The sequence below is a fragment of the Streptomyces sp. NPDC043726 genome (assembly GCF_056436565.1).
This window is the reverse complement of record NZ_JBWKCI010000008.1, coordinates 1-115,343: the sequence shown is the minus strand read 5'-3', so window position 1 is coordinate 115,343 and position 115,343 is coordinate 1. Positions and strand designations below refer to the sequence as shown.

General features: G+C 71.7%; 99 protein-coding genes and 1 riboswitch (1 of these 100 running past the window's edge). Of the genes, 64 read left to right on the top strand and 35 right to left on the bottom strand.

Annotated features, from left to right (window positions below; all coding sequences use genetic code 11):
* The 8 genes from AC068Z_RS23690 to AC068Z_RS23655 form a co-directional block, all read left to right on the top strand.
* Window positions 1-301, top strand: the end of a protein-coding gene (locus tag AC068Z_RS23690; RefSeq protein ID WP_478558917.1) for a quinone-dependent dihydroorotate dehydrogenase. The gene continues 806 nt to the left of window position 1, outside the view; only the last 301 of its 1,107 coding nucleotides appear in the window; its start codon lies off the left edge, out of view; it ends in the stop codon at window positions 299-301.
* A complete protein-coding gene (gene pyrF / locus AC068Z_RS23685) occupies window positions 298-1,140 on the top strand; it encodes an orotidine-5'-phosphate decarboxylase (RefSeq protein WP_478558914.1) in 843 nt (280 codons plus the stop codon). Before AC068Z_RS23690 ends, pyrF begins: the two co-directional genes overlap by 4 nt.
* Window positions 1,141-1,461: 321 nt before the next feature.
* The gene (locus tag AC068Z_RS23680) at window positions 1,462-1,785 is read left to right on the top strand and encodes an integration host factor (protein WP_003977346.1); all 324 of its coding nucleotides are present in this window, start codon (window positions 1,462-1,464) and stop codon (window positions 1,783-1,785) included.
* A 60-nt stretch (window positions 1,786-1,845) separates the two neighbouring features.
* Window positions 1,846-2,439 (top strand): guanylate kinase, encoded by a 594-nt coding sequence (gmk, locus tag AC068Z_RS23675; RefSeq protein WP_478558911.1) that lies wholly within the window; start codon window positions 1,846-1,848, stop codon window positions 2,437-2,439.
* A gap of 66 nt (window positions 2,440-2,505) precedes the next feature.
* Complete coding sequence (gene rpoZ / locus AC068Z_RS23670; RefSeq protein WP_003988945.1) at window positions 2,506-2,778, top strand: DNA-directed RNA polymerase subunit omega; 273 nt, start codon at window positions 2,506-2,508, stop codon at window positions 2,776-2,778.
* A gap of 137 nt (window positions 2,779-2,915) precedes the next feature.
* The gene (coaBC, locus tag AC068Z_RS23665) at window positions 2,916-4,118 is read left to right on the top strand and encodes a bifunctional phosphopantothenoylcysteine decarboxylase/phosphopantothenate--cysteine ligase CoaBC (protein WP_478558908.1); all 1,203 of its coding nucleotides are present in this window, start codon (window positions 2,916-2,918) and stop codon (window positions 4,116-4,118) included.
* Between the two features lie 239 nt (window positions 4,119-4,357).
* Window positions 4,358-5,566 (top strand): methionine adenosyltransferase, encoded by a 1,209-nt coding sequence (gene metK / locus AC068Z_RS23660; RefSeq protein WP_478558905.1) that lies wholly within the window; start codon window positions 4,358-4,360, stop codon window positions 5,564-5,566.
* Between the two features lie 104 nt (window positions 5,567-5,670).
* Window positions 5,671-7,842: a primosomal protein N' gene (locus tag AC068Z_RS23655; protein WP_478558902.1), complete on the top strand. Its 2,172-nt coding sequence runs from the start codon at window positions 5,671-5,673 to the stop codon at window positions 7,840-7,842.
* Window positions 7,843-8,363: 521 nt separating this feature from the next.
* Here AC068Z_RS23655 and AC068Z_RS23650 read toward each other — a convergent pair.
* The gene (locus AC068Z_RS23650) at window positions 8,364-8,906 is read right to left on the bottom strand and encodes a hypothetical protein (RefSeq protein WP_451726034.1); all 543 of its coding nucleotides are present in this window, start codon (window positions 8,904-8,906) and stop codon (window positions 8,364-8,366) included.
* Window positions 8,907-9,134: 228 nt separating this feature from the next.
* On the opposite strand from AC068Z_RS23650, the gene fmt reads away from it, so the two are divergent.
* Window positions 9,135-10,067 carry a methionyl-tRNA formyltransferase gene (gene fmt / locus AC068Z_RS23645; protein ID WP_478558898.1) on the top strand — a complete coding sequence of 311 codons (933 nt, stop codon included), beginning with the start codon at window positions 9,135-9,137 and terminating at the stop codon, window positions 10,065-10,067.
* A gap of 76 nt (window positions 10,068-10,143) precedes the next feature.
* Entirely contained in the window at window positions 10,144-11,568 is a 1,425-nt protein-coding gene (locus AC068Z_RS23640) for an RsmB/NOP family class I SAM-dependent RNA methyltransferase (RefSeq protein WP_478558895.1), read from the top strand.
* Here the strand turns inward: AC068Z_RS23640 and AC068Z_RS23635 are convergent.
* Complete coding sequence (locus tag AC068Z_RS23635) at window positions 11,543-13,705, bottom strand: MMPL family transporter (protein ID WP_478558892.1); 2,163 nt, start codon at window positions 13,703-13,705, stop codon at window positions 11,543-11,545. The two genes, AC068Z_RS23640 and AC068Z_RS23635, sit on opposite strands and share 26 nt — an antisense overlap.
* 92 nt (window positions 13,706-13,797) lie before the next feature.
* Between AC068Z_RS23635 and rpe the strand changes: the two genes are divergently transcribed.
* The 6 genes from rpe (at window position 13,798) to AC068Z_RS23605 (ending at window position 19,888) form a co-directional block, all read left to right on the top strand.
* Entirely contained in the window at window positions 13,798-14,484 is a 687-nt protein-coding gene (gene rpe / locus AC068Z_RS23630; protein ID WP_478558889.1) for a ribulose-phosphate 3-epimerase, read from the top strand.
* A gap of 78 nt (window positions 14,485-14,562) precedes the next feature.
* Entirely contained in the window at window positions 14,563-15,606 is a 1,044-nt protein-coding gene (locus AC068Z_RS23625) for a sugar-binding transcriptional regulator (RefSeq protein WP_478558886.1), read from the top strand.
* Window positions 15,607-15,715: 109 nt separating this feature from the next.
* Window positions 15,716-16,009, top strand: coding sequence for a barstar family protein (locus AC068Z_RS23620; RefSeq protein ID WP_478558883.1), 294 nt, complete (start codon window positions 15,716-15,718; stop codon window positions 16,007-16,009).
* Between the two features lie 131 nt (window positions 16,010-16,140).
* Window positions 16,141-17,583 carry a GuaB1 family IMP dehydrogenase-related protein gene (locus tag AC068Z_RS23615; protein ID WP_478559884.1) on the top strand — a complete coding sequence of 481 codons (1,443 nt, stop codon included), beginning with the start codon at window positions 16,141-16,143 and terminating at the stop codon, window positions 17,581-17,583.
* A gap of 354 nt (window positions 17,584-17,937) precedes the next feature.
* Complete coding sequence (locus AC068Z_RS23610) at window positions 17,938-19,425, top strand: amino acid permease (protein ID WP_478558880.1); 1,488 nt, start codon at window positions 17,938-17,940, stop codon at window positions 19,423-19,425.
* Window positions 19,426-19,435: 10 nt separating this feature from the next.
* Window positions 19,436-19,888: an Lrp/AsnC family transcriptional regulator gene (locus tag AC068Z_RS23605; protein ID WP_048581051.1), complete on the top strand. Its 453-nt coding sequence runs from the start codon at window positions 19,436-19,438 to the stop codon at window positions 19,886-19,888.
* Here AC068Z_RS23605 and AC068Z_RS23600 read toward each other — a convergent pair.
* Window positions 19,885-20,343, bottom strand: a complete 459-nt coding sequence (locus AC068Z_RS23600; protein ID WP_478558875.1) for a hypothetical protein — start codon at window positions 20,341-20,343, stop codon at window positions 19,885-19,887. The genes AC068Z_RS23605 and AC068Z_RS23600 overlap by 4 nt on opposite strands.
* Window positions 20,340-21,086, bottom strand: coding sequence for a GntR family transcriptional regulator (locus AC068Z_RS23595; RefSeq protein WP_478558872.1), 747 nt, complete (start codon window positions 21,084-21,086; stop codon window positions 20,340-20,342). The genes AC068Z_RS23600 and AC068Z_RS23595 overlap by 4 nt, the downstream gene beginning before the upstream one ends.
* A 212-nt stretch (window positions 21,087-21,298) precedes the next feature.
* Between AC068Z_RS23595 and AC068Z_RS23590 the strand changes: the two genes are divergently transcribed.
* The 6 genes from AC068Z_RS23590 (at window position 21,299) to AC068Z_RS23565 (ending at window position 28,438) form a co-directional block, all read left to right on the top strand.
* The gene (locus AC068Z_RS23590) at window positions 21,299-22,453 is read left to right on the top strand and encodes an ABC transporter substrate-binding protein (RefSeq protein ID WP_478558869.1); all 1,155 of its coding nucleotides are present in this window, start codon (window positions 21,299-21,301) and stop codon (window positions 22,451-22,453) included.
* Window positions 22,450-23,337, top strand: a complete 888-nt coding sequence (locus tag AC068Z_RS23585; RefSeq protein ID WP_478558866.1) for an ABC transporter permease — start codon at window positions 22,450-22,452, stop codon at window positions 23,335-23,337. Before AC068Z_RS23590 ends, AC068Z_RS23585 begins: the two co-directional genes overlap by 4 nt.
* A complete protein-coding gene (locus AC068Z_RS23580; protein ID WP_478558863.1) occupies window positions 23,325-24,137 on the top strand; it encodes an ABC transporter permease in 813 nt (270 codons plus the stop codon). Before AC068Z_RS23585 ends, AC068Z_RS23580 begins: the two co-directional genes overlap by 13 nt.
* Complete coding sequence (locus tag AC068Z_RS23575) at window positions 24,134-25,177, top strand: ABC transporter ATP-binding protein (protein WP_478558861.1); 1,044 nt, start codon at window positions 24,134-24,136, stop codon at window positions 25,175-25,177. The genes AC068Z_RS23580 and AC068Z_RS23575 overlap by 4 nt, the downstream gene beginning before the upstream one ends.
* A gap of 548 nt (window positions 25,178-25,725) precedes the next feature.
* Complete coding sequence (locus tag AC068Z_RS23570; RefSeq protein ID WP_478558858.1) at window positions 25,726-27,138, top strand: HAD-IA family hydrolase; 1,413 nt, start codon at window positions 25,726-25,728, stop codon at window positions 27,136-27,138.
* A 109-nt stretch (window positions 27,139-27,247) separates the two neighbouring features.
* On the top strand, window positions 27,248-28,438 hold the full coding sequence (locus AC068Z_RS23565) for an MFS transporter (protein WP_478558855.1): 1,191 nt from the start codon (window positions 27,248-27,250) through the stop codon (window positions 28,436-28,438).
* Here the strand turns inward: AC068Z_RS23565 and AC068Z_RS23560 are convergent.
* On the bottom strand, window positions 28,407-28,940 hold the full coding sequence (locus AC068Z_RS23560) for a Repetin (protein WP_478558852.1): 534 nt from the start codon (window positions 28,938-28,940) through the stop codon (window positions 28,407-28,409). The two genes, AC068Z_RS23565 and AC068Z_RS23560, sit on opposite strands and share 32 nt — an antisense overlap.
* Window positions 28,941-29,208: 268 nt before the next feature.
* On the opposite strand from AC068Z_RS23560, the gene AC068Z_RS23555 reads away from it, so the two are divergent.
* Entirely contained in the window at window positions 29,209-29,997 is a 789-nt protein-coding gene (locus AC068Z_RS23555; RefSeq protein WP_478558849.1) for a carbon-nitrogen hydrolase family protein, read from the top strand.
* Between the two features lie 41 nt (window positions 29,998-30,038).
* Entirely contained in the window at window positions 30,039-31,736 is a 1,698-nt protein-coding gene (locus tag AC068Z_RS23550) for a flavin monoamine oxidase family protein (RefSeq protein WP_478558846.1), read from the top strand.
* Between the two features lie 10 nt (window positions 31,737-31,746).
* On the opposite strand, the gene AC068Z_RS23545 is transcribed toward AC068Z_RS23550, so the two are convergent.
* Complete coding sequence (locus tag AC068Z_RS23545; RefSeq protein ID WP_478558843.1) at window positions 31,747-32,433, bottom strand: DUF5995 family protein; 687 nt, start codon at window positions 32,431-32,433, stop codon at window positions 31,747-31,749.
* A gap of 162 nt (window positions 32,434-32,595) precedes the next feature.
* Between AC068Z_RS23545 and AC068Z_RS23540 the strand changes: the two genes are divergently transcribed.
* A complete protein-coding gene (locus AC068Z_RS23540) occupies window positions 32,596-33,726 on the top strand; it encodes a glycoside hydrolase family 6 protein (RefSeq protein WP_478559881.1) in 1,131 nt (376 codons plus the stop codon).
* Here AC068Z_RS23540 and AC068Z_RS23535 read toward each other — a convergent pair.
* Window positions 33,705-35,084: a uracil-xanthine permease family protein gene (locus tag AC068Z_RS23535; protein ID WP_478558840.1), complete on the bottom strand. Its 1,380-nt coding sequence runs from the start codon at window positions 35,082-35,084 to the stop codon at window positions 33,705-33,707. The genes AC068Z_RS23540 and AC068Z_RS23535 overlap by 22 nt on opposite strands.
* 115 nt (window positions 35,085-35,199) lie before the next feature.
* Window positions 35,200-36,411 (bottom strand): MFS transporter, encoded by a 1,212-nt coding sequence (locus AC068Z_RS23530; RefSeq protein ID WP_478558837.1) that lies wholly within the window; start codon window positions 36,409-36,411, stop codon window positions 35,200-35,202.
* Between the two features lie 119 nt (window positions 36,412-36,530).
* Between AC068Z_RS23530 and AC068Z_RS23525 the strand changes: the two genes are divergently transcribed.
* The gene (locus AC068Z_RS23525) at window positions 36,531-37,703 is read left to right on the top strand and encodes an ROK family transcriptional regulator (RefSeq protein WP_478558834.1); all 1,173 of its coding nucleotides are present in this window, start codon (window positions 36,531-36,533) and stop codon (window positions 37,701-37,703) included.
* A gap of 139 nt (window positions 37,704-37,842) precedes the next feature.
* Here AC068Z_RS23525 and AC068Z_RS23520 read toward each other — a convergent pair whose 3' ends face one another.
* Complete coding sequence (locus AC068Z_RS23520) at window positions 37,843-40,179, bottom strand: chitinase C-terminal domain-containing protein (RefSeq protein WP_478558831.1); 2,337 nt, start codon at window positions 40,177-40,179, stop codon at window positions 37,843-37,845.
* A gap of 209 nt (window positions 40,180-40,388) precedes the next feature.
* A riboswitch (FMN riboswitch) is annotated at window positions 40,389-40,519 on the top strand.
* 151 nt (window positions 40,520-40,670) lie between these two features.
* Here AC068Z_RS23520 and AC068Z_RS23515 point away from each other — a divergent pair.
* The 9 genes from AC068Z_RS23515 to AC068Z_RS23475 all read left to right on the top strand — a co-directional run bounded on the left by AC068Z_RS23515 (window position 40,671) and on the right by AC068Z_RS23475 (window position 48,010).
* The gene (locus AC068Z_RS23515; protein ID WP_478558828.1) at window positions 40,671-41,264 is read left to right on the top strand and encodes a riboflavin synthase; all 594 of its coding nucleotides are present in this window, start codon (window positions 40,671-40,673) and stop codon (window positions 41,262-41,264) included.
* Complete coding sequence (locus tag AC068Z_RS23510) at window positions 41,261-41,902, top strand: nicotinamide mononucleotide transporter family protein (RefSeq protein ID WP_478558825.1); 642 nt, start codon at window positions 41,261-41,263, stop codon at window positions 41,900-41,902. The genes AC068Z_RS23515 and AC068Z_RS23510 overlap by 4 nt, the downstream gene beginning before the upstream one ends.
* The gene (locus tag AC068Z_RS23505; RefSeq protein WP_478558822.1) at window positions 41,899-43,248 is read left to right on the top strand and encodes a bifunctional 3,4-dihydroxy-2-butanone-4-phosphate synthase/GTP cyclohydrolase II; all 1,350 of its coding nucleotides are present in this window, start codon (window positions 41,899-41,901) and stop codon (window positions 43,246-43,248) included. The genes AC068Z_RS23510 and AC068Z_RS23505 overlap by 4 nt, the downstream gene beginning before the upstream one ends.
* A 22-nt stretch (window positions 43,249-43,270) precedes the next feature.
* Window positions 43,271-43,756 (top strand): 6,7-dimethyl-8-ribityllumazine synthase, encoded by a 486-nt coding sequence (gene ribH / locus AC068Z_RS23500; RefSeq protein WP_451726055.1) that lies wholly within the window; start codon window positions 43,271-43,273, stop codon window positions 43,754-43,756.
* Between the two features lie 34 nt (window positions 43,757-43,790).
* A complete protein-coding gene (locus AC068Z_RS23495) occupies window positions 43,791-44,063 on the top strand; it encodes a phosphoribosyl-ATP diphosphatase (protein ID WP_250076780.1) in 273 nt (90 codons plus the stop codon).
* A 48-nt stretch (window positions 44,064-44,111) separates the two neighbouring features.
* Complete coding sequence (gene hisG, locus AC068Z_RS23490) at window positions 44,112-44,960, top strand: ATP phosphoribosyltransferase (protein ID WP_478558816.1); 849 nt, start codon at window positions 44,112-44,114, stop codon at window positions 44,958-44,960.
* Between the two features lie 12 nt (window positions 44,961-44,972).
* Window positions 44,973-45,428, top strand: a complete 456-nt coding sequence (locus AC068Z_RS23485; protein WP_451726057.1) for a PH domain-containing protein — start codon at window positions 44,973-44,975, stop codon at window positions 45,426-45,428.
* Between the two features lie 198 nt (window positions 45,429-45,626).
* On the top strand, window positions 45,627-46,952 hold the full coding sequence (locus AC068Z_RS23480; RefSeq protein ID WP_478558811.1) for a hemolysin family protein: 1,326 nt from the start codon (window positions 45,627-45,629) through the stop codon (window positions 46,950-46,952).
* Window positions 46,949-48,010, top strand: a complete 1,062-nt coding sequence (locus AC068Z_RS23475; RefSeq protein ID WP_478558808.1) for a hemolysin family protein — start codon at window positions 46,949-46,951, stop codon at window positions 48,008-48,010. Before AC068Z_RS23480 ends, AC068Z_RS23475 begins: the two co-directional genes overlap by 4 nt.
* A gap of 21 nt (window positions 48,011-48,031) precedes the next feature.
* Here the strand turns inward: AC068Z_RS23475 and AC068Z_RS23470 are convergent, their stop codons facing one another.
* On the bottom strand, window positions 48,032-49,894 hold the full coding sequence (locus AC068Z_RS23470) for an AAA family ATPase (protein WP_478558805.1): 1,863 nt from the start codon (window positions 49,892-49,894) through the stop codon (window positions 48,032-48,034).
* A gap of 432 nt (window positions 49,895-50,326) precedes the next feature.
* Window positions 50,327-50,977 (bottom strand): uridine kinase family protein, encoded by a 651-nt coding sequence (locus AC068Z_RS23465; protein WP_478558802.1) that lies wholly within the window; start codon window positions 50,975-50,977, stop codon window positions 50,327-50,329.
* 166 nt (window positions 50,978-51,143) lie between these two features.
* Between AC068Z_RS23465 and AC068Z_RS23460 the strand changes: the two genes are divergently transcribed.
* The 3 genes from AC068Z_RS23460 (at window position 51,144) to AC068Z_RS23450 (ending at window position 53,488) form a co-directional block, all read left to right on the top strand.
* The gene (locus tag AC068Z_RS23460; RefSeq protein WP_478558799.1) at window positions 51,144-52,511 is read left to right on the top strand and encodes a peptidase C39 family protein; all 1,368 of its coding nucleotides are present in this window, start codon (window positions 51,144-51,146) and stop codon (window positions 52,509-52,511) included.
* Window positions 52,512-52,609: 98 nt separating this feature from the next.
* Window positions 52,610-52,750: an SCO1431 family membrane protein gene (locus tag AC068Z_RS23455; RefSeq protein ID WP_478558796.1), complete on the top strand. Its 141-nt coding sequence runs from the start codon at window positions 52,610-52,612 to the stop codon at window positions 52,748-52,750.
* A 78-nt stretch (window positions 52,751-52,828) separates the two neighbouring features.
* Entirely contained in the window at window positions 52,829-53,488 is a 660-nt protein-coding gene (locus tag AC068Z_RS23450) for a TetR/AcrR family transcriptional regulator (protein ID WP_478558793.1), read from the top strand.
* 52 nt (window positions 53,489-53,540) lie between these two features.
* On the opposite strand, the gene AC068Z_RS23445 is transcribed toward AC068Z_RS23450, so the two are convergent.
* Complete coding sequence (locus tag AC068Z_RS23445) at window positions 53,541-54,776, bottom strand: glycoside hydrolase family 18 protein (RefSeq protein WP_478558790.1); 1,236 nt, start codon at window positions 54,774-54,776, stop codon at window positions 53,541-53,543.
* A 326-nt stretch (window positions 54,777-55,102) separates the two neighbouring features.
* On the opposite strand from AC068Z_RS23445, the gene AC068Z_RS23440 reads away from it, so the two are divergent.
* Window positions 55,103-56,275 (top strand): acyl-CoA dehydrogenase family protein, encoded by a 1,173-nt coding sequence (locus tag AC068Z_RS23440; RefSeq protein ID WP_478558787.1) that lies wholly within the window; start codon window positions 55,103-55,105, stop codon window positions 56,273-56,275.
* On the opposite strand, the gene AC068Z_RS23435 is transcribed toward AC068Z_RS23440, so the two are convergent.
* On the bottom strand, window positions 56,238-56,486 hold the full coding sequence (locus tag AC068Z_RS23435; RefSeq protein WP_478558784.1) for a hypothetical protein: 249 nt from the start codon (window positions 56,484-56,486) through the stop codon (window positions 56,238-56,240). The genes AC068Z_RS23440 and AC068Z_RS23435 overlap by 38 nt on opposite strands.
* 139 nt (window positions 56,487-56,625) lie before the next feature.
* On the opposite strand from AC068Z_RS23435, the gene AC068Z_RS23430 reads away from it, so the two are divergent.
* Together AC068Z_RS23430 and AC068Z_RS23425 are read left to right on the top strand one after the other, a co-directional pair.
* Window positions 56,626-57,729, top strand: a complete 1,104-nt coding sequence (locus tag AC068Z_RS23430; protein ID WP_478558781.1) for an Rv3169 family protein — start codon at window positions 56,626-56,628, stop codon at window positions 57,727-57,729.
* Window positions 57,730-57,741: 12 nt separating this feature from the next.
* Window positions 57,742-58,839 carry a phosphotransferase family protein gene (locus tag AC068Z_RS23425; protein WP_478558778.1) on the top strand — a complete coding sequence of 366 codons (1,098 nt, stop codon included), beginning with the start codon at window positions 57,742-57,744 and terminating at the stop codon, window positions 58,837-58,839.
* Between the two features lie 10 nt (window positions 58,840-58,849).
* Here the strand turns inward: AC068Z_RS23425 and AC068Z_RS23420 are convergent, their stop codons facing one another.
* Window positions 58,850-59,293, bottom strand: a complete 444-nt coding sequence (locus tag AC068Z_RS23420) for a hypothetical protein (protein WP_478558775.1) — start codon at window positions 59,291-59,293, stop codon at window positions 58,850-58,852.
* Window positions 59,294-59,551: 258 nt separating this feature from the next.
* On the opposite strand from AC068Z_RS23420, the gene AC068Z_RS23415 reads away from it, so the two are divergent.
* The 4 genes from AC068Z_RS23415 to fxsA all read left to right on the top strand — a co-directional run bounded on the left by AC068Z_RS23415 (window position 59,552) and on the right by fxsA (window position 63,625).
* Window positions 59,552-59,992 carry an Lrp/AsnC family transcriptional regulator gene (locus tag AC068Z_RS23415; RefSeq protein ID WP_030677853.1) on the top strand — a complete coding sequence of 147 codons (441 nt, stop codon included), beginning with the start codon at window positions 59,552-59,554 and terminating at the stop codon, window positions 59,990-59,992.
* Between the two features lie 47 nt (window positions 59,993-60,039).
* Window positions 60,040-61,638: an amidohydrolase gene (locus AC068Z_RS23410; RefSeq protein WP_478558770.1), complete on the top strand. Its 1,599-nt coding sequence runs from the start codon at window positions 60,040-60,042 to the stop codon at window positions 61,636-61,638.
* A gap of 547 nt (window positions 61,639-62,185) precedes the next feature.
* Complete coding sequence (locus AC068Z_RS23405) at window positions 62,186-62,995, top strand: polyprenol monophosphomannose synthase (protein WP_478558767.1); 810 nt, start codon at window positions 62,186-62,188, stop codon at window positions 62,993-62,995.
* A 72-nt stretch (window positions 62,996-63,067) separates the two neighbouring features.
* The gene (gene fxsA, locus AC068Z_RS23400; protein ID WP_478558764.1) at window positions 63,068-63,625 is read left to right on the top strand and encodes an FxsA family membrane protein; all 558 of its coding nucleotides are present in this window, start codon (window positions 63,068-63,070) and stop codon (window positions 63,623-63,625) included.
* 121 nt (window positions 63,626-63,746) lie between these two features.
* Here the strand turns inward: fxsA and AC068Z_RS23395 are convergent, their stop codons facing one another.
* The 4 genes from AC068Z_RS23395 to yczE all read right to left on the bottom strand — a co-directional run bounded on the left by AC068Z_RS23395 (window position 63,747) and on the right by yczE (window position 67,190).
* Complete coding sequence (locus AC068Z_RS23395) at window positions 63,747-64,121, bottom strand: RNA polymerase-binding protein RbpA (protein ID WP_003977404.1); 375 nt, start codon at window positions 64,119-64,121, stop codon at window positions 63,747-63,749.
* Between the two features lie 255 nt (window positions 64,122-64,376).
* Window positions 64,377-65,717 (bottom strand): MFS transporter, encoded by a 1,341-nt coding sequence (locus AC068Z_RS23390; protein WP_478558761.1) that lies wholly within the window; start codon window positions 65,715-65,717, stop codon window positions 64,377-64,379.
* A gap of 55 nt (window positions 65,718-65,772) precedes the next feature.
* Window positions 65,773-66,540 carry a glycerophosphodiester phosphodiesterase family protein gene (locus AC068Z_RS23385; protein WP_478558758.1) on the bottom strand — a complete coding sequence of 256 codons (768 nt, stop codon included), beginning with the start codon at window positions 66,538-66,540 and terminating at the stop codon, window positions 65,773-65,775.
* Complete coding sequence (gene yczE / locus AC068Z_RS23380) at window positions 66,537-67,190, bottom strand: membrane protein YczE (RefSeq protein ID WP_478558755.1); 654 nt, start codon at window positions 67,188-67,190, stop codon at window positions 66,537-66,539. Before yczE ends, AC068Z_RS23385 begins: the two co-directional genes overlap by 4 nt.
* A gap of 99 nt (window positions 67,191-67,289) precedes the next feature.
* On the opposite strand from yczE, the gene AC068Z_RS23375 reads away from it, so the two are divergent.
* Complete coding sequence (locus AC068Z_RS23375) at window positions 67,290-68,789, top strand: SCO1417 family PLP biosynthesis transcription factor (RefSeq protein WP_478558752.1); 1,500 nt, start codon at window positions 67,290-67,292, stop codon at window positions 68,787-68,789.
* A 23-nt stretch (window positions 68,790-68,812) separates the two neighbouring features.
* On the top strand, window positions 68,813-69,238 hold the full coding sequence (locus AC068Z_RS23370) for a hypothetical protein (RefSeq protein WP_478558750.1): 426 nt from the start codon (window positions 68,813-68,815) through the stop codon (window positions 69,236-69,238).
* Here the strand turns inward: AC068Z_RS23370 and AC068Z_RS23365 are convergent.
* Window positions 69,235-70,821: an ATP-binding cassette domain-containing protein gene (locus AC068Z_RS23365; protein WP_478558747.1), complete on the bottom strand. Its 1,587-nt coding sequence runs from the start codon at window positions 70,819-70,821 to the stop codon at window positions 69,235-69,237. The genes AC068Z_RS23370 and AC068Z_RS23365 overlap by 4 nt on opposite strands.
* Window positions 70,822-70,861: 40 nt before the next feature.
* Complete coding sequence (locus tag AC068Z_RS23360; RefSeq protein WP_015661880.1) at window positions 70,862-71,056, bottom strand: hypothetical protein; 195 nt, start codon at window positions 71,054-71,056, stop codon at window positions 70,862-70,864.
* Between the two features lie 259 nt (window positions 71,057-71,315).
* Here AC068Z_RS23360 and AC068Z_RS23355 point away from each other — a divergent pair, with 259 nt between their 5' ends.
* The 5 genes from AC068Z_RS23355 to AC068Z_RS23335 all read left to right on the top strand — a co-directional run bounded on the left by AC068Z_RS23355 (window position 71,316) and on the right by AC068Z_RS23335 (window position 76,699).
* Window positions 71,316-71,708, top strand: coding sequence for an ankyrin repeat domain-containing protein (locus AC068Z_RS23355; RefSeq protein ID WP_478558742.1), 393 nt, complete (start codon window positions 71,316-71,318; stop codon window positions 71,706-71,708).
* Window positions 71,709-72,008: 300 nt separating this feature from the next.
* Window positions 72,009-73,427 carry a HEAT repeat domain-containing protein gene (locus AC068Z_RS23350; protein ID WP_478558739.1) on the top strand — a complete coding sequence of 473 codons (1,419 nt, stop codon included), beginning with the start codon at window positions 72,009-72,011 and terminating at the stop codon, window positions 73,425-73,427.
* A gap of 139 nt (window positions 73,428-73,566) precedes the next feature.
* Window positions 73,567-74,694 (top strand): glycosyltransferase family 4 protein, encoded by a 1,128-nt coding sequence (locus AC068Z_RS23345; RefSeq protein ID WP_478558736.1) that lies wholly within the window; start codon window positions 73,567-73,569, stop codon window positions 74,692-74,694.
* A complete protein-coding gene (locus tag AC068Z_RS23340) occupies window positions 74,691-75,851 on the top strand; it encodes a glycosyltransferase (protein WP_478558733.1) in 1,161 nt (386 codons plus the stop codon). The genes AC068Z_RS23345 and AC068Z_RS23340 overlap by 4 nt, the downstream gene beginning before the upstream one ends.
* A complete protein-coding gene (locus AC068Z_RS23335) occupies window positions 75,848-76,699 on the top strand; it encodes an SGNH/GDSL hydrolase family protein (protein WP_478558730.1) in 852 nt (283 codons plus the stop codon). Before AC068Z_RS23340 ends, AC068Z_RS23335 begins: the two co-directional genes overlap by 4 nt.
* Before the next feature lie 118 nt (window positions 76,700-76,817).
* Here the strand turns inward: AC068Z_RS23335 and AC068Z_RS23330 are convergent, their stop codons facing one another.
* From AC068Z_RS23330 to AC068Z_RS23310, 5 genes are read right to left on the bottom strand one after another with little or no spacing between them, the layout of a single operon-like run.
* Window positions 76,818-77,687 carry a 5-oxoprolinase subunit C family protein gene (locus AC068Z_RS23330; protein ID WP_478558727.1) on the bottom strand — a complete coding sequence of 290 codons (870 nt, stop codon included), beginning with the start codon at window positions 77,685-77,687 and terminating at the stop codon, window positions 76,818-76,820.
* Window positions 77,684-78,373, bottom strand: coding sequence for a 5-oxoprolinase subunit PxpB (gene pxpB, locus AC068Z_RS23325; RefSeq protein ID WP_478558724.1), 690 nt, complete (start codon window positions 78,371-78,373; stop codon window positions 77,684-77,686). The genes AC068Z_RS23330 and pxpB overlap by 4 nt, the downstream gene beginning before the upstream one ends.
* Window positions 78,370-79,128: a LamB/YcsF family protein gene (locus AC068Z_RS23320; RefSeq protein ID WP_478559878.1), complete on the bottom strand. Its 759-nt coding sequence runs from the start codon at window positions 79,126-79,128 to the stop codon at window positions 78,370-78,372. The genes pxpB and AC068Z_RS23320 overlap by 4 nt, the downstream gene beginning before the upstream one ends.
* A gap of 46 nt (window positions 79,129-79,174) precedes the next feature.
* A complete protein-coding gene (locus tag AC068Z_RS23315) occupies window positions 79,175-80,005 on the bottom strand; it encodes a putative hydro-lyase (protein ID WP_478558721.1) in 831 nt (276 codons plus the stop codon).
* A complete protein-coding gene (locus tag AC068Z_RS23310; RefSeq protein ID WP_478558718.1) occupies window positions 80,002-81,288 on the bottom strand; it encodes an MFS transporter in 1,287 nt (428 codons plus the stop codon). The genes AC068Z_RS23315 and AC068Z_RS23310 overlap by 4 nt, the downstream gene beginning before the upstream one ends.
* Window positions 81,289-81,460: 172 nt before the next feature.
* Between AC068Z_RS23310 and AC068Z_RS23305 the strand changes: the two genes are divergently transcribed.
* The 4 genes from AC068Z_RS23305 to AC068Z_RS23290 all read left to right on the top strand — a co-directional run bounded on the left by AC068Z_RS23305 (window position 81,461) and on the right by AC068Z_RS23290 (window position 89,387).
* A complete protein-coding gene (locus tag AC068Z_RS23305; RefSeq protein ID WP_478558715.1) occupies window positions 81,461-82,168 on the top strand; it encodes a GntR family transcriptional regulator in 708 nt (235 codons plus the stop codon).
* Between the two features lie 113 nt (window positions 82,169-82,281).
* Complete coding sequence (locus AC068Z_RS23300) at window positions 82,282-83,808, top strand: hypothetical protein (protein ID WP_478558712.1); 1,527 nt, start codon at window positions 82,282-82,284, stop codon at window positions 83,806-83,808.
* A gap of 31 nt (window positions 83,809-83,839) precedes the next feature.
* The gene (locus AC068Z_RS23295; RefSeq protein ID WP_478558709.1) at window positions 83,840-84,721 is read left to right on the top strand and encodes a hypothetical protein; all 882 of its coding nucleotides are present in this window, start codon (window positions 83,840-83,842) and stop codon (window positions 84,719-84,721) included.
* Between the two features lie 64 nt (window positions 84,722-84,785).
* Window positions 84,786-89,387 (top strand): coiled-coil domain-containing protein, encoded by a 4,602-nt coding sequence (locus AC068Z_RS23290; RefSeq protein WP_478558706.1) that lies wholly within the window; start codon window positions 84,786-84,788, stop codon window positions 89,385-89,387.
* Window positions 89,388-89,455: 68 nt separating this feature from the next.
* On the opposite strand, the gene AC068Z_RS23285 is transcribed toward AC068Z_RS23290, so the two are convergent.
* Both AC068Z_RS23285 and AC068Z_RS23280 read right to left on the bottom strand, forming a co-directional pair.
* Window positions 89,456-91,003 carry an APC family permease gene (locus AC068Z_RS23285; protein WP_478558703.1) on the bottom strand — a complete coding sequence of 516 codons (1,548 nt, stop codon included), beginning with the start codon at window positions 91,001-91,003 and terminating at the stop codon, window positions 89,456-89,458.
* 323 nt (window positions 91,004-91,326) lie between these two features.
* Window positions 91,327-91,926 (bottom strand): hypothetical protein, encoded by a 600-nt coding sequence (locus tag AC068Z_RS23280; protein ID WP_478559875.1) that lies wholly within the window; start codon window positions 91,924-91,926, stop codon window positions 91,327-91,329.
* A 420-nt stretch (window positions 91,927-92,346) separates the two neighbouring features.
* On the opposite strand from AC068Z_RS23280, the gene AC068Z_RS23275 reads away from it, so the two are divergent.
* The 5 genes from AC068Z_RS23275 to AC068Z_RS23255 are packed head-to-tail and all read left to right on the top strand — an operon-like array spanning window position 92,347 to window position 100,365.
* Window positions 92,347-95,298, top strand: coding sequence for a nitrate- and nitrite sensing domain-containing protein (locus tag AC068Z_RS23275; protein WP_478558700.1), 2,952 nt, complete (start codon window positions 92,347-92,349; stop codon window positions 95,296-95,298).
* The gene (locus AC068Z_RS23270) at window positions 95,295-95,732 is read left to right on the top strand and encodes a roadblock/LC7 domain-containing protein (RefSeq protein ID WP_478558697.1); all 438 of its coding nucleotides are present in this window, start codon (window positions 95,295-95,297) and stop codon (window positions 95,730-95,732) included. The genes AC068Z_RS23275 and AC068Z_RS23270 overlap by 4 nt, the downstream gene beginning before the upstream one ends.
* Window positions 95,733-95,741: 9 nt before the next feature.
* On the top strand, window positions 95,742-96,137 hold the full coding sequence (locus tag AC068Z_RS23265) for a DUF742 domain-containing protein (protein WP_478558694.1): 396 nt from the start codon (window positions 95,742-95,744) through the stop codon (window positions 96,135-96,137).
* Window positions 96,138-96,161: 24 nt separating this feature from the next.
* Window positions 96,162-99,779, top strand: coding sequence for a hydantoinase B/oxoprolinase family protein (locus AC068Z_RS23260; RefSeq protein ID WP_478558691.1), 3,618 nt, complete (start codon window positions 96,162-96,164; stop codon window positions 99,777-99,779).
* Window positions 99,760-100,365, top strand: a complete 606-nt coding sequence (locus tag AC068Z_RS23255) for a GTP-binding protein (RefSeq protein WP_478558688.1) — start codon at window positions 99,760-99,762, stop codon at window positions 100,363-100,365. The genes AC068Z_RS23260 and AC068Z_RS23255 overlap by 20 nt, the downstream gene beginning before the upstream one ends.
* Before the next feature lie 75 nt (window positions 100,366-100,440).
* Here the strand turns inward: AC068Z_RS23255 and glpK are convergent, their stop codons facing one another.
* The 5 genes from glpK to AC068Z_RS23230 form a co-directional block, all read right to left on the bottom strand.
* On the bottom strand, window positions 100,441-101,952 hold the full coding sequence (glpK, locus tag AC068Z_RS23250; protein WP_478558685.1) for a glycerol kinase GlpK: 1,512 nt from the start codon (window positions 101,950-101,952) through the stop codon (window positions 100,441-100,443).
* Between the two features lie 22 nt (window positions 101,953-101,974).
* Window positions 101,975-102,700: an MIP/aquaporin family protein gene (locus AC068Z_RS23245; protein WP_478558682.1), complete on the bottom strand. Its 726-nt coding sequence runs from the start codon at window positions 102,698-102,700 to the stop codon at window positions 101,975-101,977.
* A 332-nt stretch (window positions 102,701-103,032) separates the two neighbouring features.
* On the bottom strand, window positions 103,033-104,685 hold the full coding sequence (locus tag AC068Z_RS23240; protein ID WP_478559872.1) for an EAL domain-containing protein: 1,653 nt from the start codon (window positions 104,683-104,685) through the stop codon (window positions 103,033-103,035).
* Window positions 104,686-104,806: 121 nt separating this feature from the next.
* A complete protein-coding gene (locus AC068Z_RS23235) occupies window positions 104,807-105,997 on the bottom strand; it encodes a lipid-transfer protein (RefSeq protein WP_478558679.1) in 1,191 nt (396 codons plus the stop codon).
* Window positions 105,994-106,425: a Zn-ribbon domain-containing OB-fold protein gene (locus AC068Z_RS23230; RefSeq protein WP_478558677.1), complete on the bottom strand. Its 432-nt coding sequence runs from the start codon at window positions 106,423-106,425 to the stop codon at window positions 105,994-105,996. Before AC068Z_RS23230 ends, AC068Z_RS23235 begins: the two co-directional genes overlap by 4 nt.
* Window positions 106,426-106,595: 170 nt before the next feature.
* Between AC068Z_RS23230 and AC068Z_RS23225 the strand changes: the two genes are divergently transcribed.
* On the top strand, window positions 106,596-107,129 hold the full coding sequence (locus tag AC068Z_RS23225) for an NUDIX domain-containing protein (protein WP_478558674.1): 534 nt from the start codon (window positions 106,596-106,598) through the stop codon (window positions 107,127-107,129).
* A 2-nt stretch (window positions 107,130-107,131) separates the two neighbouring features.
* Here AC068Z_RS23225 and AC068Z_RS23220 read toward each other — a convergent pair whose 3' ends face one another.
* Entirely contained in the window at window positions 107,132-109,501 is a 2,370-nt protein-coding gene (locus tag AC068Z_RS23220) for a glycoside hydrolase family 31 protein (protein WP_478558671.1), read from the bottom strand.
* A 213-nt stretch (window positions 109,502-109,714) separates the two neighbouring features.
* Between AC068Z_RS23220 and AC068Z_RS23215 the strand changes: the two genes are divergently transcribed.
* Window positions 109,715-111,682: an acetoacetate--CoA ligase gene (locus tag AC068Z_RS23215; RefSeq protein WP_478558668.1), complete on the top strand. Its 1,968-nt coding sequence runs from the start codon at window positions 109,715-109,717 to the stop codon at window positions 111,680-111,682.
* An 85-nt stretch (window positions 111,683-111,767) separates the two neighbouring features.
* Window positions 111,768-112,661 carry a hypothetical protein gene (locus tag AC068Z_RS23210; RefSeq protein WP_478558665.1) on the top strand — a complete coding sequence of 298 codons (894 nt, stop codon included), beginning with the start codon at window positions 111,768-111,770 and terminating at the stop codon, window positions 112,659-112,661.
* Between the two features lie 67 nt (window positions 112,662-112,728).
* Here AC068Z_RS23210 and ptsP read toward each other — a convergent pair whose 3' ends face one another.
* Both ptsP and AC068Z_RS23200 read right to left on the bottom strand, forming a co-directional pair.
* Window positions 112,729-114,399, bottom strand: coding sequence for a phosphoenolpyruvate--protein phosphotransferase (gene ptsP, locus AC068Z_RS23205; RefSeq protein ID WP_478558662.1), 1,671 nt, complete (start codon window positions 114,397-114,399; stop codon window positions 112,729-112,731).
* A 79-nt stretch (window positions 114,400-114,478) separates the two neighbouring features.
* Window positions 114,479-114,928 carry a PTS sugar transporter subunit IIA gene (locus AC068Z_RS23200; protein WP_478558659.1) on the bottom strand — a complete coding sequence of 150 codons (450 nt, stop codon included), beginning with the start codon at window positions 114,926-114,928 and terminating at the stop codon, window positions 114,479-114,481.
* Window positions 114,929-115,343 lie beyond the last annotated feature (415 nt).

The window sequence follows — 115,343 nt, the reverse complement described above, 5'->3', positions numbered from 1 at the left end:
GGAGACCGGCGGCCTGTCCGGTGCCCCGCTGAAGGAGCGTTCCCTGGAGGTGCTGCGGCGCCTGTACGCGCGCGTGGGCGACCGCATCACCCTCGTGGGCGTCGGAGGCATCGAGAACGCCGAGGACGCCTGGCAGCGCATCCTGGCCGGCGCCACGCTGGTCCAGGGGTACAGCGCGTTCATCTACGAGGGGCCCTTCTGGTGCCGCGCGATCCACAAGGGGCTCGCCGCCCGGCTGCGCACCAGCCCGTACGCCACGCTCGCCGACGCGGTCGGCGCCGACGTGAGGAAGGCCGCATGACTCTGGAACCCTTCGGCGCCCGGCTGCGCCGTGCCATGGACGAGCGGGGCCCGCTGTGCGTCGGCATCGACCCGCACGCCTCCCTGCTCGCGGAGTGGGGCCTCGAGGACGACATCGCCGGTCTGGAGCGGTTCAGCCGTACGGTCGTCGAGGCGATGGCCGACCGGGTCGCCGTGCTGAAGCCGCAGAGCGCGTTCTTCGAGCGTTTCGGCTCGCGCGGGGTGGCCGTGCTGGAGAAGTCGGTCGAGGAGGCCCGGTCGGCCGGCGCGCTCGTGGTGATGGACGCCAAGCGCGGTGACATCGGTTCGACCATGGCCGCGTACGCCGAGTCCTTCCTGTGCAAGGACTCCCCGCTGTTCTCGGACGCCCTGACCGTCTCGCCGTACCTCGGCTACGGCTCGCTCTCGCCCGCCGTGGCGCTGGCCCGGGAGAGCGGCGCCGGCCTGTTCGTGCTGGCGCTGACCTCCAACCCGGAGGGCGGCGAGGTGCAGCACGCGGTGCGGGCCGACGGGCGGAACGTAGGCGCGACCATGCTGGCCCACCTGGCCGCCGAGAACGTGGGGGAGGAGCCCCTGGGCTCCTTCGGCGCGGTCGTCGGCGCCACGCTGGGTGACCTGTCCTCCTACGAACTGCGGATCAACGGTCCGCTCCTGGCGCCCGGCATCGGCGCTCAGGGGGCCACGCCGGCGGACCTTCCCCGGGTCTTCGGGGCGGCGGTGCGCAATGTCGTGCCGAACGTCAGCCGGGGGGTCCTGCGGCACGGTCCCGACGTGGGAGCGCTGCGGACGGCGGCGGAGCGGTTCGCGGAGGAGATCCGGGCGGCCGTGGCGGCCGCGTGAGCCCCGCCCGGGCGCGACCAGGTCCGTCTCGCGGGCGGTCGCCTCGGTGTATTTAGACGCTTGTTCGAGTCCTCCGATGAGTGACCGAGGGCCGACTTGAGTCTGAATACATCCTCAAATCCGGGGCAATTTGTCTTAAATGTCCGTACTGGCGGAGGCTGACCAGGACTTTTCCGCTGTTCTCGCTGACTCTGGCGGACTTGCCCGCTAGTCTCCGAGCAGAGAACGGGCAAGCGTGTTGCTCGTGGCTCCCCAGGTGTGGGGCGACTAGGTTCCTCACCGGTCCGTATCCGACAGTTCAACATCCGAGGTGACGTAGGCGTGGCTCTTCCGCCCCTTACCCCTGAACAGCGCGCAGCCGCGCTCGAAAAGGCCGCCGCGGCTCGCCGGGAGCGGGCCGAGGTCAAGAATCGACTCAAGCACTCCGGCGCCTCCCTTCACGAGGTCATCAAGCAGGGCCAGGAGAACGACGTCATCGGCAAGATGAAGGTCTCCGCCCTTCTTGAGTCCCTGCCGGGCGTGGGCAAGGTCCGCGCCAAGCAGATCATGGAGCGACTCGGCATCTCCGAGAGCCGCCGCGTGCGTGGCCTCGGCTCCAACCAGATCGCTTCCCTGGAGCGTGAGTTCGGCAGCACCGGCTCCTGAACCCGGGCACTGCCGGGAAGGGAGTCCCGGGCACCCCGGGATTGCTGGAATAATCGCTGCATGGCTGCAACATTCCGGGGGACGACCCCCGAGCCCCCGGACGTACGTCCGCGGCTGACCGTGCTCTCCGGCCCCTCAGGGGTCGGCAAGAGCACGGTCGTCGCCCATATGCGCAAGGAACATCCCGAGGTCTGGCTCTCGGTGTCGGCGACGACCCGCAAGCCCCGCCCCGGCGAGCAGCACGGGGTCCACTACTTCTTCGTCACCGACGAGGAGATGGACAAGCTGATCGCCAACGGTGAGCTGCTGGAGTGGGCCGAGTTCGCCGGCAACCGCTACGGCACGCCGCGCGCGGCCGTGCTGGAGCGGCTGGAGGCGGGCAAGCCCGTCCTGCTGGAGATCGACCTCCAGGGCGCCCGGCAGGTCCGCGAGTCCATGGCGGAGGCCCACCTGGTGTTCCTGGCTCCTCCCTCCTGGGAGGAGCTGGTGCGCAGGCTCACCGGCCGGGGCACCGAGCCGCCCGAGGTGATCGAGCGTCGCCTGGAGGCCGCGAAGGTCGAACTGGCCGCCGAGCCGGAGTTCGACGAGACCTTGGTCAACACCTCCGTCGAGGACGTGGCGCGCGAGCTGCTAGCCTTGATGGACGTTGTGTGATCGTGTCTGATCGTTCAGACGCTGATCATCCAGCCTGAATCTTTCCCATCCATCGGAAGGTAGAGCGTGTCCTCTTCCATCTCCGCGCCCGAGGGCATCATCAACCCGCCGATCGACGAGCTCCTCGAGGCCACCGACTCGAAGTACAGCCTCGTGATCTACGCGGCCAAGCGTGCCCGCCAGATCAACGCGTACTACTCGCAGCTCGGCGAGGGTCTCCTCGAGTACGTCGGTCCGCTCGTGGACACCCACGTCCACGAGAAGCCGCTCTCGATCGCCCTGCGCGAGATCAACGCGGGACTGCTGACGTCCGAGGCCGTCGAGGGCCCGGCGCAGTAATATCTCCTGCTTGCAGCAGTCTTTTCCACAGGCCCGGCAGTCATGCTGCCGGGCCTGTGGTGTGTCATGGGGTTGTACGTCTTCGGAGCGTGGCCTTCGCGGACGTGGCCGAGTGTTTTCCGAGCCGGGGAGAGACCGTGGACAAGCCGAGGGTCGTTCTGGGCGTGAGCGGTGGCATCGCCGCCTACAAGGCCTGTGAGCTGCTGCGCCGACTGACGGAGTCGGGACACGACGTCCGGGTCGTGCCGACCGCCTCCGCGCTGCACTTCGTCGGCGCCGCCACCTGGTCGGCCCTGTCCGGCAACCCCGTCTCGACCGAGGTGTGGGACGACGTCCACGAGGTGCCGCACGTCCGCATCGGGCAGCACGCCGACCTGGTCGTGGTCGCCCCGGCCACCGCGGACATGCTCGCCAAGGCCGCCCACGGCCTCGCCGACGACCTGCTGACCAACACCCTGCTCACCGCCCGCTGCCCGGTCGTCTTCGCCCCGGCCATGCACACCGAGATGTGGGAGCACCCGGCCACCCAGGAGAACGTGGCGACGCTGCGCCGCCGCGGAGCCGTCGTCATCGAACCCGCCGTCGGCCGACTCACCGGCGTCGACACCGGCAAGGGCCGGCTGCCCGACCCCGGGGAGATCTTCGAGGTCTGCCGCCGGGTGCTGGCCAGAGGCGTCACCGAGCCCGACCTCGCGGGGCGGCACGTCGTCGTCAGCGCCGGCGGCACCCGGGAGCCCCTCGACCCGGTCCGCTTCCTCGGCAACCGCTCCTCGGGCAAGCAGGGGTACGCCCTCGCCCGCACCGCCGCCGCGCGGGGCGCCCGGGTCACGCTGATCGCCGCGAACACCGGGCTGCCGGACCCCGCGGGCGTGGACGTCGTCCAGGTGGGTACGGCCGTACAGCTGCGGGAGGCCGTGCTGAAGGCGGCCGCCGACGCGGACGCGGTGGTCATGGCCGCGGCGGTCGCGGACTTCCGCCCGGCCGCGTACGCCTCGGGGAAGATCAAGAAGAAGGACGGGCAGGACCCCGACCCGATCGTCCTGGTGCGGAATCCGGACATCCTCGCGGAGATCTCCGCCGACCGCGCCCGCCCCGGCCAGGTCGTCGTAGGGTTCGCCGCCGAAACGGACGACGTGCTGGCCAATGGCCGTGCCAAGCTGGCCCGCAAGGGGTGCGACCTGCTCGTGGTGAACGAGGTGGGGGAGCGCAAGACCTTCGGCTCCGAGGAGAACGAGGCCGTCGTGCTGGGCGCCGACGGCACCGAGACGCCCGTCCCGTACGGCCCCAAGGAGGCACTGGCCGAAACTGTGTGGGATCTGGTGGCCCCGCGCCTCACCTGAGTGCCGCATTCGTTTCACGGGCTCCTGAAACCCCGCACATTGGGGCGTGGCGCCCCTGGTCAAGGGCGTGGAGGATTGGGCAGAATGCCCGTGCCGCAGGTCACAGCGCTCCCGAGAGGCGAGACAGGTGGGCCCGTGGCCGAGCGCGACCGATAAACTGTTCTCGGACGACGCCGGGCGCAGCCCCCGTCCCGTCCAAAAATGATCAGCCAGCAGCCGCTGCAACCCCAGGGAGCGTTGTGTCCCGTCGCCTGTTCACCTCGGAGTCCGTTACCGAGGGTCACCCCGACAAGATCGCTGACCAGATCAGCGACACCATTCTCGACGCGCTTCTGCGCGAGGACCCGACCTCCCGGGTCGCCGTCGAGACGCTGATCACCACCGGCCTGGTGCACGTGGCCGGCGAGGTCACGACCAAGACGTACGCGGACATCGCGACGCTGGTCCGCAGCAAGATCCTCGAGATCGGCTACGACTCCTCGAAGAAGGGCTTCGACGGCGCCTCCTGCGGCGTCTCGGTGTCGATCGGCGCGCAGTCCCCGGACATCGCGCAGGGTGTCGACACGGCGTACGAGAACCGCGTCGAGGGCGACGAGGACGAGCTCGACCGCCAGGGCGCCGGTGACCAGGGCCTGATGTTCGGCTACGCGACCGACGAGACCCCGACCCTGATGCCGCTGCCGATCTTCCTGGCGCACCGCCTGTCGAAGCGGCTCTCCGAGGTCCGCAAGAACGGCACCATCCCCTACCTGCGCCCCGACGGCAAGACGCAGGTCACCATCGAGTACGACGGCGACAAGGCCGTCCGCCTCGACACGGTGGTCGTCTCCTCGCAGCACGCGAGCGACATCGACCTGGAGTCCCTGCTGGCCCCCGACATCCGCGAATTCGTCGTGGAGCCGGAGCTGAAGGCGCTCCTGGACGAGGGCATCAAGCTGGACACCGAGGGCTACCGCCTGCTGGTCAACCCGACCGGCCGCTTCGAGATCGGCGGCCCGATGGGCGACGCCGGCCTCACCGGCCGCAAGATCATCATCGACACGTACGGCGGCATGGCCCGCCACGGCGGCGGCGCCTTCTCCGGCAAGGACCCGTCCAAGGTGGACCGCTCGGCCGCGTACGCGATGCGGTGGGTCGCCAAGAACGTCGTGGCGGCGGGCCTCGCCTCCCGCTGCGAGGTGCAGGTGGCGTACGCCATCGGCAAGGCCGAGCCGGTCGGTCTCTTCGTCGAGACCTTCGGCACCGCCAAGATCGACGCCGAGAAGATCGAGAAGGCGATCGACGAGGTCTTCGACCTCCGCCCGGCCGCGATCATCCGCGACCTCGACCTGCTCCGCCCGATCTACGCCCAGACGGCCGCGTACGGCCACTTCGGCCGCGAGCTTCCCGAGTTCACCTGGGAGCGCACGGACCGTGTGGACGCGCTGCGCAAGGCCGCGGGTCTGTAAGGCCCCCAGCACAGCAGCGAGGCCCGGTTCCCTTCGGGGGGCCGGGCCTCGGCGTATGTCCGCGCCCGCTCCGGCTGTCAGTGGGGTTTGGTAAGAATGCAAGGGTGAGCAGCGAGAACGGGCAGGTCGGTGGTGGGGCTGAGGGGGCGCCGCCCGAGCAGCTCGCGTTGATCCGGGAGAGCGTGCGGCAGGCCAAGGGGCCCCGGGCGAAGCCTCGGACGTGGCGGGGGGCCGCGCTGGCCCGGGATCTGCCCGTTGCCCGGGTGCTGGTGGACAAGGGGGTGCTGCATCTCGACCGGTACTTCGACTACGCGGTGCCCGAGGAGCTCGATGCCGACGCGCAGCCAGGGGTGCGGGTGCGGGTGCGGTTCGGGGCCGGGCGCGGGCGGGTGCGGGAGGGGCGTCGTGAGGGCGGGGGGCTGATCGACGGGTTTCTCGTCGAGCGGCTGGCGGAGTCCGACTACTCCGGGCCGCTGGCCGCTCTGGCCCAGGTCGTGTCGCCCGAGCGGGTGCTCGACGAGGAGCTGCTGGGGCTGGCCCGGGCCGTCGCGGACCGGTATGCGGGGAGCCTGGCCGATGTGCTGCAGCTGGCTGTTCCGCCGCGCAGCGCTCGGGCCGAGCAGCGGCCCTCGCCGGAGCCGTTGCCGCCGCCGGGGGCGCCTGAGGCGGGGCCCTGGGGGCGGTACGAGCACGGGGGCGCGTTCGTGGAGGCGCTGGCGTCCGGCGGGGCGCCCCGGGCCGTGTGGAACGCCCTGCCCGGACCGGAGTGGAGCGAGGAGATCGCGCGGGTGGTCGCGGCGACGCTGGCGTCCGGGCGGGGGGCGCTGGTCGTGGTGCCGGACGGGCGGGCCGTGGCGCGGGTCGATGCCGCGTTGACGGCGCTGCTGGGGGAGGGGCGGCATGCCGTGCTCACCGCCGATGCCGGGCCCGAGAAGAGGTACCGGGAGTGGCTCGCGGTGCGGCGGGGGTCGGTACGGGCCGTGGTGGGGACGCGCGCGGCGATGTTCGCGCCGGTGCGGGATCTGGGCCTCGTCGTCATCTGGGACGACGGGGACGACAGCCACAGCGAGCCACACGCTCCTCAGCCGCATGCGCGTGATGTGTTGCTGCTGCGGGCCGCGCAGGACAAGTGCGGGTTCTTGCTGGGCGGTTGGAGCTGTACGGTCGAGGCCGCGCAGCTGGTGGAGAGCGGATGGGCCCGGCCGCTGGTCGCCTCGCGCGAGCGGGTGCGGGGGGCCGCGCCGCTGGTGCGGACCGTGGGGGACGGTGACCTCGCCCGGGACGAGGCCGCGCGGGCGGCCCGGTTGCCGACGCTCGCGTGGCAGGTCGTGCGGGATGCCTTGCGGCAGGGGCCGGTGCTGGTGCAGGTGCCTCGGCGGGGCTATGTGCCGCGGTTGGCGTGCGCCGGTTGCCGGGCGCCCGCACGGTGCCGGCACTGCGCCGGGCCCTTGGAGGCGCGGGACAGCGGGGCCCTGCGGTGCGCGTGGTGCGGTCAGGAGGAGGGCTCCTGGCACTGTGCGGAGTGCGGCGGGTTCCGGCTGCGGGCGCAGGTGGTGGGGGCCCGGCGGACCGCGGAGGAGTTGGGGCGGGCGTTTCCGGCTGTGCCGGTGCGGACGTCCGGGCGGGAGCATGTGCTGGACACGGTGCCGGGGGCGCCGGCGCTGGTGGTGAGTACGCCGGGGGCGGAGCCCGTCGCCGAGGGCGGTTACGCGGCGGCCCTGCTGTTGGACGGGTGGGCCATGCTCGGACGGCCCGATCTGCGGGCCGGTGAGGACGCGGTACGGCGGTGGATCGGCGCGGCGGCGCTGGTGCGGCCGCAGGGTGCCGGGGGGACCGTGGTGGTGGTCGCTGAGCCGACCTTGCGGCCGGTGCAGGCGCTGGTGCGGTGGGATCCGGTGGGGCATGCGGTGCGGGAGCTGGCGGAGCGGGCCGAGCTGGGGTTTCCGCCGGTGTCCCGGATGGCGGCGGTCTCGGGGGTGCCGGAGGCGGTCGGGGAGTTTCTGCGGGCGGTGGAACTGCCGGGAGAGGCGGAGGTGTTGGGGCCGGTGCCGGTGCCTGTCACCGCGCCGGGGCGGCCTCGGCGGGTCGGGGGGCCGCCGCCGGGGGAGCGGTGGGAGCGGGCGCTGATTCGGGTGCCGCCGGGGAAGGGGGCGGCGTTGGCGGCCGCGCTGAAGGCTGCGCAGGCCGCTCGGATGGCTCGGGGGGCTTCGGCTCGGGGCGCGGCCGGTGGGGAGGCGGCGGTTCGGGTGCGGATCGATCCGCCGGACATCGGGTGAGCCGGGTGCTGTGTTCGGGCCGGTCGGTGGTCTTCTGACCCTGCGTGGGGGCTGGGTGGGCGGGTTTCGCTCACCCGCGCTTGCGGGGCGCCGCTGCGCCCACCCGTGCCGCCCCGGCGGCACGACTGCCCGCAGCTAGGGGGTGGGGGGCGGTCTGCTCACCCGCGCTTGCGGGGCGCCGCTGCGCCCACCCGTGCCGCCCCAGCGGCACGACTGCCCGCAGCTAGGGGGCCTGCTGGAGCGGTGCGACTGCCCGCAGGTATGGGGTGGGGGGTGGTTCTGCTCGCCCGCGCTTGCGGGGTGTCGCTGCGCCCGTCCGTGCCGCCCCGGCGGCACGGGTGCCCGCAGCTAGGGGGCGTGCTGCCTCAGCGGTGCGACTGCCCGCAGGTAGGGCCCGTGGCTGGGCGGGGTTGGGAGGGGTGGGGGCTTCAGGACGGGACTGATCGCACCTCGGGCAGGTGGGGGGTGGTTGCGTGGGCCCGCCCTCCCCATGTCGGTGGGGAGGGCGGGGGTGGGGTGGGTCAGCCGTTTCGGGGGGACGGGAAGGCCGGGGGGCGGGGGTCTTCTCGTAGGGCGGGGCTGCCGGCCGTGGGCTGGGTGGGCATCGAGCGGGCCGCGGGGACCGTCGGGACCGACGGGATGCCCGTGTTGACGCTCACCGTCCGGGCGGCCGTGGCCTCGGTCGTGCGCTCCGCCTCCGCCGCCGCCTGGGTCGCGGCGCGGCGGGAGCCGTAACGGCGGTGCACCGCCTGTTTGGTCACGCCGAGGGCCGAGCCCACCGCGTCCCACGAGAAACCGAGTGAGCGGTCGAAGTCCACCGCGGCCGTGACCAGGGTCTCGACACTGTCCCGCAGCTCCTGGGCGAGACGTACCGTCGGGGCGGGAGCGCGTCCGTAGACGACGAAGCCCGTGGACGGGCCGGAGCGGCGCGGGCGGTAGACGTTGCCCAACTGGGCGGTGAGCGTGCGCAGTGCGTCCACCTGCCGGCGGACCCGCTCGATGTCCCGCACCAGCAAGTGCAGGCTGGCCCGAGCCTGGGCGTCGTGGGTTGCGTGGTCGGCCATGAACAAGCCTCTCGAACCGGCGTTGAAAAGGATCGGGCCGCGCGATGTGCGGCCCGTTGTGGTCAACTCTTTCTTGACCAACGCGTTTACGCTCCGCTGGTCACGCAGAGGGGGCGTACCGGCATATGCGTGCGCCGGGGTGGGGAGCACGGGACTCTCCTGGGCGGGGCGCCCAATTAGACTGGTGTGCTGCCCCATCGATCTCGACCGAGAGGCCCGTAGTCACCTATGAAGCTCGTCTTCGCCGGTACCCCCGAGGTCGCCGTTCCCGCGCTGGATGCTCTGATCGCCTCCGGGCGGCACGAGGTGGCCGCCGTCGTGACGAGGCCCGACGCGCCCGCCGGGCGGGGGCGCAGGCTGATCGCCTCTCCCGTGGCCGAGCGCGCCGAGGAGGCCGGGATCGAGGTGCTGAAGCCCCTCAAGCCGCGGGATCCGGAGTTCCTGGAGCGGCTTCGGGAGATCGCGCCGGACTGCTGTCCGGTCGTCGCCTACGGGGCGCTGCTGCCGCGCGTCGCACTCGACATCCCCGCCCATGGGTGGGTCAACCTGCATTTCTCCCTGCTGCCCGCCTGGCGCGGCGCCGCTCCCGTGCAGCACTCGATCATGGCGGGCGACGAGATCACCGGCGCGTCCACCTTCCTCATCGAGGAAGGGCTGGACTCCGGGCCGGTGTACGGGACCGTGACCGAGGCGGTCCGGCCCACCGACACCAGCGGTGACCTGCTGACCCGGCTCGCCTTCGCCGGTGCCGGGCTGCTCGCCGCGACCATGGACGGCATCGAGGACGGCTCCCTGAAGGCCGTACCGCAGCCCGGCGAGGGCATCAGCCTCGCGCCGAAGGTGAATGTCGAGGACGCCCACGTCCAGTGGGGCGCGCCCGCGCTGCGGGTCGACCGGCTCGTGCGCGGGTGCACGCCCGCCCCGGGCGCCTGGACCACCTTCCGCGGCGAGCGGCTGAAGCTCATCCAGGTGCAGCCCGTGCCCGGGCGGGACGACCTCGCGCCCGGCGCGCTCTCCGTCGGCAAGAACAACGTGTACGTCGGGACCGGGTCGTACGCCGTCGAGCTGCTGTGGGTGCAGGCGCAGGGCAAGAAGCCCATGCGGGCCGCCGACTGGGCCCGGGGCGCACGGATCGGGGACGGGGAGACGCTCGGGGTCTGACCGGCCGTAGGGTCCGCAAGCCGGGGCGACGTACGCTGGTGCTACATCTCATCCAGCAATCCGGAGCACCTTTTTCGTGAGCGACACCTCCCGTCGGCCCCGCCCTGCCGGCAAGCCCTACCGGCGGCCCAAGAAGGACCCCGTCCGCTTTCTCGCCTTCGAGGCCCTGCGGGCCGTGGACGAGCGGGACGCCTACGCCAACCTCGTCCTGCCGCCCCTGCTGCGCAAGGCGCGGGAGAAGGGTGACTTCGACGGGCGGGACGCGGCCCTGGCCACCGAGCTGGTCTACGGGACGCTCCGGCGGCAGGGGACGTACGACGCCGTCATCGCCGAGTGTGTCGACCGGCCGCTGCGCGAGGTCGACCCGCCGGTGCTCGATGTGCTGAGCCTCGGCGTGCATCAACTGCTGGGGACCCGGATTCCGACCCACGCCGCCGTCTCCGCGTCCGTCGAGCTGGCCCGGGTCGTCCTCGGCGACGGACGGGCCAAGTTCGTCAACGCCGTGCTGCGCAAGGTGGCCCAGCACGATCTCGACGAGTGGATCGAGCGGGTCGCGCCGCCGTACGACGACGACCCCGAGGACCACCTCGCCGTCGTGCACTCGCATCCCCGCTGGGTCGTCTCCGCGCTGTGGGACTCGCTCGGCGGCGGCCGGGCCGGGATCGAGGAACTGCTCGCGGCGGACAACGAGCGGCCCGAGGTCACGCTGGTCGCCCGGCCCGGACGGGCCACCACCGAGGAACTCCTCGGCGAGGAGGCGGCCGTGCCGGGGCGCTGGTCGCCGTATGCCGTCCGGCTCGCCGAGGGCGGCGAGCCCGGTGCCATCCAGGCCGTACGCGACGGGCGGGCCGGAGTGCAGGACGAGGGCAGCCAGCTCGTCGCCCTCGCGCTGGCGAACGCGCCTCTCGACGGGCCCGACGCCAAGTGGCTCGACGGATGTGCCGGGCCCGGCGGCAAGGCCGCGCTGCTCGGTGCGCTCGCCGCCGAGCGCGGGGCGATGCTGCTCGCCTCCGAGAAGCAGCCGCACCGGGCCGGGCTCGTGGCCAAGGCCCTCGACGGCAACCCCGGGCCCTACCAGGTCATCGCCGCCGACGGGACCCGGCCGCCGTGGCGGGCCGGTGCCTTCGACCGGGTGCTGATGGACGTGCCGTGCACCGGTCTCGGCGCGTTGCGGCGGCGGCCGGAGGCACGGTGGCGGCGCAAGCCCGAGGATCTCGACGGATTCGCCCCGCTCCAGCGGTCCCTGTTGCGCACCGCGCTCGAGTCCGTGCGGGTCGGCGGGGTCGTCGGCTACGCCACGTGCTCCCCGCATCTCGCCGAGACGCGGGCCGTCGTGGACGACGTGCTCAAGCAGGACGCCGGTGCGGAGCTGATCGACGCCCGGCCGCTGTTGCCGGGCGTGCCGGATCTCGGGGACGGGCCCGACGTACAGCTGTGGCCGCACGTGCACGGTACCGACGCGATGTATCTGGCGCTCATTCGGAGGACGGCGGCGCCGTAGGGGCCCGGCCGGCCGCCGCCTTCTCGGTGGCCGGCGTGTCCGCACCGTCGTGACGTGCCAGTTCGCTAGGCCACCACACCTTCTTCCCCACGTCCAGGAACAGCGCCGTCACCAGGACGGACCGTACGACGAAGGTGTCCAGGAGGACGCCGAGGGCCACCGCGAAGCCGATCTCCGCGAAGGCCACCATCGGCAGGGTGCCCAGGGCCGCGAAGGTGCCGGCCAGCACCAGCCCGGCGGAGGTGATGACCGCGCCCGTCGCGGCGAGCCCGGTCACCACCCCGGCGCGGGTGCCCTGATGGGCCGCCTCCTCGCGGATCCGGGTGGTCAGGAAGATGTTGTAGTCGATGCCCAGGGCTACCAGGAACACGAAGACGAACAGCGGGAAGTCCGTCGACTCGCCGGCGTAGTCGAAGAGGTACCGGAAGGCGAACGCACTGATGCCCAGGGCCGCCGCGAAGGACAGGATCACCGTTCCGATCAGCAGCAGCGGAGCGATCAGGGCGCGCAGCAGGACGCACAGGATCAGCAGGACGACGATCAGCACCAGCGGGATGATCAGGATGTTGTCGTGCGTGGTCGCCTTGTCCATGTCCAGCAGGGCCGCCGTACCGCCGCCGACCTGAGCGTCGGCGTCCGGCACCGCGTGCACGGCGTCCCGGACCCGTTCGACCGTGTCCTTCGCGGCCTCGCTGTCGGCCGGATCGGACATGGTGGCCTCGAACAGGACCTTGCCCTCGAAGGACGGCTTCGTGCCCGGGGGCAGGCCCAGCGACTCCGGGACCACGCCCGGGGTGTCCGCGACCGCCCGGCCGACCTCCTCGGCCTGCGCCTGGTTGCTGACGATGACCAGCGGATCGCCGCTGCCCGCCGGGAAGTACCGTTCGGAGACCTCCTGCCCGGTGATCGAGTCCGGGGTTCCGGTGAAGGCGTCCGCGTTGCTGATGCCCTCGGCGCGCAACTGGATCAGGCCGAGGGAGAAGATGGCGAGGACGACCGCCGTGATGGCCCAGACCATGCGCGGCCGGAGGGAGATACGGCGGCCCATCCGGGCCCAGATGCCCCGCTCGTGCGGGTTGGGGGCGTCGAGGTGCGGGATCGCCGGCCAGAAGATCCAGCGGCCGCAGATCACCAGGAGCGCCGGGAACAGCGTCATCATGGCCAGCAGTGCGACGGCGACGCCGATCGCCGCGACCGGGCCCAGGCCGCGCGTGGAGTTCATCTCGGCGGCCAGCAGCACGAGCATGCTCAGCACGACGGTCGCGCCGGAGGCGATCACCGCCGGGCCCGCGCGGTGCAGGGCCAGCGCCATCGCCTCGTGCCGGTCCTCGTGGCGGCGCAGCTCCTCGCGATAGCGCGCGACGAGCAGGAGGGCGTAGTCCGTCCCCGCGCCGAAGACGAGCACCGTGAGGATGCCCGCGCTCTGACCGTTCACGGTCAGGCCGGCGTGCTCGGCCAGGAAGTAGATGACGGCCTGCGAGGTGAACAGGGCGGCGATCACCGCGAGCAGCGGGACGAGCAGCAGGGTCGGACTGCGGTAGGTGATCAGCAGCATGACGATGACGACCGCCATGGCCGACAGCAGCAGCGTGGAGTCGATGCCCTCGAAGGCCTCGGCGAAGTCCGCCGAGGTGCCGCCCGGACCGGTGATGTGCACGGCGAGCCCGCCGCCGCCCTCGCCGGTGATCTCGCGGATGTCGTCGACCGCGGGGGAGATCTGCTCCCAGCCCTTCTCGTCCATCGTGATCGGGACGTACACCTGTGCCGCGCGTGGATCGACCTCGCGGTCGTAGGTGGGGCCGCGGGTCTCGTCACCGCGGATGCCGTGCGCGGTGAGCTGCTTCAGCTCCCGTACGTCCTCGTCGATGGCGGCCCGGTCCTCGGCCGTGAGCCCGCTTTCGCGCGCGTAGATGACAACGGCGGGAATCTGCTCGGGCCGGAAGTCCTCGGAGATCTCCAGCACTTGGGTGGACTCGGCGGAGCCCGGCAGCCAGGAGGCGGCGTCGTTGTCCTGGGCGTCGGTGAGTTTCTGGGCGAACGGAGCCGTAAGGAACAACAGGATGAGCCACAGCACGAGGACGACCCACTTGGCCCGCCGGCCGCAGACGAGATGCGCAACTCCACGCTTTTCAGTCATGTCCACCCCCGAGGCCGAAAGGATGCCATGCGCCGGAGCCCCCCGTAAGGGGCGCCACGACGATCCCGCGCGGGACATGGCAAAGTTGGGTCATGGCCGTGCAGATCAACCCCAGCATCCTGTCCGCCGATTTCGCCCGCCTCGCGGACGAGGCGAAGGCGGTCGAAGGAGCCGACTGGCTCCACGTCGACGTCATGGACAACCATTTCGTCCCGAACCTCACGCTCGGTGTGCCGGTCGTAGAGTCGTTGGCCCGTGCGACGGACACTCCGCTGGACTGCCATCTGATGATCGAGGCCCCCGATCGGTGGGCGCCCCAGTACGTGGAAGCGGGTGCCGGATCGGTCACCTTCCACGTCGAGGCGGCCGCCGCTCCGGTGCGTCTGGCCCGTGAGATCCGGGCCAAGGGTGCGCGAGCCTCCATGGCGCTGAAGCCCGCGACGCCCATCGAGCCGTACGAGGACCTGCTCCCCGAGCTCGACATGCTGCTGATCATGACGGTCGAACCCGGATTCGGAGGTCAGGCGTTTCTGGACATCATGCTCCCGAAGATTCGCCGCACCCGCGAGTTGATCAGCAAGCACGGCCTCGAGCTGTGGCTCCAGGTCGACGGAGGGGTGTCGGCGTCGACGATCGAGCGGTGCGCGGAGGCAGGGGCGGACGTCTTCGTGGCCGGTTCCGCGGTCTACGGCGCCGAGGACCCCGCCGAGGCGGTCCGCGCGTTGCGGGCCCAGGCGGAAGGAGTGACGAAGTCCGCCGCCTGGGCATGCGACCACTGAGCCAAGGGAACGTGAACGGCGCCCTTCAGGGCGGATCCGGTGCGCCGGATCTGCAAGGATGAACGGCGAATCCAGAGTGTGAACAGTAGTGAGGAGATCGCCGTGTCGGGTATGTCGGCGGGCCGGTCAGCCATGCGGATGGGACCCGCTGAGCTGGTGCAGGCGGCGGCCATGGCCCGCCGCTTCTACCTCGAGGGCAAGTCCAAGATCCAGATCGCCGAGGAGTTCGGCGTGAGCCGCTTCAAGGTGGCCCGGGTCCTGGAGACAGCCCTCGAACGGGATCTCGTGCGAATCGAGATCCGCGTCCCGGCCGAGCTGGACGCCGAGCGCTCGGACGCGCTGCGCGCCCGGTACGGCCTCAGGCACGCCGTCGTGGTCGAGTCGCCGGCGGAGGCCGAGGACTCTCCCGACCCGGAGAACCTGGGGGAAGTGGCCGCCGATCTGCTCGGCGAACTGGTGAACGAGGGTGATGTGCTGGGCCTGGCCTGGGGCCGGTCCACCATCCACATGGCGGCGGCGCTGGACCGGCTGCCGCCCTGCACGGTGGTGCAGCTGACGGGCGTGTACGACGCCGGGACGGCGGAGCGCGGATCGGTGGAGGCGGTGCGCCGGGCGGCCCAGGTCTCCGGTGGCGACGCCCACCCCATCTACGCGCCGATGCTGCTGCCGGACGCGGCCACCGCGGCGGCGCTGCGCAACCAGACCGGGATCGCCCGGGCCTTCGAGTACTTCGACAAGGTCACGGTCGCCTGTGTCTCCATCGGCTCCTGGGAGCCGGGCATCTCGACGGTGCACGACATGCTCAGCGACCAGGAGCGGGCGCACTACGCCTCGCTCGGGGTCGCCGCCGAGATGTCGGCGCATCTCTTCGACGCCGACGGCCGCCGGGTCGGACGGGACCTGGGCGAGCGGTGCATCACGGTCAAGGCCGACCAGCTGCGCCGTATCCCCGAGGTCGTCGCCATCGCGGGCGGGGCGCGCAAGGCGTCCGCCATCGACGCGGTGCTGCGGTCGGGGCTCGTCACCAGCCTGGTGACGGACACCTCGGCGGCCGACGTGCTGATGACGTCGGGTCAGAGCCCGAAGCCCGCGCTCAACAGGGCCGACCCGGACGGGGTCTGACAGCGAGTCAGGCAGGGCGGACCGTGGGGGTGGCGCGAGCCTGCCGCCGCGGTTCGTCCTGGGCGTGCAGCTCCGATGATCGCTACGAGCGGTTCGAGGTGGTACTGAGATGACGGACGTCCGGGCCACGCCGGTGGACCTCGCGGGGGTCACCGGCAAGGCGGGCCTGATGGACCGGTGCCGACGGGACCTGGGGCTGCCGGACTGGTTCGGCCGCAACTGGGACGCGCTGGCCGACGTCCTCTCGGATCCGGGCCTGTGGCCCGAGGACGGGGTCGTGGTCGTCGTACGGAACTGGCGGGCGTACGCCGAGACGCGTCCCGACGAGTGGGAGACCGCCCTCGAGGTGTTCTCGGGCGCCTCCGCCGTCACCGTGGCCCTCGCTCTTGGAGGATCCTCCTAGGCCACACTGACCAGGCTGGATGAACAGACCGTGTATGCCGTTCCGGTCGCCATGGGACAATGAAGTACGTGCTCTTTCCCCCTGGCTGACCTGTCCGGGGGCCACCTTTGATCGACTGGGATGTGCAGCACGTGCGTTTCCTCAACGACATCCAGCCCGCGTACGACCTGACGTACGACGACGTCTTCATGGTGCCGAGCCGCTCCGCGGTCGGTTCCCGGCAGGGCGTGGACCTCAGCTCCCCGGACGGCACGGGCACCACGATTCCGCTCGTCGTGGCCAATATGACCGCCATCGCGGGCCGCCGTATGGCCGAGACGATGGCCCGGCGCGGCGGCCTCGTGGTCATCCCGCAGGACATCCCGATCGAGGTCGTCACCGACGTCGTCTCCTGGGTCAAGAGTCGCCACCATGTGCTGGACACCCCCATCGTGCTCGCACCGCACCAGACCGTCGCCGACGCGCTGGCTCTGCTGCCCAAGCGCGCGCACAACGCCGGTGTGGTCGTCGACGAGGACCAGCGGCCGATCGGTGTGGTCACCGACCAGGACCTGACCGGCGTCGACCGCTTCACCCAGCTCGAAGTCGTCATGTCCAAGGACCTGCTGCTCCTGGACGCCGACATCGACCCGCGCGAGGCCTTCAACACCCTCGACCACCACAACCGCCGCTACGCCCCGGCCGTGGACGCCGAGGGCCGACTCGCGGGCATCCTGACCCGCAAGGGCGCGCTGCGCGCCACCCTGTACACGCCGGCCGTCGACGCGCGGGGCAAGCTGCGGATCGCCGCCGCCGTCGGGATCAACGGCGATGTGGCGGGCAAGGCCAAGCAGCTGCTCGACGCGGGCGTGGACACGCTCGTCATCGACACCGCGCACGGCCACCAGGAGTCGATGATCAGCGCGATCAAGGTCGTGCGCGCCCTCGACCCGCAGGTCCCGATCGTCGCGGGCAACATCGTCGCCGCCGAGGGCGTGCGCGACCTCATCGAGGCGGGCGCGGACATCATCAAGGTCGGTGTGGGCCCCGGCGCCATGTGCACCACCCGCATGATGACCGGCGTCGGCCGGCCGCAGTTCTCCGCCGTCCTGGAGTGCGCCGCCGAGGCGAGGAAGTACGGCAAGCACGTCTGGGCCGACGGCGGTGTCCGGCACCCGCGTGACGTCGCCATGGCGCTGGCCGCCGGTGCGTCCAACGTGATGGTCGGCTCCTGGTTCGCGGGCACGTACGAGTCCCCGGGCGACCTCCAGCACGACGCGAACGGGCGCGCCTACAAGGAGTCCTTCGGCATGGCGTCCGCGCGAGCGGTGGCCAACCGTACGTCGGAGGAATCGGCGTACGACCGCGCCCGCAAGGCGCTGTTCGAGGAGGGCATCTCGACCTCCCGCATGTTCCTCGACCCGGCGCGTCCGGGCGTGGAGGACCTGATCGACTCGATCATCGCGGGCGTCCGCTCCTCCTGCACCTACGCCGGTGCCGGCTCCCTGGAGGAGTTCGCCGAGAAGGCGGTCGTCGGCATCCAGAGCGCCGCCGGTTACGCCGAGGGCAAGCCGCTGCACGCCAGCTGGAGCTGACCGACTCCCTTTCCGACGGCCCCCGTCGTTCCCGCTCCCGGGAAGATCGGGGGCCGTTTCGCATGCCCCGGCTCAGGGCCGTCGCGCTGTACGACGCCTTCCTGGTCGAAGACCTCCTCCGAGGGGCCGTGCGCAACGGTCGACAGCCGTTGTGCAACGAACACCCACCGAGACCGTATGTACGCAATGATCTTGCGGGTATGCGCAAGGTTGCTGCATTTCACCAGCAACGCCCCACCTCATAGGCTGTCGCCTCGTACGTGGCGTGGCGGGGACTCCGCTCGGTGGGTCCCTGCTCGAAGGGGTGCCGCCTGTCCCCGCCGCCCTGACCGGCAGCGATGAAGGAGCCAGCGCGTGCTCGACCAAGGCGCACCCCCGCACGACCGAAGCCAGACCGCCCCGCCGTCCCCGGGGCTCGGCGCGCGCCTGCTGCGACGCAAGCCCGTGGAACACCTGGTCGCGGAGGGCGGCCAGGGTGAGGGAGGCTCGCTGAAGCGCTCCCTGGGCCTGTGGCAGCTCACCATGATCAGCATCGGTGCCACCCTCGGCACGGGCATCTTCGTCGTCCTCGGTGACGCCGTCCCGGAGGCCGGTCCCGCGGTCACCCTGGCCTTCGTCATCGCCGGTCTCACGGCCCTGTTCTCGGCGCTGTCCTACGCCGAGCTGGCCGGCTCGATCCCCGTCGCGGGCTCCTCGTACTCGTACGCTTACGCAACGATGGGTGAACTCGTCGCCTGGGTCTGCGGCTGGTGTCTGGTGCTGGAGTACGGCGTCTCCGTGGCCGCCGTCGCGGTCGGCTGGGGCGAGTACCTCAACGAGCTGCTCGACGGGACCATCGGTGTCACCATCCCGTCCGCGCTGTCCTCGGCGCCCGGCGAGGGCGGCATCATCAACCTGCCCGCGCTGATCGTCGTCCTGCTGGCGATGGTGTTCCTGCTCGGCGGTGTCCGCGAGTCCGCCCGCGCCAACACGATCATGGTCGCGGTGAAGATCGCCGCACTGGTGCTGTTCTGCGCGGTCGGCTTCATGGGCTTCAAGTCCGGCAACTACGAGGACTTCATGCCGCTGGGCATGGCGGGCGTCAGCGCCGCCGGTGCCACGCTGTTCTTCTCCTACATCGGCTTCGACGCCGCCTCCACCGCGGGTGAGGAGGCCAAGGACCCGAAGAAGGACCTGCCGCGCGCGATCATGCTCTCGCTGATCATCGTCACCGCGCTGTACGTCCTGGTCGCCGCGGTCGCCGTCGGCGCGTGGAACTGGACCAAGTTCGAGGGCTCCGAGGCCTCCCTCGCCGCGATCATGAACGACGTCAGCGGCCAGACCTTCTGGGGCACCCTGCTCGCGCTCGGCGCGGTCATCTCCATCGCGTCCGTGGTCCTCACGGTGCTGTACGGCCAGACCCGCATCCTCTTCGCGATGTCCCGCGACGGTCTGGTGCCCAAGGCGCTCGGCAAGGTCGACAAGAAGACCGGCACCCCGCGACTGAACACGGTCCTCGTGTCGCTGTTCTGCGGCGTCCTCGCCGCCCTGATACCGCTCGGCAAGCTGGTCGACGCCACCAGCATCGGCACGCTGTTCGCCTTCGCCCTGGTCAACATCGCGGTGATCGTGCTGCGTTACAAGCGGCCGGAGCTGGAGCGGACGTTCAAGGTGCCGTTCGGTCCGGTGCTGCCCGTGCTGGGCTTCGCCTTCTGCGCGTACAACATGTTCAGCCTCGACACCGTGACCTGGGTGGTCTTCGGGTGCTGGATGGCGGCGGGTCTCGTGTTCTACTTCCTGTACGGCTATCGCCGTTCCCGTCTCGCCGTGGCAGACGCGTCCGCCGCATCAGAAGTGAAGTGAACCACCCGCAGTGCTGAACGATCTCGACGAACGCATCGTGCACGCCCTCGCCGAGGACGCCCGTCGCTCCTACGCGGACATCGGGCAGCTCGTCGGCCTGTCCGCGCCCGCCGTGAAGCGGCGCGTGGACCGGCTGCGGGCGACCGGGGCGATCACCGGATTCACCGTCCGTGTGGACCCGTCCGCGCTCGGCTGGGAGACCGAGGGGTTCGTCGAGATCTACTGCCGTCACAACACCTCGCCGGACACCATCCGGCGGGGTCTCGAGCGGTATCAGGAGGTCGTCGCCGCGTCGACTGTCACCGGGGACGCGGACGCGGTCGTGCAGGTCTTCGCCTCGGACATGCGGCACTTCGAGAGGGTGCTGGAGCGGATCGCGGGGGAGCCGTTCGTGGAGCGGACCAAGTCCGTGCTGGTGCTGTCGCCGCTGCTGAGGCGGTTCTCCTCGGGGTCTCCGACCTAGACCGCGGAGCTCTCGGCCCGGCTCCTGATCGATGCCAGCAGGCGTCGTATCCCCATCGCATGGCCGCCCGTTCCGATCGCCAGGCGTCTGTACGCCCGCCCGGCCATGCCCGGGAAGGCGGCTCGGCTCTCCGCCTTGAGCAGGTAGCGGCCCGGGCCCGCCTCCTCGATGCGGAAGGTCAGGGTGTACGTCGAGTAGCGGTGGCTGCCGGTGAGGGTGAGCTGTTGGCCCTTGCTCGCCGTGGTCACCCTGAACCCGGGCAGGGTCGCGCCCTCCTCCAGCGGGCGAGGGCCCGACGCCCCGACGTCGGCGCAGCCGACCATGCGGGCGTACGCGGTGGCCCGGCCGCCGCCGAACGAGGCGTCCAGGGCCTGAGTCAAGCCCCGCCAGAGCGCGTCGGCGTCCGCCACGACGATCGTCGTGTGCTCGTCCACGTACGGCAGGGCGGCGGTCACCTCGCATCCCCCGTCTTGCGGGCCAGTGCGTTGTTCCCTATCGAGTTGTGGACGCTGAAGCTCACCGCGTCCGAGCGGTAGCGGTCGTCCGACCACTCCACCGGGCGGCCCTCCCGGGTCGTGGTGACCCGGCGCACCCGCAGCAGCGGGCTCGTACGGCGGATGCCCAGCAGCTCGGCGTCCTGGGCGCCCGCCGCGACCGCGTCGATCACATGCTCGCCGTAGGCGAAGACCAGGCCGGTGTCCTCGTAGAGCCGCTGGGTGACGGACGGGCAGTCCGGCTCGATGGACTCGACGGCCGGGGAGATCCAGTCGGCGTAGACGGTCCGCTCCAGCAGCACCGGCTCGCCGTCCAGACCGCGCACCCGCAGGACGTGCAACACCTCGGTCCCGGCGGCCAGTTGCAGGCGTACGGCGTCCTCCGCCGTGGCCGTGCGGTACTCCTGCGACACGACCTGCCCGGTCGCCTCGCGGCCCATGGCCTTCGCCCACTGGGCGAAGCTGCGCAGTTCGGCGAAGCTCTGGCTGCGGCGGCTGGCCAGCACCACCCGGCGGGCGCCCTGGCGGGAGCCGATGAGTCCCTCGGCGGTGAGCGCCGCCACGGCCTGGCGGACCGTGCCGCGCGAGACGCCGTAGTGGGCCGCGAGTTCCGTCTCGGCGGGCAGCAGGCTGCCGACGGTGTACTCCTCGCGGTCGATCGCCCGGCGCAGTTCGCCCGCGATCTCCTCGTGTCGCGCCGTCATGCTTCCCCTCTGGATCGGTTGCTGTGCACAGCGTGACCAGCCTAATCGAGAACTGTCGTTGATCCGTGTCAGCCGCGATTGTGCAGGGAATCGGGGGCCGGGGTTTCGTTCGCGTTCACGATCGCGTCACCGGCGGCGGGCGTACTGAGGCCAACTTGTTCAGACAAGTTCGCAGCATCCTCGGATTCCCTCCTGCGCCCCCTGGAGCAGTCGTGACCCTGTCCCTGCCGAGAACCGCCGCCCTCGGCGCCGTCGCCGCCCTCGCCCTGAGCGCCCTCGGCGCCTGTGGTGCCGCCCCCGACGACGCCTCCACCTCCGCCGACGGCAAGAGCGCCGCCACCGCCACCTCCGCCGCCGACTTCGGTGGCCTGGACGCCCTGGTGAAGGCGGCCAAGAAGGAGGGCACGCTGAACGCCATCGCGCTGCCCCGCGACTGGGCCAACTACGGCGCCCTCATCGACGGCTTCGAGAAGAAGTACGGCATCGAGGTCGAGGTCGAGAACCCCGACGGCTCCAGCCAGGACGAGATCAACGCCGTCACCTCCCGCAAGGGCCAGGACCGGGCCCCCGACGTCCTCGACCTCGGCAGCTCCTTCGCGCTGAGCGCCGCCGAGCAGGGGCTGCTGGCGCCGTACAAGGTCGAGGCCTTCGATGACCTGCCCGCGGAGCAGAAGGACGCGCGGGGCCGCTGGTACAACGACTACGGCGGCTACATCTCCATCGGCTGCGACGCGGGGCGCGTCAAGGAGTGCCCGAAGACCTTCAAGGAACTGCTGGAGCCGAAGTACAAGGGCCAGGTCGCGCTCAACGGCAATCCCACCAAGTCCGGCTCGGCCTTCGGCGGCGTGTACGCGGCCGCGCTCGCCAACGGCGGTTCCTTCGACGACATCCAGCCCGGCCTGGACCTCTTCGCCGAGCTGAAGAAGAACGGCAACTACACGCCCGTCGAGTCGACCCCGGCCACCGTCGAGAAGGGTGAGACGCCGATCAGCATCGACTGGGACTACCTGAACGCCGGCTACGCCGAGCAGTTCAAGTCCAAGGGCCTCGACTGGCAGGTTGCCGTGCCCACCGACGGTGTCTTCTCCCAGTACTACTCCCAGGCCATCAACAAGGACGCCCCGCACCCGGCGGCCGCCCGCCTGTGGGAGGAGTACCTGTACAGCGCCGAGGGCCAGAACCTGTGGCTCAAGGGCTTCGCCCGGCCCGCGCTGATGCCCGCCATGGAGAAGGCCGGCACCCTCGACAAGGAGGCCGCGGCCAAGCTGCCCGCCGTCTCCGGGACGCCGAGCTTCCCGACCGAGGCCCAGCAGAACAAGGCCAAGACCGTCCTCGGACAGGGCTGGGCGAAGGCCGTCTCCGGATGACGACCACGCTCACGCGTCCGGACGTGGCGCCCGTCGCCTCCCCGCGGAAGCGACGGCGCCGCGTCCCGGGCTCTCTCGCCGTGGTCCCGCTGCTGGCGTTCACCGCACTCGCCTTCGGGCTCCCCGCCTGGGCCGTCCTCGACGGCGCCTTCACGGCGAAGAGCACCGGCGCCTACACGACCGCCAACCTGACCACCTCGCTGCAGGGCGCCTATCTGACGGCCCTGCTCGGCAGCGTGAAGCTGTCCGCGGTCTCCGCCGTCCTCGCGGCCCTGCTCGGCCTTCCGCTCGCCCAGGCCGTGGTGACCTCCCGCTCCCGCGCCCTGCGGGAGGCGGTGCTCACCGCGTCCGGCGTGCTCGCCAACTTCGGCGGGGTCCCGCTCGCCTTCGCCTTCGTCGCCACCCTCGGCAACGCGGGCGTGCTCACCCGGCACCTGGGCCTGACCGACAAGGGCTGGGACCTCTACAGCTTCTGGGGACTCGTCCTCGTCTACCTGTACTTCCTGATCCCGCTCATGGTCCTCACCATCGCCCCGGCCCTGGAGGGCCTGCGCACCCAGTGGCGCGAGGCCGCCCGGAACAACGGCGCCACGGGCGTGCAGTACTGGCGGCACGTGGCCCTGCCGGTCCTCACGCCGAGCCTGCTCGGCGGGCTCGTGCTGCTCTTCGGCAGCGCCTTCGCCGCGTACGCCACCGCCGCCGCCATGGTGGGCAGTTCGGTACCCCTGGTCACCCTGCAGATCGCCGATGCCCTCTCCGGCAACGTCCTGGTCGGCCAGGAGAACGTGGCGCTCGCCCTCAGCCTCGACATGGTCCTCGTCGCGGGCCTGGTCATGGCGGTCTACCTGCCCCTGCAACGACGGAGCGCGCGATGGCTCGCCTGAACCTGTGGCGGTGGGGCGTGCTCGGCCTCGCCGCGCTGTACTTCCTGGTGCCGCTGGCCGCGTCCGTCGTCTTCACGATCGACGTGCCGGGACAGGGCCTCACCTTCGACGCCTACACGCGGATCTTCGCCACCGAGGGCTTCGTGAGCAGCCTGCTGCTCTCGCTGGGCCTCGCCGCCGCCACCATCGCCCTCGTCCTGCTGCTGACGGTGCCCGCCACCGTCGCGCTCCGGCTCGGCGCGGCCCGGCTGCGCCCGGTGGTGGAGGTGGTGTGCGCGCTGCCGCTGGTCGTCCCGCCCATCGCCTTCGTCGCCGGCATCGGCACGGTGCTGAAGTGGGGCCCCGAACACCTCTCCCGCACGCCCCTGTTCCAGACCTTCGTGGCGATCCAGAACCCGGACTTCCCCTTCGTCCTGGTCCTGGCCTACGTCGTGATGGCGCTGCCCTTCGTCTACCGGGCCCTGGACGCCGGGCTCCGCGCCGTCGACGTCCGCACCCTCGTCGAGGCCGCCCGGAGCTGCGGTGCCAACTGGCCGCAGGCCCTCGTCCGGGCCGTCCTGCCCAATCTGCGCGGGGCGCTGCTCAACGCGTCCTTCCTCACGCTCGCCCTGGTGCTGGGCGAGTTCACGGTGGCGCAGCTGCTCGGCTTCCAGCCCTTCGCGGTGTGGATCGTCAACGTCAGCGGCTCGCAGGCCCAGCTGTCCGTCGCCGTGTCCGTGCTCAGCCTGCTCGTGACCTGGCTGATGCTGCTCGCACTCGCCGGTTTCGGCGGCCGTACTCCTAAGGACTCCCGATCATGAAGACGCCCGAAAAGGCGGCCACCGTCGAATTCCGCCGACTGCGCCGGGAGTTCGGCACGACCGTCGCCCTCGACGGACTCGACCTGACCGTACGCCCCGGAGAACTGCTCGCCCTGCTCGGTCCGTCCGGCTGCGGCAAGACCACCGCGCTGCGCATGCTCGCCGGGTTCGAGCATCCCGACTCCGGCGAGGTGCTGGTGGACGGCGAGGACGTCTCCGGGGTTCCCGCGCACCGGCGGGACGCCGGGATGGTGTTCCAGTCGTACAGCCTCTTCCCGCATCTGGACGCCGTCGACAACGTCGCCTTCGGGCTGCGGATGCGCAAGGTGGGCACCCGCGAACGGCGTTCCCGGGCAACCGAGTTGCTGGAGCTGGTCGGCCTCGCCGACAAGGGCGGCCGCTACCCGCACCAGCTGTCCGGCGGACAGCAGCAGCGCGTGGCGCTCGCCCGCGCGCTCGCCCTGCGCCCGCGGGTCCTGCTCCTCGACGAACCGCTCTCCGCGCTCGACGCCAAGGTCCGGCTGACGCTGCGCGAGGAGATCCGGCGGCTCCAGCGGGAGCTCGGCATCACCACCCTGTTCGTCACCCACGACCAGGAGGAGGCGCTGTCCATGGCCGACCGGGTCGCCGTGATGCGTGACGGACGGCTCGAACAGTGCGCGGAACCGGCCGAGTTGTACGGCAGGCCGGCCACCGCCTTCGTCGCCGAGTTCGTCGGCACGATGAGCCGGATCCCGGGCCGCCTGTCCGACGACAAGGTGGAGGTGCTCGGACAGCGGCTGCCGGTCGACGGTCCGGTGCCCCCGGCGGCCGACGTGGAGGTGCTGGTGCGTCCGGAGGCCGTGCGGGTGCGGGCCGACGACACCGGTGACGCCCGGGTCGTCGCCGCCGCCTTCCTCGGCGCCGTCACCCGCGTCACCGTACGGCTGGCCGACGGCACCGAGGTGAAGGCCGACCTGCCCGAGGCCCCCGCCCTCAACACCGCCGTGGAACTCTCCCTCCCGGAGCGACCGGTGCTGGTGGCGGAACGCGGCCACTGACCTTGCGGAATGCGGCCACTGACCTGCGGAGCCCGGCTGCTGAGCCCTGCGGAATGCGGCTGCTGGCGCGGCGGAAATGCTGCCCCTGAAGCCGCGGAATGCGGCCGCTGACCCGCGGAGCCCGGCTGCTGTCCCCTGCGGAATGCGGCTGCTGACCTGCGGAGCCTGGCTGCTGAGCCCTGCGGAATGCGGCTGTTGGCGCGGCGGAAATGCTGCCCCTGAGCCCGCGGGATGGGCTGCTGACCTGCGGAGCCTGGCTGCTGAGCCCTGCGGAACGCGGCCACTGACCTTGCGGAATGCGGCCGCTGACCTGCGGAGCCCGGCTGCTGAGCCCTGCGGAATGCGGCTGCTGGCGCGGCGGAACGCGGCCCCTGAACCGCGGAGTGGGCCGCTGACCCGCGGAATGCAGCCGCCGACCCCGTGGAATGCGGCCGCCGCCCCCGCGGACCCCAGCCACGGACCCCGCGGCCCCCAGCCACTGACCCCGCGGACCCCAGCCACTGACCCCGCGCCACCCAATGATCCCCCCACGCGAGAAAGAGAGCACCGTGACCCGACTCCCGCTCCAGGCCGTGCTGTTCGACATGGACGGCACCCTCGTCGACACCGAGCGGCTGTGGTGGGAGGCGGTGGAGCATGTCGCCGGGCGGGCCCTCGTCGAGGGCGACGAGCCGGAGGTGCTCGGCCGGCCCGTCGAGCACACCGCCCACTGGCTCGCCGCCACCACGGGACGCCCCGCGGCGGACCTCGCCGCGGACCTCCACCGCGAGTTCGCCGACCGCGTCCGCGCCGGCATCGTGCCCCGCCCCGGCGCCCTCGACCTGCTCGACGCGCTGGCCCGCGAGGGCGTGCCCACGGCCCTGGTCACGGCGTCGCCCCGGGCCGTCGCGGACACCGTCCTGGAAGCCCTCGGCGCGAGCCGCTTCGCCGTCTCCGTCACCGCCGACGACACCGAGCACACCAAACCGGCCCCCGACCCCTACCTCGCCGCCTGCCGCGCCCTCGGCGTCGACCCGGTCGCCTGTGTGGCCGTCGAGGACACCCAGACCGGCGTGAGCTCCGCGGAGGCGGCCGGCTGTACCGTGCTCGCCGTGCCCTCGCTCGCCCCCATCGACGCGGCGCCCGGCCGGACCGTCCTGCCGGGCCTGACCGACGTCACCCCGGACCGGCTGCGCGCGCTGCCGCCGTACGCGCTGCGCGTGATGAGCTGGAACCTCTGGCTCGGCGGCACCGAGGTGCGCGACCACCGGGCCAAGCAGCTCAAGGTCATCGCCGAGACCGGGGTCGACGTGGTGGGGCTGCAGGAGACGTACGGCAGCGCGGCCGAGGAACTGGCCGAGGCGCTCGGCTGGCACCACCACCGGGCGGGGGAGAACCTCGGCATCATCAGCCGGTACCCGATCACGGCCCGGCTCGGCGACCCGGACGTCGGGTTCTACGGGGCGGCCGGCGCGCGGATCGCCGTGGCGCACCAGGAGGTCGAGGTCTGGACGGCCCACCTCGACTACCGCGACTACGGGCCCTATGTGACCGAGGGCGACCCCACCGTCCACGAAGGGGTCCGGCTCGGCGAGATGCGGGACGCACTGCGCCGGATCGGCGACGCCTCGCCGGCCGTGCTGGTCGGCGACTTCAACTGCCCGTCGCACCTGGACCGGCCCGGCGTCGAGTGGCCGGTCACCAAGGCGGCCGAGGACGCGGGCTTCCGGGACTCCTACCGCGAGGCGCACCCCGACCCGGTCCGGGACCCGGGGCACACCTGGTCGCCGGTCCACGACGAGCCCGAACCGAGGGACCGGATCGACTTCGTGCTGCACCGCGGGCTCGGGGTGCTCGACTCCCGCACCTTCGTCAGCGGCACCCCGCGGACCTGGCCGGACGTCGCCGACAACGACTGGCCCTCCGACCACGCCGCCGTGATCACCACATTTTCGCTGCACGGAAGGGCCGAACCGGCCTAACATCGGTGTCATGACCTGGCGACATTGATCCATAACGCCCCGCGCCTCCCGAGGGCCGCCGCGGACGCCCGTACCTCACGCGTCCGCATCGCCCCTACGGGAAGGCCTCATGACACTCTCACCCGCGCGCGTGCACGGCGTCGGCAGCGGCCGACGGCTGACCGCCACGCTGTACGGCTATTCGTTCCTCGAAGACTTCGTCCTGCTCTACCCGCTGTACGCGCTGCTCTTCGCCGACAGCGGTCTGTCCCTGTGGCAGATCTCCTCGCTGTTCGCGCTGTGGTCGATCACCGGCGTCCTGCTGGAGGTGCCCTCCGGCGCCTGGGCCGACGCCGTCTCCCGCCGGGCACTGCTGTGGCTGGGCCCGCTGCTGAGCGCGGTCGGCTTCGCCCTGTGGGTCCTCTTCCCTTCGTACTGGGCCTTCGCGCTCGGTTTCGTCCTGTGGGGCGTGAACGGCGCGCTGGGCTCCGGTGCCCTCGAGGCCCTGGTCTACGACGAACTGGACCGGGCCGGCGCCGCCGACCGCTACGCCCGGGTGATGGGCCGGGCCCGGGCGGCGGGGCTGGTGGGTGTGATGGCGGCGATGGCGGCGGCCGGTCCGGTGTTCGCGCTCGGCGGCTACCAGGCCGTCGGCGCGGCCAGCGTCGTGGTGTGTCTGCTGGCCTCCGTGACGGCGACCCGGTTCCCGGAGGACCGGGGCCGGTCGGCCGACGACGAGGGCTGGGCTGCCACCCTGCGCACCGGGATCGCCACCGCCCGCCGGGACCGCTCGCTGCGCGGGGCGCTGCTGCTGGTCCCGGCGGTCGCCTGCGTGTGGAGCGCGCTGGACGAGTACTCGCCGCTGCTGGTCCGCGAGACCGGCGTGCCCGACGGCTTCGTGCCGTACGCGCTCCTGCTGATCTGGGCCGCGGTCACGGCCGTCAGCCTGCTCGCCGGACCCGCCGAGCGCCTCGGCACGACCGGCTTCACCTGGCTGATCGCGGCCTCCGCCCTGGCCCTCGCGGCGGGCGCCCTCACCGGGACCCCCGCGGGCCTGGCCCTGATCGCCGTGGCCTTCGCCGGCTTCCAGCTCGCGACCGTCCTCGCCGACGTCCGACTCCAGCACCGCATCGAGGAGGGCGGCCGGGCCACCCTGACCTCGGTCGCGGGCCTGGGCACGGAACTCCTGACGGTCCTGGTCTACGGCGCCTACGCGGTGGCCGGCGACCACGCCTCGCACGGAACCGTCTTCGCCGTGTTCGCCCTGCCCTACCTGCTCGGGGCGGTGATCAGAACGACGGCCGCCAAGGCACGACGGTGAAGTCGCCGGTGCCCTTCCTGACCTTCTCGAAGGGCGCCGAGCTCAGACACTTGGGAAGGTCCTTCGGGCCCAGGTCCTCGGTCGCCGCCCAGCTGTAGCCCAGCCGGTCCCGGCGCCCGAGGTCGTGCACGGTCACGCCGACGCGACTGCCCTTCAGCTCCGGCAGATCGGTGTCGGTGACGATCCCGGAGACCACCGCGACCGCGCCGCCGGTGACCAGACAGTCGACGCGGGCCTTCGCCCAGGCGCCCTCGCCGTCGAGGTAGTGGCTCCACTCGAAGGTGCCGGTCGCCTTCGTCGGGTCCTCGGTGTCCCGGGCGGCGAGATGCGCGTCGAAGCGGAAGGTGATGTCGTCCCCCGCCGAGCGGTACAGCTTCGCCTGCCCGGTCAGCGCCGCGGCCTCCCGCTCCCGCCCGCCCTCGGCGGCGGTGGCGGAGGCCGCGGCGGTGGCGGCGAGCAGCACCGCGACACCGAGCGCGGCGGTCTTCGTACGACGGTTCATGAGGGTCCCTCCCTGGCCGAATCGGACGATCACCACTGTCCCGTCGCCGGGGCCGCCGCACATCGCGCCAGGGGCCCCTCCGCGCCTCCGCCGCCCGGCGGGGGGCACTGCGCCTCAGGGAGGACCGGAGGGCCGCGCAACGAATCGCCGCGCGGCCCCCTCTCCACGCAACGTTCCGCTCAGCAGCGCGCAACGGCTCCCGCTTGTCCGGCCCAGCCGGCCGACCGTACCGTCTTGGTGGCCCCCCAACACCCTGCGAGGATCACTCATGCGCACCGCCCTGCTCCAGAGCTCCGGCCGTCCCGGCTCGGTCGTCGAGAACCTCAAGGTGCTCGACGAGGCCGCGGGCCGTGCCGCCGCCGCGGGAGCCGGACTGCTGGCCGCGCCGGAGATGTTCCTGACGGGATACGCGATCGGCGACGACATCGCCCGCCTCGCCGAGCCCGCCGACGGTGACAGCGCTGATGCGGTCGCGGAGATCTCCTCCCGGCACGGTCTGGCCATCGCCTACGGCTACCCGGAGCGCTCCGGGGACACGGTGTTCAACTCCGCCCAGCTGATCTCCGCCGACGGCACCCGGCTCGCCAACTACCGCAAGACCCACCTCTTCGGCTGCTTCGAGCGCGACCACTTCACGCCGGGGGAGCGTCAGGTGGTCCAGGCGGAGCTGAACGGCCTCCGCGTCGGCATCCTGATCTGCTACGACGTCGAGTTCCCGGAGAACGTCCGCGCCCACGCCCTGGCCGGCACCGACCTGCTGATCGTGCCGACCGCGCAGATGCATCCGTTCCAGTTCGTCGCCGAGTCGATGATCCCGGTGCGCGCCTTCGAGAACCAGATGTACGTCGCCTACGTCAACCGGGTCGGCCAGGAAGGGGAGTTCGAGTTCATCGGGCTCTCCACGCTCGCCGGACCCGACGGCGTCGCCCGCACCCGCGCCGGACGCGGTGAGGAGCTGGTGTTCGCCGACACCGACCCCGCGTTCCTCGCCGCCTCCCGCGAGGCCAACCCGTACCTGAAGGACCGCCGCCCCGGCCTCTACGGGTCCCTCGTCTGAACCTCCCCCGCTTCTCAGCTTTCGCAAGGAGTCCGTACCCCATGACGTCCACGGTGCCCAACGCCGTCCAGCACGCCGACGAGCAGCAGCCGCCGATCACCATGTTCGGGCCGGACTTCCCGTACGCGTACGACGACTTCCTCGCCCACCCGGCGGGCCTCGGCCAGATACCGGCCACCGAGCACGGCACCGAGATCGCGGTGATCGGCGGCGGTCTGTCCGGCATCGTGGCCGCGTACGAGCTGATGAAGATGGGCCTCAAGCCCGTCGTCTACGAGGCCGACCAGATCGGCGGCCGGCTGCGGACCGTGGGCTTCGAGGGCTGCGACCCCTCCCTGAGTGCCGAGATGGGCGCGATGCGCTTCCCGCCCTCCTCCACCGCACTCCAGCACTACATCGACCTCGTCGGTCTGCAGACCCGTCCCTTCCCCAACCCGCTCGCCGAGTCCACCCCTTCCACGGTGGTCGACCTCAAGGGCGAGTCGCACTACGCCGAGACCGTCGACGACCTCCCGCAGGTCTACCGCGATGTCGCCGCGGCCTGGAACAAGTGCCTCGAAGAGGGCGCCGACTTCACCGACATGAACCGCGCGATGCGCGAGCGGGACGTCCCGCGCATCCGCGAGATCTGGGCACAGCTCGTCGAGAAGCTCGACAACCAGACCTTCTACGGCTTCCTCTGCGACTCCGAGGCCTTCAAGTCCTTCCGGCACCGCGAGATCTTCGGCCAGGTCGGCTTCGGCACCGGCGGCTGGGACACCGACTTCCCCAACTCCATCCTGGAGATCCTGCGGGTCGTCTACACCGAGGCCGACGACCACCACCGCGGCATCGTCGGCGGCTCCCAGCAGCTGCCGCTGCGCCTGTGGGAGCGCGAGCCGGAGAAGATCGTCCACTGGGCGTACGGCACCTCGCTGGCGAGCCTGCACGAGAACGGCGAGCCCCGCCCGGCCGTGACCCGGCTGCACCGCACCGCGGGCAACCAGATCACCGTGACCGACGCGAACGGCGACATCCGCACCTACCAGGCCGCGATCTTCACCGCGCAGTCCTGGATGCTGCTGTCGAAGATCGCCTGCGACGACTCGCTCTTCCCGATCGACCACTGGACCGCGATCGAGCGCACCCACTACATGGAGTCCTCGAAGCTCTTCGTGCCCGTCGACCGGCCGTTCTGGCTCGACAAGGACGAGGAGACGGGCCGGGACGTCATGTCGATGACGCTCACCGACCGGATGACCCGCGGCACCTACCTCCTGGACGACGGCCCGGACAAGCCCGCCGTCATCTGCCTGTCGTACACCTGGTGCGACGACAGCCTGAAGTGGCTGCCGCTGTCCGCGAACGAGCGGATGGAGGTCATGCTGAAGTCGCTCGGCGAGATCTACCCGAAGGTCGACATCCGCAAGCACATCATCGGCAACCCGGTGACCGTGTCCTGGGAGAACGAGCCCTACTTCATGGGCGCGTTCAAGGCCAACCTGCCCGGCCACTACCGCTACCAGCGCCGCCTGTTCACGCACTTCATGCAGGACCGGCTGCCCGAGGACAAGCGGGGCATCTTCCTCGCCGGTGACGACATCTCCTGGACGGCCGGCTGGGCCGAGGGCGCGATCCAGACCGCGCTGAACGCGGTGTGGGGCGTCATGCACCACTTCGGCGGGGAGACCGACGCGTCCAACCCGGGCCCGGGCGACCTGTACGACGAGATCGCGCCGGTGGAGCTGCCGGAGGACTGAGCGGTCCGGTTCAGTCCGGCAGTGGGGTGAGCAGCATGCGGCCCGCGAACCCCACCGCCGCGTCCAGGCGCTCGGTGAACTCCTCGGCCAGATCGGGGAGTCGGCGCAGTGCCCACAGTGCCCGGGCCGCCGACCAGGTGGCGTCCCGGGCCCGCTCCAGGCTCCAGGAGCCGAGCAGATGGGTGAGCGGGTCGGCGATCTGGAGCAGATCGGGGCCCGGCATCAGATCCTCGCGGATGCGTTCCTCCAGCGTCACGAGGAGATCGCCCACGCGGTCGAACTCGTCCTCCAGTTCGAGGGGTTCGCAGCCGAGCGTACGACAGGCGTCCACGACGGCGAGCGCGAGATCGTGGCCGATGTGCGCGTTGATGCCCGCCAGCGCGAACTGCAGCGGTCGTACGCCGGGATGGCGGCGGAACTGGAACAGGGGCCGCCAACAGGCGGGCGGGTGCCGGTCGTCGGCCACCGCCTCGACCGCCGCGAGGTACCGCTCCGCGAACCGTACGTCCAGCGTGATCGCGGCCCGCGGGTCCGCGAACCGACCCGCGTCGATACGCCGGTCCACCTCCTCGGTCACCGCCAGGTAGACGCGGTTGAACACGGCGACGCCGTCCCGCGCCGGCAGGACCGCGTCCAGCGCGCGCATCCGCGCGACGACCGCGTCGACGGGGGTGGTGAGTTGTTCGCATTGCCCCATGGGGGCAGAGTCCCAGCTTTAGGCTTGCGGGAGTACCGGCGGGCCCGACGCTTCCCCAGAACGGGGGAACGGGCCCGCCGTGGGGGAGGGGGGATCGACGCCGTGGCAGGCTTGCGTGCCCAGCGTCTCGCGGTACGGAGAAACCGGCGTCGCCGTGCCGCCATGGTCGCCGCGGCCTCGGTCGTGGTCGCCGTGGGCACCGCGGCCGGTATGGTCTCGGCGCTGGACGACCGGGGCGGCTCCGACGAGGCCCGCCCCGATGCGACGTACTCACCGCGCCTGCAGAACCTGCCGGTTCAGCCACCGCCGTCGCCGTCCGTGAGCGAGTCGCCTTCGCCGACGCCGAGGAAGACGAAGAAGACGAAGGAGGCGAGGCCGACGCCCTCGCCGAGGAAGACCGAGCGTGAGCGGCCCACGTCCGCCGTCTCCACCCGCCTCTACCGGCACCCCGAGTCCCAGGTGCTGGACTGGGTCCGGGACAACTCCGGCGATCCCCGGCACGGTGTCATCCAGTCCCGGATAGCCGCCCAGCCGGCCGCGGTGTGGTTCGCCGACTTCACCCCGGACACCATCACCGCCCGGGTCCGCGCGGTCACTTCGGGCGGTGCCGCCCTCGGCCGGGTGCCGGTGGTCGTGGCGTACGCGATCCCGGACCGCGACTGCGGCGGCGCCAGCCAGGGCGGGGCGCCCGACCTCGTCGCCTACGACGACTGGATCGACCGCTTCGCCGCCGGGCTCGGCTCCGACGACGTCATCGTCGTCCTGGAACCCGACGCCGTCGCCCAGGCCGAGTGCCTCTCCGGCGGCGAGCGGGGCGACCGCTTCGCCTCCCTGGCCCGCGCGGGCCGCGTCCTGAAGGAGGCCAACCCCAAGGCCCGCGTCTACTACGACGCCGGCCACTCCGGCTGGCACGCCCCCGGCAAGCAGGCGGGCTGGCTGCGGCAGGCCGGGGCCGCCTCACCCGCCTCCTCCGACGGGATCTTCAGCAACGTCTCCAACTTCCACACCACGGCCGACGAGATCGCCTACGACCGACAGGTCCTCGACGCCCTCGGCGGCCCCGCCTCCCTCGGCGCCGTCATCGACACCAGCCGCAACGGCAACGGCGCCCCGCCCGACGGCGCGTGGTGCGACCCCGCCGGACGGGCGCTCGGCCGGGCCCCGACGCTGAGCACCGGCGAGGCCCGCATCGACGGCTACCTGTGGGTGAAGCTGCCGGGCGAGTCCGACGGGTGCAAGGGAACGCCGGGGACGTTCTCGGCGTCGTACGCCTACGACTTGGCCTCGTCGTAGCGGGAGGTGCCCTCGTCCAGGAGCGGTTCCTGGGTCTTGAGGTGGGCGGGGGCGAACAGGCGCAGGGCGTGATAGCCGGTGATGACGACGACCGTGCCGAGGGCGATGCCGCTCAGCTCGAAGGTGTCGGTGAACTCCATGGTCACGTTGCCGACGCCGATGATGATGCCCGCGGCGGCCGGCACCAGGTTCAGCGGATTGCGCAGGTCCACCTTGGCGTTGATCCAGATCTGCGCGCCGAGCAGGCCGATCATGCCGTAGAGGATGACGGTGATGCCGCCGAGGACACCGCCGGGGATCGCGGCCACGACCGCCCCGAACTTCGGGCACAGGCCGAACAGGAGCGCGAAGCAGGCGGCGGCCCAGTAGGCGGCGGTGGAGTAGACGCGGGTCGCCGCCATGACGCCGATGTTCTCGGAGTACGTGGTGGTGGGCGGGCCGCCGACGGCGGTGGAGAGCATGGAACCGACGCCGTCGGCGGAGATCGCGGTGCCGAGCTTGTCGTCCAGGTCGTCGCCGGTCATCTCGCCGACCGCCTTGACGTGTCCGGCGTTCTCGGCGACCAGGGCGATCACGACGGGCAGGGCGACGAGGATCGCCGACCATTCGAAGGACGGTCCGTGGAAGGTGGGCAGTCCGATCCAGTCGGCCTGGCCGACGCCCGAGAGGTCCAGGCGCCAGTGGTCGGTGAGCTTGCCGCTCGCGTCCACCGAGTGGATCTTGCCGAAGATCCGGTCGAAGGCCCACGAGATGCCGTAGCCGAAGACCAGGCCGAGGAAGATCGCGATCCGGGACCAGAAACCGCGCAGACAGACGACGGCCAGACCCGTGCCCAGCATCACCAGCAGGGCCGTCCACTGGTCCTGCGGCCAGTAGGTGCTGGCGGTCACCGGGGCCAGGTTGAAGCCGATCAGCATCACGACCGCGCCGGTGACGATCGGCGGCATCGCCGCGTGGATGATCTTGGCGCCGAACTTCTGCACCGCCAGTCCGACGGCGAACAGCACGGCGGCGACGACGAGGACCGCGCCGGTGACGGTGGCGCTGCTGCCGCCCTCGGCGCGGATGACCGCGGCCACGCCGACGAACGACAGCGAACAGCCCAGGTAGCTGGGCACCCGGCCGCGGGTGGCGAGCAGGAAGACCATGGTCGCGACGCCCGACATCATGATCGCCAGGTTGGGGTCCAGGCCCATCAGGACCGGGGCCACGAAGGACGCCCCGAACATCGCCACCACGTGCTGGGCGCCGAGCCCAGCCGTGCGCGGCCAGGAGAGCCGCTCGTCGGGCCGGACCACCGCTCCGGGTGCCGGAGTGCGTCCGTCGCCGTGCAGTTTCCAGCGGACGCCAAGATCCATGGTGCGGTTCGCTTTCGCTCGTGCGTGCGGGTGTTCCGGACCATTGTCAGGGGTGAAAGGGGATGCTGATCGTCCGCTCTGGGTGTCGCACGGCCGCGGGGGTCGGTCGTACGGCTCAGGGGCGCGGGTCGGTGACCTTCGCGTCCGGCTTGCTGACGGTCGCGGGGGCGCGTTCGGCGGTGCGCAGGACACCCGCGAAGACGGCGAGGCCGGTCGCCAGCAGCGTCACCAGGCCGAACGACACCACCAGACTCGTCGCCTGGGCGAGCCCGCCGATCGCGCCGGGCGCGACCAGACCCGAGGTGTACGTGATCGTCGCCACGCCCGCGATGGCCAGGCTGGGGTTGGGGCCGCTGCGGCCCGCGGCGGCGAAGCAGAGCGGCACCACGACGGCGATGCCGAGGCCCATCAGGCCGAACCCGGTCATGGCCAGGGCCGGATGGTTCGCCACGACGATCAGCACACCGCCGACGGCCGCGAGGACCCCGCCGAACCGGACCGTGCGGACGGCCCCGTAACGGTCCACCACCTTGTCCCCGGCGATCCGGGCGACGGCCATGGTGAGCGTGAAGCCCGTGGTGCAGGCGGCGGCGAGCCCGGCCGAGCTGTTCAGCTCGTCGCGCAGATAGACCGCGGACCAGTCGAGGCTCGCGCCCTCCGCGAACACCGCGCAGAAGCCGACGGCGCCGATGAGCAGCGCCGAGCGGGGCGGCAGCGCGAACCGGGGCGGGGGTTCCTCGTCCTCGGCGGGCTGGAGGTCGAGCACCCAGGCGCAGGCGGCCACGCCGAGGACCGTCAGGACGGCGGCCGCGAGGGCGTGATGGAGCCGGGCGTCGGTGCCCAGGTGGGCGGCGAGGGTGCCGCCGAGCGAGCCGAGGACGGCGCCCGCGCTCCACATGCCGTGCAGGCCGGACATGATCGAGCGGTTCAGCCGGTTCTCCACCTCCACGCCGAGCGCGTTCATCGCCACGTCCGCCATCCCCGCCGTGGCGCCGAAGGTGAACAGGGCGAGGCAGAGGGTGAGGAGGTTGGGGGCGAGGGAGGGCAGGGTGAGGGCGAGCGTCCACAGCGCCATCAGCGCGCGCAGGGCGTTGCGGGCGCCGAAGCGGTGCGTGATGCCCCCGGCCAGCGGCATCGCCACGGAGGCGCCGAGCGCGGGGAAGGCGAGGGCGAGGCCCAGCTGGCCCGCGCTCACCGAGGCGTGGTCCTGGATCCAGGGCACCCGGGTCGCGAACGAGCCGGTCACGGCGCCGTGCACGGTGAAGACGGCGGCCACGGCGTAGCGCGCCCGGCGCACTTCTCGTGCGTCATGGACCAGGTCACTCATGTTCGTCCCCTCCCCGGAAGCTGATGCGGCCGTAAACTATCAGGAAGCCTGCCTGATAGATAGGGCATTGAATGACCACGCCCCACCCACCCGCGTCGTCGATCTGGAAGGATCCCGGCATGCCCGCATCCCCCAGCACCGCCCGGGCCATCAACGACCGGCTCGCCCTGCGTCTGCTCCAGCAGGAGGGTCCGTTGACGGCGGGGCGGCTGAAAGAACTGACCGGACTGTCCCGCCCGAGCGTCGCCGACCTCGTCGAACGCCTCACGGTGGCCGGACTGATCGAGGTGGTGGGGGAGTCGGGCGAGCAGCGGCGCGGCCCGAACGCGAAGGTGTACGGCATCGTCGCCGGCCGCGCCCACCTGGCCGCGCTGGACGTGCGCACCGGGGGAGTCTCGGTGGCGGTGTCCGACCTGGTCGGGCGGGTCCTGGCGGAGGTGTCCGCGCCCATCGACGGGGGGTTGGGGACGGGACCCGCGGTGGAGCAGGCGGTGGCGGTGGTGGAGCGGGCCATGAAGGAGGCGGGCGTGGACCGTCTGCACACCGTGGGCATCGGAGCGCCCGGCCTGATCGATCCGGCGACGGGCGAGCTGCGGATCTCGCTGGGGCTGCCCGAGTGGCATCGCCGGCTCGTCGCCGCGCTTCAGGAACGGCTGCCCGAGTCGCGGGTCAGCCTGGAGAACGAGACCAACCTGGCGGCGCTGGCGGAACAGCGCGACGGCGCGGCCCAGGACCGGGACACGTTCGTCCTGTTGTGGCTCGGCGTGGGGGTGGGCGCGGCGGTCGTCCTGGACGGCGCGCTGCGCCGGGGTGCCTCGGGCGGCACGGGCGAGATCGGCTTCCTGCCGGTTCCGGGGACGCCGGGCCCTCCCTCGGCCACGGACTGCAGCGGCGGCTTCCACTCGCTCGCTCGCGCGGCGGTGGTGGCGGAGCTGGCGGTGGAGCACGGGGTGACGGTGGCGGAGGGCGAGCCGTCGGCCGCGGCACTGGTCCGGGCGGCGGTCGAGTCGCGGCACGAGGTGTTCCTGGACGCCCTGGCCGACCGGCTGGCCCTCGGAGCGGCCGCGGTGATCTCGGTACTGGACCCCGGGTGCGTGGTCCTGGCGGGCGAGATCGGCTGGGCGGGTGGCGAGGCGCTGGCCGAACGCGTCCAGGCGAGGCTGGCGAGGATGTCCCCTCTCCCGACCGAGGTCCGGGCCAGCACGCTGGGCGGCGAGGCGGTCCTGCGGGGGGCCCTGCTGACGGCTCGGGACCGGGCCCAGGACGACCTCTTCGCCCCGCCGGCCCGCTAGAAGGCCGTCGGGGTTGAAGGCCAGAGGGGTTGAAGGCCAGAGGGGTTGACGGCTGGAGGGGTGGAAGCCAGAGGGGTTGAAGGCCCGGCGGCGGGCAAGGGCCGTCGTCACCGCCGCCGGGCCGGTCCGAGCGTGGGGCTCAGCAGGCGCCGAGGTCCTGCCACACACCCCATTCACCGGTGGTGCCGGGCTCCTCGCCCTGTGTCCACCACTTGGACTTCCACGAGTGCCCCTTGTGGGAGACCTGAGTACCGCCGCCGTACGCCGTCGTGGAGTTCCACGCGGGCGACGTGCACGCACCGGGGGTCGGCGTGGGCGTCGGAGTCGGAGTCGGAGTGGGCGTCGGGCCGGTGCCCGAGCCAGGTTCCACCAGCGTGCTGCCGCGGGCCAGGTTCCCCGCGAGGGAGTACGTCGTGCCGCTGATGTTCACCGTCCAGTTCCACGGTGTGGACACCGGCAGGTAGTAGTTGAAGGACAGCTCCACCGACGCGCCCGGCGCCAGCGACTGCCAGCTCGGCAGCTTCAGCGAGACGCGGTGGAAGTCGCCCTTCAGGCCGCCCACGTTGGAGCCGGTGTGGTCGCTGCTGATCACCTTCGCGCCGAAGCCCGACTGGTCGGAGGCGTTGGCCGGGGCGGCCGTCGCGTAGTCGAACTGGAACTCCGTACCGCCCGGCAGGGTCGCCTTGGTGTTGTTGGTGATCTTCACCTTCGGCGTGATCGGGTAGTTGGAGTCACCGAGCTTGAACTCCCCGAACTCCACGCCGATGTCGACAGCCTGCGTGGGCAGTTGCTTGTTGGAGACCTTCGCGCCGTACGGGGCCGCCGACTTGAACTTCTCGTACATCGCGGTCGTCAGCGTGGACCCCGGCTCGTACTGACCCTTCGCCGCGTTCCAGCCGTAGTCACCGGCCAGCTCCCACACCATCGTGCCGCCGATGCCGTTCCTGACCACGTAGTCGGCCTTGGCGTTCACCGACTGCTCGTCCTCGGTGGACAGGAACACCTTCTTCTCGGCGTTCCACAGCCAGGGGGCGACCAGCGTGGAGTCGTACTTGCGGGCGTAGGTGCCGGTCAGCCTGGTGTCGGACGAGAAGCCGTACTTGGTGACGTAGTCGCCGACGACCCCCTTCTCCAGGTTCTTCGCGTGCCACATCGGGTTCGAACCCGCGGGCGACTCCTTGCCGTTGGTGTCCAGGTCGTGCCAGAGGTTGTCGATACCTGTGGCGCCGTCACCGCACTTGGTCAGCCCCGACCCGGCCGGACAGGTGGTGGACGCCGCCTTGCCCCACAGCCCGTCGGTGCCGCCGGTGACGTTCTTGAATCCCCTTGTGTAGTAGGGGAGTCCGATGTTGATACGGCCGGCCGGCATCGAACCGCGGAAGTAGTGATACGCCCAGTCGGTGTTCAGATAGCCGATTCCGCCGTACTGCGAGGCCGAATACACGCCCGCCGCGGCGAGTTCGGCGTCCTTGCCGTCGTCGAAGAGCGAGGCGTTCGGGCCGACGTACTCGTTCCAGGCGCCATGGAGGTCGTACGACATGATGTTGACGTAGTCCAGGTACTTCTGGACCTGGAAGGTCTCCATGCCGCGCAGCAGGTATCCGGAGGACGGCGCCGCCACCGTCAGCAGGTAGTGCTTGCCGTCCGCCGCGCCCGCGCGGTCGAGCTTCTCGCGCAGGGTCTTCATCAGCACCGCGTAGCCCTTGACCAGGCCGGCCCTGCGGGCGTTGGAGATCGACCAGTCGAGCGGATTGCCCGCGTCCTTCATGGTCGTCGGGTACTCGTAGTCGATGTCGACGCCGTTGAAGCCGTACTTCCTGATGAAGTCGACGGCGGACGTGGCGAAGGTGTCGATGCCCGCCTGGTTCACCGAACCGTCGGCGTTCGTGGCCATCGAGTAGAAGCCGCCCGAGTTCACGCGCGTGCCGCTGGCGTCGAAATAGCCGCCGGTCTCGGCCCAGCCGCCCACCGATATGAGCGTCTTGACGTTCGGGTGCTGCTTCTTGAACTTGTTCAGCAGATTGAAATGGCCCTTGTAGGAGTACCCCGGGTCCATCTCCGCGCCGCTCACGCCCGGCCAGGTCATCCCGGTCGCCGCGTTGGTCGCGCCGTCCGCGCCCACGGAGATCTTGTTCGAGCCGTCGATGTGCGCGAACGCGTAGTTGAGGTGGGTGACCTTGTCCCACGGGATGTCGGAGGCGAGGTAGGCGGGGGTGCCGTCCTTGCCGGTGCGCCAGCCGGTGAAGTAGCCGATCACCCGGCGCTGGTGGTCGGCGCCCATCTTCTCCCGGCCCTCGGCGTCGTAGACCGAGCAGTACGGGACATCGACGCCGGGCGTCGTGTAGAGCCCGTCCGGGCGGCAGGACTCCTGGTCGGCGGCGTGCGAGACGGTGGCCGGGAGGCCGGCGAGCACCAGTCCCGCGACCGTGGCCGCGGCGGCGAGCAGGGCGGGTCTCGCCCGGTTGCGTGACAGCAAGTCGGTTCCTCTCCACGGAAGTTGCGCAGACAGTAGGGAGGACTAGACCAATGAGTCAATAGGTATGGACCAATTTGCTGGGCGGCTGATGGAACGCTTGCCGGGCGACTGCGCGCGGGGAAGTCCATGCACGCCCCCTGTGAGCCACCCCACAGCCCTCACCCGCATGGACGACACCCCGGCGTGGCACACTGGCCCTGTACCAGAAGCAGCGCACTCCGGGGTCGGTGAAAGTCCGAACCGGCGGTTACAGTCCGCGACCCGGTCGCCTCCAGCGGCCGGTTGACCAGGTGAAATTCCTGGACCGACGGTTAAAGTCCGGATGGGAGGCAGTGCGCGGCGGGCGGGCATTCGTGCGCGCCGCCGATTGCGAGCTCGTCCCTTCGCGGACGGGTTTCTCCGGCGTCGCTCCCGGTGTCGTCGTCCGTAGTCTCTGTCGTTCTTCGACAGCCCCGGAGTCCGTGCCCGAATGAGGCAGGAGGACCCGGGAAGTGTTCACCGGAATCGTCGAAGAGCTGGGCGAGATCACCGCCGTAGAGGATCTCGGCGACGCCTGTCGCTTCCGTCTGCGCGGTCCCGTCGTCACCGAGGGCGTCAAGCACGGTGACTCCATCGCGGTCAACGGCGTCTGCCTCACGGTCGTGGACCACGAGGGCGACGAGTTCACCGCCGACGTGATGGCCGAGACCCTGATCCGCTCCAGCCTGGGCGCCCTCGACGTCGGTTCCCGCGTCAACCTGGAGCGCCCCACGGCGGTCGGTGCGCGGCTCGGCGGGCACATCGTGCAGGGCCATGTCGACGGCACCGGCGAGGTGCTCGAACGCAAGCCCTCCGACCACTGGGAGATCATCAAGATCTCGCTCCCCGCGGACCTCTCCCGGTACGTCGTGGAGAAGGGCTCCATCACCGTCGACGGCATCAGCCTCACCGTCGTCGACGCCGGGCCCGACTACTTCACGGTCAGCCTCATCCCCACCACCCTCGCCCTGACCACGCTCGGCCTCAAGCAGCCCGGCGCGCCGGTCAACCTCGAGGTGGACGTCGTCGCCAAGTACGTCGAGCGGCTGCTGGGAGCGGGCAAGTGAACTGGCTCAACTCCGAGGCCTTCGTCCTGTTCGGCCAGCACATCATCTGGTCGGACATGGTCGGCAACATCCTGGGCCTGATCACCCTCGCGCTGGGCTTCCGGCGCTCCCTGTGGACCTGGCCGGTGCAGTTCCTCTCCGGACTCGTCCTCTTCGGCGCCTTCTACGGCCATCTGACCGGCAGCGCGGGCAAGCAGGTGGTCGTCATGGCCGTCGCGCTGTACGGCTGGTGGCAGTGGAACCGCGGCACGGCCCGCGCCGAGGACGGCAAGGTCGCCGTCCGCTTCGCCACCTGGACCGAGCGCGGCGCGATGGTCGCGGTCGCCGCCGCCGGCACGGTCGGCGTGGCCCTGCTCTTCAAGGCGTACCCGAGCCTGTCCTGGGACCCTTGGCCGGACGCCTACATCTTCGTCGGCACGATCGTCGCCATGTACGCCCAGGCCCGCGGCATGGTCGAGTTCTGGTTCGCCTGGCTCCTCGTCGACCTCGTCGGCGTCCCGCTGAACTTCGCGAACGGCTACGCCTTCTCCGGCTTCGTCTACGTCATCTACGGCGCACTCGTCCTGTGGGGCATGCGCGACTGGTGGCTGCGCTCCCGCAGGGACACGCGGCCCGTCCTGGAAGGAGCGCCCGCGTGAACACCACACCCGTTCTGGACCGCACCGAGACTCTCGACGACTGGTCCCTCGACCCGGTCGAGCAGGCCATCGCCGACATCGCCGCCGGCCGCCCGGTCGTGGTCGTCGACGACGAGGACCGGGAGAACGAGGGCGACCTCGTCATCGCCGCCGAGAAGGCGACCCCCGAGATCGTCGCGTTCATGATGAGCGAGTGCCGCGGTCTGATCTGCGCCCCCATGGAGGGCGAGGAGCTGGACCGGCTGCGCATCCCGCAGATGGTCGAGAACAACACCGAGTCGATGAAGACCGCGTTCACTGTGTCGGTGGACGCCTCCGGCGCCCACGGTGTGACCACCGGTATCTCGGCCTCGGACCGGGCGACCACGCTCCAGCTGCTGGCCCGCGGTGACTCCCAGGCCGACGACTTCGTCCGCCCCGGCCACATCTTCCCGCTGCGCGCCAAGGGCGGTGGCGTCCTGGTCCGCGACGGCCACACCGAGGCCGCCGTCGACCTCGCCCGGCTGGCTGGGCTGCGCCCCGCCGGCGCGATCGTCGAGATCGCCGGCGAGGACGGCCGGATGCTGCGGCTGCCCGAGCTGATCCCCTTCGCCCGCAAGCACGGCCTGACGATCATCTCGATCGAGGACCTGATCGCCTACCGCCGCGGCTCCGCCGAGCCCGCGGTCGGCGGCGAGGCCGGGGTGCCCGCTCCGGTGGCGCGGCTCGCCGCCGAGCCCACCGTCCGCCGCGAGGCCGAGGTCCACCTGCCGACCGTGCACGGCACCTTCACCGCGTACGGCTACCGCTCCACCGTGGACGGCGTCGAGCACGTCGCCCTGGTGCACGGCGAGATCGGCGCCGGTGAGGACGTCGTGGTCCGGGTCCACTCCGAGTGCCTGACCGGCGATGTCTTCGGCTCCCTGCGCTGCGACTGCGGACCCCAGCTGGACGCGGCCCTGGACCGCATCCAGACCGTGGGCCGCGGCGTCGTGGTCTACCTGCGCGGCCACGAGGGACGCGGCATCGGCCTGGTGTCCAAGCTGCGCGCCTACGAACTCCAGGAGCGCGGTCGCGACACCCTGGACGCCAACCTGGAGCTCGGCCTGCCCGCCGACGCCCGGGACTACGCGGCCGGCGCCCAGATCCTCACGGATCTCGGTGTGCGCAGCGTGCGCCTGATGACCAACAACCCCGACAAGACCGACGCGCTCGTCCGGCACGGCATCGAGGTCACCGAGCGTGAGCCGATGCCCGTCACGGCGGGCGAGCACAACCTCCGGTACCTGCGCACCAAGCGGGACCGGATGGGACACGACCTGCCCTGGCTGGAGGCGGCCCCCGTCTCCGCCTGCGGCAATCAGTAAGCAAGTCACACCGAGGAGAGACGTGAGCGGCAAGGGTGCACCGGAACTGTCCGTACAGAACGTGGGCGATCTGCGGGTCGCCGTCATCGCGGCGCAGTGGCACGAGAAGGTGATGGACGGTCTGGTGGACGGCGCCCTGCGCGCCCTGCACGACCTCGGCATCGACGAGCCGACCCTGCTCAGGGTCCCGGGCAGCTGGGAGCTCCCGGTCGTCGCCAAGGTCCTCGCGGGCCGCGGCTACGACGCCGTCGTCGCCCTGGGTGTCGTCATCCGGGGCGGCACCCCGCACTTCGAGTACGTCTGCCAGGGCGTCACCCAGGGCCTCACCCAGGTCTCGGTGGAGACCGGCGTCCCCATCGGCTTCGGCGTGCTCACCTGCGACACCGAGGAGCAGGCTTTGGACCGGGCCGGTCTGAGCGGCTCCAACGAGGACAAGGGGCACGAGGCGGTGACCGCCGCGGTGGCGACCGCGGCCACCCTGCGTTCAGTATCTGAACCCTGGCGCTGACGAACCGGGTATGTGGCATAGGCTGAGCGTCACCATGTCCAAGAAGACGTTCGAGGAGCTCTTCACCGAGCTCCAGCACAAGGCCGCAACCGGCGACCCCGCCACGTCCCGCACCGCGGAACTGGTCGAGAAGGGCGTCCACGCCATCGGCAAGAAGGTCGTGGAAGAGGCCGCCGAGGTCTGGATGGCCGCCGAGTACGAGGGCAAGGACGCCGCCGCCGAGGAGATCTCGCAGCTGCTGTACCACGTCCAGGTGATGATGGTCGCGCGCGGGATCTCCCTCGACGACGTCTACGCCCACCTGTAAGCCGGCCAGTTCCGCCCCACACCCCATCACGCAAAGGAAGCCGACCTCATGCTGCGCATCGCCGTCCCCAACAAGGGTTCCCTCTCAGGCCCTGCGGCGGACATGCTGCATGAGGCCGGCTACCAGCAGCGCCGGGAGTCCAAGGAGCTGCGGATCGTCGACCCGGAGAACGAGGTCGAGTTCTTCTACCTCCGCCCCCGCGACATCGCGATCTACGTCTCCTCCGGCCGCCTCGACATCGGCATCACCGGCCGCGACCTGCTGATCGACTCCGGCGCCAACGCCGAGGTCATCCTCCCGCTCGGCTTCGCCCGCTCCACCTTCCGCTTCGCCGCCAAGCCCGGCACCGCGAGCGGCATCGAGGACCTCAAGGGCAAGACGGTGGCCACCTCCTACGAGGGCATCGTCGAGGGCCACCTCGCCGAGAAGGGCATCGACGCCTCCGTCGTCCACCTCGACGGCGCCGTCGAGACGGCCATCGAGCTCGGTGTCGCCGAGGTCATCGCGGACGTCGTCGAGACCGGCACCTCGCTGCGCAACGCGGGCCTCGAGGTCTTCGGCGAGCCGATCATGAAGTCCGAGGCCGTAGTGATCCGCCGTACCGGCGCCGACGCCGAGGACCCCAAGGTGCAGCAGTTCCTGCGCCGCCTCCAGGGCGTGCTGGTGGCCCGGACGTACGTGATGATGGACTACGACTGCCGGGTCGAGCAGCTGGAGAAGGCCGTCGCGCTCACGCCGGGCCTGGAGTCCCCGACCGTCTCCCCGCTGCACAACGAGGGCTGGGTCGCCGTCCGCGCGATGGTCCCGTCCAAGGAGGCGCAGCGGATCATGGACGACCTGTACGAGATCGGCGCGCGGGCCATCCTGACCACGGCCATCCACGCCTGCCGCCTCTGAGAGCCGTACGACATGTCCGAACTCCCCGCCCTTCCCGTCACCTTCCGGCCCGGCCGCACCCGGGCGGTGCTGCTCACCGCCGGCACCGCCATCTTCGTGGTGATCACCGCGGTGGCCCTGCTGCTGGAGAAGCTCGGTCCCGGTGAACGCCTCAGCTTCATCCTCACCGGGGCGCTGATGTTCGGCGTCCTGGCGATGCTCGCCCGGGTCAAGGTCGTCGCCGACGACTCCGGTGTCACCGTGGTCAACATCGCCAGCCGCCGCCGGCTGGAGTGGGCCGAGATCCTCCAGGTGAACCTGCGCCCCGGCGACCCGTGGGTCTTTCTCAACCTCAGCGACGGCACCAGCCTGCCCGTGCTCGGCATCCAGCCGGGCATCGCCAGGCAGCGCGCGATCGAGGACGCCCGTACGCTGCGCGCCCTCACCGAGGCGCGGTCCATCCGAAACCCCGAGGAACATCACGGCTGACCGATGGCGTTCTCCCTGCCGTACCGGCCGGGGTCTTGATTAACCTGTTGGCGGAGGCGCTTTCCCGGCGCCTCCGCCGCTGATGTTCCCCCTGGTCCTCAGAGGCCCCCTGCTACCCGAGGAGTGACTCCCTCCAGCGATGGACGGATCGTCCTGTAGTACCTGCGCCGCCCCCTCCCGACATATCGAGGCGGCGGCATGACCATCCCCCTGCTGCTCCTTGCCGCGGCATTCCTGCTGATCCTCGCCAACGGCTTCTTCGTGGCCGCCGAGTTCGGCCTGGTGACGGTCGATCGCCCGGAGGCCGAGAAGGCCGCCGCCGAGGGCGACCGCCGCGCCCGTACGGTCGTCGAGTCGCTGAAGGAGCTCTCCTTCCAGCTCTCCGGCACCCAGCTCGGCATCACCATCACCTCCCTCGTCGTCGGCATGCTCGCCGAACCGGCGCTCGCCGCACTGCTGCACGGCCCGATCACCGCGATCGGCATCCCCGAGGGCGCCGTCTCCGGGGTCGCCGTGATCGTCGGCATGCTGATGGCCTCGGCCGTGCAGATGGTGATCGGCGAACTCGTGCCCAAGAACTGGGCGGTGTCCCGTCCGCTGCAGGTCGCGCGGTTCGTCGCGGGCCCGCAGCACCTGTTCGCACGGGTGTTCCGGCCGGTGATCGCCGCGCTGAACTCCGTCGCCAACCGCCTCGTCCGCGCGCTCGGCATCGAGCCCACCGAGGAGCTGGCCTCCGCCCGCACCCCGGGTGAACTGGTGTCCCTGGCCCGCCACTCCGCCCAGGCCGGCACCCTGGAGCAGGACACCGCGGACCTGTTCGTACGGACCCTGTCGCTCGGCGAGCTGACCGCGCAGCACGTGATGACCCCGCGGGTGAAGGTCAGCGCGCTCCAGTCGTCCGCGACCGCCGAGGACGTGGTCAACCTGACCCGCGCCACCGGCCTGTCCCGCTTCCCCGTCTACCGGGAGCGGATCGACGAGGTCGTGGGCATGGTCCACCTCAAGGACGCCCTCGCCGTGCCCGCCGCCGACCGGCTGCGCACCCCCGTCGGCCACATCGCCCGCCCCGCCCTGCAGATCCCCGAGACCCTCCCGGTACGGCCGCTGCTGGCCCGGCTGCGCAGCGAACAGCCCATCGCGGTCGTCGTCGACGAGTACGGCGGCACGGCGGGCGTGGTCACCCTGGAGGACATCGTCGAGGAGATCGTCGGCGAGGTCCGCGACGAACACGACGCCAAGGACCTGCCCGAACTCGCCGCGGCCCCGGCCGAGGACGGCCGGCCCGCCTGGGACGCCGACGGCAGCTGCCGGGTCGACATCCTCCAGCGCATAGGACTCGACGTGCCCGAGGGGCCGTACGAGACCGTGGCCGGTCTGGTCGCCGACCTGCTCGGCCGGATCCCGGTCCCCGGTGACAAGGCTGAGCTGCCCGGCTGGCGGCTCTCCGTGCGCCAGGTCGGTCACTACCGCGCCGAGCGGGTCCGGCTCGTGCGCACCTCGCCCGTGGTGGAGGCCGCCCGATGAGCGTGCTCCAGCTTCTCTTCGCCGCCCTGCTCGTGCTCGCCAACGGCTTCTTCGTCGGCGCCGAGTTCGCGCTGGTCTCGGTCCGCCGCAGCCAGATCGAACCGCTCGGCACGGCCCGGGCCCGGCAGGTGCTGTACGGCCTGGAACACCTTCCGCAGATGATGGCGGCGGCCCAGTTCGGCATCACCGTCTGCTCGCTGACCCTGGGCGCGGTCGCCGAGCCGACCGTCGCGCACATCCTGGAACCGCTCTTCGAGTGGATCCATCTGCCGCACGCGATGATCCACCCGCTGGGCTACGTCATCGCCCTGGCCACCGTGGTCTTCTTCCACCTCGTCATCGGCGAGATGGTCCCGAAGAACCTCGCGATGGCCGCGCCCGAGAAGGCGGCCCTGTGGCTCAGCCCCGGCCTGGTGGCCTTCGCCCGGCTGTGCCGTCCACTGACCGTCGCCCTCGGCGCCTGCGCCCAGGGCATCCTGCGGCTCTTCCGGGTCGAGCCCAAGGACGAGGTCGAGGCGGTGTTCACCAGCGAGCAGCTGAACCGTCTGGTGGAGGACGCCGGCCAGGCGGGCCTGCTGGACCCCGAGGAGCAGGAACGCCTGGAGGACGCCCTGGAGTTGGGCTCCCGCCCGGTGACGGACGTCCTGCTCGGCCGGGATTCCCTGGTCACGGTGGGGCCCTCGGTCACTCCGGGCCAGATCGTCGACCTGACCGCCCGCACCGGCTACTCCCGCTTCCCGGTGGTGGCGGAGACCGGCGCCTTCATGGGCTACCTGCACGTGAAGGACGTGCTGGACCTGGAGGAGTCGGAGCGGGCGGTGCCGCAGCAGGTGTGGCGCCCCATGACGACGCTGCGGCCCGAACTCCCGCTGGACGACGCCCTGACGGTGATGCGCCGGGCGGCCACCCACCTGGCCCAGGTCGCGGACGCCTCCGGCCGGGTCCTGGGCCTGGTGGCGCTGGAGGACGTACTGGAACTCCTGGTCGGCGAGGTGACGGACCCGGCGCACCGGGAGGTGCCGAAGCAGTCGGAGCCGGAGCAGGCGCTGGCGTCGTAGGAGCTCCCGCCGCGGGATCCGTCACAGGGCCGACGGATCCTGCGGCCCCCTGCCCGACAGCACCTCTCCGTACGCCTGCATCAGGTCCGGCAGCCGCAGAGTCGACAAGTCGTCCCGCGTCAGCGCCCCCGGATACGTCGACAGCCGCAGATCCCGGTACGCGCAGCTCTTCTCGTACAGGGTCCGCAGGAACCGCCCGTTGCCCAGCTCGTCGATCCACCCCTGGTCCACCACGTGCCCGGCGATGGAGCGCAGCTCGTCGAGGGCCTCCTCGTCCCAGATGTCGCCGTTCTCCGCGGCGAGCACCTCGCCGATGGAGGTGAGTTCGAGGGGACGGTACGAGGGGAAGTCCACGCGGGTGGTGAAGCGGGACGACAGCCCCGGGTTGGCGGCCAGTAGCCGGTCCATGCCCTCGGGGTAGCCGGCCAGGATCACGACCAGGTGGTCCCGGTTGTCCTCCGCCCGCTTGAGCAGTACCTGGAGCGCCTCGTCGCCGTACGCGTCGCCCTTGCCGTAGCCGGAGTTGGACAGCGAGTAGGCCTCGTCCACGAAGAGCACCCCGCCGAGCGCGGAGTCGATGAGTTCGTTGGCCTTCACGGCGGTCTGGCCGAGGTACTCGCCCACCAGGTCGGCCCGCTGCGCCTCGACCAGATGGTCGCCGCCGAGCAGTCCGAGGGCGTAGAAGACCCGGCCCAGGATGCGGGCGACCGTGGTCTTGCCGGTGCCGGACGGGCCCGAGAAGACGAAGTGCCGCTTGGGCGGCTGGACCGGCAGGCCCTGCCCCGCCCGCAGCCGGGCCATGTTCAACTGCGCGGACAACGCCTTGACCTGGCGCTTGACCGGCTCCAGGCCCACCATGCGCTCCAGTTCCGCGAGCGCCTCCTCGAGTAACGCGGGGTCGGTCGGCCCGGCGGGCGGCGGCTGCCCGGGCAGGCCCACCCGCTCGCGCACACCCGGGTCCGGCACGGGCGGAAGGGGGCCGCTCGGCACCAGGTCGGGGCCGGAGAGCTTCAGCTCGCGGCCCTCGCCGAAGAGCGGGTCGAGCGTGTCGGGCCCGTCGACGGAGTCCTGGCCGAACCCGGTGAGCGTGATCGGGGCGAGATCGCCGGCCTCGTCGTAGCCGTCCCCCTCGGCGATGGCGGCGAGCCGGGCCGAGGTGTCCATGAAGGCGGGGTCGACGCGGTGCACGGCCCGGTACAGCGGAAGCGCGGCGGCCGAACGGCCGGTGCCCTCATGGGCGCGCGCCAGCCAGTACCGCAGCTCCTTGCGCTGCGGCTGCTCGCTGCGGCAGCGCATCAGGGCCGCGGACAGCAGCGGGTCGGCCTGGCCGTACATCTCCAGCCGGACCCGGGCCATGCCGCCGAACAGTCCGGCCTCGATCCCGAGCATCGGGTCGTCGAGCAGGGGGTCGGTGTGCCGGACGAGCTGTTCCCAGTCCTTGACCAGATAGGCCCGGCAGGCGTGCAGGAAGCGGACCTGCGCGTCGGCGTCCACCGGCGGCAGGCCGGCGAGGGCCCGGTCCAGCTCGGGCACATGGCGTCCGTCCAGCCAGTGCGAGGCGTGCGCGAGCAGCAGATCGCGCGGGCTCTCCAGCACCGGCTGCACCCACCAGCCCAGCCAGTACCAGGAGTTGAGGGTGCGGCGGTGCCGGGCGCGCTGCTCCCCGAAGCGGTCCCGGTGCCGGAACATCCGCAGCAGCGCGGTCGTGGTGTCGACGCGCAGCGCGTGCAGCCCGAGCCAGCCGTCGGCCATGCCGGGATCGATCCGCACCGCGGTGCGGAACTCCTCCTCCGCCTGCGGATACGCGCCCATGGTGTAGGCGTCCACGCCTCGCAACCAGGCGAGGTCGGCCGGGGCCTCGGGGCCCTGCGTGCCGAAGTCCATCACGTCCCCCACAAACCGTGCCCCCGTCGGTTGACCGCCGGGCCGTCGCCCGTCGGCCGTAAGAGTCGAACCGCCCTGCTGCGGACCGGAGTTGCAGCCGTACACGGAGCGGCGGTCCCAGGTCGCACCGAGGGCATCGTACCTGCGGGGGTGTCGCCCGCCCCAGGGTGCCGCACCGGACGTTTGGCGAGGTGGGAGCAGATGGGGCGCACACGGCATGGTGACCGAGGGTGAGCGAATCACGCCTCGGAGCGGCCGAAAAGTGGGGTTAGGGCAGAACGAAGCCCCCGATCACGGGGGAACAACCGGGGGCTTCGCGTCTGGCGGGCGGCCTCGAACGACCGCACATTGAGAACGTAAGACCTGTACGGCCCCTGGGTCAAGCGGAGTTGAGGCAGTCAGGGAAGTTCTCGCACGGGGCTCTTCACAACTTCACCACATTGCGGATGGTCCCTCACTCAGCGTGATGAGGTGGTCCGTATCCATGGTCCCGGCAGGCCCGGGACGCAACTCGTACCCCTTCGCGCACTGCCGTACCAATGCGTCGGCGAACGGCCGTGAGGGGTCCACCGCGAAGTGCCTCCGCTCCGCTGTGACCCAGCCGTCCCAGAACTCCCGTTGCTCCGCGCCGTCCCGCGACCGGCCGCGCGCCCAGGACTCGGCCTGCGGCAGATCCATCCAGAGCAGGAAGGCGAGATGCGGCCTGAGCGCGCGGCGCCCGGCACCGACGCCCTCGACGAGCACCACGGGCTCGGGCGGCAGCGGGAGCGGCGCCCCGAAGCGGCGGGCGCGCCAGTCGTAGGGGGCGTAGTGCGCGGTCCGGCCGCGGGAGAGGGGTTCGATCACCTGCGCCAGCAGCCGGTCCGTCCAGTCGAACAGCTCGTCATGGCTGGCGATGTCGTCGAGCCGTAGCACCGGCGTCCCGCCCAGCGCCCGCGCGAGCCGCTCGGCGAAGGTGGACTTCCCGGACCCGGCGTGTCCGTCGATCCCGATCAGACGGACCGGACCGCAGGACGCGGTCAGGCGGCGGAGCCGCGAGGCGAGCTGGTGAATGACGGTTCCCGGGGTGAGTCGTGCAGGCACCGGAAGTCTAGTGACGCCGCCCGGCGGGTGATGCCAGTGGTCGAGGCCAATATTCATGGCGCGGCATGGTCCGAAGTGCTGGCAGGAGGCCCCCGCTGCGTCCATAGTTGGCCCACACACAGCACTGGACCTGCCCCGACTCGGACAACCTGGGGGTCTTCCGCCCATGAGCAGATCCGAACAGCCGTCCCGCAGAACCGTCCTGACCGCCGCCGTCGCCGCGGCCGTCGCCGGCACCTCCGCGGGCCAGGCCGCCGCCGCCCCCACGACCGGCGTCCCCACCGGCCCCGCTCAGGCGGCGGCCCGCCAGATCGACAACCGCGCCTGGACGACGTACACCGACTGGCGCTCGGGCTCCGCCAAGGGAACCCGCGCCGTCGCGGGCGCCCGGCCCGGCCTGGTGATCGGCACGCCCGCGGGGCTCGCCGACTACACCGACCCGCACACCGGCACCACCGCCACCTGGGAGTACGCCACCTGGACCTCGCCGGTGCACCGGCTCACCGTGCCGTCCACCGAGGCCATCGCCTCCTGGAACGCGGACACCCCGGCCGGCACCTGGCTCCAGATCGAGCTCAAGGGCACCTACTCCGACGGCACCGACACCCCCTGGTACGTGATGGGCCGCTGGGCCGCGGGCGACCAGGACATCCGGCGGACCTCCGTCGACGACCAGACCGACGGCAAGAGCACGATCTGGACCGACACCTTCGCCGTCGACGACCCGGCGACCGGCCTGCGCCTGACCTCGTACCGGCTGCGGCTGACCCTCTACCGCAAGCCGGGCACGAAGAAGACGCCCACCGTGTGGCGGCTCGGCGCGATGGGCTCCGACATCCCGGACCGCTTCACCGTCCCGGCCTCCACGCCCGGTCTCGCCCAGGAACTGGCCGTCCCGCGCTACTCGCAGGAGATCCACGTCGGCCAGTACCCCGAGTACGACAACGGCGGCGAGGCCTGGTGCAGCCCCACCTCCTCGCAGATGATCATCGAGTACTGGGGCGGCCGGCTCACCGAGGAGCAGCTGGCCTGGGTCGATCCGTCCTTCGCGGATCCACAGGTGTGCCACGCGGCCCGGTTCACGTACGACTACCAGTACGCGGGCTGCGGCAACTGGCCGTTCAACGCGGCCTACGCGGCCACCTTCAAGGACCTCCGGGGCGTGGTCACCCGGCTCGGCTCGCTGACCGAGCTGGAGACGCTGATCGCGGCCGGGATCCCGGCCATAACGTCCCAGTCCTTCCTGAAGGAGGAGCTGACCGGGGCGGGCTACGGCACCTCGGGGCACCTGATGACCGTGATCGGCTTCACGGCGGAGGGCGATGTGATCGCCAACGACCCGGCGTCGCCGAGCAACGCGGCCGTGCGGCGGGTCTACCTGAGGCGGGAGTTCGAGAACATCTGGCTGCGGACCAAGCGGTACAACGCCGCCGGCAAGGTCGTCTCCGGCACCGGAGGCGTCTGCTACCTGTACTTCCCGGCGCGTCCCTCGCCCCGCCAGTGCGCGGCGCTCGCCGCGGTGGGCGTGCGCTGAGACGCCGTACGACGGCCCCCGGATCCCGTGATCCGGGGGCCGTTCGCTGTGACCAAGGTCTCGGCCGCAAAAGCCCTGGCCGGTGGCAAGGTGGACGGATGACCACGAATGCAGCCACCGCCGCCCGTGTCCGCACCGGCGGTCCCCAGGAGGACGGTCCCAAGGTCCTCGAACACATCATGGGCTGGGTCCTCGTCGTGGTCACCGCGATGCTCGTGACCCAGCTCGGTCTGCTGTGACCTGATGTGACCTGACGCATATTCGAACCTGCCATACTGCGGAGGTCCCGCCGCCCGCCGTAGACCAGGGTCGAAAACGTGAACAGTCAGCAGCCCGTCGCCGTCGTCCGCCCCCGGGCGCGCGGCACCGAGCGGTCGGCGGCCCGCCGCGCCGAACTCATCGCCATCGGGCGGAGACTGTTCGCCGACACCTCGTACGACGCGCTGTCCATGGACGACATCGCACGCCAGGCGCATGTGGCCAAAGGGCTGATCTACTACTACTTCCAGTCCAAGCGCGGCTACTACCTGGCGATCATCAAGGACTCCGTCGCCGACCTGGTCACCTACGCGGCGAGCGGGGTCGAACTGCCCTCCGTGGAGCGGGTCCACCGCACGATCGACAGCTATCTGCGCTACGCCGAGCACAACCAGGCCGCGTACCGCACGATCGTCAGCGGCGGAGTCGGCTTCGACACCGAGGTGCACGCCATCCGGGACGGGGTGCGCGAGGCGATCGTGGCCACCATCGCCGAGGGCGCGTACGGCCGTACGGACATCGGGCCGCTGGCCCGGATGGGCCTGCTGTCGTGGGTGTGCAGCGTCGAGGGCGCGACCCTGGACTGGACGGACCACCCCCAGCTCTCCCGCGAGACCATGCGCGAGCTGCTGGTGAAGACCCTGGGCGGCGCCCTGCGCGCCGTGGAGGAGCTGGACCCCTCCTGCCCGGCTCCTGCGCCCGCCCGCCGCGACGCATGACCAAGGGGCGGAGTCTCGTGGTCTCCGCCCCTGAAGTCCCCCGTGTCAGGGGTTAGTTGATCGCCTTGATGAGCTCACCGTTCGCGGTGTCCCCGCTCAGCTCCCAGAAGAACGTACCCGCCAGACCCTGCTGGTTCTTGTACGTCATCTTCGAGGCGATGGTCGCCGGAGTGTCGTAACTCCACCAGTTGTTGCCGCACTTGGCGTACGCGGTGCCGCCCACGGTGCCGGTCGCCGGGCACTTGGACTTCAGGACCTTGTAGTCCTCGATGCCCTGCTCGTACGTGCCCGCCGCCGGGCCGGTCGCGGTGCCGCCGGGCGCCGACTGGGTCACACCGGTCCAGCCGCGGCCGTAGAAGCCGATGCCGAGCAGGAGCTTGGAGGCGGGGATGCCGAGGCCCCTGAGCTTGGCGATGGTGGCCGAGGAGTACATGTTGGCCTTCGGGATGCCCGAGTAGGAGTGGAGCGGCGAGTGCGGAGCCGTCGGGCCGGCCGCGTCCCAGGCGCCGAAGTAGTCGTACGTCATCGGGTTGTACCAGTTGACGTACTGGGCCGCGCCCGCGTAGTCCGCCGCGTCGATCTTGCCGCCCGCGGTGGCGTCGGCGGTGATCGCCGCGGTGACCAGGTTGCCCGTGCCGAACTTCGCGCGCAGCGCCTGCATCAGGTTCTTGAAGGCCGCCCGGCCGCTGGTGTCGCAGGTGAGGCCGCAGGCGTTGGGGTACTCCCAGTCGATGTCGATGCCGTCGAAGACATCGGCCCACTTGGAGTTCTCGACCAGGTCGTAGCAGGACTGGGCGAAGGCGGCCGGGTTCTGGGCCGCCTGGCCGAAGCCGCCGGACCAGGTCCAGCCGCCGAAGGACCAGAGCACCTTGAGGCCCGGGTGCTTCTTCTTCAGCTCGCGCAGCTGGTTGAAGGTGCCGCGCAGCGGCTGGTCCCAGGTGTCGGCGACGCCGTCGACCGACTCGGCCGCGGTGTAGGTCCGCTCGGTGGCCGCGTAGTTGTCGCCGATGGCGCACTTGCCGCCGGTGACATTGCCGAAGGCGTAGTTGATGTGCGTGAGCTTGGCCGCGGAACCGGAGGTCTGGATGTTCTTGACGTAGTACTTCCGGTCGTAGGTGCCCCATTCGGTGAAGTAGCCGATCACCTTGGAGCCGGCCGCCAGTTCGGCCTCGGGAGCGCTCGCTTCGGCAGTGGCCGTGCCCGCCCCGGCGAGCAGTCCGGCGCCGAGGACGGCCGCGCAGGCGGCGGAGATCAGCGCCCGGAATCGGGTGCGGTGGGGAAGGTGCATATCGGGTGTCTCCTCGTGGGGGAGAGGGGAACGCGCGCCGATTGGCATGAACGCGGTAAAGCGTTGCCCGCACATTAGGAGGACTAGACCAGTCGGGTCAATGGTTCGGACCAATTTCGCGTCGTTCGAGTTTTCTTGGAGTAAGCGGTCGTTAACTGGTGACTGAGTGCCTCCGATCGGGCATACTCACAGCGCACAGCCGCTGGTCAGCAGCTTCCGTGACCCGGGAGTGCGAGCAGGGGCCCGCACCCAGTGAGACCCGGCGGAGCCGCCCCACCCAAGGCGCACGTCCGCCGATGCGCCCGACAAGGGAGGAGAGCGTCGCCATGCCCGACCGCGCCCCGCAACCGGTGGACCGGCACCTGCCCACGGACGAGGCCCGGGATCTGATCTCGCTCGTCCGCGACATCGCCCAGCGCGAGATCGCCCCGAAGGCGGCCGAGGAGGAGGACGCCGGGCGCTTCCCGCGCGAGGTCTTCTCCCTGCTGTCGGAATCGGGCCTCCTCGGACTGCCCTACGACTCCGAGTACGGCGGCGGTGATCAGCCGTACGAGGTCTATCTCCAGGTCCTCGAAGAGCTCGCGATGGCCCGGCTCACCGTCGGCCTCGGCGTCAGCGTGCACACCCTGGCCTCCTACGCTCTGGCCGCCTACGGCACCAAGGAGCAGCAGGTCGAGCATCTGCCCGCGATGCTCGGCGGGGGGCTGCTCGGCGCCTACTGCCTGTCCGAGCCGTCGTCCGGCTCCGACGCGGCCTCCCTGCGCACCAAGGCGGTGCGGGACGGCGACGACTGGGTGATCACCGGCACGAAGGCCTGGATCACCCACGGCGGCATCGCCGACTTCTACACGGTCATGGCCCGCACCGGCGAGGAGGGCCCGCGCGGGATCTCCGCCTTCCTGGTGCCGGGCGACGCCGAGGGGCTGAGCGGGGCCGCGCCCGAGAAGAAGATGGGCATGAAGGGCTCGCCGACCGCGCAGGTGCACTTCGACGGCGTGCGGGTGTCCGAGGACCGGCGGCTCGGCGACGAGGGTCAGGGCTTCGCCATCGCCCTGTCCGCGCTGGACTCCGGGCGGCTCGGCATCGCGGCGTGCGCGATCGGCGTGGCCCAGGCGGCGCTGGACGAGGCCGTGGCCTACGCCTCGGGGCGCCGGCAGTTCGGGCGGCCGATCTCCGACTTCCAGGGCCTGCGCTTCATGCTGGCCGACATGGCGACCCAGATCGAGGCGGGCCGCGCGCTGTACCTGGCGGCGGCGCGGCTCAGGGACGCGGGTCGGCCGTTCGCCAAGCAGGCGGCCATGGCCAAGCTGCACTGCACCGACACGGCGATGCGGGTGACCACCGACGCCGTGCAGGTCCTCGGCGGGTACGGCTACACCGCCGACTTCCCGGCCGAGCGCTACATGCGCGAGGCCAAGGTGCTGCAGATCGTCGAGGGCACCAACCAGATCCAGCGGATGGTCATCGCCCGTCACCTCGCGGGTCCCGAGGGGCGCTGAACTCTCCCAGCCGCACCGTCGGCGCCGCCAGCCGGATCCACTCCGGGTCGTGGCGGCCCGGCAGGGTGCGGCCGCGGTCCGCCCAGGTCCGCATCAGATCGCGGTAGATGGGCGGGTCCGGGAGCGCGGGAGGGGGCTGCCGAAGCGATTCTGCGGGTGGCGGCACGAAGGCGTGTCTCTGACGCCCGGTCGTTGAATAAGTGGGGGTCACACCAGGGCAACGCAGGCGCGGCCGGACAGGTCACCGCCACGTGGAATCGGGCGTGCGTTCACCGGTGTCCGGTCCCGTGTCTGGCCACCTGAAGCTGTCTGACGTACCGTCAGGCCACTCGCTTCCAGGGAGGTCTCCCGTGGCCGACGACGACCGCCCGGTACCGCTCGACGAGTACCCGGTGCACCAGGTGCCGCTGTCCATGAAGCACGTCGCGACCGGCGACCGGAACGCCTACGACCGCTGCATCTTCCACGTCCTGGACCACCGGGGACGTGCCCTGCTGATCCTCGGCCTCGGGGTGTACCCGAACCTCGGGGTGATCGACGCCTACGCCACCCTGCGCGCCGGGGACACCCTGCACGCCGTACGCGCCTCGGACGCCCTCGGCGAGGACCGGATGCGGCTCGCCGTCGGACCGCTGCGCATCGAGGTCGACGAGCCGCTGCGCCGACTGCGCCTGCTGAGCGACGACGACCTGCTGTCGTACGACCTCACCTGGACCGCCCGCTTCCCGGCCCTGTGGGAGCCCCATCACCTCCAGCGCCGAGGCGACCGGCTCACCCTCGAAGGGCGCCGGTTCGTACAGGCGGGAAGCGTGACGGGGGTGATCCACGCGGCCGGCGAGGAGTTCCGGGTCACCACCGCCGAGTGGACCGGCACCCGGGACCGCAGCTGGGGTGTGCGGCCGGTACCGGGGGAGGAGGGTGGGCGGCTCGCCGAGGAGCATCCGACCGAGGGCTTCCACTGGATCTGGTGCCCGGTCCGCTTCGAGGACCGGTTCCTCATGGTGATCGTCCAGGAGGACGCGGACGGACACCGCACGCTGAACGACGCGACACTGGTCCGCCCCGGCCGCCGCGACCGCCAACTGGGCTGGCCCCAGGCGGAGATCACCTACCGGCCGGGCACCCGCCACCCCGAACGCGCCCTCGTCCACCTCGGTGACGTCCGCAAGCCGCAGGAGCTGGAGGTGGAGATCCTCACCTCCTCCCCGCTCGCGATCGGCGCCGGCTACCCGCCCGCCGACGACTGGCAGCACGGCACCTGGCAGGGACGCGGCTGGACCGACCGGCGCACCTACGACCTCACCGAGGCCCACCCGCTGGCCGCCTACGGCGTCACCGACCACGCGGCCCGCTTCCGCCTGGACGGACAGGTGGGCCACGGCATCTTCGAGCACGGCTCGTTCGGGCGCCACGACCCGAGCGGCTTCGCGGACTTCACGTCGGTCGCACCGTAGGGGGTACTCCGCATGGCAGCCACGGCACCCCGCCCGCGCACCACCACCCGGGATCCGGAGGAGATCGCCCGCCGACTCACGGCCTGGCTGGGCACCCGGCTGCCCGGCGCCAAGGCGGTCGGCGTCACCGTCCCCGAGTCCAACGGCCTGTCGAGCGAGACCCTGCTGTTCGACATCGAGCACCCCGAACCCCCCCTGCGCGCCTGTGCGTTGCGGCTCGCGGCGGATCCGGCGGCCTACACGGTCTTCCCGGTGTACGACATGCCACGTCAGTTCCGGACGATGCGGCTGGTCGCCGAGCGCTCGGACCTCCCGGTGCCCCGCGTGCTGTGGCTGGAGGAGGACCCCGGCCCGCTCGGGGCGCCCTTCTTCGTGATGGAGCGCGTCGAAGGGCGCGTGCCGCCGGACGTCATGCCGTACACCTACGAGGGCAACTGGCTGCACGCGGCGAGCGACGAGGAGCGGGCGCGGCTGGAGGCGGCCTCAGTAGGGCTGTTGGCCCGACTGCACGACCAAGTACCCCTGACAGAAGCCAAGTTCCTCGATCTCCCGGGCGAGGGTGACGTGCTCAGTCGACACGTGGCGGCTCAACGCGCCTACTACGAATGGGTGGTCGACGGACTCGCCCGCTCACCGCTGATCGAGGACGCCTTCGACCGGCTGACCGAACTCTGGCCCCGCGACCCGGGCACGCCAGTACTGAACTGGGGCGACGCGCGGATCGGGAACGTCGTCTACGACGGGTTCGAACCCGCGGCCGTCCTCGACTGGGAGATGGCGGCACTGGCCCCGCGCGAGGTCGACCTCGGCTGGACCGTCTACCTGCACCGCTTCTTCCAGGACCTGACGGTCGCCTTCGGACAGCCCGGCCTGCCGGACTTCCTGCGCCGCGACCGGATCGAGGCCCGCTACGCGGAGCTGACCGGCCACATCCCGCGCGACATGGACTTCTACACCCTGTACGCGGCCCTGCGGCACGCCGTCGTGATGCTGCGGATCGCCTACCGTCAGGTGCACTTCGGCGAGGTCGCCGTCCCGGCGGACCCGGACACACTGATCCTGCACCACGGCAGCCTGCGAGCCATGGTGCAGGGCAGTTACTGGGATTGAGGCCCGTGCCTCAGGCGGCCTGGCGGCGCATCACCGGCACGCGCATCGGACGCGAGCCCGGCCCGCCGACGTGGCTGAAGGGCTGCGTCCGCCAGTCGAGTCCCTGAGGGAGCGTCAACAGCAGTGCGGTGTCCTGCTCCTGGGGCTCGGCCGACTCGTCCGCGGGGCGGGCGTCGGAGGCGCGGCGGCCGGTGCCGGCGCACACCGTCAGGCCGAACGGGTTCCACGGCGAGGCGCACAGCGCGTGCTCGGGCAGGACCTCCTCGTCCGCCAGCAGCGCGATGGGCTGCGCGCAGTCCGGGCAGAAGACCCGGTACATCTCGAAGGTGTCGTACGCGTCGAACTCCTCGTCGGCGAAGTCGGAGGCGTCGGGTTCGACGCCCTCCGGCTCGGGCTCGACGACAAGCTGCGGGCGCTTGGCTGCGGTACGACCAGGGCGCTTAAGACTCTGCATGGGATTCTCCCCCTCGGGCTGGGCCGTTCGGGCACTGCGGCCTCGACCACAGCAAGCACTTCCCGTCCCGTCTCGGCGGTAATCACGAGAACATCACGGACCCTGTCCATGGGCTGTGGCGTTCGTCACATGCCGCCCGCAGGTGCCGGTTTGTCCCTCAGGCGACTCACAAAGTTTCACCGGTCACATCACGAACCGGACATGACCTGGACCGCTGAGGTATCCGAGGAGGTCAGGGGCACTGTAGGTTCTAGCGCCATGGAGGAGCTGGACCGACAGATCGTGCAGCTGCTCGTCAAGGACGGGCGGATGAGCTACACAGACCTGGGCAAGGCCACGGGCCTGTCCACGTCGGCCGTGCACCAGCGGGTGCGACGGCTCGAACAGCGTGGCGTCATCCGTGGCTACGCCGCGGTCGTGGACCCCGAGGCCGTCGGGCTGCCCATGACCGCCTTCATCTCGGTGAAGCCCTTCGATCCCAGCGCGCCGGACGACATCGCGGAACGGCTGGCCGGGGTGCCCGAGATCGAGGCCTGCCACAGCGTCGCGGGCGATGAGAACTACATCCTCAAGGTCCGCGTGGCCACCCCGCACGAACTGGAGGAGCTGCTGGCCCGCCTGCGCTCCCTCGCGGGGGTCTCCACCCGGACGACGGTCGTCCTCTCCACGCCGTACGAGGCACGCCCGCCGCGCATCTGACCCACCTGCGTGCCGGACGGCCGCGGCGAGGCGCGAGACTGTTCCCCATGAGTGAGTCCACCGCCGCCCCCAAGACCGTCCTGCTCCGCCGCGGAGAAGTCCACAGTCCCGCCGATCCGTTCGCCACCGCGATGGTCGTGGAACGGGGACAGGTCGCCTGGGTCGGTTCGGAAGGCGCGGCGGACGCCTTCGCGGACGGCGTGGACGAAGTCGTGGACCTGGACGGCGCGCTCGTCACCCCGGCCTTCACCGACGCCCATGTGCACACCACCGCCACGGGCCTCGCCCTGACCGGCCTCGACCTGTCCGCCGCCCGCTCCCTGGAGGCGGCCCTCGATCTCGTACGGGACTTCGCCGCCGCCCGCCCCCAGGACCGGGTCCTCCTCGGACACGGCTGGGACTCCGCCCGCTGGCCCGGCGGCCGTCCGCCGACGCGGGCCGAACTGGACGCCGCCACCGGCGGCCGGCCCCTGTACCTGAGCCGTATCGACGTCCACTCGGCGGTCGTCACCACCGCCCTGCTCGACCTGACGTCCCTCGGGCACCCGGAGGGCCCGCTCACCGCCGACGCCCATCACGCCGTACGCGCCACCGCCCTGGCCGCGATCACCCCGGCCCAGCGCGTCGAGGCCCAGCGCGCCGCGCTCGCCCACGCCGCCTCCCTCGGCATCGGGACCGTCCACGAGTGCGGGGGCCCGGAGATCTCCTCCGAGGACGACTTCACCGGCCTGCTGAGGCTCTCCGCCGAGGAGCCCGGGCCCCGGGTCGTCGGCTACTGGGCCGAACAGGACGTCGACAAGGCGCGTGAGCTGGGCGCCGTCGGCGCGGCGGGCGACCTCTTCGTCGACGGCGCCCTCGGCTCGCACACCGCCTGCCTGCACGGGCCGTACGCGGACGCCGGGCACACCGGCATCGCCTACCTGGACTCCGCCGCCGTGGCCGCGCATGTCGCCGCCTGCACCGAGGCGGGGCTGCAGGCGGGCTTCCACGCGATCGGGGACGCCGCCGTGACAGCCGTGGTGGAGGGCGTGCGGGCCGCCGCCGAGAAGGTGGGCCTCGCCCGCGTCCGCGCCGCCCGGCACCGCGTCGAGCACGCCGAGATGCTCACCCCCGAGACCATCGCCGCCTTCGCCGAACTCGGCCTGACCGCCTCGGTCCAGCCCGCCTTCGACGCGCTGTGGGGCGGCGAGGACGGGATGTACGCCGCCCGCCTGGGCGCCGAGCGCGCCCGCTCGCTGAACCCCTTCGCGGCGCTCCTGCGCGCCGGCGTCCCGCTCGCTTTCGGCTCCGACAGCCCGGTCACGCCCCTGGACCCCTGGGGCACGGTCCGCGCGGCCGCCTTCCACCGGACGCCCGAGCACCGGGTCTCGGTGCGGGCCGCGTTCACGGCGCACACGCGGGGCGGCTGGCGCGCGGTCGGGCGGGACGACGCGGGCGTCCTGGTGCCGGGCGCGCCCGCGGACTACGCGGTGTGGCGCACCGACGAACTGGTGGTCCAGGCCCCGGACGACCGGGTCGCCCGCTGGTCCACCGACCCCCGCTCCGGCACCCCTGGCCTGCCCGACCTCACCCCGGGCCGTGACCTGCCCGTCTGTCTGCGCACGGTGGTGGGCGGACGCACGGTGTTCGTACGGCCGGGCGAGTGATCTCCCGGGGTGGCGCTGCGCCGTTCCGGCGGCGCCGCCGCGTCGCACGACCTGCGCGTCCGCCGCGCTGACCTGGGCGTCGAGGGAGGAAACGCAGGTCAAACGGCTGTTGACAGCCGCCGCCATGCGGCCGGTAGGTTCGGCCGGGTCCACCACCGGACGCCCGACCTGGGATCCGAGAACTTCCGGGAACTCGTCGCAAACGCCGCTGGGTCAGGGACGGTGTGCCGCACCGGGGCACCGTCGCTGGGAGCCAGGCTCAGCGCCCGCGCCACGGCGAGGGAACGTTCCGGCCGGTCGGGGAGGTGTGACCCGGGTGGGGCCCGGGAGCTCAGTAGACAACGGCTTTCGGTCGACCCGCAGCCAGCGGGCCCCAGGTCGGCCCGAAGGGCGCCGGGCCCCCATCCGCAGGGCGCGCACATGATCCGAAAACCAGATGGCTACCCCGCTCTTGTGGAATCGACACCACCATACGAACGTGATGTCACGTAATCGCAGGCCGCGCACACTATGGTGGACCTCTGCGTACGCACACGAAGGGGCAGCAGTGAACGACGGCGACGGGACCCGTGAGGAGCAGTCCTCGGGGAGGCGGTTCGGCCCGCTCGGCACGGCGTTGGTGATCATTCCGACCTACAACGAGGCGGAGAACATCAAGGCGATCGTCGGCCGGGTGCGCGCGTCCGTGCCCGAGGCGCACGTCCTCGTGGCCGACGACAACAGCCCCGACGGCACCGGAAAGCTCGCCGACGAGCTGGCCGCCGAGGACGATCACGTCCAGGTGCTGCACCGCAAGGGCAAGGAAGGCCTCGGCGCCGCCTATCTCGCGGGCTTCCGCTGGGGCCTGGAGCACGGCTACGGCGTCCTGGTCGAGATGGACGCCGACGGCTCCCACCGCCCGGAGGAACTGCCCCGGCTGCTGACCGCGCTCAAGGGTGCCGACCTGGTCCTGGGCTCCCGCTGGGTGCCCGGCGGCCGGGTCGTGAACTGGCCCAAGAGCCGCGAGTTCATCTCCCGCGGCGGCAGCCTGTACTCCCGGATGGCCCTGGACCTGCCGCTGCGGGACATCACCGGCGGCTACCGCGCCTTCCGTCGCGAGACCCTGGAGGGCCTCGGCCTCGACGACGTCGCCTCCCAGGGCTACTGCTTCCAGGTCGACCTCGCCCGCCGGGCGGTCAAGGCCGGCTACCACGTCGTCGAGGTGCCCATCACCTTCGTCGAACGCGAGCTGGGCGACTCCAAGATGAGCCGCGACATCCTCGTCGAGGCCCTGTGGCGGGTCACGACCTGGGGCGCGCAGGAGCGAGCCGGCAAGCTGCTCGACAAGGTGAAGCCGCCCCAGCCGCCCCGGTCGTAGTCCTACGGCCGCACAGGCACCGTTGATCGTCCCCTTATCCCGCGCTGAGCCGGGGCCAGGCACACTGGACGCATGACGACTGGCGCACCGACTCCCACGCATCCCGCCCGGCCCCGGCGCTCCCGGCTGCGTACCTTCCTGCCGCTGGGCCTCGCCGCCTGGCTGGTGCTGGAGATCTGGCTGCTGATCGTGGTCGCGGACGCGGCGGGCGGCCTCACGGTCTTCCTGCTGCTGCTCGCGGGCCTGGTGCTCGGCACCGTCGTCATCAAGCGCGCGGGCCGGCGCGCCTTCCAGAACCTCAACGAGGCGCTGCAGCGCGGCGGCACCCCGGCCCCGTCCAGCGGTGGCAACGGGCTGATGATGCTCGGCGGGCTGCTGCTGATGCTGCCCGGGCTGATCTCGGACGCGCTCGGCCTGCTCCTGCTGATTCCGCCGGTGCAGAAGGCGCTCGGGCGGTACACGGAGCGCACTTTGGACCGCAGGCTCCGCCAGGCCGGTCCCGGCTCCCTCGGGGGCGCCTTTCAGCAGGCCCGTATCCACCGCCCCGACGGCAAGGTCGTGCAGGGTGAGGTCATCAGGGACGAGCCCGGGAACACCGCCGAGGGCCCGCGCCCGCCGCTGACGCACTGAGCCCGGCGCGTCGGCGGCCGGCCGCTGCCGGTCACACGAAAAACCGAGGGCGCCGTACGTCGAAACGTACGGCGCCCTCGGTCTTGTGCTGTATCGGGTTCCGGTCCCGGTACCTCGGGGACTAGGCCGACTTGCGGCTGTCCCTGGGGTGTACCGCGATGTTCATCGCGCCGGAACGCAGAACGGCCAGGCGCTCCTCGAGGACCTCTTCGAGCTCCTCACGGGTGCGCCGCTCCATCAGCATGTCCCAATGTGTACGCGCGGGCTTGGCCTTCTTTTCCTCAGGGCCGTCGCCGTCCACGAGGAGTGCCTGGGCCCCGCAGACCTTGCACTCCCACTCCGGCGGGATCTCCGCCTCGACCGAGAAGGGCATCTCGAAGCGGTGCCCCTTCTCGCATGCGTACTCCACGGCCTGGCGCGGGGCCAGGTCGATGCCGCGGTCCGTCTCGTAGCTGGTCACCACGAGGCGCGTGCCGCGAAGAGCTCGCTCACTCATGAATCGTGCCTCCCGGGCTTGTCGCCCACAGGACAGGTGTCGCTGTCGTCGTCATCCGGTCAACGTCCGGTCGGCGGTAAAGATTCCCGTTCCGGGTCATGCGTCGCCGTCGTAGCCGCCCCTTGTTGTACCCACCAGCGCCCGGTTTGTCACATCTGCTAGCAGATGTCACCCAGCGTTTCGGCATCTTTGACGCGCAGTAACGGTACGCCTGGCAGGCCAAACGCGTACACTACAGCCCTTTCGCGTCGAACGCTAAATCCTTGCCGGAACCGGGTTACCCGCGTCGGCGATCGCACGCCTCACCGGAACCCTGGCGAGCAGCGCGAACCCGATGACGAAGAACGCCACCAGCGAGATGATCGCGTCCCGATAACTCCCGGTCAGCTGGTAGGTGAGCCCGAACAGCAGCGGGCCGAGCCAGCTCATCCCGCGGTCGCTCACCTCGTACGCCGAGAAGTACTCGGCCTCCTTGCCCGGCGGCACCAGATGGGAGAACAGGGAGCGGGACAGGGCCTGGCTGCCGCCCAGGACCAGGCCGATCCCGGACGCCAGCACGAAGAACCACACCGGTGCCCCGGCCGGCAGGAAGTACCCGGCCGCCAAGGTCACCGTCCACGCCACCAGCGATCCGAGGATCGTGCGCTTGGCGCCGTACGTCCGGGCCAGCCGACCCAGCAGGAGTGCCCCCGCCACCGCCAGTACCTGGACCAGCAGCACCGCGCCGATCAGGGTGGACTGGCCGAGCCCCAGTTCCTCGGAACCGTAGATCGAGGCCTGGGAGATCACCGTCTGGATGCCGTCGTTGTAGACGAGGTACGCCAGCAGGAAGCCGAGGGTCAGCGGGTGGCGGCGCATGTCGCGGATCGTCGCGGCGAGCTGCCGGAAGCCGGGTGCCGTCTTCGATGTCGCGAGGGCGGGCGAGCGGCGGTCGCGCAGTCTGCGCAGCGGTATGAGCGTGAAGGCGCCCCACCACAGGCCCGCCGAGGCCAGGCAGATACGGACCGCGGTGGTCTCGGAGACGCCGAAGGAGTCGTGGGCGAGATACAGCACCAGGTTGGCGACCAGGACCAGGGCGCCCGCCGCGTACCCGAAGGCCCACCCGCGCGAGGACACCGCGTCCCGCTCCTCGGGCGGGGCGATCTGCGGCAGGTAGGAGTTGTAGAGCATCATCGCCACCGACTGCGCGGCGTTCGCGACGATGAGCAGGGCGCCGCCGAGCAGATAGCGGTCGCCGTCGAGCAGGAACATGGCCGTCGTCGCCGCGGCCCCGGTGTACGCGGCCGCCGCCAGCAGCGGCTTCTTCCGGCCACTGCGGTCGGCCGCGGCGCCGACCAGGGGCATCACCAGCACGGCCACGATCACCGACAGGGAGACCGAGTAGGCGAAGAAGGACCCGGCGCGCACCGGGATGCCGAGCGGGTGGACGAAGCCGTCCGCGTCGGCCGCCTCCTCGGCGACCGAGGTCAGATAGGGGCCGAGGAACACGGTGAGCACGCTCGTCGAGTAGACGGAGCAGGCCCAGTCGTAGAAGTACCAGCCGCGCTGCTCGCGCCGCCGCCCGGCGGTGGCCTCCTCGGCCGCGCTCGTCCCCATGGTGCCGGTGTCCACCCGCGCCCTCGCTTCCCCGTCCGGGCCGCGGGCCGCCGGGTCAGACCCAGACGCCCCGGTCCTCCATGACCTTGCGCAATGTCTCGATGTGATCGGTCATGATGCCATCCACGCCGAGGTCCAGGAGCCGGTGCATACGGTCCTCCTCGTTGACCGTCCACACGTGCACCTGGAGCCCGCGCGCGTGGGCGGTGCGCACGAAGCGGTGGTCGACGACCTGGATGCCGGACTGCATCTCGGGAACCTGCGCGGCGACGGCCGAGCGGCGCACGGCAGCGGGCACGCCCCAGGAGCGCAGCCGCAGATTGAGCACCCCGCGGGTGCCGTACGACGTGGCCAGCTTGGGGCCCGCCAGCCGCTGGGCCCGGACCACCCGCGCCTCGGAGAAGGAGCCGAGGCAGATCCGGTCCCACGCGCGGGTGCGCTCGATCAGGTCGAGGAAGGGCAGCAGCGCGGACTCCGCCTTGACGTCGACGTTCCAGCGCGCCTCGGGGAAGGCATCCAGCAGCTCCTCGAACAGCGGCACCGGCTCCTGACCGGCGACGCGTGCCTGCCGTACGTCAGCCCAGGGCAGGTCGGAGATCCTGCCCGCGCCGTCGGTCACCCGGTCCAGCGTGGAGTCGTGGAAGGCGACCAGCTTGCCGTCGCGGGTGACGTGGACGTCGGTCTCCAGATACCGGTAGCCCAGGTCCACCGCGCGCCGGAACTGCAGCCGGGTGTTCTCCAGGCCCTCGGCGTCGCCGCCGCGGTGGGCGAAGGCGATCGGACCCGGATGGTCGAGATAGGGGTGGCGTATCGGCGTGCTCACCGTCGCAGTATCGCTCGCCGGGGTTGACCGGTGGCAACGACCGTGCTGCCGTCCGGTGCCCGGGGGACGGCGAAGACGCGCAGGAAGAGCTGGGCGAGCGGGCCGATGGTCAGCGCGTACAGCACGGTGCCGACGCCGACCGTGCCGCCCAGGAGGAAGCCGGAGACGACCACGACCACCTCGATGCCCGTCCGCATCAGCCGGATCGAGCGCCCGGTGCGCCGGTGCAGCCCGGTCATCAGGCCGTCGCGCGGGCCGGGGCCGAAGCGGGCGGCGATGTAGAGGCCGGTGGCCGCGCCGTTGAGGACGATGCCGGCGACGAGAAGGGGTATCCGGACGGAGAGGGAGTGCACCTCGGGGAGGGCGGCCAGGGTGCCGTCCATGGCGATGCCCACCACGAACACATTGGAGACGGTGCCGAGACCCGGCCGCTGGCGCAGCGGGATCCACAGGAGCAGCACGGCCGCCCCGACGATGATCGACACGACGCCGATGGTCAGTCCGGTCAGCTCGGCGAGCCCTTGGTGCAGCACGTTCCAGGGTTCGAGACCGAGGCCGGCCTCGACGAGCAGGGCCGAGCTGGCTCCGTAGAGCGCGAGTCCGGCGTACAGCTGGATCAACCGTCGCCCGAGACGGCTTGTGGTGGACAAGTGGGTCCCCCTGTGGTGGTAGTGGCCTGCTTCATGACACCCTGTGGCTTGAGGTGAACGGCCATCCATGGCCAATCCGGGGAAGGTGGACTGATTTCCATGGCGCAGTGGACTTCGGCGGTGGGGCCAACGCAGCTCGCCCGGCTGCTCAGCTCCCAGCAGGACCGCCCCGCGGGCCCCGGTACGCGCCGCCCGCCCGCCTATCGCGCTCTCGCCGACGGCATCCGGCTGCTGGTCCTGGAGGGACGGGTGCCGGTGGCCGCCCGGCTGCCCGCCGAACGCGAACTGGCCCTCTCCCTGTCCGTCAGCCGTACGACGGTCGCGGCGGCCTACGAGGCGCTGCGTGCCGAGGGCTTCCTGGAGTCCCGGCGCGGAGCCGGCAGCTGGACCGCCGTCCCGGCCGGAAACCCGCTTCCCGCGCGCGGGCTGGAACCGCTGCCGCCCGAGGCCCTCGGTTCGATGATCGACCTCGGCTGCGCGGCCCTGCCCGCGCCCGAGCCCTGGCTCACCCGGGCCGTGCAGGGCGCCCTGGAGGAACTGCCGCCGTACGCCCACACGCACGGCGACTACCCGGCGGGGCTGCCCGCGCTGCGCGCGATGATCGCCGAGCGGTACACCGCGCGGGGGATCCCGACCATGCCCGAGCAGATCATGGTGACGACCGGGGCGATGGGCGCCATCGACGCGATCTGCCATCTCTTCGGCGGGCGGGGCGAGCGGATCGCGGTGGAGTCGCCGTCGTACGCCAACATCCTCCAGTTGATGCGCGAGGCGGGCGCCCGGCTGGTGCCCGTCGCCATGGCCGAGGGGCTGACCGGCTGGGACATGGACCGCTGGCGGCAGGTGCTGCGCGACGCGGCGCCCCGGATCGCCTATGTCGTCGCCGACTTCCACAACCCGACCGGCGCCCTCGCCGGCGACGACCAGCGGCGGCAGATGGTGGACGCGGCGCGCTCGGCCGGGACGGTGCTGGTCGCCGACGAGACGATGAGCGAGCTGTGGCTGGACGAGGACGTCGACATGCCGCGCCCGGTCTGCGCCTTCGACCCGGCCGGGGCCACCGTCATCACCGTCGGCTCGGCGAGCAAGGCCTTCTGGGCCGGGATGCGGATCGGATGGGTGCGGGCGGCGCCGGACGTGATCCGCAGCCTGGTGGCCGCGCGGGCCTATGCCGACCTGGGGACACCGGTGCTGGAGCAGCTGGCGGTGAACTGGCTGTTCAGCACGGGCGGTTGGGAGCAGGCCGTCGAGCTGCGCCGGCATCAGGCCCTGGAGAACCGCGAGGCGCTGGTCAGCGCGGTGCGGCGGGAGCTGCCCGGCTGGGAGTTCGAGCTCCCCAAGGGCGGCCTGACCCTGTGGGTCCGCACGGGCGGCCTGTCCGGCTCCCGGATCGCCGAGGCGGGCGAGCGGGTCGGCGTCCGGGTTCCGTCCGGCCCCCGCTTCGGCGTCGACGGCGCCTTCGAGGGGTATGTGCGGCTGCCGTTCACCGTGGGGGGCGCGGTCGCGGAGGAGGCGGCGGTACGGCTGGCCGCGGCGGCTCGGCTGGTGGAGCGCGGGGGGACCGGGGGCGGGGAGGCGCCTCGGACGTTCGTGGCGTGAGGCCGCTGGCATGATCGCGGTTCATGGGCACCGACATTCACGGATACGCCGAGGTGCGGAACGGCTACGACGACACCTCGGAACCCGAGGACGAGGACGTCTCCCCGCTCTGGCACCCGGCCATGGCGCTCCGTCATCTCTACGACGGCCGGTCGTGCACAGCGTTCGGGTTCCTGTTCGGTGTCCGTGACGGGACCGTCGAGCCGCTGGCCGCAGGACGTGGCTTCCCGGCCGACGCCTCCCGGGCCACCGCACGCGCTTACGCCGAGGAGGAAGTGGACTCCCACAGCCCGACCTGGATCACCTGGGCCGAACTGGCCGCCGTGGACCGGGATGAACAGCCGGCGGTGGCCACGGAGGACTGGGGCGACCTCTTCGAGGTGATGCACATCCTCGCCCACCGGCACGGTTCGCCGAACGTCCGGCTCGTCGTCTGGTTCGACAACTAGGACGTGGGCTGGGGAGTCTCCGCCACCAGGGCCTCGGCCGGGACCGGCTCGGGCTGCTCCTCCGAGTCCGCCGGGGTCGTCCGGGGCGGGAGCAGGTCCAGGACCGCCTTGCGGTGGGCGTCGCTCGTGGCGTCGTCGTACGGGTCCGGGGTGGCCGGGACCTGGAGGCGCAGGACCGGGCCGTGGCCCAGGCGGGCGTAGCCGCGGCCCGGGGGGACCTGGGCGATCGGGGTGGTCTGCGGAGGCGCCCCGAGGATCGCCGTGAGCTGTTCCGCGGTCGCCGGGCCCAGGACGGCACGCGCGCGTGTGTGCTGCCGTACCGGCTCGGTCAGGAGTTCCGCGCTGTCGAGCTGGTCGGCCACGACCACCGTGACGTTCGCCGCGCGGCCGTGCCGCAGCGGCACTTGGAGCAGGGCCTGGGGGTCCTTGTGACCGTCGGTGGCGGCGAGGTGGGCGAAGGCGGTCGGGCGGTCCAGGAGCAGCCACAGGGGGCGCTTGGTGTCCTCCGGCGGCGGGTGCCCGGCCTGGCGGGCGCGGTTGAGGGCGATCAGCCGGCGCTCCGTCTCGTGCGCGGCCCACTCCAGGCTGGCCAGCGCCCCGGCCAGCGCGCACTCGACCGCGAGCACGCCGTCCCGGCCGGTCAGGCAGGCGTACTCGCCGGTGCCGCCGCCCTCGACGATGACGACATCGCCGTACTGGAGCGCCTGGAGGGCGATCGAGCGGAGCAGGGTGGAGGTGCCGCTGCCGGGCTGGCCCATGACCAGCAGATGCGGCTCGGTGGAGCGGACCCCGGTGCGCCAGACGACCGGGGGCATGTCGCGCTGCTCCTCGCCGTGGGTGAGGGGGAGCGTGCGCTGGACCTCGCCGGGGTCCGTGAAGCCGAGCACCGTCTCGCCGGGTGCCGTGACGAATCGCTGGGCGGCGACGTCGGTGGGCAGCGGGGGCAGGACCGCGAGGGAGAGCTGGTTGCCCTCCTCGTCCCAGGCGAAGCGGTACTCCCGGCCGCGTCCCGACTTCGCGGTGAGCAGGTGCTCGATCCGCGCGCGGGCCTCGGGCTCGCCGTCGGTGAAGTAGGCCGGGTAGCGGATCGTGAGGCTGGTGACGCGCCCGGAGGCGTCGAACTCGTACTCGGGGAAGGCGTTCTCCCACTCACCGCCGTGGGAGTACATCGGGGCCGGGTCGTCGGCCGTGGAGAAGTACGGCACGAGCGCCTCGTACAGCGACTTCAGCCGTTCCGTCTGCGACTCGTCCGGCCCGTCGGGGGCCGGCGGGGTGCGGTCGCGGCCGTGCCAGGCCGCGGCCGCCATCAGGGTGACGGCGGCCAGCAGCGGGCCGTACGGCACGAGCGCCACGACCAGGATCACCGAGGCCACCAGGAACAGCAGCGGACCGCGCTTGTCCTTGGGGGTCTCGGCCCACTTGCGCCGCCCGGCCGATGCCAGCCGGCGCAGCCCGCGGGTGATCGTGATCAGCGGGTGGAGGACATCGGTGGCGCTGTCGGCCGCCGTCCGGGCCAGCTCCCGGCTCCGGGCGATCTGCGCGCTGCCTGTGCTCAGGATGCGGGGGAGGGGGCGCCGGGCCACTGCTGTCTCCTGACGGTGCGTACGGACGGGACGGGCGGCTTCAGAACTTGATGCCGCCGAGCAGGCTCGCCAGGCTCTCGCCGCCGGCCTTGATGCTCGGGGCGATCGCGGTGCTCGCGAGATAGAAGCCGAAGAGCGCGGCCACCAGGGCATGGGACGCCTTGAGGCCGTCCTTCTTGAAGAAGAGGAAGACGATGATGCCGAGCAGGACCACGCCTGAGATGGACAGGATCATTTGAGTTCTCCTGGTTCGTGGGGACAGTCACCATGAGTACTTCCAGGATCACAGGATGTATCCATACGATAAAAGGTGCAACTGGGTGAATTTCGGCAGATTTCGCCCGGATGGCCGAGCTGTTCTGGGCCGGAAGAGCTGGGACTTGCGTCCAACCGGGTTCGTGGTGATCTTTACCTCGGGCACATCGGGTCATGTGCCGCGGGAGCCAGTACCCTGGCGATTCACCTGAACGGTTGTATGGAGAGGCGGACCGGCGATGAGCGAAGCCCCCGACCCCGAGGTCGTGGAGCTGGCGACCAAGATCTTCGATCTGGCCCGGCAGGGGCGGACCGAGGCACTCGTGGCGTACCTCGACGCGGGCGTTCCGGCCAACCTCACCAATGACCGCGGAGACTCCCTGGTGATGCTCGCCGCCTATCACGGGCACGCCGAGGCGGTACGCGCGCTGCTCGCCCGGGGCGGCGAGGCCGACCGCATCAACGACCGAGGCCAGACCCCGCTCGCCGGGGCCGTGTTCAAGGGCGAGACGGACGTGATCAAGGCTCTTCTGGAGGGCGGCGCCGACCCGTCGGCGGGCACTCCGTCGGCCGTCGACACCGCCCGGATGTTCGGCAAGACGGAACTGCTGGAGCTGTTCGGCGCACACTGATCCGAACGCGCTGACCAGCCAGGACACAGAAAACGGGGGAGGCGGTAAAGGGCCGCCGAAATTTCGGTCGCGGCAGGTGGAACTGCCGAGTCATCATGACGTCGTGATTCACGGACGCGATGGCTGGGCAGGTGTTGCCGCACCGCGCGGGCCGTGATGCGGTCCGCATGGGCCACCTACGAGAGGCAGAGGAAGATGGCTTACAGCAAGCAGGAAACGGCGGGCGCCCCGACGTGTTGTCACGCGGCCAGGTAGAGCACGTCCCCGGTTGCGTCGACGCTTGATGTGAGGCTGTTTCCCATGTTCGATCCGGTCATAGCGCCCAGCGGTACGCTGCTCGGCCTGCTCCAGCGGGGCCGCGGCGACGGCACACTGCACGCGCTCACCGCCCCGCGAGCCGAAGCGCTCGCGGCCCTGAATCACTGTGTGCTGAGCGACCCCCGCCACGACTGGCAGGTGGAGAACCGCTCCCTGTACTACGCCCGTCTCTACCTCGACCTGAACGGCGAGCTGGACGAGATCGAGGCCCACCTCTTCGACGTCGAGGACGTCTTCGACGGCGAGGAGTCACGCACCGGCCTGGCCCTGGCCGTCCTCGGCCACCTCGCCTCCTACGGCAGGCGCGACGCCCTTGCCCTGCTGCGCCGGTACGCCGCCACCGGCGCCAACTGGGCCTGGGCCCTGGACGAACTGGCGCTGCGCGACGACGACGCCGGACTGCGCGCGCTGGCCGCGCCCGTCCTGGCCCGTTTCGGCACCGATCCCGAGGGCGAGGCCGAGCTGGCCGCCGCCGTACGCGACGCGTTCGAGCCACGGCCCTGGCGGCTGTGGGCGGAGGACCCGCGCGAATCGATCGCGACACGCGTGCGTGCCGCCCAGGAGACCGGCTGTTTCGACCGCTGGCAACGGCAGATGAGTCCCTCCGGGCCCCGCCCCGGCTGGAGCGTGCGGGCCGTCTTCGAATGGGCCCAGCAGGGCGTCGACCGGGGTGCCGCGCTCCATGTGCCGGCCGCCCGCTGTCTGGTCGCCGTCGCGGGCCCCGAGGACCGGCCGGAGATCCTCCAGGCGGCCAAGGACGGCACCGAGGGCGCACGCTGTACAGCCCTGCGCTACCTCGCCGACGGCAACGACCCGGACGCCCTCGACCTGATCGAGGCGGCCGTGACGGCGGGACCGCCGTCCGTCGTGGAGGCCGCCGTCGACGCCTTCGAACGGATGCGCAGTGTCGCCGCCGTGGACCGGGCCCGCGGCTGGGCCCACCGTCCCGATCCGCTGGGTGCCGCCGCCGGACGCATGCTCGCCTGCCGCGGCGGGGCTCAGGACAGCGACCTGGTCCTCGCGGCCCTGCGGGAGGCCGTACGGGGCGAGGGCCCTGACGCGCCGACCCTGTGGACCCTGGTGGACGGCACCGGACGGCTCGGCATCCAGTGCGCCGCCCCCGTCCTGCGCCATATCTACCGCGAGACCGCCTCGTCCCAGCTCCGCTGCCGGACCGCGCGAGCCCTCGCCGCGACCGATCCGTCCTTCCCGTCCGGATTCGCCGTCGAATGCCTCTGGGACTGCGAGGAGACCACCCGCGAGATCGCCGCCCGGCATGCCGAGACCGGCGACAACCGGGTCGTGGAGCGACTGCGCCGGCTCGCCGCCGACCCGGCCGAGGAGGACGAGGTCCAGACAGCCGTTCGCAGCCGGATCGGGCCTGACACGCCCGCAGGGTGAACGGGGGGCGACGCGCGGGTCAGGCGGGCATGGACACGGCCTGACCTGCTCGGGTGTGCAGCGGAACGCTCATGGGACGTTCCCTGTTCGGAAAGATCCACGTTGACGCGGCCACGTCCAGCACGGCGACAACACCGGTATGCGAGTCGTCATCGTGACCGAATCCTTTCCCCCCGATGTGAACGGCGTGGCCCACTGCGCGCTCCAGACCGCCCGACACCTCGTCGATCGCGGTCACGCCCCCGTCGTCGTCGCCCCGGCCCCCGCTCCCGGGAGCAAGCTCGGCGCGCTCGCGCCGTGCCCAGTCGTCCATGTCCCCTCCCTCCCGCTCCCCGGCTACCCCCAGGTGCGCGTCGCGCTGCCCAGCCGGAAGCTGGCCTCGGCGCTGATCGAGCACAACGCCGAGATGGTCCACCTGGCCAGCCCCTTCGTCCTCGGCGTCCGCGGCATGGCCGCCGCCGCCCGGCTCGGCATCCCCGCCGTCGCCGTCTACCAGACCGACCTGGCCGGATACGCCCGTACCTACATGGGCGCCGGCGAGGCCGCCGCCTGGCGGCGCATCCGCTCCGTCCACTCCGCCGCCGACCTCACCCTCGCCCCGTCCAGCGCCTCCCTGCGCGACCTGGAGGCCCACGCCGTGCCCCGGGTCAAGCTGTGGCCGCGCGGTGTGGACACCGTCCGCTTCAAGCCGGAACTGCGCGACGAGGCGCTGCGCCGGGAACTGGCCCCGAACGGTGAGGTGATCGTCGGCTACGTCGGCCGGCTCGCCCCCGAGAAGCACATCGAACTGCTGGCCGGCGCCTGCCGCCTCGACGGCGTCAAGCTCGTCGTCGTGGGCGACGGACCGAGCCGCCCGAGCCTGGAGCAGGCGCTGCCCGGCGCGGTCTTCCTCGGCCGCCGCACCGGCGACGAGCTCGCCCGGATCTTCGCCTCGCTGGACGTCTTCGCCCACACCGGCCCCTTCGAGACCTTCTGCCAGACCGTGCAGGAGGCCATGGCCAGCGGAGTGCCCGTCGTCGCGCCCGCCGCGGGCGGACCGCTCGACCTGGTCGCCCACGGGCACACCGGGCTGCTGTTCCCCGCGGGCGACGCCGACGCCGTACGCGAGGCGGTGCGTGCCCTGGCGGCCGACCCTGCCCTGCGCACGTCGTACGGCACCGCCGCGCGCGCGATGGTCGAGGGGCGCACCTGGGCGGCCGTCGGCGACCAGCTGATCGCCCACTACGGCCAGGTGCTGGAGAACCGCCGGGCGAAGGTGGCGGCGTGAGCGAGTCACTGCGCATCGTCCGGCTCGCGAACTTCGTCGCGCCCGCCTCAGGCGGTCTGCGGACCGCGCTGCGCGAGCTCGGCAGGGGCTTCAAGGCGGCCGGGCACGATCCGGTGCTCATCGTGCCCGGCGAGCGCCACACCGACCAGGAGACCGAGCAGGGCCGGGTGATCACCCTGCCCGGGCCGCTGCTGCCCGGCACCGGCGGCTACCGCGTCCTGACCGACAAGCGGCGCGTGGCCCGCCTCCTGGAGGAGCTCGGCCCGGACCGCCTGGAGGTCTCCGACCGGACGACGCTGCGGTGGACCGGCAAGTGGGCGCGTCGCGCGCGCGTGCCCGCCGTGATGGTCTCCCACGAGACCGCCGACGGCGTGCTGCGCACCTGGGGCCTGTCCGAGGGCGCGGCCCGCCGTGCCGCGGACGCGCTCAACGTCCGTACGGCCCACACGTACTCCCGCGTGGTCTGCACGACCGAGTTCGCCGAGCGGGAGTTCGTGCGGATCGGCGCCCGCAATGTCGTGCGGGCCCCGCTCGGCGTGGACCTGGTGCTGCGGCACCCGGCGATGCGCGACGCGGGGCTGCGTGACCGGCACGCGCGCGTGGACGAGACGCTGCTCGTCACCTGCACCCGGCTGTCGGTGGAGAAGCGGCCCGGGACGGCGCTGGACGCCCTGGAGGCGCTGCTCGCGCGGGGCAGGCGGGCGGTGCTGGTGGTGGCCGGCGACGGACCGCTGCGCGCGCGTCTCGAGGAGCGGGCGCGGGAGCGCGGGCTGCCGGTGACCTTCCTCGGGCATGTCGCGGACCGCGACATGCTCGGGGCGCTCCAGGCGTCCGCCGACGTGTGCCTGGCACCAGGGCCCGCGGAGACCTTCGGGCTCGCCGCACTGGAGGCGATGGCGTGCGGGACGCCGGTGGCGGTGAGCACGTCCTCCGCGCTGCCGGAGGTGATCGGTTCCGCCGGGGCCGTCGCCGCGGACAACGGGGAGGCGTTCGCCGACGCCGTGGAGCGGCTCCTCGCCCGTCCCGAGGCCGAGCGCCGCGAGGCGGCACGCGCGCGTGCCGAGTGCTTCGGCTGGGACACGGCGGTCACGGCCTTTCTCACCGCGCACGACGTGCCCGTCCCCGGCCGGGACCGGGTGGCGGAGGGCGTCGCATGAGACCCCTGCGCTTCGCCGCCCTCGGCGACTCGCTGACCGAGGGCGTGGGTGACCCCGTCGGGGACGGCTGGCGCGGCTGGGCCGCGCTGCTCGCCGGCGGACTCGCCGAACAACCCGTGGACTTCACCAACCTCGCCGTCAGCGGGGCACAGACACGGGACGTACTGGAACGACAGCTGCCCGACGCGCTGGACCTGCGGCCGGACGTGGTGTCCGTCGTGATCGGCGTGAACGACACACTGCGCTGCACCTTCGACATCCACGCCGTGGCGGCCCGGCTGGACGAGGTGTACGCGGCGCTCACCGCGCGGGGTGCCGTCGTCCTGACGGCCTGTCTGCCGGATCCGGGCGCGATGCTCGGACTGCCGGGAGCGCTGGCGCGTCCGCTGGCCCGGCGGCAGCGCGCGGTCAACACGGTCGTGCACGCGCTGTCCGAGCGCTACGACGCGGTGCATCTGCACGCCGCGGAGGGCGCCTGGCTCAGCGACCGCGCGATGTGGAGCTCGGACCGGCTGCATCCGGGGGAGCGGGGGCACCGGCAGCTGGCGCTGCGGTTTCACTCCCTGCTCGCCGAGGGCGGGCTCGCCACGGGCCTCGCGCCTTCGCCCGAGCCGGAGTTCCCGGCACCCACCAAGTCGGCGAGTCTGCGGTGGCTGGCCACCGCGGGGACCGGGTGGGTGGTGCGGCGGTGCACCGATCTGCTGCCGCAGCTGCTGACGCTCGCGTTCGACGAGATGCGGCACCGCGCGCGGGGCACCAGCGCCCGGCTCGACCTGCGGACGGCCCACGCGGTGTCGGCGGCGCTGGCCGCCCTGTCGGTGGCGGAACAGCAGCCGGACGCGGCGTAGCGCTCCGCGGGTTCTGTCCGCGGTTCTGTCCGCGGGTTCTGTCTGCGGGGCGGTCCGACTGCGGGGCGGTCCGACTGCGGGGCGGTCCGAGTTGGTGAGGCGAAGTCTCTGGCCGGCGTCACCGTCGTCGTACCGCTGTGAAGCGGACCGGCGTCCCCGGCACCGCCTGGGCCGCCGCCGGGAGGTCCTGGGGCCGGACCACCGCGATCACCGGGTAGCCCCCGGTGGTCGGGTGGTCCGCCAGGAACACCACGGGTCTGCCGTCCGGGGGGACCTGGACCGCGCCCAGCACCATGCCCTCGCTGGGGAGTTCCCCGGTCGTCGCGCGTGCCAGGGCGGGGCCCTCAATGCGCAGGCCGATGCGGTTGCTCGCGGGGGAGACGCGGTACGTCCGCGCGGTGAGCGTTCTGATGGCCTCCGGTGTGAACCAGTCGTCCCGGGGGCCGAGGGTCACGTGGAGGACGAGTTCCGTGGGCGGGGACGGCTGGGGTGACACGTCCACGCGCGCGGGGAGGCCGGTCGGGGTCCCCAGGGGCAGCACGGTGCCGTCCGTCAGGGGCGCCGGGCCGAGGCCGGAGAGCAGGTCCGTGGAGCGGCTGCCCAGGATCGGGTCCACGTTGATCCCGCCGGAGACGGCCAGGTAACTGCGGACGCCCGCTGTTGCCGCGCCGACCTCCAGCAAGGCCCCCGCGGGGACACGGACCGGGGCGCCCCAGGGGGCGGGGCGGCCGTCCACCGTGACCGCGCAGGGGGCCCCGCCGACCGCGGCGGTGACCGTCGAACGCGGGCGTACGGCGACGCCGTTGAGCGTGGTCTCCAGCACCGCCGCCCCGGGCGGGTTGCCGACCAGGCGGTTGACCAGGGCCGCCGCGGGGCCGTCGAGGGCGCCGGAGCGGGGTACGCCGAGGTGGGCGTGGCCGGGGCGGCCGGTGTCCTGGACGGTGGTGAGGGCCCCGGCGCGGACGACGGACAGGGCGCGGTCGGTCATGCGTTCCCCACTGGCTTCATCGGCGCCACCGGTTCCGTCAGCTCCATCGGCTCCATCGGCTTCCTTGGCTTCACTGGCCTCATCGGCACGAAGCGCACGCGCGTGCCCGGCGTCAGCAACGCGGCCGGCACGCGCGCGTGGTCCCACAGGACGGCGTCCGTGGTGCCGATCAACTGCCAGCCGCCCGGCGACGAGCGCGGGTAGACGCCCGTGTACGGCCCGGCGAGGGCCACCGAACCGGCGGGCACGGCCGTGCGCGGGGTGGCCCGGCGCGGGACGTCGTAGCGCGCCGGGAGTCCGGTGAGGTAGCCGAAGCCGGGCGCGAATCCGCAGAAGGCGACGGTGAACTCCGTGTCCGCGTGGACCTGGGCCACCTCCTCGGCGCACACACCCCAGTGGGCGGCGACGTCCGCCAGGTCGGGACCGTCGTAGCGCACCGGCAGCTCGACGACCTCCCGCGCGCGTGGGGGAGCGTCCGGCACATCGGCCGCGGTGAGTTCGGCGGCCAGCCGGGCCGGGTCCGTGACGCCGTCGAGGAGGACCGTCCGGGCCGCGGGGACGATCTCGCGGACGGACAGTGAGCCCTCCGCGCGGCGGCGCAGCAGCTCCGCGTGCAGCGCCTGGGCCTGCTCGCCCGACGCGACCTCGACGAGCAGGGCGTCGCCGCCGACCCGCAGTGCCCTCATGCGAAGGCCTCCACCCGGACGCCGTCCTCCTGCAGTCGCTCCCGGACCCGGCGGGCGAGTTCCACCGCGCCGGGCGTGTCGCCGTGCAGGCACAAGGAGCGGGCCCGCACGCGGATGCGGGCCCCGGAGTGGGCGGCCACCTCGCCGAAGCGGGCCAGGGACGCCGAGCGGGCCACGACGGCGTCGGGGTCGGTCACCACGGCACCCTCCCGGTCGCGCGGTACGAGGGTGCCCTCGTCGGTGTAGGCGCGGTCCGCGAACGCCTCCGTGACCGTCGGCAGCCCCGCCTTGGCCGCAAGCTCCAGCAGACGCGAGCCGGGCAGCCCGAGCACCGGAAGCGTGGCGTCGGCGAGCAGGACGCCGTCGACGACGGCGCCCGCCTGCTCCTCGTCGTGCACGACCCGGTTGTAGAGCGCGCCGTGCGGCTTGACGTAGGACACGCGCGTGCCCGCGGCGCGGGCGAAGACCTCCAACGCGCCGATCTGGTACGCCACCTCGGCCGCCAGCTCCGCGGACGGCACGTCCATCGCGCGGCGCCCGAACCCCGCCAGGTCCCGGTAGGAGACCTGGGCGCCGATCCGCACCCCGCGCGGGGCCGCCAGTTCGCACACCCGCCGCATGGTGACCGCGTCCCCGGCGTGGAATCCGCAGGCCACGTTGGCGCTGGTGACGACGGACAGCAGCCGCTCGTCGTCGGTGAGCCGCCAGCGGCCGAAGCCCTCGCCGAGGTCGGCGTTGAGATCGATCGAGGTCATGGGTCTGTCGATCGAGGTCATGGGTCTCCTGTCGGTGTTCGGTGCATCAGGCTGCGCTCAGCACGCGGTACTGCTCGTCGCGTGCGTCGGTGAGGAACATCTGGCCCGGCGCATGGGTGATCGCGAACGGCGGCCGGGAGGCCGTCACGGCCGCCTGCGGGGTCACTCCGCAGGCCCAGAACACGGGGATGTCGTCCGGCGCGAGCTCCACCGGCTCCCCGAAGTCGGGGCGGCCGAGGTCGTCGATGCCGAGCACGGACGGGTCACCGCAGTGCACGGGGCCGCCGTGCACGGCCGGAAGCAGACTGCTCTCCCGGATCGCCGCCGCCAGATGCTCCGGCGGCACCGGGCGCATCGACACCACGACCGGGCCGTGCAGCCGCCCGGCCGAGCGGCACTGACGGTCCGTCACGTACATCGGCACATTGCGCCCCTGCTCGAGGTGGCGGATCGGTACGCCCGCCTCGGTCAGCGCCCACTCGAAGGTGAAGCTGCACCCGATCAGGAACGACACCAGGTCGTCCCGCCAGTGTTCGCGCACGTCCGTGGGTTCGGCCACCAGCTCGCCGTCCCGCCAGAGCCGGTAGCGCGGCAGGTCGGTCCGGAGATCCGCGCCCTCGGCGAGGACGGTCGTCCACGCGCCGGCGTCGGTGACGTCGAGCACCGGACACGGCTTGGGGTTGCGCTGGCAGAACAGCAGCATGTCGTACGCCCAGTCAGCGGGCACCGAGATCAGGTTGACCTGGGTGTGGCCCGCCGCGACCCCGGCCGTGGGCCCGGTCAGCCCCGCGCGGAAGCGGGTCCGGGCGTCCGCGGGCCGCCACGCGTGCGCGTGCGCGTCGACGAGAACCACAGGACGGTCGCAGGTTCGCTTCACGCGAGCTCCCTCCCGCGCGTCTCCGGCAGCCCGAGCAGCGCCAGCGCGGCCAAGGCGTAGCCGATCGCGCCGAAGACCAGCGCGCCGCCCACACCCCAGCTGTCGGCCAGGAAGCCGACCGTGGTCGGGAAGACGGCGCCCACCGCGCGGCCGGTGTTGTAGGTGAAGCCCTGCCCCGTGCCGCGCACCGCCGTGGGGTACAGCTCGCTCAGGAAGGACCCGAAGCCGCTGAAGATCGCGGACATGCAGAACCCGAGCGGGAAGCCCAGGACCAGCAGCAGGGTGTTGGCGCCGCTGGGGATGTTGGCGTACGCCAGGATGCAGACCGCCGACAGCAGCGCGAACAGCCAGATGTTGCGGCGGCGGCCCAGCCGGTCGGTGAGGTAGCCGCCGGTCAGGTAGCCGAGGAAGGCGCCCGAGATCAGGAAGGTCAGATAGCCGCCCGTACCGACGACCGACAGGTCGCGTTCCGTCTTCAGGTACGTCGGCACCCATGTGGCCAGCGTGTAGTAGCCGCCTTGGACACCGGTGGAGAGCAGTACGGCGAAGACCGTGGTGCGCAGCATGCCCGGGGCGAAGATGGCCCTGAACGAGCCTTTGTGGGCGCTGCGTTCCCGTACCGCCACGGCCTGGGGCGCGTCGTGGACCCGGCGGCGCATCCAGATGACGAGCAGCGCGGGCAGTGCGCCGGTCCAGAACATCACGCGCCAGGCCAGGTCGTCTCCGAGCAGCGAGAACACCAGCGTGTACATGATCGCGGCCATGGCCCAGCCCACGGCCCAGGAGCTCTGGATCGCGCCGAGCGTGCGGCCCCGGTGCTTGGCGCTCGCGTACTCGGCGACCAGGATCGCGCCGACCGCCCACTCGCCGCCGAAGCCCAGGCCCTGGAGCGCGCGGAACACCAGCAGCGTCTCGTAGTTGGGCGCGAATCCGCAGGCCACGGTGAACACCGCGTACGTGATCACGGTGATCATCAGCGCCTTGACCCGGCCGATCCGGTCCGCGAGCACGCCCGCGAGGGCGCCGCCGATCGCGGAGACCACCAGCGTGACGGTGGTGAACAGACCGGTCTGCCCGCTGTCCAGGCCGAAGTACGCGGCCAGCGCCACCATGCTCAGCGGCAGCGTGAAGTAGTCGTACGAGTCCAGGGCATAGCCGCCGAACGCGCCGGCGAAGGCGCGCCGGCCCCGCGGTCCCAGGGCGCGCAGCCAGCCCAACGCGCCGTCGTCGGGGGCGCGTTCGACGGTCGGCCGGGCGTGGGTGGTGGGAGGGGTCGTGCTCATGTGCACCTCGCAGAGGGAGGACGAAGGGTGCTGGGGACTGAGCCGTGCCGTGCGGAAGTGAGCGGCGCCGCGGTGAGGGAGGCGGCGCCGTGCGTAGCAAGGTAGAGGATCGTTGAACGATCCCTCAATACCCATGTTGTTTCGTTCTGGTGTCTGCGATTGAATTCCGGGCATGGCAGAGCAGCTGTCGGGCCTGGCCGACGACCGCGCGCTCCTCGGGCGCACCAGCACCGCCGAGCGGGTCTCGGACATCCTCAGGACACGCATCGCCGAGGGGTACTTCCCGCCCGGCACCCGCCTGTCGGAGGACAGCATCGGCGGCGCCCTCGGGGTCTCCCGCAACACCCTGCGCGAGGCGTTCCGCCTGCTCACCCATGAGCGCCTGCTCGTCCACGAGCTCAACCGGGGCGTCTTCGTCCGGGTCCTGACCGTCGAGGACGTCGAGGACATCTACCGCACCCGCGCCCTCGTCGAGTGCGCGGTCGTGCGCGGGCTCGGGGAGCCGCCGTACGGCCTGGACGATCTCGACAAGGCGGTCGGGGAGGGGCAGCGGGCGGCGCGCGAAGGTGACTGGAACGGAGTGGGTACGGCCAACATCCACTTCCACCGCGAGCTCGTCGCCCTGGCGGGCAGCGACCGCACCGACGAGCTGATGCGCAGCGTCTTCGCCGAACTGCGGCTCGCCTTCCACGTCGTGGACGACCCCCGGCGGCTGCACGAGCCCTACCTGGTCCGCAATCTGGAGATCCTCCAGGCCCTCCGGAACGGGGAGCGGGACACGGCCGAGCGGCTCCTCGCGGTCTACCTGGACGACTCGCTGCGGCGGGTCGTGGACGTGTACCGGCGACGGGTCGGTGAGGACGGCGCCGGTCTCGTGTGACGGTCCGGGGCGGGTGGGAGGGCCGTGGTGTCGAGGGCTGTGCCGCGTCCGCGACGGCCGTCGCACATGAGTCGTTTGGGTCGTTGTCAGACCTAGGACCTAGTCTGTGCACCGTGACTTCGCCTGCATCGACGGACAGCGTTCCGCCCCAGCTCAGCGCGGGGCCGCGCCCCGCGTCGGGCCCGGCCGCCGACGAGGGACTGGCGCGGCGCCTGCGCGCGCTCGCCTGCACCGCCCCGCTGCACGACCTGGACGCGCGCAAGGCGAACCTGGCCGGCGAGTACACGGTGTACGGCATGGCGGAGGTGGCGCTCGCCGCCATCGACCTGGTCACCCTGAACATGGACTTCGACACCGGCGCGGACCACGACCAGATAGTGGCCCGGCTGATCCCGCGCATCGCCGCCCAGGCCCCCCGGCGGCCCGTCGCCGAGCACGAGCGCGTGGCGCGCTGGGTGCTGGAGAACCTGATCAACGTCGGCAGCGTCGACCGCGGATTCCGTGCGGTTTACGGCACTTTCGCGCCGGACGGCACGTATGTCCGGCGCGACTACGACTTCAAGCTGATCGAGGAGGTGCCCGGGCCCGGCGGCACCGTGTACCTCCGTACGACGGACGAAGCGGTCAACGTCCTCGTCGGGGCACTGGACACCGATGTCACCAGCGCCCAGATCGCCGCCGAGGTCAAGCTGGAGGTGCTGATCAGCCGCGGCCGCCTCGCCGACGCCCAACTGGCCGCCGAACAGGCGCGGTACCGCACCGTGCAGTACTCGGAGACCCTGCGCAGGGCGCTGGACGCGACCCGGCGCAACGTCCGCGCGGTGGACTGGCTCCAGACGGTGCCCGACATGATCGCCGAGGCGCTGGACCACGTCGCCGACCGGTACCGCCACGAGAACGCGATCCTCACGAACATCCGCAAGGCGCGGGACGAGTCCGAGGACCCCGAGCACAAGCGGCGGGCCGCCGAGCTCGTCGACATCGTCAAGGACTGCATCCGACGGCACACGCAGCTGCAGTCGCGCCTGCTGGAGGCCGGGCCGCTGTTCCGCGCGGAGCAGGACCGGCAGGCCTTCGCCACCCCCATGACGACGTCGGGGACAGACCTGTACGGCCATCTCTTCGCGCCCGTGCTGCCGTTGCCCGTGGAACAGGCCGTCCGGGTCACGGACGCGTTCTTCGCGCGCGGGACGGGACTGCGCACACCGGTGTCCGTGCGGGTCGGGGACCTGGTGGACATACTGCTGACGCCGCCGGTGGAGCGGGAGCACCTGGGCGCGGAGATGCCGGAGCCGGATCTCATCGCCACCCCCGACGACAGCCGGTTCAGCGAGGAGCAGCTGGCGGCGGCGATGGAACTGCTGGATCTGCCGTCCGACGCCCCGCGGCGGTTGTCGGGGCTGCTGGCCGAGGCCCGTCGGTCCGATCCCGATCTGCCCTACCTGGTGGCCCTGTTGGCCGTGCACGCGGCCAGTCCCGCGGTCGGGACGGCGTATCGCCAGGGCGAGGAGAAGCTGCTGTTCGCCGTGGACGACGGGACCGAGCTGGACGATCCGGAGTTCGGCGGGGCGGATCTGATCGTGGGGACCGCCCTGCTGGACGCGGCGGGGATGGCGGCGGACAGGACGGAAGCGGCATGAGCCGAGTGACAGCACAGCGAGGAGCCGAATCGTGACCGAGCACGTCGAGTGGAGTGAGCCGGAGGCCGCCGCCCCCTCCGCGAGTGCCGCCGTCACGCCCGCCGACGCCGCCGACGCCGCCCGGCTCGTCGCCTTCGGGCTGCAGCCGAAGCTCCAGCCCGCGCGGGACCAGGAGTACACCGAGCTGCTGCGGCGCTACCGGGAGGACCCGGCCTTCGCCCGGCTCGCGGACGCCGTCGCCGCCGGACTCGGCCTCGTCGTACTGGAGGTGTCCCCGCGCGCGGGCATGGCGGTGACCGCCGCCGAGGACTCGGTGTTCGCCGTGCGCATGGGCGACTACGCGCGCCGCACCTCGGCCGACGGCGGGGACCGCTTCCTGCACGGCCTCGCCCATCTCGCCGTCGCCGCCCTGGCCTTCCCGCGCCCCGAGGACCTCGCCGACGACGGCTACATCGGGCGCGTCTCGGTCAACGGCGTCGACGCGTTCGTACGACAGGCCTGCCGGCGTCTGGAGGAGCGCGCCGAGGAGCAGGGCGACAACACCGACCCGGCCACCGACGCGCCCGGCCTGGAGGCCGCCTGGCGGATCTGGGCCAGACGCACCGCCACCGGCGCCACCAAGGACGCCCGCAGACTCGCCGGGTCCACCACCGGCATCGTCGGCAAGGCCGTGGCCTTCCTCACCGACTCCGGGTTCCTTCAGCGCACCGGCGACGACAACGGCGGCACGTACCGCACGACGGCCCGCTACCAGCTCCAGGTCCGCGACATGGCGGGCAGCGCCGCCATGGCCGAACTGCTGGAGCTGGGCGTCGTCCCGGTCACCGACGGCACCGCGACGCTGCTGCCGCCCGAGGCGACCGACGACCTGGAGCTGGTGGCCGACGCCGGGCTGCCGTTCCACTCCGCCTGAATTCCCCACCTGCCGAAGATCCGTCTGCATTTCCCGACCTGCCGAAGACTTACGAGAGTCCGCCATGTACGAGCTGTCCCGGGTCCGCCTCTACTCCATCGGGCCCGCCGGTGCGCGCTACGCCGACACCGTGCTTGACCTGCGCGGTGTGGGCGAGCCCGTGCCCGACCCCGCGCCCACGCAGGCGGAGTTCTTCGAGGAGGAGCCCGTCGGCCCGCCGCGCCGGCCCGCGCCCGCGGGCGTGCTGTTCCTGGAGAACGGCGGCGGCAAGTCGGTGCTCCTCAAGCTGATCTTCTCGGTGATGCTGCCCGGCCACCGCAACACCCTGGGCGGCGCCAGCTCCGGTGTGCTGCGCAAGTTCCTCCTCGCCGACGACTGCGGCCATGTCGCCCTGGAGTGGCAGCACACGCTGACCGGTGAGTGCGTGGTGGTCGGCAAGGTCAGCGAGTGGCGCGGTCGGCAGGTCTCCAACGACCCGCGAAAGTTCGCCGAGGCCTGGTACTCCTTCCGGCCCGGGCCCGGACTCTCGCTGGACAACCTGCCGGTCGCCGAGTCCACCGCCGTACGGCCGGCCGTCGAGGGCGCGTCCGGCGCACAGGGCCGCCGCCGCACCATGAAGGGCTTCCGGGACGCCCTCACCGAGGCGGGCAAGGCGTATCCGCACCTGGAGGTGCACTGGGAGGAGATCCACGACCGCTGGATCGAGCACCTGGGCGACCTCGGCCTGGACCCCGAACTCTTCCGCTACCAGCGGGAGATGAACGCCGACGAGGGCGAGGCCGCCGGACTCTTCGCGGTGAAGAAGGACTCCGACTTCACCGACCTGCTGCTGCGCGCCGTCACCGACACCCGGGACACCGACGGGCTGGCCGACCTGGTCGGCGGATTCGGCAACAAGCTCGGCCGACGCGCCGAGCTGATCGCGGAACGGGACTTCACCGCCGGGTCCGTCGATCTGCTCGGGCGGATCGTCGAGGCGGCGGAGGCGCGCTCCCGCGCGCGGGACATCCACACCGGCGCCGAGCGGCGGACCCGGACCCTGGCGCGGCGGCTGTCCGCGCGCGGGGTCCAGGAGCGCGTCCGCGCCGCCGACCTCGCCCAACGGGTCACCGCCGCCGCGTACGCCGTCACCCACGCCGAGGCGGGCCGGGAGCGCAGCGCGCTGATCGCCGCCGAACTCGCCTACCGGCACGCCTCGCTGGCCCTCGCCGCCGCCGAGAAGTCCGCGGCCGCGCAGAAGCGGGAGCTCGCGGAGGCCCGCACCCTGCACTCGGCCTGGCAGGCCGCCGAGGCCGCACTGCGCCACCGTGCCGCCGCCGACCGCGTCGCGCGCGTGGCCGCCGCGATCCAGGAGGCCGAACGGGACGCGGCCCCGGCCCTCGCCGCCCGCGCGAAGGCCGCCGTCGATCTCGTACGAGCGCTGCACGCGGCGGCGGAGAGCGCCGAGACCCTCGCCAACGAGGGCGAGGAGCGGTCCGCCGCCCTTCAGGAGGCGGGCGAGGCCGCCTACCGCGACTCCACCTCCGCCGCCACCGAGGCCCAGCGTGCCCGCAGCGAGGTCGGACACCTCAAGCAACGGCTGGCCGAGGTCGAGCAGGAGACGGCCGAGGCCGTACGGGCCGGGTGGCTGGACGACAGCGCCCCCGACGCGGACCCGGCCCGCGCGGCCCTCGCCGCGAGCGACGCCGAGAAGAGCGCCGTCGCCGCCTGGGACACCGCGCGGGAGGCGTCCCGGCGGGCGTCGGAACACGCGCGCGAGGCGGGCGCCACGGAGTCCCGCGCGGAGCTGACCGCGGCCCGCGCGGCCGACGCGGCGACGGCTGCGGAGCGCTCGTACGAGGCGGAGCGGCGGCTCGCCGAGGGGCTGGCGGCCGAGGAACGACTGGCCGAGCTGCTCAGCCTCACCGGCGAGGCCCGCACCACGGTTCCGCAGCCGCGGCACGAGGAGGGCCAGAGCCCCCTCAACCCCGAGGAACTGGACCGCTTCGCCGACGAGTTGCGCGAACTCCTCGACGACGCCGTCTCCTCCGCCGAGCGGCAGCTCTTCGAACTGCGGACTGCCGCGGCCGACGACTCCCGGATCCTCGGCGCCCTCGGCGACGGCGGACTGCTGCCGCCGGGCCCGGACGTACTGGCCACGGTGGAATTCCTCGGCGAGCACGGCATCCCCGCCCTGCCCGGCTGGCGCTACCTCGCCCAGGCCGTCGACCCCGCCGACCACGCGCGCGTGCTCGCCGCCCGACCCGAACTCGTCGACGGCGTCATCATCACCGACCCCGACACGCACGCGCGTGCCCGCGAGGCGCTCGGCGACGCGGCACTGCTGCCCCGGTCCGCCGTCGCCGTCGGTACGGCCGCGGCCCTGCTCGCCCCGACACCGGGCACGGACGCCGCGAACGGCGACGTCTTCCTCGTACCGCCGAACCCGGCCATGCACGACGAGCACGCCGCCGACGAGGAACGGCAGGCGCTGCGCGCGCGGGCGACCGAACGGGACGAGGAGATCCGCAGCCTCGCCGCGCGGCTCGGCAAGGACCGGGAGCTGGCCGCCCGACTCGCCTCCTGGCGCACCGGCTGTCCCGCCGGACGGCTGGTGGAGCTGGCGGAGGCCGCCCGCGAGGCGCGGGCGTTCGCCGAGGAGGCCGAGGCCGAGCTGGCCGAGGCGCGGACCGTGCGCGCGGAGGCCGACGAAGCCGCCGCCGAGGCCGCCCAGGTCCGCGACGAGCGGCAGGAGGCCGCACAGAAGGCCCGGCGTGCCGCCGACGCCCTCGCCGGGCTCGCGTTCCGGTTGCGCGAGCGAGCCGGGTGGCAGGCACGGCTGCGCGAACTCGCCGACGAGGCGACCGAGTCGGAGGCCCGTGCCCAGGCCTGCCTGGAGCGCGCCCGAGCCGCCGACGAGGACCGGCGCGCCGCCCAGCGCGCCGCCGACGACGCCCGCCGCACCGCGCGCGCCCTGCGCGCCGAGCGCTCCGAGATCGCCGGCGCCCCCGATGACGTACCGGAGAGCGAGGCGGACGCGCCGAAGGCGTCGCTGCCCGCACTGCGCGAGGCCTATCGGGCCGCTTCACAGGTGTACGAGAAGGTCGGCGTCGGCGCCGACCTCAGGGCCGAGCAGGCGCGCGCGGAGAGCGACGAGAGCGCGGCCCGCGCGGACCTGGACCGGCTCAGCAACAAGGTCCGCACGCGCGCGGAGCAGTTGCTGGAGACGCCCGAGGGCTCCGACGGGCCGTCCCGGCAGGCCGCCGTCGCCCGCGCGGAGGAGCTGGTGCAGCTCCTGGAGACCCGTATGTCGACCGCGAGCGAGCAGCTCGGGCGGCTGCGCGGCGAGGCCGAGCGGCACGCGCCCGAGGACGGCGAGACGCACACCGAGCTGTCCGAGGAGCTCCAGCCGCGCGACGCGGAACACGCCCAGGCGCTGTTGCGCACGGCCACCGCCGAACTGGCGTCGCGCACGGAGGCATTGGGGCAGGCCCGGGAGGCGCACGCGGAGCTGCTGGCGGAGCACCGGGCCGCCGAGGACGCGGCCGGGGGCTTCGACGAGATCGCCGCGATGCTGCGCGACCTGCTGCGCGAGCACGCGACCGAGGAGGAGCAGGAGGAGGCCGAGCCGTATCCGGGCAGCCTGGAGGAGGCCCGGCAGTCCGCCGCCGAGGCCCGCCGGTCGCTGCGCGGCTGTGCCGCCGACCTCTCCGCCGCCGAGGCGTCCGTGCGTGAGGCGAGCGATGTGCTCGTACGGCACGCCAACTCCACGCGCTACGAGCAGGTGCGCACTCCCGCACGGCAGCAGATCCGTGAGCTGCCCGCCTCCGCGCTGCCCGAGCACGCGCAGAAGTGGGCCGACGCCTTCGCGCCCCGGCTGCGGGTCCTGACCGACGAACTGGAGCAGCTGGAGCGCAACCGCGACTCCATCGTGGACCGGCTGCGTGGCCTGGTGGAGTCGGCGCTCGCCACCCTGAGGTCCGCCCAGCGGCTGTCCCGGCTGCCCGAGGGGCTCGGCGAGTGGTCCGGGCAGGAGTTCCTGCGCATCCGCTTCGAGGAGCCCGACCAGGCCACCCTCACCGAGCGGCTCGGCGAGGTCATCGACGAGGCCACGCGCGCGGCCGTGAAGAAGAACTCCGACCTGCGGCGGGACGGAATGTCCCTGCTGCTGCGCGGAGTCGGTGCCGCCCTGCAGCCCAAGGGCGTCGCCGTGGAGATCCTCAAGCCGGACGCCGTACTGCGCGCCGAGCGGGTGCCCGTCGGGCAGATGGGTGATGTGTTCTCCGGTGGGCAGTTGCTCACCGCGGCCATCGCGCTGTACTGCACGATGGCCGCGCTGCGGTCGAACGACCGGGGCCGGGACAAGCACCGCCACGCGGGCACGCTGTTCCTGGACAACCCCATCGGCCGCGCCAACGCGACCTACCTGCTGGAACTCCAGCGGGCCGTCTCGGACGCCCTCGGCGTGCAGCTCCTGTACACCACCGGCCTGTTCGACACGACCGCGCTGGCCGAGTTCCCGCTGGTCATCCGACTGCGCAACGACGCCGACCTCCGGGCGGGACTGAAGTACATCAGCGTCGAGGAGCACCTGCGCCCCGGACTGCCGCAGCAGCCCCAGGCGGAGGAGACGGTGCACAGCGAGATCACGGCGACACGGATGTTCAAACGGCCCGCCTCGCAGTGACGGTGACCCCGGACCCGGCCGCGAGGCGCTGAACTCGCGAAGGCCCTTTCAGTCGGCTTCAGCCGACCTCAGTCGACCGTGGCCGGGTCGGTGGCCGTCGCCGGTTCGAGCCGGTGCTCGGCGAGGACGCCGGTGCGGTGCCGTTGGACGAACCAGTAATAGGCGAAGCCACCACCCGCGATGACCCCGACGAACAGCACCGCACCCCACTGGAGGTACCAGTGGAAGGGGGCGGAGGCGTTGTAGACGGAGGCGCGCGGCCAGATGAGGTTGATCGTCATGCCGAGGCCCCACAGCACGGCCAGGGCGTTGACGGGCAGTCCCCAACGGCCCAGCGAGAACCGGCCGTCCGTGGCCGGCTGCCACTTACCGCGCACCCGTGCGACCAGCATCGGGGCGGTGACGCCGAGGTAGGCGAGGTAGATCATGATGATGCCGATGCTGGTGACCACGGTGAAGATCTGCGGCTGACGGATGTTGACCACCAGGATCGACAGCGCCAGTATCCCGATGATCACGGTCGGCAGCACCGGCGTCTGGAACCGCGGATGGCACTTGGCCAGCTTCGAGGACGCGGGCAGGTTGTTGTCCCGGGCCATCGCGAACGCCAGCCGCACCGCCGCCGTGTGGACGGCCAGGGCACAGACGGTGACCGCGATCAGCACACACCACAGCATCGCCTTCCCGGCCGTCGAACCGAGCACGTCGAGGACGACGTACTGCAGGCCGTCCGTCGAGAGCCGCTCGCCCTTCAGGCTGGAGACGCTCATCAGCGCCAGGAGCAGGATCAGGCCGCCGAGCACGAAGGACGCCACGATCGCGCGGATGATCGCGCGCGGTGCGTTGCGGGTGGGGTCCAGGGACTCCTCGCCGAGCGAGGCGGCCGTGTCGAAGCCGTACATGACGTACGCCGACGCCAGCGAGGCCACCAGGAAGGCGCCCAGGTACCCGGCGCCGTAGCCCGCTCCGGTGCCGTTGGTCTCCGTCACCACCTGCGGGCCGCGCGTGATGTGGACGGCGAACAGGACGATCAGTACGACGGTGGCGATCAGCTCGATGAACACGCCCGCCGTGTTGATCGTGGCCATCAGCTTGACGCCGAAGGCGTTCACCAGGGTGGTGAACAGGATCAACACCGCGGCCAGGATGACCGCGTTGGTCGCCACGTCGTACTTGCCGGTGCCGTCGCCCACGAACTGGAACACGTCCGAGATCTGCGGCAGCGTCAGCTGGTAGGCCAGGGCGACCGCGGAGATGGACACGATGGACGCGACCAGCATCATCCACCCGGCGAGCCAGCCCAGGTGGGGGTTGCCTATCTTCTTCGACCAGTTGTAGACCGACCCCGCGACGGGGTACCGGGCGGCCAGCTCCGCGAAGCACAGGGCGACCATGAACTGGCCGGCGAAGACCATCGGCCACGACCACCAGTAGGCGGGGCCGCCACTGCCGTAGCCGAAGTAGAAGAGCTGGAAGGTGCCGGTCAGGATCGAGATGTAGCTGATTCCCGCGGCGAAGGTGTGGAAGTTGCCTAGGGTGCGCTTGAGTTCGGGTTTGTAACCGAACTCGGCGAGTTCGGCGTCGTCGGTCTCTCTGGGTGGGTGAGTCGGGGCCATGAGCGGACTCCTGGTGGGCCTGAGGGACGGGGCAGCGGCTCGTGCGGGTGCCGAGGTGTGCGGCTGCTACCCCGTGATCAGGAGATCCATCCCTGATCCGAGCCCTGGCCCGAGTCCTGGCCCGAGGGGCTGGTGTTGCGCGACCCTCGTGGGCTTCGCCTCCTCGCCGGTCCATTCGGCGCCGGGGAGGCCGTAGTCGGTGCCGTTCGCCAGCCGTACGGCTTCGTCCTCGTGCCCTCGTCCTCGTGCCCGTGTTCTCGTGCCCTCGTTGTGTCCGGGCCCCGCGGGGCGGGCGTCGCTGCCCGGGCGAGCCCGGCCCGGGCTCAGGAGTGCGACAACTGCCCCGCGCCGCCCCGTCCGTGTATGCGCTCGTGGGCGCGCTCGGCCGTCCTCGCCTGACGCCGGGCCTTGCGTCGCTCCCGTCGCAGCGCCCGCGCCGTGCTGGCCGGGGTCGAGACGACGCCGTGGCGCTGGTTCCACACCTGGCGGGTCACCCAGACGTCCAGCGCACCCCAGGTGGCGACCACCGTGCTCGCCACGCTGCTGAGCACCATGGGGAACGCCAGCCACGATCCGGCCAGGGTGCACAGGAAGGCCACCATCGCCTGTATCAGCGTCACCGCGATGATCAGGACCGCACGCACCGCCGCAGTCCGCACCGGATCGGGCATCCGGCGCCGCCGCGCCGGCTCCTCCACCCACAACGGGCGGTAGGACGCCCGGGCTTCGGCCACCTCGTCCTCGTCCCACTCCTCGCGCGCCGTGGCCTGCGCGTACTCCGCGGCCTGCTTGTCCGCGCCGGTCAGAACCCCGCCTTGCCGCACCCGAATGTCGTGATCCGGCGCCTGAGGGCCCTGGCTCACCGTCGGGTGCACCGCCACACCACCGTCGTCGGGCGCCTCGCGCCGCTCCGCCGTGCCCATCACCGTGTCACTCCCCACCGCCAGCAGTCCGCTCGCTCCCGTGTCCGAAGACCCGTCTCCCCAACGGCTGCCCGGCTTGCGCTGTTTTACGCCGCCGGGAGGCGAGACGCGGCTCCTGTGGCCGATTCCGCCCCCGTTTCCCATGGAGAAGGACGAACAACTCCGCCCGAAGATTCCCAACGAAGGAAAAAATCCGGCCAATTGACATTGCGGACGAGCGGGACGACCTTAACCTCCCGGTACCGGAATCCGGGAGGCAATCTCCCCCAATGAGCGGACAACTCGCCATGTCTCGTCCTCGGCACGGAAGTTCAGCTTCCGGACGGCTCTTCGAGTTACCTGTGCGTCGGTAGTAGGCTCGCGCCGTTTGTTGACGCACATGTGTACCCCCGGCCGGCGGGGGTCGAGCTGGGGGAGGCCATGCGCTTTCGCGGGAAGTCCATCCGCCGGAAGATCGTGGCGTTGCTTCTCGTGCCGCTGGTGTCCCTGACCGCCATCTGGGGTTTCGCCACGGTACTGACGGGTCGCGAGGCACAGCAGCTGTTCAACGTGTCGTCCGTCGTGGAGAAGATCGGCTACCCCGTCGAGGACACGGTCCGTGTCCTTCAGCAGGAGCGGCGCCAGACACTCGTCCACCTCGCGGACCCGCGTGCCTCCGACGGGCTCGCCGCCCTGAGGCGCAGCCGCGGCGCCACCGACGAAGCCATCGCCGAGATCCGCAGGAACGCCAAGAATCCCGATGTGCGCGACGCGATGGGCCAGGGCACGGACGAGCGGCTGACCGCCGTCCTGGACGCCTTCGACGGCATCTCCTCGCTGCGGCGCAGCGTCGAGGACGGCACCGTCGACCGCGAGACCGCTCTCAATCTGTACAACAGCCTGGTCGACCCCTGTTACGTCCTGCTCGCCAACCTCCATGTCGTCGACAACGTGGAGATGGACAAGCAGTACCGCGCCCTGGTCAACCTCGCGCGCGCCCGTGAGCTGCTGTCCCGCGAGGACGCCCTCCTCGGCTCCGCGCTGATCGTCGGCAAGCTCTCGCGCGCCGAGGTCCGCGAGGTCTCCGACTACGCCGCCCAGCGCCGCCTGATCTACGACGTCAACCTCCCTCTGCTGCCCTCCTGGGAGCGGGACCGCTTCACGCGCTTCTGGAAGAACGCCGCCAGCGCACCGCTCCGTGTCGCCGAGGAGTCCGCCGTCTCCGTCGGCCCCGGCACCCCGAGCGGCGTCACCGCGAAGAGCTGGGACACCGCCGCGGGTAACGTGCTCGAGGAACTCGCCGAGCTCAACGACCAGGCGGGCGACCGCTATCAGGACCGCGTCCGGCCGGTCGCGATGGGCGTGATCGCCAAGGCCGCCGTCGCCGGCGTGCTCGGACTCGTCGCCCTGCTGTTCTCGCTGTTCCTCTCGGTGCGCATCGGCCGCGCGCTCATCCGCGACCTGCGACAGCTGCGCCTTGAGGCCCATGAGGCGTCCGGCGTCCGCCTCCCCAGCGTGATGCGCCGGCTGTCGACGGGCGAGCACGTCGACGTGGAGACCGAGGTCCCACGCCTGGAGTACGACAAGAACGAGATCGGCGAGGTCGGCCAGGCCCTCAACACCCTGCAGCGCGCCGCCGTCGAAGCCGCCGTCAAGCAGGCCGAACTGAGGGCCGGGGTCTCCGAGGTCTTCGTCAACCTCGCCCGCCGCAGCCAGGTACTCCTCCACAAGCAGCTCACCCTTCTCGACACCATGGAACGCCGGACCGAGGACACCGACGAACTCGCCGACCTGTTCCGTCTCGACCACCTGACCACCCGTATGCGCCGGCACGCCGAGGGCCTGGTGATCCTCTCCGGCGCCGCCCCGTCCCGGCAGTGGCGCAAGCCCGTCCAGCTCATGGACGTGGTGCGGGCCGCCGTCGCCGAGGTCGAGGACTACGAGCGCATCGAGGTACGCCGGCTGCCCCGGGTCGCGGTCACCGGCCCCGCCGTCGCGGACCTGACCCATCTCGTGGCCGAACTCCTGGAGAACGCCACGGTGTTCTCCCCGCCGCACACCGCCGTCCAGGTCCTCGGCGAGCGGGTCGCCAACGGCTTCACCCTGGAGATCCACGACCGCGGCCTCGGCATGGCCGCCGACGCTCTCCTGGACGCAAACCTCCGGCTCGCCGAGACGCCGGAGTTCGAGCTGTCCGACACCGACCGGCTCGGTCTCTTCGTGGTCAGCCGGCTCGCCCAGCGCCAGAACGTCCGCGTCTCCCTGCAGCCGTCGCCGTACGGCGGCACCACCGCCGTCGTGTTCATCCCCGACGCCCTGCTCACGGACGACGTACCGGACACCAACGGCATCGGCTTCCGGCTGGACCGGCCCGGCCCGTCCAAGGAGGCGGAGCTGGAGGAGACCCGCCGCCTGGAGGAAAGCCGCCGGGCGGCCCTGTCCCAGGTGCCCGTGCAGCTGCCGGGTCTGCCGACCCAGCTCCTGGACGGTCCGGTGGAGCTGGAGGCGCCGGTCGACCTGGACGCGCTGGACGACTTCCCGGACGGGCTGGACGAGGAGGACGGCGAGCGCGGCGGCCTGTTCCGCCCGCGCCGCTCCCATCTTTCCCGCGCTGAGGACACCGTTTCCCCGGACTCCGGTGGCCAGGACAAGGCAGGGCGGGAGGAACAGGTGGCCGCCGCCGTCTCGCTGCCCGGGCGCCGGGCGCCCAAGCTGGTCAGCTCGCACGGCCGACCGGTCACCGAACAGCGCCCGCGACGCGACGAGGCGTCCGAGGAGCCCCCTCCGGGGGCGGGCCGCACCGATCCGGACGCACCGGCACCGCTGCCGAACCGGAGGCGGGGAGCCTCGCCCCTGCGCCGTGGCCCCGGCACGTCCGACCCGCCCACCGGCCGTGCCGAGGCGGGAGAAGCCCCCGGCCGCGACCTCGCGGGGGAGCCCCCGGCGCTGCCCCGGCGCACCCGCCGCGCCGAGATCGAGTCCAGCAACCCGCACTCGGCCGACCGACGCCCGGACCCCGTGCGGCGACACGCCGACGCCGGCACGCTGCGGCAGACCGATTCCGCTGCCGGCGCGCCGCGGCAGCCCGGCTCCGCCGCGGGAATGCAGCCAGACACCGGCTCCGCCCCGGGAATGCCGCAGCCGACCGGCTCCGGCACGGCACGGCTGCCGAAGCGTGTCCGCCAGGCCAACCTGGCCCCCCAGCTCAAGAAGGATCCCGCCCGACCGACCGAGGGCCCGAACGGGCCCGCCGAGCGGGATGCCGACGAGGTACGCAACCGCATGGCCTCGCTCCAGCGCGGCTGGCAGCGCGGCCGCGAGGAGAACGCCGCGGGCGATGACGCGCCCAGCGGCACAGCACCACGAGGAACGACAAAGGGGGACGGTCGATGACCGCACCGAAGGTGACCGGCCACACCGCGACCACCGCGACCGGGGAGCTCAACTGGCTCCTGGACGACCTGGTGGACCGCGTCGCGAGCATCCGCAAGGCCATCGTGCTCTCCGGGGACGGACTGCCGACGGGTGCGTCCAAGGACCTGACCCGGGAGGACAGCGAGCACCTCGCCGCCGTCGCCTCCGGCTTCCACAGCCTCGCCAAGGGCGTGGGCCGCCACTTCGAGGCCGGCAGCGTGCGGCAGACGGTCGTCGAGCTCGACGACGCCTTCCTGTTCGTGACGGCCGCCGGCGACGGCAGCTGCCTGGCCGTCCTCTCGGACGCCGACTCCGACGTAGGCCAGGTGGCCTACGAGATGACGCTCCTGGTCAAGCGAGTCGGCGTGCATCTGGGCGCCGCTCCGCGCACCGATCTGCCCTCGGGCGGGTAGTGGGATGACATGAGCGCAGACGGTCAGGGAAGAAGCCACTGGTTCGACGACGAGGCCGGACCGGTCGTCCGTCCGTACGCCATGACGCGAGGCCGCACCACCAGTGCGGCCCAGCACCGCCTCGACCTCATCGCGGTGGTCGTCACGGAGTCGCACGCGGACGATCCGGAAGCGGACGTGACGCTGTCCCCGGAACATGTGGACATCGTCGAACTGTGCCGTGACGCCCCGCAGTCGGTCGCCGAACTCGCCGCCGGACTCGATCTTCCCATCGGCGTGGTCAGGGTCCTCGTGGGAGACCTGGTGGCCGGGGAACTCGTCCATGTGAACCGGCCCGTTCCCCCTGCGGAACTGGTCGACGAGAGTATTCTGCGCGACGTGATCAACGGCCTCCGGGCGCTGTGACCGGCGCGGAAGCGGAGTACTGACGTGACTGGCTGGCAGTTCTGGGTCGACAGAGGCGGCACCTTCACCGACATCGTCGCGCGTCGCCCCGACGGCCGACTGCTCACACACAAGCTGCTCTCGGAGAATCCGGCGCGCTACTCCGACGCCGCCGTCGCGGGTGTACGCCTGCTGATGAACGGCTCCGAGGAGCCCGTGGACGCCGTCCGCATGGGCACCACCGTCGCCACCAACGCGCTCCTGGAACGCAAGGGCGAACGCACCCTCCTGGTCATCACCCAGGGCTTCCGCGACGCCCTGCGGATCGCCTACCAGAACCGCCCCCGCATCTTCGCCCGCCGCATCGAGCTCCCGGAACTGCTCTACGAGCGGGTCGTCGAGGTGGACGAACGCATCGCCGCCGACGGCACGGTCCTGCGCGCTCCCGACCTCGACGCCCTCACCGAGCCGCTGCGACAGGCCTACGACGACGGGATCCGGGCCGTCGCCGTGGTGTGCATGCACAGCCATCTCCACCCGGCCCACGAACAGGCCGTAGGACACCTGGCCGACCGGATCGGCTTCCCCCAGATCTCGCTGTCCAGCGAGGTCAGTCCGCTGATGAAGCTGGTCCCGCGCGGGGACACCGCCGTCGTCGACGCCTACCTCTCGCCGGTACTGCGCCGCTACGTCCAGCATGTCGCCGACGAACTCCACGGTGTGCGGCTGATGTTCATGCAGTCCAACGGCGGCCTCGCCGAAGCCGGGCAGTTCCGCGGGAAGGACGCCATCCTCTCCGGCCCCGCGGGCGGCATCGTCGGCATGGCCCGCATGTCGCAACTGGCCGGATTCGACCGGGTCATCGGCTTCGACATGGGCGGCACCTCCACCGACGTGTCGCACTTCGCGGGCGAGTACGAACGCGTCTTCACCACCCATATCGCCGGGGTCCGGCTGCGCGCCCCCATGCTGGACATCCACACCGTCGCGGCGGGCGGCGGATCCGTCCTCCACTTCGACGGCTCCCGCTACCGGGTGGGCCCCGACTCGGCCGGCGCGGACCCCGGCCCCGCCTGCTACCGCGGGGGCGGACCGCTCGCCGTGACCGACGCCAACGTCATGCTCGGCCGCATCCAGCCGGCCCACTTCCCCCAGGTGTTCGGCCCTGAAGGTGATCAGCCGCTCGACGCGGAACTCGTCCGCGACCGGTTCGCCGACCTGGCCCGCGAGATCCGGGAACGGACCGGCGACGACCGCTCCCCGGAGCAGGTCGCCGAGGGCTACCTCCAGATCGCGGTCGCCAACATCGCCAACGCCGTCAAGCGGATCTCCGTGCAGAAGGGCCACGACGTCACCCGCTACGCCCTCACCACCTTCGGTGGCGCCGGCGGCCAGCACGCCTGCATGGTCGCCGACTCGCTCGGCATCCGCACCGTGCTCGTCCCGCCGATGGCCGGCGTCCTGTCGGCCCTCGGGATCGGACTCGCCGACACCACGGCCATGCGCGAACAGTCCGTCGAAGCCCCCTTGCAGGCCGAATCCATGGCCAGCGTGCTCAAGACCGCCGACGATTTGGAGGCCGCCGCCCGCTCCGAACTCCTCGCCGAGGACGTCCCCGAGGAGCACATCGAGGTCACCCGCCGCGCCCAACTCCGTTACGACGGCACCGACACCACGCTCACCGTCGAGCTGACCCGGCCCGACACCATGCGCCGCGCCTTCGAAGAACGTCATCGCGCCACGTACTCCTTCGTCCTCGACCGCCCGATCGTCGTCGAAGCCCTCTCCGTCGAAGCCACCGGCATCACCGAACCCCCCGATCTCTCCACCCTGGCCACCCACCAGAGCCGGACCGCCGCCCTGGACACCGTCCGCCTCCATACGGGCGGCGCCTGGCGCGACGTACCCCTCCACCGCCGCGAGGACCTTCCCCCCGGCGAATCGGTCACCGGACCCGCGATCATCACCGAGGCCGGCGCGACGACCGTCGTGGACGACGGCTGGCGGGCCGCGACGACCGACGACGGGCATCTGGTCATGGAACGTGCGGCGATTACGGAGAGTTCCGATCTCGACACGAAAGCAGATCCTGTTCTGCTCGAGGTCTTCAACAACCTCTTCATGTCGATCGCCGAACAGATGGGCGCCCGCCTCGAGTCCACCGCCCAGTCCGTCAACATCAAAGAGCGCCTCGACTTCTCCTGCGCCCTCTTCGACCCGGACGGAAACCTGGTGGCCAACGCCCCGCACATCCCCGTCCACCTGGGCTCGATGGGCACCAGCGTCAAGGAGGTCATCCGACGCAGGGGCGACGCGATGCGGCCGGGGGACACCTACGCGGTCAACGACCCGTACCACGGCGGCACCCACCTGCCGGACGTCACCGTGATCACCCCCGTCTTCGACACGCAGGGTGACCGCATCCTCTTCTACGTCGCCTCCCGGGGCCACCACGCGGAGATCGGCGGCATCGCCCCCGGCTCCATGCCGGCGAACAGCCGCACCATCGAGGAGGAGGGCGTCCTCTTCGACAACTGGCTGCTGGCCGAGGACGGCCGGTTCCGGGAAGCGGAGACCCTCCGGCTGCTCACCGAGGCGCCCTACCCCTCCCGCAACCCGAAGACCAACCTCGCCGACCTGCGCGCCCAGATCGCGGCCAACCGCAAAGGCGTCGACGAAGTCGCCCGCATGATCGAGGACTTCGGCCTCGATGTCGTCCAGGCCTACATGCGGCACGTCCAGGACAACGCGGAGGAAGCGGTCCGCCGCGTCATCGACGCCCTCGACGACGGCGAGTACGCCTACGAGACCGACTCCGGCGCCGTCATCCGGGTACGCGTGCGCGTGCATCGCGAGAACCGCTCGGCCACCGTCGACTTCACCGGCACGTCGGCCCAGCTGACCACCAACTTCAACGCACCCTTCGCCGTGGTCAACGCGGCCGTCCTGTACGTCTTCCGCACCCTCGTCGACGACGACATCCCGCTCAACGACGGATGTCTGCGCCCCCTCGACATCGTCGTACCGCCCGGCTCCCTGCTCGCCCCGGAACCGCCGGCCGCAGTCGTCGCGGGCAACGTGGAGACCTCCCAGGCCATCACCGGCGCCCTCTACGCGGCGCTCGGCGTCCAGGCCGAGGGCTCCGGCACCATGAACAACGTCACCTTCGGCAACGAGCGCCACCAGTACTACGAGACCGTCGCCTCCGGATCCGGCGCGGGTGACGGCTTCCCCGGCGCGCCGGTCGTGCAGACCCATATGACCAACTCGCGGCTCACCGACCCCGAGGTTCTGGAGTGGCGACTTCCGGTGCTGCTCGACGAGTTCGCCGTGCGGCGCGGCAGCGGCGGGGAGGGGCGGTGGCCCGGCGGGGACGGCGCGGTGCGCCGGATCCGCTTCCGTGAGCCCATGACCGTCTCCACGCTCTCCCAGCACCGCAAGGTCCCGCCCTACGGACTGGAGGGCGGCGAGCCGGGCGCGCTCGGCGCCAACCGCGTGGAGCGCGCGGACGGCACGGTCACTCCCCTCGACGGCAGCGACGCGGCGGACGTCGGTCCCGACGACGTACTCGTCATCGAAACCCCCGGCGGCGGAGGCTACGGCCCACCGTCGCCCGACCCCCATCAAGCAGGAGAAGAGATCGATGATCTTCGGGCGTTCTGAGCGCGGCAAGCCCCCGGTCGAGCCCGTCACGCTCAAGATCCTCGTGGCCGGCGGCTTCGGGGTGGGCAAGACCACCCTGGTCGGCGCGGTCAGCGAGATCAGGCCGCTGCGCACCGAGGAGTTCCTCACCGAGGCAGGCCGCCCGGTGGACGACACCAGCGGTGTGGAGGGCAAGAACACCACCACCGTGGCGATGGACTTCGGCCGCATCACCCTGCGCGAGGACCTCGTGCTGTACCTCTTCGGCACGCCCGGCCAGGAGCGGTTCTGGTTCATGTGGGACGAGCTCTCCGAAGGCGCGCTCGGTGCCGTCGTCCTGGCCGACACCCGTCGCCTGGAGGACTGCTTCGCCGCCGTCGACTACTTCGAGCGGCGCTCCATACCCTTCCTCGTCGGCGTCAACTGCTTCGAGGGAGCGGCCCGCTACCCGGCGCAGGACGTCCGCCAGGCCCTGGACCTCGACGAGGACGTACCGCTCGTGCTGTGCGACGCCCGCGACCGGGAGTCCGTGAAGGAGGTCCTCATCGGCGTCGTGCAGCACGCGATGGCCCACGCCGCGGACCGCCGAGAGCCCGTCACCACCTGAGCCGGCGTGCGCACGGCCCGTACCCTCGCCGACCGGGGTACGGGCCGCGGCCTGGGAAGCTCCACGCGCGCGTGCCTACTCCTCGCCGTCCGCCAGCCAGCCGAAGCTCTTCTCCACCGCCTTGCGCCAGTTGCGGTACTCACGGTCCCGCACGGAGGCCTCCATCGACGGTGTCCACTCGACGTCCTTCCGCCAGTGCGCCTTGAGCTCGTCGAGGTCGTTCCACACACCGGTCGCGAGGCCCGCGGCGTACGCGGCGCCCAGGCAGGTCGTCTCGGACACCCTGGGCCGGATCACCGGCACGTCGAGCACGTCCGCCTGGTGCTGCATGAGCAGGTTGTTCTTCGTCATGCCGCCGTCCACCTTCAAGGTGGTGATCTGCACCCCGGAGTCCTGGTACATGGCGTCCACGACCTCGCGCGTCTGCCAGCTCGTCGCTTCCAGCACCGCGCGGGCGAGATGCGCCTTGGTGACGTATCGGGTGAGCCCGGTGACCACCCCGCGCGCGTCGGAGCGCCAGTAGGGCGCGAACAGGCCGGAGAACGCGGGCACGATGTACGCCCCGCCGTTGTCGTCGACGCTCGCCGCCAGGGACTCGATCTCGTCCGCGGTCCGGATGATGCCGAGCTGGTCCCGGAACCATTGGACGAGCGCGCCCGTTATGGCTATCGACCCCTCCAGGCAGTACACCGGTGCTTCGCTGCCGATCTTGTAGCCCATCGTCGTCAGCAGCCCGCTCTTCGACGGCACCGGTCGGTTCCCTGTGTTGAGCAGCAGGAAGCTGCCCGTGCCGTACGTGTTCTTCGCCGTGCCGACGTCGTAGCAGGCCTGCCCGAACACAGCCGCCTGCTGGTCGCCCAGCGCGGAGGCGACCGGCACTCCGGAGAGCTGGCCGACGGCGGTGCCGTACACCTCGGCGGAGGACCGGATCTCGGGCAGGACCGCCTCGGGGACGTTCATGGCGGCGAGGATCGAGGAGTCCCACTGAAGGGTCTCCAGGTTCATCAGCATGGTGCGCCCGGCGTTGGTGACATCGGTGACGTGGTGGCCGCCGTCCGTGCCGCCGGTGAGGTTCCAGATCAGCCAGGAGTCGATCGTGCCGAAAGCGATCTCGCCGCGCTCGGCCCGGGCCCGCAGACCGGGGACGTTGTCCAGCAGCCAGGCCGCCTTGGGCCCGGAGAAGTAGCTGGCCAGCGGCAACCCGGTCTGCTCGCGGAAACGGTCCTGCCCGTCCGAGCCGCCGAGTTGGTTGCACAGGGCCGAAGTGCGGGTGTCCTGCCAGACGATCGCGTTGTGCACGGGCTTGCCCGTCGCGCGGTCCCACAGGACCGTGGTCTCCCGCTGGTTGGTGATGCCGAGCGCGCTCAGCTGGTCCGCGCGCAGTCCGGCCTTGGCGATGGCCCCGGCGACCACCGCCTGCACCTTGGACCAGATCTCGGTGGCGTCGTGCTCCACCCAGCCCGGCTTGGGGAAGATCTGGCGGTGTTCGCGCTGGTCGACGGCGACGATGGCGCCGTTCTGGTCGAAGACGATGCAACGGCTGGAGGTGGTGCCCTGGTCGATAGCGGCGACGAACTTGTCCGTCATGACGTCCCCTTCGTCGGTTCCTTCAGAAGGCTGCGTTGAAGATGAGCCCGGACAGCGCCCCGCCGATCAGCGGTCCCACGACCGGTATCCACGCGTAACCCCAGTCCGAGGTGCCCTTGTTGGGGATCGGCAGGACGGCGTGCGTCAGCCTCGGGCCCAGGTCACGGGCCGGGTTGATGGCGTATCCGGTGGGGCCGCCGAGCGACAGACCGATGCCGACCACCAGAAAGGAGACGATCAGGATCGACGTACCGGACTCGCCTAGCCCCTCGGTGAGTCCGAAGGCGAGGATCGGCAGCACGAGACCGATGGTCGCGATGATCTCGGTGATGATGTTCGCCACCGGATGGCGGATCGCCGGTGCGGTGGAGAAGATCCCGAGGGTCGGCTGCGCCTTCTCCTCCTCCGCGTTGGCCTGGAACTGCGCGAAGTAGGCCAGCCAGCACAGCACGGCACCGAGGATCGCGCCGACCATCTGCCCGGCGATGTACAGATGGACCTTGTCCCATTCGCCGGTGTCGATGGCGATCCCCAAGGTCACAGCAGGGTTCAGGTGCCCACCGGACAGGGGCGCGGCCGTGTACGCCCCGGCCAGCACCCCGAACCCCCAGCCGAACGCGATGACGACCCAGCCCGCGTCCCTGGCCTTGGAGTCTTTCAGTACGACGGCGGCGACGACTCCGGCGCCGAAGAGGATCAGGATCGCTGTTCCGATGACCTCACCGAGGAAGATGTCTCCATTGCTCATGGCGGCTCCTAGGCCCTGGCCCGGGGTGATCGACCCCGGCCTTGGCGTGCAGGGTGCGTTTCCCACGGCGGATTCAGCCGAAGGCAGGGAGGGTCCCGCGCCCCGCCCGGCGTCCGTGACGAGCGTGCCGTCGTCGCATCGCCCGTGGGGGGTGGCCGTGGCCGGATCAGGCCGAGCCCATGCGGCGGCACAGTGCCTGGTACGCCGTGAATGTACGGCGATGTCGACTGACACCGGAAGTGTTCACCGGTGTCCCATGGGCGTCAAGGTCGCGGACGGCAATGGTTGGGGGCGTGTCCGTACGGCCGAAGGCGACACCGAGGGGCCGGGATTCAGCCCCTGCCCGGCTCGGCCACGGCACACTGCGCCTGAGCGGCCGTCGCTCCGGCCCCGCGCCGGATCTCGAGACCGGGAAGCCCCGCGCGGCCGAGCACCCAACTGGCCCCGCGCAACGATTTCGCCGCCTGCTTCAGGGGCGCCAGACAGGCGGCAGCCTGCCGGTGGTCCAGGACGCTGCCCGGCACGCACAGGACCGTCGCCAGGGACAGCGTGACGGGCCGTCCGCCCGCCGACCACGGGGCGTCCAGCACGGTGGTGGCCAGCGGATCCAGACCCTCCGGATCGGCGAGCACGAGGAAGTCGTCGCCGCCGATGTGCCCCACGCGCGTGCCGCCCGACGCGGCGTGCTGCAGCGTCCTCCCCACCGCGCGGATCAACTCGTCGCCGGCCGCGAACCCGGCGCCGTCGTTGACCAGTTTGAAGTGGTCGACATCCAGCCAACTCAGGGCGAAGGTCCGACCGTCCGCGATCCGCCGGTCCACCTCGCCGGTGATGGCGTCGGAACCGGGCAGCCGCGTCAGGGGATTGAGGCCGGCCGCCTCCTCCACCCGCGACTCGGCGAGCGCCCGGACGAGGTCCGCGAGCCGTACGACGCCCACGCACCGGCCGTACCGGTCCACGACCGCCACGTCGTCGGACGTACGGTCCCGGTCGCCGACCGCCACGACGTCCAGCACCTCCCAGGCGGTGGCGTCGACGCCGACCGTCCGTGGCGCGTCCCCCAGCTTGAACGCGGGCCGGTCGGCGTACAGGGCGTGGCCGTAGCGTCCGGACATGGAGAGCAGGAAGCGGGAGCGGTGCACCGAGCGGACCGGCACCCCGCGCGTGTCCACGAGCAGCACCCCGGAGACGTCCGGTGAACCGGTGAGCAGGGTGCGCACCTGACCGGCCGACGCGGTGGCCGGCAGCAGGGCCGCGGGCCGTACGAACTCCCGCACCGCCGGGCCCGAACGCTGAGGCGTCCCACCGCCGGGCCGGCGGGGCGGAACGTATACGTCCGCGGCGGGCAGCCGGGCGGGCGGCGCGAAGAGCTCGCCCTGGGCCAGCTGAGCACCCGCCGACACCGCGGCCGCGCACTGCAGTTCGGTCTCGACCCCCTCCACGCACAGCAGCGCGCCCAGCTCGTCGCACAGGGTCCGCATCGCCCGCACCGCCGCCGGCCGGGCCATCAGCGAGGCGTCGAGCTTCACCAGGTCCGGCGCCAGATCGACGAGCAGCCGCAGCGGTACGTCCCCGTCCCCGACGCCGTCCGCGCTGATCCGGAACCCCTGCTCCCGCAGCTCGGCCACCGCCTCCAGCAGCGCCTGCTGAGGCACGTGCGTGTACGGCGGGACGATGTCGAGGGTCACCTCCCAGGGCATCCGCCCCGCCTCCCGCACGGCGTCGTGCAGCCGTGCCAGCCCGCCGAGGTCGGCGAGCGTACCGGCGAAGACATTGACGTGCAGCGGCAGCAGCGTCTCCTTGCGGGCCGCCGCGCGGACCGCCGACACGGCCAGGCCGCTGTCGAGTTCGGGGTCGCGCCGGGCTTCGGCCAGGATGTCGCCGGTCTCCGGACGGGCAAGAACCTCCAGCCCCGCCACTCCACCGGTCGTCAGATTGACCACCGGCTGGAAGGCGAAGCGGAGAGTATCCGTCCAGGAGTGCACGGGAAGCATATTGGCGCCCCCTTCATGTGCCCGAGCCCAGTTCATGAGACGTTCACGCAGGATTCCGGCATGGTCACAGAGCGTTGACGGTTCCCGCTGTGGCTCCTTCCTCGGTCCGGCATCACCGCACTGCTATCACCGCTGAGCCGTGCCCGAACAGTCCCTGGTTCGCCGAAATGCCCACGCGCGCGCCCGCGATCTGCCGCTCGCCCGCGGCGCCCCTCAACTGCCAGGTCAGTTCGCACACTTGGGCGACGGCCTGAGCGGGCACCGCCTCGCCGAAGGAGGCGAGCCCACCGCTGGCGTTCACCGGTATGCGCCCTCCGGGGCTCGTCACGCCGTCCCGCAGCAACTTCGCCCCCTCGCCCTCGGCGCACAGCGCCAGATCCTCGTACCACTGCAACTCCAGCGCCGTGGACAGGTCGTACACCTCCGCCAGGGAGAGGTCCTCGGGTCCGACACCGGCCTCCTCGTAGGCGGCGCGGGCGATCGAGGCCCGGAACGACTCCGGAGCGGGATCCACCGCGACCGCCGAGTCGGTCGCGATGTCCGGCAGATCGAGGACGGTGTTGGGGAAGCGCGGCGTCACCGTGGACACCGCCCGGATCCGCACCGGATCGGCCACACCGTGCCTGCGCGCGAACTCCATGCTGGACAGCACCAGCGCGGCTCCGCCGTCCGAGGTCGCGCAGATGTCCAGCAGCCGCAGCGGATCGGCGACCACGGCGGAGGCGGCCACCTCCTGCGCCGTGACCCGCTTGCGGTAGCGCGCGTTCGGATTCAGCGCCCCCATGGCGGAGTTCTTCACCTTGACCTGAGCGAAGTCGTCAGGAGTGTCTCCGTGCACGGCCATCCGCCGCCGTGCGTACAGCCCGAAGTACGTCGGGTTGGTCGCCCCGAGGATCCGGAAGCGCAGCCAGTCCGGGTCGTCGGGCCGGTCGCCGCCCGCCGGCCGGAAGAAGCCCTTGGGAGCGGCATCCGCCCCCACGACCAGTACCGTGTCCGCGAGCCCGGCCAGGATCTGCGCCCGCGCGGCGCCGATGGCCTGCGCCCCGGACGCACAGGCCGCGTACACGCTGGTGACCCGGGCTCCCTGCCACCCGAGAGCCCTGGCGAAGGTCGCTCCGGCGACATACCCCGGATAGCCGCCCCGCACGGTGTCCGCGCCGACGACCGACCCGACGTCCCGCCAGTCCATCCCCGCGTCGGCGAGGGCGGCCCGGGCGGCAGCCACGCCGTACTCGACGAAGCCGCGTCCCCACTTGCCCCAGGGGTGCATGCCCACACCGAGGACCGCCACCTCCTCCGTCATGTCGTCATCGCCCCCGTCATCGGACGCCACCACCAAGTCGTCCAGGCCGCCTTCGCGTCCTCATGGAGCACACCCGGTACGACCTCCACCTCCATGCCCACCTCCAGATCACCGACAGTCACCCCAGGGGCGGCCTGCCCCAGCACCACCAGGCGCTCAGCAGCCAGTTCCGCTGCGATCAACGTGCACGGCTCCCACGGAAGTTCCGGATTGGTCACATAGGGTGACGGTGGCCGGTATCGGCTGTCCGTGTACGACCAGACGCGGCCACGCCGCGAGAGCGGCACCTCCTCCAGATCGCCCCCCGGGCAGCCGGGGTTGCGGCAATGCGCGTCCTCGCGCGGGAAGAACACCGAAGCGCAGACGGAGCAGCGCGTCCCGAGGAGTCGGAAGTCCTGGCCCTCTCCGGAGAACCATCCGGCGACCACGGGTGTGCGTGTACGTGACAAAACCCCTCCCCGGAAACAAATCTGACGCAACGTCAGAAGTGTGCCACGGGCGCGCGACGATGACACCGGCTTCTCCGTTGCTCAGGGACGCCGGACCTTAGGACCGCCCCCGGAAGAAGCCGTTCCTGTGATCAGATACAGTCCGCCGCGTGTCCGAAACTCAACACCCGAACCCCAACTCCGCGCCCGACTCCCACTGTTCGAGCTGCGGAGCGCCCTTCGGAGAGGGCGCCTCCGGTTGGCCCCGCACCTGCCCGGCCTGCGGCACCGTGGCCTACCGCAATCCGCTGCCGGTCGCCATCGCGCTCCAGCCCGTGTACGACACCAAGGGCACCGCCCTGGTCGTCATCACCCGAACCATCGCTCCCGCGCGCGGGAGCATCGCACTGCCCGGCGGCTACATCGACGACCGCGAGGACTGGCGCCAGGCCGTGGTCCGTGAACTCAAGGAGGAGACCGGCATCGACGCCGTCAGCCGGGACGTACGGCTGGTGGACGCGATGAGCTCACCCAACGGCCATCTCCTGCTGTTCGGGCTCCTCCCGGAGCGGCCGGCCGACCACCTCCCGCCGTCCGCGTCGACGGACGAGACGGAAGGCTGGCACCTCCTGCGCCGCCCCGAGGAACTCGCCTTCCCTCTGCACACCGTGGCCGCCCGGGCCTGGTTCGAGGGCCGCTACTGAGCTCAGGCCCGCGCGAGCCCTCGTATCCGCACCGGGTAGGGCGGCTCGACGACGACGCCCCCCTCGACCTCCCGCTCCACGACCACCTGCCGGCCCTCCCAGCGGGCGACGTACCGCTCCACCTCGGGTTCGTCCCATCCGTCGCCCGCGTCCGGCACGACCAGGCCGCCTCCGGTCCGGCCCCGTGCGGGCGCCCACACCTCCAGCTCCAACCCGCCGTCCTCCCCCCGCACGGGCACCACGGCACCCGCGCGCGCGAGCACCGGGACACGGGACAGCGGCGCGTCGACCAGCACCTGCCCCGGCCCCTCGTACACCTCCTCCGTGACCGTGTCGTACCACCGGCCCCGCGGCAACTGCACCGCACGCCGGTCAGCTCCGGGGTCCAGGACCGGGGCGACCAGCAGACAGTCGCCCAGGAGGAAGGCGTCCTCGCAGTCCCGCAGCCCCCGGTCCTCGGGGGCGCCCCACCAGGCCGGCCGCACATAGGGCGCCCCCGTCCGGCGAGCCAGATGCCCCAGCGTCAGGAAGTACGGCAACAACCGCCGGCGCTCCACCAACGCCACGCGCGCGTGCTCCAACACCTCGGAACCGAACTCCCACGGCTCTCTGCGTCCCGCCCGCAGGCTCGCGTGCGTTCGGAACAGCGGCAGGTAGGCGCCCAGTTGGAACCAGCGCAGATACAGCTCGGGAGACGGGCTGCCGTCGAAGCCGCCCACGTCCGGCCCCGAGTACGGAACCCCGCACAGGCCGAGCCCCAGCACGAGCGACAGTGAGGCCCGCAGCCCCGGCCAGCCCGTCGCCACATCGCCCGACCACGTCCCGCCGTAACGCTGGAGACCGGCCCATCCGGACCGGGAGAAGACGAAGGGCCGCTCCATGGGCGCCAGTTCGCGCAGCCCTTCGTAACCCGCCCTGGCCATGCACAGCGCGTAGACGTTGTGCGCCTCCCGATGGTCACCGCCCCGCCCCTCCAGGGCGTGGCGGGCAGAACGCGGCAAGGTCGACTCACCGAACGCCGCGAATGACGTCGGCTCGTTCATGTCGTGCCAGAAGCCGGCGAACCCCTGCGCCAGTCGCTCCTCGTACAGAGAGCCCCACCACTCACGCACACGCGCGTGCGTGAAATCCGGGAACACCGATTCCCCCGGCCAGACGACCCCCTCGACGAGACGCCCTGAGGCATCCCGCACGAACGCGTCCACCGCCGTCCCGCTGTCGTACACGGCGTTGCCGGAGTCGGCCTTGACCGCCGCGTCGACGATCGACACCAGCCGGACCCCGTCCCGCCGCAGCTCCTCGGCGAGCTGGGGCAGCTTGGGGAAACGCTCGTGATCGACAGTGAACACCTGATGGTCCTCGTAGTGGTCGATGTCGAGATGGACGGCGTCCAGTGGCAGCCCCCGCTCCAGATAACCCGAAACGATCCGCCGCACCTCCTGCTCGCTGCCGAAGCCCCACCGCGCGTGATGGTGCCCGAGCGCCCACGCGGGCGGCAGCGCCGCGGCCCCCGTCAGCGAGGCCCAGGTGAGCAGCACCCGCGCGGGAGTGCCCACCATGACCCAGCAGCGCAGCGGCCCGCCCTCCATCCGCACCTCGCACGTCCCCGTCCGGTCGTGCCCGGAACCGGCCCCCTCCTCGCCCTCCCGCAACGTCACCGTGCCGTCCCACGACGTGTCGTGGAAGACCAGATGCGTCGCCGCGTCGGCCACCACCATCTGCACCGGCATCGTGACGTACAGCGGATCGTCCCCCGGCCCGAAGGCACGGCCGGGGTCGGTGTTCCACAGGCGGTACGTTCCGTCCCGCAGCCGAGGCCCCGACGCCCGCCCGCCGAGGCCGAAGAAACGCGCGTCCGCGGCCACCTCGGACCGCTGCATCCACCGCGCCGGACCGCCCTCCACCGGTTCCCACCACCGCGGCGGCAGATCACGGCGCAGGGTCACTCCGCCGGGCGTACGCACCTCCACGGCGCCGTGCCGCGAGACCACCACCGTCACCCGCTCGGCCACCACCCGCCAGCCGCCGTCCTTGTCCGGCTCCAGCACGGCCCGCGGATCCGGCTCCGGGCAACGGCCCGCGAGCGCGTACGACGGCTCGGCCTCCGCGCCGTCCCAGCCCCAGAACACGGCACCGTTCACGGTCACCGTGATGCGCAGCAGCGTCCGGCTGAACCGCAGCACGCCGCCACCAGGCCCGGGCTCCACGCCCTGCACGGGACCCGGCACGCGCGCGCGTTCGGCACCCCTGGGCGGCAGCCCGGCGGCGTCCGCACGCCGCCTGCGCCATGCCGCCCGCACGGTACGCAACCCCTGGGCCGCCCCCGTAGAACCGACCACTCTCACCGAACGCACCAGGTCACGACCGTCCATGCTGCTCAGCCTGCCACTGACAGCACCACACGGGTGTCCCGTTCAACTGCCGTTCACCCGTGGCGGGACCACATCTTCACGACACGGACTATGTGGGGCGCACCCTGGTGCCGGAGTCGATCACATGGCATCGTCCCTGTCAGCCGCGTCACGCGCACACCCCTGCTCGTGCGCGGACGACGCACACGACGCGCACAGTCCGGGAGCCGCCCCATGTCGACCCTGAACCCCGAGCCGCTCTGGCAGCCGGATCCGGAACGCATTGCCCACGCACAGGTCACCAAGTTCCAGACCTGGGCGGCAGAACACCACGGAGCACCGTCCGAGGGCGGCTACGCGGCACTGCACCGCTGGTCCGTCGACGAGCTGGACACCTTCTGGAAAGCCGTCACCGAGTGGTTCGACGTACGGTTCTCGACGCCGTACGCGCGCGTGCTCGGAAGCCGCGCGATGCCGGGCGCCGAATGGTTCCCCGGGGCGACCCTCAACTACGCCGAGCACGCCCTGCGCGCGGCCGCGACCCGCGCCGACGAACCCGCGCTCCTGTACGTCGACGAGACCCACGAACCGAGCCCGGTGACCTGGTCCGAGCTGAGCCGCCAGGTCGGCTCCCTCGCCGCCGAACTGCGCGCCCTCGGCGTACGTCCCGGAGACCGTGTCAGCGGCTACCTCCCCAACATCCCGCAGGCCGTCGTCGCCCTCCTCGCCACGGCCGCCGTGGGCGGCGTGTGGACCTCCTGCGCCCCCGACTTCGGTGCCCGCAGTGTCCTCGACCGCTTCCAGCAGGTCGAACCCGTGGTCCTGTTCACCGTCGACGGCTATCGCTACGGCGGCAAGGAACACGACCGTCGCGACACCGTCGCCGAACTGCGGCGCGAACTGCCCACCCTGCGCGCCGTGGTCCACATCCCGCTCCTCGGCACCGAGGCCCCCGACGGCGCCCTGGAATGGTCGTCCCTGACCAGCGCCGACACCGAACCCGTCTTCGAGCAGGTGCCCTTCGACCACCCCCTGTGGGTGCTCTACTCCTCCGGTACGACCGGCCTGCCCAAAGCCATCGTCCAGTCCCAGGGCGGCATCCTCGTCGAGCACCTCAAGCAGCTCGGCCTGCACTGCGACCTCGGCCCCGACGACACCTTCTTCTGGTACACGTCGACCGGCTGGATGATGTGGAACTTCCTCGTCTCCGGCCTCCTCACCGGCACCACGATCGTGCTGTACGACGGCAGCCCCGGCTACCCGGACACCGGCGCCCAATGGCGCATCGCCGAACGCACCGGCGCCACCCTCTACGGCACGTCCGCCGCGTACGTCATGGCCTGCCGCAAGGCCGACGTGCACCCGGGACGCGACTTCGACCTCTCCAAGGTGCAGTGCGTCGCCACCACCGGCTCACCCCTGCCGCCCGACGGCTTCCGCTGGCTGCACGACGAGGTCCGCGAGAATCTCTGGATCGCCTCCGTCAGCGGCGGCACCGACGTCTGCTCCTGCTTCGCGGGGGCGGTACCGACGCTGCCGGTGTACATCGGCGAGCTCCAGGCCCCCGGCCTGGGCACCGACCTGCAGTCCTGGGACCCCAGTGGCAAGCCCCTCACCGACGAGGTCGGCGAGCTCGTGGTCACCAACCCGATGCCCTCCATGCCGATCCACTTCTGGAACGACCCTGACGGCAGCCGCTACCACGACAGCTACTTCGACACCTATCCCGGCGTGTGGCGGCACGGCGACTGGATCACCGTCACCGCACGCGGTTCGGTCGTCATCCACGGCCGCTCGGACTCCACTCTCAACCGCCAAGGCGTGCGGATGGGCTCCGCCGACATCTACGAAGCAGTCGAGCGCCTTCCCGAGATCAAGGAATCCCTGGTCGTCGGCATCGAACAGCCCGACGGCGGCTACTGGATGCCCCTCTTCGTCCACCTGGCGCCCGGCGCGGTACTCGACGAAGCCCTGCTGAACCGCATCAAGCAGACCATCCGCGAACAGCTCTCACCCCGCCACGTCCCCGACGAGGTCATCGAAGTACCGGGCGTTCCCCACACCCTCACGGGCAAGCGCATCGAGGTACCCGTCAAGCGGCTCCTCCAGGGCACGCCTCTGGACAAGGCCGTGAACCCGGGTTCGATCGACAACCTCGACCTCCTGAAGTTCTACGAGGACCTCGCCCGGAAGCGCACCTGACCCGCAAAGGACGAGGTCAGGCCGATTGTCAGTGCCGATGGTTACTGTGAGTGAGCATTGATCGACCGCGCACTCAGGGGGAACCATGGCGACCGCCGACCACCAGACCATGCGACGCGTCCTGCGCCGTGAAATCGCCGGCACCATCGGCCTGCTCACCGACGAGCACGACTTCCGCGCCATGCTGCGCTATCGCAGCTTCACCTTCGACGACCACGAGCAATATCTCGAACAAGTCGAGGCATTGCTCAAAACACGAGCCTCCCAGGGCAGTCACACCACCGTGGCGCTCTTCGACCCACAGGAGTACGCCGAATTCTGCGCGGACACCGGCCTCGATCCGGACATCCCGTCCAGCCGCACCCGCTTCACCGCCGAACTCGCCACCACGGGCCCCAGCCTTCCCTACGAGGGCCAGCCCCTGGCCGATCTGGTCCCCGACCTCATCGACGAGGCCGTCCGCCAGGCCACATGGGAGTACGCCTCCACGCTCCTGACCCGCCTGGGCACCTGCGCCACCTGCGGCGAGGACATCGGCCGGGCAGCGTTCGCCCGGGCCTCGTCCCTGCTCGTGCGCATCCTGGATACCGCCCGGCCCGGCCACCGGCACCTCGTCTGCAGCGTCTCCGGCACGCCGGAGGCACTGGTCTCGGTCCTGCACGCAGACGAGGACGCGGGTGGCACCACCGAACTCGACGAGGCCGAAGCCCTCGAATTCACCACGGTGCTGGCCCTCGGCATCGCCACCCAGAGCACCGGCGGACTCGTCATGCGCACCAGCGCACCCGGCACCACCGACACCATCTACGGCTGGCGCCTGCGCGGAGACGGCCTGGAGCCCCTCACCGCAGGCGAGGTCTTCGACGCTTACTGCACCGACGTCGAATCGGGCGATCTCATCTCTCCCGAGTCCAACGTCGACTACACCGTCCCACCGGACCTCGGAGACACGGGAGCGTTCCCCGGGCACACCCACTGACGGCGAAGGGGCGCCCCACCCGAAGGTGGAGCGCCCCCAAGACCGGGCGCACGCGCCCCGGGACCGACTACTCGCCGGACAGCACGGCCTGCGCCGCGCTGCGTGCCTCGTCGGCGCTGTCGGCCGCCCGCGCGGCGGCCGCGGCACGCTCGCACTGCGCCAGCGTGTACTTCGCCAGAGTCGCCCGCACATAAGGAATGGACGCCGAACCCATGGAGAGGGAGGTGACGCCCAGACCGGTCAGCACACACGCGAGCAGCGGGTCGGACGCGGCCTCGCCGCAGACGCCACAGCTCTTGCCCTCGGCCTTCGCAGCCTCGGCGGAGAGCGCCACCAGGTCCAGCAGCGCCGGCTGCCACGGATCCTGCAGCCGGGACACGGCGCCCACCTGACGGTCCGCGGCGAACGTGTACTGCGCGAGGTCGTTGGTGCCCAGGGACAGGAACTCGACCTCCTGCAGGATCGAGCGCGCCCGCAGCGCCGCCGACGGGATCTCGACCATCGCACCGAACTTCGCCTGGAGCCCGGCGGCACGGCAGGCGTCCGCGAACGCCTTGGCGTCGGCACGGTCGGCCACCATCGGAGCCATGACCTCAAGGTAGACCGGCAGGCCCTCCGCCGCCTTGGCGAGCGCCGTCAGCTGGGTGCGCAGGATCTCCGGGTGGTCCAGCAGCGTGCGCAGGCCACGCACACCCAGAGCCGGGTTCGGCTCGTCGGCCGGGGTCAGGAAGTCCAGCGGCTTGTCCGCGCCCGCGTCCAGGACACGTACGACGACTCGACCCTCGGGGAAGGCCTCCAGCACCTGACGGTAGGCCTCGACCTGCTTCTCCTCGGAAGGAGCGTTCTTGCTGTCGTCGAGGAAGAGGAACTCGGTGCGGAAGAGACCGACACCCTCGGCGCCGGCCTCGACCGCGGCCGGCACGTCAGCGGGGCCGCCGACATTGGCCAGCAGCGGCACCTTGTGACCGTCGGCCGTGGCACCAGGACCGGTCGAGGCGGCCAGCGCCGCCTTGCGCTCGGCGGCCGCGGACTCGAGCTGTCCCTTCTTCTCCTCGCTCGGGTTCACGAAGATCTCACCGGTGCTGCCGTCGACGGCGATCATCGTGCCCTCGGCAAGTTCGCCGGCTCCGGGCAGCGCCACCACGGCGGGGACACCGAGAGCACGCGCCAGGATCGCGCTGTGGCTGGTCGGCCCGCCCTCCTCGGTGACGAATCCGAGAACCAGAGTCGGGTCCAGCAGCGCCGTGTCGGCCGGCGCGAGATCGCGAGCGACCAGGACGTAGGGCTCGTCGCTGTCTGGCACGCCCGGCATGGGAACCCCGAGCAGACGGGCGACGATACGATTCCGCACGTCGTCGAGGTCCGCCACCCGGCCGGCGAGGTATTCACCGGCGCTCGCCAGCAGCTCGCGGTATGCGGCGAAGGCGTCGTACACCGCGCGCTCAGCCGTGCTGCCGACGGCGATACGGCGCTCCACATCCGCCATCAATTCGGGGTCCTGCGCCATCATGGCCTGGGCCTCGAGAACCGCCTGGGCTTCGCCCCCCGCCAGATTGCCGCGCGCCATCAGGTCGGCTGCCACAGCCTCCACGGCCTTACGGGCGCGCCCCTGCTCGCGCTCCGCCTCCTCCGCCGGGATCTGCTTGGCCGGCGGTTCCAGCACCGCCGTTCCCATGTGCCGAACCTCGCCGATCGCCACACCGTGGCTCACGCCGACGCCTCGCAGCGTTGTCTCCATCTCACCCGTCTCCGTTAGTGCGGCGGGTCCCGCCGCCGCGGTGGTTGTCCCTACTTGCCGTCGCGGGACGGCGCTGATGTCACTTCCAGAGGAAGAGGCTGTCGCCGGCCTTCACATCGCCGTCCTCACGGAGTTCACCGAGAGCCTCGGCGGTGGCCTCAAGGGCGACGACCGGACAGATCGGGGACTTGCCGGCGGCCTCGACGGCGGCCGGGTCCCAGCGCACCACGGCCTGGCCGCGGGTGACGGTGTCGCCCTTGGCCACGAGCAGCTCGAAGCCCTCGCCGTTGAGCTGCACGGTGTCGATGCCCAGGTGGGTGAGAACGCCGTGGCCCTGCTCGTCCACTACTACGAACGCGTGCGGGTGAAGGGAAACGATGACTCCGTCCACGGGGGAGACGGCCGCGGAGGCCTCACGAATGGGGTCGATCGCTGTACCCGGGCCGACCATGGCCCCGGAGAAGACCGGATCGGGCACTGCTGCCAGTCCGATGGCGCGTCCGGCGAGCGGGGACGTCACGGTGGTCATGGGAAGCCTCCCAGGGGTGGAGATCTATATGGGCCGTCACTGCCTGTACCGGACGGCGCACTGTTCAGCAGGGTATGTCATATGAAGTACCGGTTCCGCTTCGAGGCGCCGCTGGTGGTCTAGACCATAACTCCAAATGATTTGCGCGCGCTCCACGGCCCCGTGTACAGTCGTACTCCTGCTTGCGGCTGAGTGACGCGAACCAAGCGTCCTTGCCCGGCAGCATCCAACTTGTCAGATCCTATCTCGGGGTCACCTTCTGCATGCCCGCAGGACGGTGGTCAGAGGGCCGGAAAAACCCTGATAGAGTTTGGAAACACCGAAGGGAAGCCCGGAGGAAAGCCCGAGAGGGTGAGTACAAAGGAAGCGACCGTTCCTTGAGAACTCAACAGCGTGCCAAAAATCAACGCCAGAT

Coding starts and splice junctions, on each gene's coding strand:
- pyrF (WP_478558914.1), top strand. CDS start 298: ATGACTCTGGAACCCTTCGGCGCCCGGCTGCGCCGTGCCATGGACGAG.
- gmk (WP_478558911.1), top strand. CDS start 1,846: ATGGCTGCAACATTCCGGGGGACGACCCCCGAGCCCCCGGACGTACGT.
- AC068Z_RS23650 (WP_451726034.1), bottom strand. CDS start 8,906: ATGGCCGACCACGCAACCCACGACGCCCAGGCTCGGGCCAGCCTGCAC.
- fmt (WP_478558898.1), top strand. CDS start 9,135: ATGAAGCTCGTCTTCGCCGGTACCCCCGAGGTCGCCGTTCCCGCGCTG.
- AC068Z_RS23635 (WP_478558892.1), bottom strand. CDS start 13,705: ATGACTGAAAAGCGTGGAGTTGCGCATCTCGTCTGCGGCCGGCGGGCC.
- rpe (WP_478558889.1), top strand. CDS start 13,798: ATGGCCGTGCAGATCAACCCCAGCATCCTGTCCGCCGATTTCGCCCGC.
- AC068Z_RS23620 (WP_478558883.1), top strand. CDS start 15,716: ATGACGGACGTCCGGGCCACGCCGGTGGACCTCGCGGGGGTCACCGGC.
- AC068Z_RS23595 (WP_478558872.1), bottom strand. CDS start 21,086: ATGACGGCGCGACACGAGGAGATCGCGGGCGAACTGCGCCGGGCGATC.
- AC068Z_RS23585 (WP_478558866.1), top strand. CDS start 22,450: ATGACGACCACGCTCACGCGTCCGGACGTGGCGCCCGTCGCCTCCCCG.
- AC068Z_RS23580 (WP_478558863.1), top strand. CDS start 23,325: ATGGCTCGCCTGAACCTGTGGCGGTGGGGCGTGCTCGGCCTCGCCGCG.
- AC068Z_RS23575 (WP_478558861.1), top strand. CDS start 24,134: ATGAAGACGCCCGAAAAGGCGGCCACCGTCGAATTCCGCCGACTGCGC.
- AC068Z_RS23565 (WP_478558855.1), top strand. CDS start 27,248: ATGACACTCTCACCCGCGCGCGTGCACGGCGTCGGCAGCGGCCGACGG.
- AC068Z_RS23560 (WP_478558852.1), bottom strand. CDS start 28,940: ATGAACCGTCGTACGAAGACCGCCGCGCTCGGTGTCGCGGTGCTGCTC.
- AC068Z_RS23555 (WP_478558849.1), top strand. CDS start 29,209: ATGCGCACCGCCCTGCTCCAGAGCTCCGGCCGTCCCGGCTCGGTCGTC.
- AC068Z_RS23550 (WP_478558846.1), top strand. CDS start 30,039: ATGACGTCCACGGTGCCCAACGCCGTCCAGCACGCCGACGAGCAGCAG.
- AC068Z_RS23545 (WP_478558843.1), bottom strand. CDS start 32,433: ATGGGGCAATGCGAACAACTCACCACCCCCGTCGACGCGGTCGTCGCG.
- AC068Z_RS23540 (WP_478559881.1), top strand. CDS start 32,596: ATGGTCGCCGCGGCCTCGGTCGTGGTCGCCGTGGGCACCGCGGCCGGT.
- AC068Z_RS23535 (WP_478558840.1), bottom strand. CDS start 35,084: ATGGATCTTGGCGTCCGCTGGAAACTGCACGGCGACGGACGCACTCCG.
- AC068Z_RS23530 (WP_478558837.1), bottom strand. CDS start 36,411: ATGAGTGACCTGGTCCATGACGCACGAGAAGTGCGCCGGGCGCGCTAC.
- AC068Z_RS23525 (WP_478558834.1), top strand. CDS start 36,531: ATGCCCGCATCCCCCAGCACCGCCCGGGCCATCAACGACCGGCTCGCC.
- AC068Z_RS23495 (WP_250076780.1), top strand. CDS start 43,791: ATGTCCAAGAAGACGTTCGAGGAGCTCTTCACCGAGCTCCAGCACAAG.
- hisG (WP_478558816.1), top strand. CDS start 44,112: ATGCTGCGCATCGCCGTCCCCAACAAGGGTTCCCTCTCAGGCCCTGCG.
- AC068Z_RS23485 (WP_451726057.1), top strand. CDS start 44,973: ATGTCCGAACTCCCCGCCCTTCCCGTCACCTTCCGGCCCGGCCGCACC.
- AC068Z_RS23480 (WP_478558811.1), top strand. CDS start 45,627: ATGACCATCCCCCTGCTGCTCCTTGCCGCGGCATTCCTGCTGATCCTC.
- AC068Z_RS23475 (WP_478558808.1), top strand. CDS start 46,949: ATGAGCGTGCTCCAGCTTCTCTTCGCCGCCCTGCTCGTGCTCGCCAAC.
- AC068Z_RS23470 (WP_478558805.1), bottom strand. CDS start 49,894: ATGGACTTCGGCACGCAGGGCCCCGAGGCCCCGGCCGACCTCGCCTGG.
- AC068Z_RS23460 (WP_478558799.1), top strand. CDS start 51,144: ATGAGCAGATCCGAACAGCCGTCCCGCAGAACCGTCCTGACCGCCGCC.
- AC068Z_RS23455 (WP_478558796.1), top strand. CDS start 52,610: ATGACCACGAATGCAGCCACCGCCGCCCGTGTCCGCACCGGCGGTCCC.
- AC068Z_RS23445 (WP_478558790.1), bottom strand. CDS start 54,776: ATGCACCTTCCCCACCGCACCCGATTCCGGGCGCTGATCTCCGCCGCC.
- AC068Z_RS23440 (WP_478558787.1), top strand. CDS start 55,103: ATGCCCGACCGCGCCCCGCAACCGGTGGACCGGCACCTGCCCACGGAC.
- AC068Z_RS23425 (WP_478558778.1), top strand. CDS start 57,742: ATGGCAGCCACGGCACCCCGCCCGCGCACCACCACCCGGGATCCGGAG.
- AC068Z_RS23420 (WP_478558775.1), bottom strand. CDS start 59,293: ATGCAGAGTCTTAAGCGCCCTGGTCGTACCGCAGCCAAGCGCCCGCAG.
- AC068Z_RS23415 (WP_030677853.1), top strand. CDS start 59,552: ATGGAGGAGCTGGACCGACAGATCGTGCAGCTGCTCGTCAAGGACGGG.
- AC068Z_RS23410 (WP_478558770.1), top strand. CDS start 60,040: ATGAGTGAGTCCACCGCCGCCCCCAAGACCGTCCTGCTCCGCCGCGGA.
- fxsA (WP_478558764.1), top strand. CDS start 63,068: ATGACGACTGGCGCACCGACTCCCACGCATCCCGCCCGGCCCCGGCGC.
- AC068Z_RS23395 (WP_003977404.1), bottom strand. CDS start 64,121: ATGAGTGAGCGAGCTCTTCGCGGCACGCGCCTCGTGGTGACCAGCTAC.
- AC068Z_RS23390 (WP_478558761.1), bottom strand. CDS start 65,717: ATGGGGACGAGCGCGGCCGAGGAGGCCACCGCCGGGCGGCGGCGCGAG.
- AC068Z_RS23375 (WP_478558752.1), top strand. CDS start 67,290: ATGGCGCAGTGGACTTCGGCGGTGGGGCCAACGCAGCTCGCCCGGCTG.
- AC068Z_RS23370 (WP_478558750.1), top strand. CDS start 68,813: ATGGGCACCGACATTCACGGATACGCCGAGGTGCGGAACGGCTACGAC.
- AC068Z_RS23360 (WP_015661880.1), bottom strand. CDS start 71,056: ATGATCCTGTCCATCTCAGGCGTGGTCCTGCTCGGCATCATCGTCTTC.
- AC068Z_RS23355 (WP_478558742.1), top strand. CDS start 71,316: ATGAGCGAAGCCCCCGACCCCGAGGTCGTGGAGCTGGCGACCAAGATC.
- AC068Z_RS23350 (WP_478558739.1), top strand. CDS start 72,009: ATGTTCGATCCGGTCATAGCGCCCAGCGGTACGCTGCTCGGCCTGCTC.
- AC068Z_RS23345 (WP_478558736.1), top strand. CDS start 73,567: ATGCGAGTCGTCATCGTGACCGAATCCTTTCCCCCCGATGTGAACGGC.
- AC068Z_RS23335 (WP_478558730.1), top strand. CDS start 75,848: ATGAGACCCCTGCGCTTCGCCGCCCTCGGCGACTCGCTGACCGAGGGC.
- AC068Z_RS23330 (WP_478558727.1), bottom strand. CDS start 77,687: ATGACCGACCGCGCCCTGTCCGTCGTCCGCGCCGGGGCCCTCACCACC.
- pxpB (WP_478558724.1), bottom strand. CDS start 78,373: ATGAGGGCACTGCGGGTCGGCGGCGACGCCCTGCTCGTCGAGGTCGCG.
- AC068Z_RS23320 (WP_478559878.1), bottom strand. CDS start 79,128: ATGACCTCGATCGATCTCAACGCCGACCTCGGCGAGGGCTTCGGCCGC.
- AC068Z_RS23310 (WP_478558718.1), bottom strand. CDS start 81,288: ATGAGCACGACCCCTCCCACCACCCACGCCCGGCCGACCGTCGAACGC.
- AC068Z_RS23305 (WP_478558715.1), top strand. CDS start 81,461: ATGGCAGAGCAGCTGTCGGGCCTGGCCGACGACCGCGCGCTCCTCGGG.
- AC068Z_RS23290 (WP_478558706.1), top strand. CDS start 84,786: ATGTACGAGCTGTCCCGGGTCCGCCTCTACTCCATCGGGCCCGCCGGT.
- AC068Z_RS23285 (WP_478558703.1), bottom strand. CDS start 91,003: ATGGCCCCGACTCACCCACCCAGAGAGACCGACGACGCCGAACTCGCC.
- AC068Z_RS23280 (WP_478559875.1), bottom strand. CDS start 91,926: ATGGGCACGGCGGAGCGGCGCGAGGCGCCCGACGACGGTGGTGTGGCG.
- AC068Z_RS23275 (WP_478558700.1), top strand. CDS start 92,347: ATGCGCTTTCGCGGGAAGTCCATCCGCCGGAAGATCGTGGCGTTGCTT.
- AC068Z_RS23270 (WP_478558697.1), top strand. CDS start 95,295: ATGACCGCACCGAAGGTGACCGGCCACACCGCGACCACCGCGACCGGG.
- AC068Z_RS23265 (WP_478558694.1), top strand. CDS start 95,742: ATGAGCGCAGACGGTCAGGGAAGAAGCCACTGGTTCGACGACGAGGCC.
- AC068Z_RS23255 (WP_478558688.1), top strand. CDS start 99,760: ATGATCTTCGGGCGTTCTGAGCGCGGCAAGCCCCCGGTCGAGCCCGTC.
- glpK (WP_478558685.1), bottom strand. CDS start 101,952: ATGACGGACAAGTTCGTCGCCGCTATCGACCAGGGCACCACCTCCAGC.
- AC068Z_RS23245 (WP_478558682.1), bottom strand. CDS start 102,700: ATGAGCAATGGAGACATCTTCCTCGGTGAGGTCATCGGAACAGCGATC.
- AC068Z_RS23235 (WP_478558679.1), bottom strand. CDS start 105,997: ATGACGGAGGAGGTGGCGGTCCTCGGTGTGGGCATGCACCCCTGGGGC.
- AC068Z_RS23220 (WP_478558671.1), bottom strand. CDS start 109,501: ATGGACGGTCGTGACCTGGTGCGTTCGGTGAGAGTGGTCGGTTCTACG.
- AC068Z_RS23215 (WP_478558668.1), top strand. CDS start 109,715: ATGTCGACCCTGAACCCCGAGCCGCTCTGGCAGCCGGATCCGGAACGC.
- AC068Z_RS23210 (WP_478558665.1), top strand. CDS start 111,768: ATGGCGACCGCCGACCACCAGACCATGCGACGCGTCCTGCGCCGTGAA.
- ptsP (WP_478558662.1), bottom strand. CDS start 114,399: ATGGAGACAACGCTGCGAGGCGTCGGCGTGAGCCACGGTGTGGCGATC.
- AC068Z_RS23200 (WP_478558659.1), bottom strand. CDS start 114,928: ATGACCACCGTGACGTCCCCGCTCGCCGGACGCGCCATCGGACTGGCA.